We start from the raw sequence: 115,343 nt of genomic DNA on the forward strand, positions 1-115,343 counted from the left end.
CAACGTAATCACGTGGGACAGATGTACCTGCCTGAGAGCGATATTCAACATCTGATAGCATGCCATGAAGGGCGTGACCAAACTCATGGAATAGCGTGCTTGCTTCATCGAATGTCAGTAATGAAGGTTCACCAGCTGCTGGGCGAGGGTAGTTAAGTACGTTGACTATGATTGGCGTTGATTTAACCCCGTTCATGTTGTACTGCTGACGGTAAGAGTTCATCCATGCACCGCCGCGCTTGCTGTCGCGTACGTAGTAATCGCCCATGAAGATAGCCATGAGTGAACCGTCTTTGTCATAGACTTCCCAAGTACGGACTTCATCGTTGTACTTTGGTAGGTCAGTTCGTTCTTTCACTGTGATACCGAATAAACGGTTCGCCGTATAGAATACACCTTTAAGGGTATTTTCTAGTGAAAAGTAAGGACGGGTCTGTTGCTCATTGAAGCTGTACTTAGCCACACGGATCTTGTCTGAGTAGTACCACCAATCCCAGCCAGCAAGCTTAAAGTTTCCGCCTTCAGAATCGATAAGTTCTTGCATGGTTGCTACTTCAGCTTCGGCTTGTCCTAGGGCGGCAGGCCATACTTTGTTAAGTAGCTCATAAACATTTTCTGGAGTCTTAGCCGTACGCTCTTCTAACACGAAGTGGGCGTGGGTTTTGTAACCCATAAGCTGAGCTCGCTCTGCACGAAGGGCAGCCATTTTAGCTAAAATCTTCTTGTTATCATTAGCGTTGTCGTTGTTACCACGCATGATATAACCGTTATAGATCTTTTCACGAAGTTCACGGCTATCGGCATAAGTTAGAAACGGCGTGATTGATGGACGAGAAGTGGTGAACACCCACTTACCTTCATGACCACGTTTTGACGCCGTTGCTGCAGCTGTGTTGATCACATCTTGCGGTAAACCTGCAAGAGCGTCTTTGTTATCAATAACAAGTTCAAATGCATTTGTTTCAGCAAGCAGATTGTCACCAAATTCTAGGCTAAGCTTACCCAGCTGATCGTTAAGGCTACGAAGCTGAGTTTTATCTGCTTCACTTAAGTTGGCGCCGCCACGAGTGAATGATTTATACGTATCTTCGAGAAGCTTAGATTGAGCGGTATTAAGTTTAAGTGAATCACGAGAGTCATAAACTGATTTTACTTTTTGAAACAGCTTGTTATTTAGCAATACGTCATCGCTGGCTGACGATAGCATAGGAGAGACTTCTTTCGAGAGTTTCTGCAGCTGATCGTTGGTGTCTGCTCCCGTAAGGTTATAGAACACGCTAGCCACTTTTGATGTTAGCTCACCTGAAAATTCCATCGCTTCGATAGTATTAGCAAAGCTTGGCACTTCTGGGTTATCGATGATCGATTGAATTTCACCTTTATGTTGAGCAATACCCGCTTTAAAAGCAGGAAGGTAATGTTCTGGCTTGATCTTATCGAAATCAGGAATACCCAGATAAGTATCATAAGGCTTAAAAAAAGGGTTATTAGCGTTATTTTCGATGATCTGCTGTGCAACAACATTTGGTGCGACGTTTGTCTCGTTCGTCCCTGATGTTGATGAGCTACATGCACCTAATGCCAAAGTGAGTGCCATAGCCGCTACGAGTGGTTTGAGGGTTAATCCCTTCATATTTATATCCCCGGATTCATTTGTTGTAATGCTTGCGATCTAATTTCAGTCGCGATAGCCAAGCTAGCACTATCACAAGCGATTAAAAGTAGCTGAAGAGCTCACTACTCAAAAAGTCATAAATAGACATTTAAAGGCATTTAAATATCATGGTTATAGGTGTTAAAGCTATGAAAAAAATGTTTTGATTGTAACAAATGTTTTGAGTGCTTTGTTTTTATACGTTTAAAGCTTATTACAAGTTAATACCATTTCCATTAAATAAGTGACTATTCAGCGGGAGTTAAAAACGCTGTAGGCAAGATAAGGGGATTGAAGCTAATAGTTATTCTATATCGAAAGCCACTTTCGCAGCTTAAAGTGTTTTTAAACCCGCACTTCGTGAGCTTCTCAGGGCTTCTACTTCTGCGTTGCATTGCCTCGAAAGGGAATAACCATTTCGTCAACAATGCGCCTTGAATTTAAAGCCCTGAGAAAGCTCTGAATTGATCATATGTTTAATGGAATTGGTATAGCACTTACATTCATCAAGCCAGCAGTAAAAATATCTGAATGAAAATGATGCGATGTACGGTATGGTCTAAATGTTCGTTTAACAAATCAGGTGAAAAGTTGACGGTTGTCAATATTATCTTCTTGATCATTTGTGAGAATGTCGGCGTATTAATAACTATAAGAACTATATATATGACTGAGCATCGAGCTGTAACGCAAAAAGAGAGACTGCTTAGCGAAGACTGTATTTTATTGTCGACGACAGATCTGAATGGCAAAATAAAATATGCCAATGAAGACTTTTTACGTTTGAGTGACTACAGTCACGAAGAGTTACACCGACAACCGCATAACACTTTACGCCACCCTGATATGCCCAAAGCTGCATTTAAATCGATGTGGCAAAGGATTGAACAGGGAAAACCTTGGGTAGGCATTGTTAAAAACCGCTCAAAAAATGGTGATCATTATTGGGTTAATGCCTATGTTGCCCCGGTATTTGAAAATGGTAAAATCCATGAGTATCAGTCTGTCAGGCGTAAAGCCACGCCGGATCAAATTGAATCTGCAACTCACATATATCAAGATTTAAACGCAAATAAACAGCCTAAAGCGCTAAAACCTGCACGTTTGGGCTTTAGTGGCAGGCTATTCGCCTGGTTTTTCCTTACTGTAATATTGGGTGTGTATTTAGCCGGTATATCTCCATACCTCGCAATTATTGCTGCCACTATTTTTGGAGGGATCGGCTTAACAGTGATCCTTGCTCCCTTTAAAGCGCTTGTGACTATGGCGACCAATATCGTCGATGATCCGCTTGCAACCGGTGTTTTTAGCGGCCGGCAAGATGAGCTAGGAAAATTAAGCTTTGCGATACAGTTTTTAGTGACTGAAACCGGTGGGGTTGTCGGCCGGATGGCCGATTCTGCGGGCTCGATTCAGCATCAGAGCAAAAGCTTAAATGAAACCATCTCAAGTACTCGTGAACGAGCCGATAGTCAAAGCGTGCAAACAAATCAGGCAGCGACAGCCATTGAGGAGATGAGCAGTAGCTTCTCTGAAGTGAATCAAACCATTCATTTAGCTGCACAGGAGATGGTTAAGAGCTTTGAGTCTGCACAGAGCGGGCACGAGCGAATGGTGGCCGTTATCGATGCGATAAATAAGTTGAGTGACGAAGTGAGCAATTTCTCGTCGGTTGTCTTATCCATTGAACAAGATAGCCGCGATATCAATGAGGTGCTCGAGGTGATTCGTGGCATTGCAGATCAAACAAATTTATTGGCATTAAACGCTGCGATTGAGGCTGCCAGAGCTGGGGAGTCCGGTAGGGGATTTGCTGTTGTCGCTGATGAAGTTAGACAGCTTTCAAGCCGAACCAGTGACTCGACATCCCAGATAGAATCCATAGTGAGTAAGTTTAGACAAAGTACCCAAAGAGCCACTCAAACGATGGAATCAGGTTTAGAGAAAGCAGCTCATTCGGTGGCGCTAGCAAAGCAAGCTGATACCGCTTTTAATCAACTCAGAATCTCAATCGGAAAAATCAATGAAATGAGTGATGAAAATGCGGCTGCTATGTCACAACAAACTTCAGTTGCGAGTGAGATCAGCCAGTCTATCCAATTGATCAATGAATTGGCCATTGAAAGTTTGAGTCAGACTACAGATGCAAGCGAAAGAGGAGAGCAGGTCGCACGATTATCGGCTAAAACCCATAATCTATCTCAACAGTTTTGGCGCCAAAGTGTTCAGCGCAATGACGCTGTATAGGAAGGTACCCATTAGAAGCCAGTAATGAAGCCAGATGAATGGCTTCATTACTGAGAGTGTTAATAACCTAGAGTGAGTGATCCTGCTCGACGAGGATCAGATGAACCAAATATGCCTTGCTCTGTAACCATGATTGACTGGGTTGAGCCAATGGCATTCCCTACGCTGACTTTATGACCTCTGGCTTCGAGCAGTTCGATAGTATCTCGATTTAAACTGTGCTCAACGCGAAGCACATCGGGTAGCCATTGATGATGAATACGCGGTGCAGCCGTTGCTTCGGCAATATTTAAGTCATGATCGATGACGTTCATGATGACCTGCATCGTGGTGGTAATAATACGCGAACCGCCTGGGCTACCAGTCACGATAAATGGTTTGCCATCTTTCATGACTATGGTTGGACTCATGGAACTGAGTGGCCGTTTATTACCTTCGACTGAGTTAGCTTCACCACCCACTAAGCCATAACCATTGGGCGTACCAGGCTTTGCCGAGAAGTCATCCATTTCGTTATTGAGCAAGATCCCTGTGCCTTTAGCGACGAGTCCAGAACCATAGCTAAAGTTGAGGGTATAGGTGTTTGATACCGCATTGCCCCATTTGTCGACGACAGAGTAGTGCGTGGTTTGATTACTCTCATAGGGGGCAAGTTTGCCGGGCTTTATTTCACTACTGGGCGTGGCCTTATTGATTGCAATTTTACTTGCCAGATTTTTGGCATAATCTTTATTGATTAAAGCCGCAACAGGGACATTATAGAAATCTGGATCGCCGAGGTATTCACTGCGATCGGCATAGGCACGCCTCATCGATTCCGTCATCAGGTGCAGCGTCGCCGCGGTATTGTGACCTAACTTATCGATAGGGAAGGTCTCTAACATATTGAGCATTTCGATAATGTGTATGCCACCTGAAGAAGGCGGTGGCATTGAAACCACCTGATAGCCGCGATAGTCGCCAGTTACTGGCTTACGTTCGACAACCTTATAGTTTTTAAGATCATTTAGGGTCATGATCCCGCCAGCATTTTGAACGGCTGTGACAAGTTTTTCAGCAGTTTCACCTTGATAAAATCCTTTACTGCCTTGCTTAGCGATCAGCGATAAAGAATGAGCAAGTTCAGGCTGTTTAAGCATTTCTCCAACCTGATAATTGCTGCCGTCTGCTTTATAGAATATTTCGGCAGAACTTGGCCATTGTGCGATACGTCTTTTGAGTCCAATTAACGAGGTCGAAAGGTCAGGTGTGACACTAATGCCTTCAGCCGCCATTTTAATCGCTGCAGCGGTGACTTGTTTCATGGTCATGGTGCCATATTTTTGTAATGCTAGCTCCATCCCCATCACAGTGCCTGGTACGCCGACAGCCAAACCGTGTTCGCGGCTTAATTTCGCATCTGCATCACCATGCTCGTTAAGGAAAATATCTCGATGAGCCTTGGATGGCGCCATTTCACGATAATCTATGGCTATGGTTTTATTCGGCTCGCTTAAGTGAACCAACATAAAGCCCCCGCCACCTATATTGCCTGCTCGGGGGAGTGTCACAGCAAGGGAAAAGCCGACGGCGACGGCAGCATCGACGGCATTTCCACCTTGCTTTAATATCGCTACGCCCACTTGAGTCGCTAATGTTTCTTGACTCGATACCATCCCTTGTTGAGCCCAAACGGGTTGCACGGTAGCCATGTGGCTGTATATTGAAGTTTCTGCAGCTTGCAGTGGCACGACAGTGAATGCCGATGATAAACCGAGTAATGGTACAGCGACAGACATGGCGACGAATAAACGTTTGAATGAGCGCATGATGATCCCTTGTCTTATATTTATAATTGAGCAATGTGACGTTTATCATATTAAATTGCAAGCCAAAAAATTGGAGACTCCATTGTTTACCTCAGAATTAAAAGTTGAGTTTTCAGCGTCTATCTCACTCATTTCAGCCTATGAATGGAATGCCTTGATGTTCGAGGAAGGTCACGCAGTCAATCCCTTTATTTGCCATGCCTATCTTTTAGCGTTAGAAAAAAGTGGCTGTGTCTGTGCTGAGTCGGGCTGGATCCCGATGCATTTATCTGTGGAGTATCAAGGCCGGAAAATTGCTGTCATGCCCTTGTACAATAAGAGTCATTCCTACGGAGAATATATCTTCGACTGGGCTTGGGCAGATGCCTATGAACGAAATCACATCGCTTATTATCCAAAGTTATTGAGTGCTGTGCCTTTCACGCCAGTATCAGGAAAAAGATTTGGTATTGAGGCTAATTTAACGGAGCAAGAATCGAGCATTGCCACTGAGTTTATTGTTAAAAGCTTGAATAAAAAAATGTCTCGTGGCGAGTATTCAAGTTGGCATTGCCTGTTTTTACCTTTAAACCAACAAAAGCAACTCGATGGATCGTCGAGCATGACGAGAACAAATAACCAATTCCATTGGCGTAATCGAAATTACCAGCATTTTGATGATTTCTTAGCTGCAATGAGCTCTCGTAAACGCAAAAATATTATTAAGGAGCGGCAGAAGGCACTAAGCCATGACTACCGTATCCGATTTATTTCAGGGCTTGAAGTGACAGATAAGCAGTGGCAAGCATTCCATTATTGCTATCAGCTCACCTATGCAAAGCGCTCGGGTCATTACGGTTACTTGAATTTAGCGTTTTTCAAGCAACTGGGGCAAACCATGCCCGCACAAATACAGCTGCTGGTAGTAGAGAAGCCCATGATGCCAATAAGTGATAGCGAGCTGGGAAGCTTGGTTGAACATAGCGAATGGACTCTAGTCGCAGCGGCTTTGTATTTTACCAGCGAAACCCATCTTTATGGACGTTATTGGGGCTGTTTAGAGGAGGCAGACGCTTTACATTTTGAAGCCTGTTATTACCAAGGCATTGAATATTGCATCAAACACGGATTACAAACCTTTGATGCCGGGGCGCAAGGTGAGCATAAAATTGCCAGAGGGTTTGAGCCTGTGATGACCTACTCAAATCACCACATTGCTCATCCGGCCTTCAGAGAAGCTATCGAAGATTTTCTTCTACAAGAGACAAAACAGAATCGGCGTTACATGACAGAGGCAGCAAAATTGCTGCCGTTTAAGAAGAAAGAATAATTGAGGTCCTAGGATCTAGAACCTATTTGGCTTTTAACCTAATGCCAACCATAAACCGACACCAACCATTAACGAACCTGCGATACGGTTCATCCACTTGATATTATCCCCTTTGGTTAGAAATACTTTTAGGGTTTTTCCACCAGTGGCATAGGCGGTCATGCTGACAAACTCGGTCAACATGATGATCCCAAGTAGGGCAATAAACTGCGGGGCGAGATCTCGGTCAACATTGATAAAAGGAGGCAGCAGTGAGATCATAAAGGCCCAGCCTTTAGGGTTGGCTATGGCTGTTATAAAGCCCTGAGATATTAATGCTTTATTGCTAATGTTATTTGACTGCTCATCTAAGCTTGCCATTTTGCCTTTTGCACGCCACATCTGTACGCCGATATATCCTAAGTAGATCCCGCCGACCCATTTTAAAATTTCAAAAATATGTGGGTAGTTAAGCATAACGCTAGCCACCCCCATTACAGCGGCTACAGCGACGAGAGCGACGCCAGCCAGCTCACCAATCATCATCCAAAAGGTGCGGCGCACACCGATACTCATGCCCAAGGTCATCGCGAGCGTCATACACATACCCGGTGTGATAGATACGAAGAAAAAGGTGGGCAGGAAAACAGCAAGTAGGGCGATATCAGGCATGTTAAGTTAGCTTATTTGATTTGTGATTAGGTCATGCAGTCTAATGAATATTGTCTACACTGAAAACAAAAAACCAGCCATATGGGCTGGTTTTACATCTAGCTAACCTAGATTAACACTCCGCTTAACCTAACAGGCAGAAATTCGGGTTGTTACAGTACGCCGCGTCGCTGCTGATCACGCTCGATTGACTCAAATAGGGCGGTAAAGTTACCTTCGCCGAAACCCTGATTGTTTTTACGCTGAATGATCTCGATGAAGATAGGTCCGAACAAATTCTTAGTGAAGATCTGTAGCAGGTAGCCATCGTCATCGCCGTCGATCAATATTTGATGATGCTTTATACGTGCTCTGTCTTCGGTGACCTGAGGCAGCTTATCGAAGATGGTATCGTAATATTCAGGAATAATATCTAATGTCTGAATTGATGAGCCTTCCATCGCATCGAGAGAGGCGACGATATCACGGCTTCTGAATGCAAGATGTTGTACACCTGGGCCATCATACTCTTTCAAATATTCATCGATCTGATTCTTCTCACTGCCTTTACCTTCGTTGATAGGAATACAGAAGCTGCCATCCGGTGAGCGTAGGGCGTATGAGATCAAGGCGGTTTTAGCTCCTTTAATATCGAAATAGCGCACTTCGGTGAAACCGAAGATATCTTTATAGAAGTCAGACCAGAATGCCATTGTGCCTTGATAGACATTGTTGGTGAGGTGATCGACTTCGATAAAGCCTTTTTCCTGAGTGATGACTTGCTCTTCAAGATCGATGAAATCATCTTGGTAGATATTCTTCTCTTCGCCAAAAATGTCGATAAAGTAGATTAGGCTATCCCCAATTCCGTAGATCGCTGGATATGGGTGGTCTTTGTTAGCATCATCGGCAGGCTTAGCACCGCGTGCTACCGCGCCTTCGAAGGCAAATTGTGCATCTTCTACGCGCCAGCCCATAGAGCAGATAGCAGGGCCGTGACTCTTGGCAAACTCGGCCGAGAAACCACTTCGTTCATTGTTGAGCAGGAAGTTGATGTCATTCTGCTTATAGTAGCTAATATCTTTGGTTTTGCTCTTTTTCAGTTTTGAGAAACCGAAATCGATAAAAACTTTATGCATGAATTCAAGATCTGGGGTGGAAAATTCTGTGAATTCTATGCCCAATAAACCCAGTGGATTTTTTTCGCTTGCCATTGTTCTATCCTCGTTCAATTTTTCATGCACCTTGATATGTGCTTTTTATATGTTTGGCGAACTGATGTCTTTGTTTGATTTAGGCGCCAATTTCATTTTATTTGTGATCTTAGTATCAATTTAGTTGCTCAGATGAACAAAAAAAAGAATAATAATTGGCTTGAGTTAATCTATAAATTAGATGGTATATCAATCTTTACACTAATGAGGCGAGTATGCGTATAGATGTTGATGCATTTAAAGTGCTTGAAGTTGTGGTTGAAGAGGGCAGTTTTGCTAAGGCTGCAGAGCGTTTGCATAAGGCTCAATCAGCGGTTAGTTATCAAGTTAAAAAACTAGAGCAACATTTAGGTGTAAATCTTTTTTGTCGGGATCTGTACCGAGCAGAATTAACCCCTGAAGGTAAAGTTATTCTTGCTGAGGGGCAAAGGCTATTGCAATACCTTGCAAATATTGAGCATTTAGCCAGCAGGTTTAGTGAAGGTTGGGAGCCAAAGCTTGAACTCGTGATCGATGGTGCCTTACCGATGGAGCCGATTATGAAGGCTTTGAAGCGCATGGCAACCCACAATATACCGACAAAAATCCAGCTAAACATGGAATTTTTAAGCGGAGTACAAGACAGGTTTGAGCGGGATAATGCCGATTTAATGTTAGTGAAAGACTATCGAACTGGGCCAAATTATCGACCACAATCATTACCAAATATTACCAGTATTCTTGTTGTCGCAGCTAATCATCCTTTAGCGGTAGAAGAAAATATCTCTTTATTTGAATTGCAAAGACATGTGGAGCTTACTATCGAAGATTCATCTCCTGAGGTTAATGACCAAGATGAGCTTCAGTTTGGAGGTGATAAGGTGTTTTATCTGTCGGGCTTTATCATGAAGAAGAATGCCTTGGAGATGGGGCTAGGATTTGGTTGGATGCCTGATTTTCTTATTCATGAACAGCTAAGATCGGGTTCACTGGTTGAAGTTGATTTTAGTGGTGGTAGTCGTCACAGCTTCACCCCTAAACTTGTATCCACCATGGAGCGCCCCTTGGGTAAAGCGGGTCGTCTGTTTACTGAGCTCATTTTGGAAGAGTTTGCTCGTGCAGAGCTCTAGTCTTGTGGGAGTTCACTTTTCTCCCCATCAATTTAGTCTGTGATGATATCGAAATTATTACTCGTTTGTACAAGGCCTTCATAAATACTCCTAGCGCTCCCCATCAAGCTATATCGCCTGATCTGGAAGTCTTGTATCTATTTTAGTAGCAAAGTTGTCAAATGTTGCATATTTGCGTTGCAAAATAGGAATCGAAGCAGTTTTAAAATCTAGTTCATATCTTTTTGGCTATTTATGGCATCGAATTGTGCAGGAGCATTCAGTGCTTTTGGTAAAGAAAATGTGTGGAACTGCCGATAAATAGAACATGGCGTACCGTTAAGCTTAGGTTCAGTTGATTCGATTTAAGATTTGTCTATCGAATGAGTGGTACGACATATGCAGATATTTATTGGATACAAGGTTATCGATCAATAAAGTCTGAAAAGACATCTTCAACGAGAATATGTAAAAGTGACTATACAGCTTTATCTGTTATTCACTTCATTCTGTTCCGTTGATTGGAGGTATCAGATGAAACAGTTATTTACGCATCAGACATCAAATCTTTACGCTAAGTATGTGAATATCTTAGCGTGTGGCGAAAAGCCCATTTCAGTGTGTAAAATCCAAGAGTTTACCGACGACTTAGCTAAGAGTCACTTGCTATTGTCTGATTTCAAGTGGGACGAGTGGTATCAAAATAGCCATTTAGTTGACAGACCCGATTATATTGCTGATGCAACATTGCATGAGTGCCAGTTGTTACTCACTGCTATGACTCGGCTAGAATGTTTTAGTCCAGGGGTGATGGATAATATGAGGCGCCAAGGGGTTTTGATTGCCATTCTTGAACGATACAATAATTTTTCAATGAAACTTGCTTGCTAGCACACAGTTAGGCTAAAAGAGTAAGCCTAACTGTGTAGGGGATAAGCTGAGATTTATCCATCCATGGCCTCTTTTCAGCAAAGGATACATACTCTCTATTTAAGAGAAGCCAGACATAAAGCAAGCTTCAAGCCTTCCATGGCAAGCTTGCATAAATGTTCCAGACATAAAGTCAATTTTTTACCATCCATGGCCTATTTATAGTAAAGAGTACATAAATGTTCCAGACATAAAAATGCCAGCAACTTGCTGGCATTTTTGTTTTGAATAATGGGTTTACTTACCAAATGGCACGGGTCTTGGGGTGTTAGCATTCGAAGGCGGCAGGATAGGCAATACTATCTGAGGTTGCTCGCCGGTGAGTGACTTAAGGAAAGCCACCATCTCTTTGACTTCAGTCTCTGACAGTTGCTGGCCGAGCTGAATATCTGCCATGGTATTCACAGCTTCTTCCAGTGTCCAGGTTGCTCCGTCGTGGAAGTAGGGGTAGGTTAACTCGATATTTCTGAGTGTCGGCACCTTAAATACAAACTTATCTGCTGCATTACCTGTTACAGCAATACGTCCTTCAGCTGGATTGCTTGTATGGAATGGTTTAACTAGACCCATTTTCATATACATGGTGCCACCAACGGCAGGTCCATTATGGCAGCTGGTACAACCTTTATCTTTAAACAATTGATAGCCTGACTTCGCCTCAGCGGTAATGGCTGACTTGTCGCCATTAAGGTATAAATCGAACGGGCTGTTTGGTGTGACTAAGGTTTTTTCAAATTCGGCAATAGCGTCAGTGATATTATCAATATTGACTGAATTTTTGCCATAGATGGCTTCAAATTTTGCTTGGTAAGCTGGCATTGAGTCTACAGTGGTAACGGCAAGTTCATGGGTGTAGCCCATTTCTCCTGGGTTGGCGATAGGTCCGCCAGCTTGCTCTTTAAGATCTTTAGCACGGCCATCCCAGAATTGGGCTAAGCCATATTCCGCATTGAGTACCGTTGGAGAGTTGATCGGACCTTCTTGCCAGTTATGACCGATTGACGTGGGCAGGGCATCAACACCACCTAGTGAAAGGTTATGGCACGAATTACATGAAATGAAGCCTGATATAGATAACCTTGGTTCAAAGAACAACATCTTACCAAGTTCGACCTTTTCTGGCGCCGTGATCTTTGCGGGTTCAATAATCTGTATTGGTTCATTCGCTATAGCTGGTGCTGCACTTACCGCTGCAATGATGGCGATTGATAAAGAAGAAAGTCGTTTCATATATGACCTCATATTAATACTTGTATTTTGTGTGGGTATTTAATAGGGCAATCATATTCGTTAGGTGGTAAACACGGTAACGCTTTGTTTCGATAGGGACTATCGGAAATTTGGATTAAGTAATCGTGAACAAGATCTCAGACAAGGGTGATGCTTTCAGGCAGGATGGTACATTAAGATCACGTTTTATAAAAAGATGTGATCTCACTTTTTTCCTCAGTAAGTATTTAGAACTAGTTTTTCATTTTTCGTAATAGAATTTTTCTATCTAACCAGGCCGCTGATGAATAAAATTGGCGCTGGCTTTTACGTAACCAGACCTTAGCCCAAGGAAATTCCAAACTCAACACCGCAAGTCCTATAGGTAATAGCAGCCAAGCTGGGCCGGGAAGTGCTAATAGCGCTATGCCTAAGAGTGTTAACCCTCCTCCTATGATAGAGACTAATGCTTTTTTTAACATAGCAACTCCGACTAATTGATGTTCTAAAAGCATAATATCTCACCATTAAGCATATCTTTACCAGTTGATAATTGTAACAAAGGTTAATTTCTAGTATGTATAAAGGGTCTATACTTATGTGAATTAATTATTAGCAGGCATTTCTCTTATTAATATACTTTCAGTGGTTCAATTCATATCGCGCTATATTCTTACTGGCATGTTTAAGTTCAGTGGAGTACTTGTGCTCTCGATATTCTGGATAGTTCCACTTCATGCAGATACCCTCAAGTTAACCTCATTACATTGGCCACCTTATTCAGGTAGTCAACTGACTGAGCAAGGCGCGTCAATCGCTATTGCAAGAGCAGCGCTTAATGCTGTAGGTCATGAGCTGGTTATTGAATTCTATCCTTGGAGCAGGGCTGTAAGGCTGGTGGGGCGCGTTGACTCTACGTACAACGGCTATGTCCCAGCATACTCATATCCTACAGAGCGATTTATTTTTTCTGACTCATTAGGCACAAGCCCCTTAGGTTTAGTTGAACAACAGATGAATCCAATAAATTGGCCAAAACTCGCCGATCTCAACCAATATACCTTGGGAGTCGTCAGAGATTATGTGAATACCGCAGGTCTTGATAGCATGATCAAACAAGGTATACAGCAGGTTGAGGTGGTTAATTCAGATGAGCACAATATAAAGAAAGTTGCATCGGGTCGGATTAAGGCCGCTGTGGTGGATGTGCATGTACTTAAATATATCCTTTCCAGAAGTGACTTGAAGCCTTTATCTGATAAGTTACAGATCAATAAAAAGCTGTTAGAAGAAAAACACTTATATATCGCATTTAAAAATAGCCTAGAGGGTCAGAAATGGCGTGAAACCTTTAATCGTGGATTAGCTCAAATAGATGCTAAATCGATTCTGGATCGTTACATGGCTACAATTACGGTAGGTGATTAATCGTTTATGCACATAGCATCTATAGCAACGGCTTAGTAAGCAAGCTAAGCCGTTGTGTCGACGATTACGGAAGTTAAGCTTTAGCGACGATAGTCTGACCAATAGGCGTTAAACTTAGCATTGCCAGTTTTAGATGTTGGATCCCGAATGGGATACCGATAATAGTAACAAAACAGGCTAACGCGTGCGTTATATGGCCAATGGCCAGCCAAATGCCAAACAGTAAAAACCAGACTACATTACCTAATGTTCCGAAAGCGCCAGTTCCTAAATCGTCTTGCCCTGTAAGGCTTCTTCTATTCATCTGCTCTTGGCCAAATGGCCAGAATGTCATTTCACCAATCACAAAGCAGGCACGGCCAAACGGAATCCCTATTATGCTTATGAAACAAAGCAGCCCAGCTATCCACCAAGCCAGTCCCATCACAAACCCACCTAGAACAAACCATGCGATATTAAAGATTAAACGTAATACTGCCATTAAGGCCTCCCAATCATTATGACTTACTTTACTTACAGTAATTAAGCGAAAATCATGCCAAATATATTTGTCAGTAATAACAATTGCTTGTGAACTGTGGTTGGGGGTTGATTGGTTAGAACTCACAGCTTTTAGTGCTTTTAGTCGATAGAGTCTCTAACCCAATGGTAATATCGGTTTATATTTAGTTGCGAAAATTCATTACCATGAAATTAAGTCATACCCAGGTTGATACCATTGAAATGTTCGAAAGGCAGTTTTATCTCAAACGAGATGATCTGCTTCACCCTGATTTTTCAGGAAATAAAGCCAGAAAATTTGCTTACTTTCTTGAGAACGAATTTCCTGGAGTGAATAAATTGATAGGCTATGGGTCCCCCCAAGCTAACTCTCTTTACTCAATGTCTGCACTGGCCAAACTTAAAGGTTGGCAGCTTGATTTTTATGTCGATCACATTGCTTCTCATATTAACGAAAATCCAGTAGGCAACTATGGTGCAGCGTTAGCTAACGGCGCAAATGTGATCTCACTCGACAGTGTTCCCGATAGGAATGATCGAGATGTTTTGACTTATATTCAAGAGACAATTCTCCCCAATGAAGAGAATACAGTCTTTGTTCCAGAGGGGGGACGATGTGCCTATGCTGAATTTGGCGTGTTTAAACTCGGAGCAGAGATCGTTCAATGGGCGCAGACCAATAAACAACCAGAACTCATGGTCTTTCTACCTTCAGGTACAGGGACAACGGCACTATTTTTAAATAAATACTTTGTCATGCAAGGCGTGAACATTCGTGTGTTCACCTGTGCGGCTGTTGGCGGTGATGATTATCTGGTTAAGCAGTTTTATGAACTCGATGAAAATGAAGCGTTTCATCCAAAGGTGGTGTCTTTACCTAAAAAATATCATTTTGGAAAGCTGTACCGTGAATTCTATGAAATGTGGTTCACGCTTAGTCAGACGGGTATTGAGTTTGAATTGCTTTATGACCCTTTAGGCTGGATCGCACTGAAACAATATTCTCAAGAGTTTGATAGTGGCATACCGATATTATATCTGCATCAAGGTGGTTTACTCGGTAATGAAACCATGTTGCCTAGATATGAACGAAAATACGGTAAAATAAGTAGGAGTTAATAAAAGGGTTTTACCGTTTGGTCAGGCTGAGTATCTGTGAAAGTGATACAGCCTGAACCAAAGGTAGGAATTGCTGATTGCTAATAGCCGACTTATGATGTCAGTCCTATCTGTTTCCTATTAATTAGCATGGAAACACTCGATACCAGTGAGAGGAGTGTATCGAATAGCAGTTGGTGTGACCGATTTAAATCTAATTTCAAGTTAATTTTTGAAATGGGCAAACGAGATTTATTTGTTACCTGACAATAGCCAGTTCATAAATTTCAGTGCTTCAGTTCGTTTAGAAAAAGTTTGTCTGTTTTTCCCTTGGCTATCAGTGAAAGCGATAGAAGATTTATTAACAGAAATTGAATCTACTGGAAAATTAACTGTGATCTGATGACCGTTTACGTTGTACGACATATGTCATACTCCTTATGTTACTGCTGTAAATAGCAGTTTGAATTTAATAATAAAAATCCTTAGCAATTTGCAAAAGATGAGCATTAAGTGTGGATTGAGATTACCCATCTTCAACAGTTTAATCAAGTTAGCCAGATCACAATAAATGTGAGCAATTGTAATCATTGTGATATCTAGAACTCATTAATGAGAGTTAAACATAAATATATGACAGCTAAATGACGAAATTTGATGAGGTAAACCGGTGTAATAATATTTTTGCGAGGTAAAAGACGAATGGAATCGGACTTACGAAGTAAAAATTAATTAAGGGTGTCTCTAAATCAATGGTTATTATATCGACGAGTTTAACCTTGTCAACTTATTTTATGCAGGTAATTTAAACATGGAGTACAAAAACAAGTTGTAAAACTGTTGTTTATGAGAATAAGTGATAGAATTTGTGAGTGTATTGTTATCAGGTGATCTTTGGTATGCGTTTGAGTAAATGGATTTTATCATTTTTGTTTGTTTCCCAATGTTGTATTTCAATGGCACAAGCTGCAGGTACACCCAGTATGATGGGGGTACTCAAAGGGGCATCCTCAGAGGAGCCCGTCGTCAATGAATTGTCAGTGCATCAGAAATATGAATATAAAGATAAACTGAAACGAGATACACCCAGAGGAACCCTTGAAGGTTTTACTCAAGCGGCTTATGAGCAAGATTTTGAACTCGCAGCCAAGTACCTAGATCTTAGATATTTACCCGAAGGCATGACCAAAGCAAAGGGCGCCGAATACGCATCAAAATTACAGGCCATTATAGATAGAAATATCTGGGTTGATCTGGATCAAATTAATGACTCTCCACGAGGGCACGATAACGATATGTTGCCTGCTTATCGAGATGCTTTTGGCCGGATAAAATTAGAAAGTAGTGAAGTTTCATTATTATTACAGCGAGTTCCTGGTGAACAGGGATCGATATGGAAGGTATCAAATGCCACTGTGGCAAAAATCCCCTCACTTTATGATCAATTAGGCTATGGGCCTGTGGTTGAGTGGTTTGTTGAGCATATTCCAGAGGGGCGCTTATTTAAAGTGAACCTTTGGGAGCTAACCTTACTATTAGTCTATTTGGTTGTAGCTTTTCTCATCGTTATTCCAATCACTTGGATAGTCAAATTCATTATTTTAAAGAGCCACTACGCGTTAAAACAAGAGCTTGGTTATATTGTTGCTGGACCTTTACGTTTATTTATTGCTGTCGTGTTAGATAGGGCTTGGATGGCGCACAGTAGCGTTTCGGCCATGGCGTTGGAGATGGTTAATACAGGTTTTTTAATGTTTATTGCCATCGTTTGGTTAGTCTGGTCTTCACTCGGCATTTTTCAGGCTGGTCTTAAGCGACGTTGGTTAGCGAAAGATAATCAGCAAGGAGCGTCACTCCTTGGTCCGCTAACGAATTTCTTACGGGTTATTTTTGTCGTATTAGCGGCTTTAGTGTGGCTTGAACACCTTGGCTTTAGCGCCAGTGCAATTTTAGCTGGAATGGGAATTGGTGGTGTGGCTATTGCGTTAGCATCCAAGCAGTCTATTGAAAACTTTATAGGTACTATTACCTTATATTCAGCCGCGCCCATAAGGGTTGGTCATCTTTGTCGCTTCGGTGCCATTAGTGGCACGGTGGAAGAGATAGGGCTGAGATGCACTCAGATTAGAACGTTAGACAGGACGCTAATCCATGTACCTAATGCCAAATTAGCTGAAATGGAAATTGAGAATATTTCGGAGCGGGAAAAAATCCGCTTCAAAGCCGACATTCGTCTCGATTATGAGACTTCCTCAGAACAGCTTAAATCGATAACAGTCGATATTACCTCTATGCTGGAAAGGCATAATGAAGTGGATGAGAGCCCATTAAGGGTGACTTTTCAAGGTTTTGGATTGCACGGTTTACAAGTGAATGTTTTTGCCTATGTTGGTACCACTAGTTACCCTACGTATCAGTTAGTCGCAGAAGAGTTACACCTTGGGATCATGGATATAGTGGTTAAACATGGTTCTAGAATTATTCCTGTGGCACCGATCGCTGCAAAAATCTAACACTGTGTATCTTATTTTTGTGACATATGAAGATATGTTTTTATTATTAGGGCGTGTAGGTAAGACTAAACCTGATGCTTGATTGGATAATTGTGAACTTGAGCCTTTTATCGGCGGCTCAAATCGATGAGAATGACTATAATTAACAAGAGTATTGTTGGGACTGTTATTCATTATCTTGTCCCTTAATTTATGACCTTTTATTTTGAGAACAGCATAATGGCAAAAGTACTGGATTCTGTAGACCAACGCACAAAACTTGTTGGTGAAAACCGGCTCGAATTGTTATTGTTTCGAATTAATGCAACCCAGTTGTTTGCTATAAATGTGTTCAAAGTTAAAGAGGTGGTAAAATTGCCGTCTTTAAATTCGATGCCGGGCAGCCATTCAAATATCAGTGGGGTGGCCAATATTCGTGGTACTTCTATTCCAGTCATTGACCTTCGTAGTGCTATCGGTTTTCGTCCAATTACGGGTGAACACGAAGCCAATATGATCATAACCGAATACAACCGCAGCGTTCAGGCTTTCAAGGTTGGAAAAGTTGAACATATCGTCAATATGACCTGGAGTGACATCTTACCTCCGCCTAAATCTGCCGGTAACCATAATTATTTAACTGCCATCACTCACATTGAAGTCGATGGTAATAAACAATTGGTTTCTATCATAGATGTAGAGAAAGTATTAGCTGAAATTATCCGTTACGACATCACTCTGTCAGAAGGCGTTTTGGATGAGAAACTCGTTCATGAAATGATGGGACGTAAGATTCTAATCGCCGATGATTCATCAACGGCTCGAAAACAGATCAAAGAGACGTTGGAGCCCTTGGGCATTGAAATATTGGAGGTTTCTGATGGGTTACAAGCATTGAGAACACTACAGAAGTGGTGTGATGAAGGAAAGTCAGTACAAGATGAAATATTAATGCTGATAACGGATGCTGAAATGCCAGAAATGGATGGTTATAAGTTAACCCATGAGATCCGTAATGATAAACGTATGAGTGACCTTTACATAACCTTAAACACGTCATTGAGCGGCAACTTTAATCATGCGATGGTGGAAAAGGTGGGCTGCGATCGATTTATATCCAAGTTCCAACCAGATGTGCTGGTGGATGTTGTACAGCAAAGGTTAAGAGAGTTAATCGTTTAAGTGGTCATGTATATTGAGTCGATTTTAGGTGGTTTAGAACCAGGTACCATCGGTTAACGGACTGCCTTGCTCGAACGCGATATCTTTTACCACTTCCTGCTTTACCCGTTTTGGTGAGGCGATGTTGATACGGGATATTCTCACCGCATAGCCAAAACGCTGTCGGCCGACCTGAGATAAAATAGCTTCGAAAAAATGCCTATCTAGGCCTAATGTTTGGCTATAGTGAGTGACAGCTTTAGCGAGAGAGGAATATTTTACGCCATCGAATTCAAAACCTACGACGAAACTGTCTTGATCGATCTCTACACCGTCTAGACTGAGTGGCCAGCCCGTGGCATTGACTCTATCTCTGGCAATCAGGTACATCATCCAAGCGCTTTTTTTAAATCCTTCAAATACTTTGCAGGAAAACTCTGAATCGATTAACTCTTGTTCGGTCCAATTTACCCCAATTGCAAGATGCTTGGCATAAATACGCATAAGCTCATCTTTCACAGCCATTTGGCAATCCCAAATTGAAGTGAGTGGACTCTTTTTTGCCAGCTTTAAGCACTCTTTACAAGCAGGGATCCCAAGGCTTGAATGTGGAGTATGCGCGGTTGCATGATATTCAAACACGTAATTGCTGGGCTCATTACAGAACCAGCAAGTATGACGGTATTTGAAAGGAACATCGATAATGGCAACTGACTGCGTCATTTAATGACCATATTAAAATGACGCCAATGCAGGTGGCTGGAACTTACCATTAGGTCACAGTGTCTCAGCAGATAGACAGAACAAACGATTATTCTTCTTCGACATTGACCAAAGATGTGGCCAATTCGATTGGATCGATTTCGAAACATTCCTGATCGGCCAACCAATCTGTGCCGACAAGCACGCCGTCATCATTGAGATCAGATACCCAAAAATCAAGAAACTCAACCAAAGTAATCGACACAGGCTGATAATTTTCCCATTCTTCACTGCAATGAATTTTAGCACTTTCTTCAGAAGACCAAAGAGGCATAACGTCGGTATTTTCGTATTCTGATGAATCACAGACTACCCAACCTTCACCAGTCTCATCTTGTAGTCCCCAGACGGCTTGATGTTGTTTTACATTTTCGATAAAGCTAGCTAGTTCAGGGGTTATTTCGCTCATGATAGGTCTCTTAAGTATGTAATTTTAACCGAGTCATTATACGGCAAGTGACGACTTCGCCAAGGAAATCTTCGAAGAAGACAGATTTAAAGGCCAACATTAAGTAAAAATAACCTTAATCGGTAAAAAAATGAGGATTAATACTTAATATATATTGCTGGTCTAGTTATTATGGCTCAGTTCTATGTCGTTTTATCGACTCTGAGCACTTTTCTTTTTGTCATTGTGGTCAAAATTCTTTTATCGCATTCTTGGAGTCGTCGTTTTGATTAAAATTGTCCCAATAGCGTCCGCATTATTACTTTCTTCTTTGTGGGCAGTGCCTGCCATTGCCAATGATTTTCCTAGCTGTGTTGTTAAATTAAAAATAACAGCACAGCAAGAAGGCTTATCAAAAGAGACAATCGATAACACCTTAGCTAATGTTAAATATGTTTCAAGAGTCATTGAGCTTGATAAAAAACAGCCAGAGTTTAGTCAAACGTTTGATAATTACTTCAGTAAACGGGTGACAGATTGGCGCGTACAGCAGGGACGAAAGTTACTCAAAGAGAATAAGCAATTACTGGAAGAAATCCAGGAGACCTATGGTATTCCACCTCAGTATTTGATGGCGTTTTGGGGGCTAGAAACAAACTTTGGTTCATATAAAGGCAAGATGCCAGTATTAGACTCTCTGGCGACGCTAGCTTGTGATCCCCGCCGAAGTAAATATTTTACTGGCGAGTTGATGAAAGCACTCAAACTTAAAGAGAAGTATGATTTTGATGCTTCTCAAATGGTGGGCTCGTGGGCTGGCGCTATGGGCCACACCCAGTTTATGCCAAGTGCTTATACTCATTACGCTGTCGATGGTGATGGTGATGGTAAAGCTGATCTGTGGAACAGTACTGCTGATGCGCTGACCTCAGCGGCAAATTTTCTCAATCAACTTGGATGGCAGCGCAATGAACGATGGGGCAGGGAAGTTAAACTTCCTGAAGACTTTAATTATGATCACTTAGGCAAGGCACAATCTCAATCATTGATACAATGGCAAAAACTGGGCGTGATGCAAAGTAATGGTAACGCACTATCGACACCAGATATGAACGCGGCTTTATACTTACCAGCAGGACACATGGGCCCCGCATTTTTCGGTTATAAAAACTTTGATGTGATTATGCGTTGGAACCGCTCAACCTTTTATGCCATAGCAGTCGGTCACTTAGCTGACAGGATCAATGGTGGAGTCAGTTTAAAGGTGGCGCCGCCAAAACAAGATAATTTGAGTCGTGCGCGGGTAAAAACACTGCAAGTTAAGCTCAATGAGAAAGGTTTCGATGTGGGTAAGCCCGATGGTGTCATGGGCACCAATTCAAAAACGGGTTTACGTGCCTATCAGCGCAGTGTTGGACTTGTTGCAGATGGCTTTCCGAGTGAAGCAACTTTTACAGCCATTGGCATCAATTAAAGGTCAGCTCTAATCTCTAGTGCGACTTAATCTATTAATGAGCGATGTTATAGTATAGAAAAGGTGTAATCATTATGATTGCACCTTTTTACTTTATCCATTACATTAATCCTACCTAGGCACTGACATTACAGGTAATTTCAGCTGCAGACCTAAATAACCAGAGACAAAAGACGATGAACCTTATGGATAACCTCTCTCATGCGCAGAAGCAGCGCCTAGCGTTTATTGATTTTAGTTTGCAATATTTTGGTCAGGTGTCCAGGCAAGATCTCATTAAAAAATTTGCGACCGGTTTAGCGGCTGCGACCCGAGATTTTGCTAGTTATCGTGCTCTGGCACCCGATAATATGTCGTTAGTGCATCAGACTAAAAGTTACCACCGTAAGCCTGAATTTACAGCTTTATTTAGACATGAGCCTGAAGGCATTCTTCATGGTTTAGCAAAAGGCTTTGGCGATGGTTTATCGCATCCTATCTCTCCCAGTGAAATTTGTCTTGATGCAGTGCAGCTTATCCATCCTGATACAGAAATTATAGCGGCGTTAATGCGTGCAATCCAAAATAAACAAGCGTTGAAGATTAAATACGTGTCGGTGTCATCCGGTGAAAAGGACCGTGAGATCGTACCCCATGCCTTAGTGAATAATGGTCAGCGCTGGCATGTGCGAGCCTTTGATCGTGATCACCAAGTGTTTACCGATTTTGTTGTTACTCGAATCAAGCTGATTTCAGGTGCTGAAAGTGTACCAAGCTTTAATGAAACACAAGCTAAAGACATTCAGTGGGATAAAGTTTTGACATTGAAGCTAATCCCGCATCCAAGCCTTAAACATCCCGAAGCCATAGCGCTTGACTATCAAATGATTGATAACAAGACGGAAGTACAGAGCCGTGCAGCACTGGCAGGTTACCTGCTAAGGCAATGGAGCGTTGACTGCTCTGCTAAGCATCAAATCTCTACCGGTGTTTGCCAGTTGGCCTTATCAAACCTTGATGTGCTTAAAGAGATAGATCAGTTGGCGATTGTTCCCGGTGGTCGGAGCCGATAAACCGAGTTCAATGGGTAAAAATACTAGAGTGCGTTAGAGACTTTTGTTAAGCTTCTTTACCAAAATAAAGTCAGGTATAGAGTTAAGGACATTTGATGAGCATTAAAAATGATATGGTTGTTCAGTTTAAATACACACTTCGCGATGAGCAGGGTGAAGTATTAGAGACAAATAAAGATCTGGACCCTATCGCGTATCTGCACGGTCATAACAACATGATGCCTGGTGTTGAAGATTCAATTGAAGGTAAAGAGGTCGGCGCAAGCTTCTCTGTCACTCTAGCACCAGAAACGACCTACGGTGTTAGAAATGAAGACTCGACTCAGCGTGTCTCCGTTAAGCATCTGCAAGGTGCTAAAAAATGGAAAGCGGGCATGCGTGCATTGATTGATACCGATCAAGGCAAACGTCAGGTGACTATCATCAAGATGGGTAAATTTATGGCAACGGTTGATGTTAATCACCCTCTTGCTGGTCGTGAGCTCACGTTCGATATCGAGATAATCGAAGCCCGTGATGCGACCGATGAAGAGGTTGCCCATGGTCATGCCCACGGTAAAGGCGGACATCACCATTAATACCAATCGGTATAATTAGAGTCTAAGTCATTAAGCCATCAAAACCAGCATCTGTGCTGGTTTTTGTTTTTATCGCTATAGTTTAACATTCAATAAAGGACGCTTATGGTTATCGACTTTTCCCAGGGGAAAATAATCCTTACGCCGTTTGAAGTACAAGTCCGTTTTACACTCTTTGGTATGAGTATGTATGCCATGGTTGAAGACATTAAGTTTATCGATGATGCTCTTATCATGCATGCTGACGCTGGGGCGGTAAGGTGGAGTTTAAAGTTAGATTCTCCAGAACAAATAGCTGCGATTCGTGAAGAGTTAGGCGTCTAATATAAAAGACGCCTTGGCTGGGTTACTCTAATTGAGATTATATGTCTTCTCGGTTATGGGGGGCTAGATAATCCAGCACCGGACCATTTGGTACGATTCTGCTTGGATTGATATTGGCATGACTGAAATAATAATGCTGTTTGATATGTTCAAAGTTAACTGTGTCAGCTATCCCCTCAATCTGATATAGCTCTCTTAGATAACCGGATATTGCCGGGTAGTCATCAATGCGCTTTTTGTTCGTTTTAAAATGACCGACATAGACGGCATCGAAACGAATTAAGGTGGTAAACAATCTCCAATCGGCTTCAGTAATCTTGCCTCCGATGAGATATCGCTGCTCTGTGAGTATCGACTCCAATTTGTCTAATGCGGTAAAAATCTCATCAAATGATTCATTATATGCTGTTTGTGATGTGGCAAAACCTGCGCGATAGACACCATTATTAATACTCGAGTAGATCCATTCATTGATTGAGTCTATTTCAGACCTCAAGGCTTGCGGGTAAAAATCTAACTGATTATCGGTTATATGGTTAAACGAAGAGTTAAACATACGAATAATTTCCGCAGATTCATTGCTGACTATGGTTTTAGTGAGCTTATCCCAGAGCACTGGCACAGTAACCCGCCCTGTATAGTCAGGTGCTGCAAGTTGATAGATTTGATAAAGATAATCTTTAGCGTAGAGAGGATCACTCTCTGATCCTAGGATATGGGTCGCCTCGGCACTTTGATTTTTTCCCTCAAATTCCCAGCCATTATGTAGCATATGTGGCTCTACTATCGATACATCTATGATCTCTTGCAGAGACTTTAATTCTCTGAAAATTAATGTCCTATGTGCCCAGGGACAGGCAAGAGATACATATAAATGATATCTGTTAGCCTCTGCTTTAAAGCCAGAAGCATCAATATCTTGCGAGGAGGGCATCCCATCGGCAGTGATCCAATGTCTGAAGCGTGCATCTTCACGTACGAATTTGCCGCCATTTTCTTTGGTCGGATACCATTGATCGACCCATTGTCCATTTTGAAGTAAGCCCATACTATTTCCCACTCGATGCTGATTATTTGATAATAATTTAACTTCTATTTAGCCGAATAAAAAGAGCATAAACTGGCAGTTTATAAACGAATTAATCGAATGTTTTTGCTGAGCAGTTAACACTGATATGATATCGGCAAAAATGAGTGGAAGATTAAAGGGAAAATATGTCAGTAGTCGCATTAGAGAGGATCACGATTGAACCTAACACACCAGCTACTGCCTGTGTGATCTGGTTACACGGCTTAGGAGATTCGGGAGCAGGATTTGCACCCGTCGTACCCGCTTTAGGCTTGCCCGAGGAGCACGGCATACGTTTTGTGTTTCCCCATGCACCTGAACAGGCGGTAACGATTAATCAGGGTTATGTGATGCGAGCCTGGTATGACATCAAAAGTATGGATCTACATAATCGCGCCGATATGCCTGGTGTATTGGAGTCGGAGCAATCTGTCCTCGCTTTGATCCAAGAGCAGATTGATTCAGGGATCCCCGCCAACAAAATCGTAGTTGCAGGTTTTAGCCAAGGCGGCGTCATGAGCCTATTCACCGGCTTGAGGTATCCGCAGACATTAGCCGGGATCATGGCGTTATCTTGCTACTTGCCTACCGGTGATACGTTACCTGAGTTACTCAGTGAATCTAATAAATACACCGCAATATTACAGCATCATGGCGAGCAAGATGATGTGGTGCCGCTGTTCGCTGGTAAGATGGCTAATGATCTACTTAACCAAGCAGGGTACCAAACAGAGTGGGAAACCTATGCCATGGGACACAGTGTACTGCCGCAACAACTGCAGGATATTGCAAAGTGGTTGGTTTTACGCTTGCTTTAAGTAAGCGTTTTGTTGTCGTTTGGTTTTTGATACAAGTTGTTTCTTATCTGCACTGTTTTACTTTCGGTATAGTAATAATGAACAGCTTGTTTCTCTATGGTCTTGATAGCCTTGCTCTTTAAGCTGTTAGTACTTAGTACTGCATGCCGTATCCCCTAATCTTTGTTAGCTCCTTATATAAGCTTGTTTCTATCACGAGACACAACTTGTTAATAACAGCTTGTTTCTGTTTACATTTCTATCTTTCGTGATGAGAATAAATATAAAAATTGTCATACCTCTTTGGTATCATTTCATCAGCGGGATCACAGAATCCTCACTTTCAAAGTAAAGTAATAATCTAAAGGTTGATGTAATGACAAATAAGCTTATAAAAGGCCTCGTTGCGACAGCGGTATTAGCGGCACTGGCTGGTTGTAATAGTAGTGATGATGATGCACCCAAAACAGGTTGTGAATCAGGCAGTGAAACATGTACCGGCTTTACGGTTATTCATACTAACGATAACCATGGCCGCTTCTGGCAAAATAGCGATGGCGAGTATGGTATGGCGGCACGTAAAACCGTCATCGACCAGATCCGCTCTGACGTAGAACGCAGTGGTGGCGAGACCATTCTTTTGTCTGGCGGTGATATCAATACCGGCGTGCCAGAGTCTGATATGCAGGACGCTGTCCCTGACTTTATCGGCATGAGCATACTTGGTTATGACGCTATGGCTGTAGGTAACCATGAATTTGATAATCCGCTTACGACATTAGATATGCAGGCTAATATTGCTCAGTTCCCAATGCTTGCTGCAAATATCTATAAAAAAGATATCGATGGCATCATCACTGATGAGCGCTATTTTGAACCATATCGCGTATTTGAAGTTAATGGTCTGAAAGTTGCCATTATTGGTTTTACAACTGTGGATACTCCTAAAGTTGTGAGCCCTGATAATGTTGCCAGTTTGCACTTTACCGATCCGCAAGATGAAATTCAGACTGTGCTTGCTGAGATTGAAGCCAATGAAACTGTAGATATGGTCTTTGCTTTGACTCATATGGGCCACTATGCCGATGGAAATCACGGTACAGAAGCTGCGGGCGATGTGATGTTAGCGCGCTCTTTAGAGCAAGGACAACTTCAGGCTATTATCGGTGGTCATTCACAAAATCCAGTGTGTATGGAAGGGGATGATTATGATGAAAATTTCCAACCTGGTGATGAGTGTAAGCCCGATATTCAAAATGGCACCTTTATTATGCAAGCCCATGAATGGGGCAAGTACGTAGGCCGTGCAGATTTTGAGTATGTAGATGGTGAGTTGACGCTGGTAAGTTATAACCTGATCCCTATTAACCTCAAGGTAGAAGATGAAAACGGCGATAAAGTTTTTGCCACCGAAGAGGTAGAGCAAGACCAAATTGTCATTGATGCACTACAGCATTATCAAGATATGGGTCAGGAGCTATTGGATGTGGTCATATCAAGCACTGACGGTAAGCTAGAAGGTGATCGTGATGTGGTACGTGTTGAACAAACTAACTTAGGTCAGCTGCTTACTCGTGCCTATGGTGACTGGGTGACTGCTAACTTCGAACCTACAGTCGATTTTGGTGTGATGAACTCAGGTGGTATTCGTGCTTCGATTGCTCCTGGTGATGTTTCTTATCGTGATGTGTTAACTGTACAGCCATTTGGTAATGATGTTGCTTTTGTGACTATGTCAGGCGTAGAAGTACAGGCATATCTTGCTAATGTGGCGCAGAAGACTGGCGGCGGTATGCCTCAGCTTTACCCTATGGATATGACTGTTACCTGTGATGCTATCGACATCAATCCTGATGCAACGCCTGCTGATATTGTTGATATTCAATCCCTTGGTGGTCGAGAGTTTAATCTAGAAAGCGATTACACTTTTTCACTGATAAACTTCAGTGCTTCTGGCGGTGATGACTACCCGGCGATTACTGATCACGCCAACTATATCGATACACAACGCAGTGATGCATCTGTGCTTCGTGAATACTTTGAAAGTAATTCAAGTATCAAGGTGACTGAATACGCGCCTGAAAATGGTGGCCATCCGGTCTTTTATCGAGGTGGTTCAGAAGTTAAGAGTTGTGCTAAGTAAGCAGCTTTAAACACACTGGATAAAAAGCAGCCGAATGGCTGCTTTTTTTATCTCTGATTATTCAAATTCTCCCGCATTCTGAGTGAATGTGGCGTGTCATTATCGAATGTTAAGTTAGTCAGCGCTAATTTAACATTGACAATTAATTGTGTTCTGTAAGCATATTGTTGTCATTCAAAATTCAAATAATCTCAATATTTGTCATTTATTAGCTAACATTTTTGCGAAACTCCTCATTATTCTTTATGACAAGGTCATGGCAAGGTCTTAGTTGCGGTTAACCACTGTTCTTATTTTGATTCTAAGTTAGCTACTTGTTAAAGCTGATTAATCATTTGAAAACTAAAGTAACACTGATTGTTTGTGGTCGATATTGACTCGAGATGCTTTAACTTATACTTGTTGGCTTTTTAGTCTGTTCTTATATATGAACAATTGTTGAAATAAATCACTGTAAAGCAACACATTAACGTCACAAAAATTCATAAAAATGACACATTAGCCAAATATTCTTTGCTATGATGTTGCCAGCGAGATCGAAGAGTCCGTTTTTGTAAACAATGATGGTTACCAAAAAGATATTTTATAAAAAATCTAGGGGTTGATAGTAATGACAAATAAGCTAATTAAAGGTTTAGTTGCGACTGCAGTTTTAGCGGCATTATCAGGTTGTGGTAGTGATAACGATGACAACAAAGAAGTTGTTCTGCCTACTACATGTGCTGAAGCGGGTGAAGCTTGTACAATTTTCACCGTACTTCACACTAACGATAACCATGGCCGCTTCTTTGAAAACAAATATGGCGAGTATGGAATGGCGGCGCGTAAGACGCTGATCGACCAGATCCGTGCCGAAGTTGAGTCAAATGGTGGCGAAACCATCTTACTTTCTGGTGGTGATATCAACACAGGTGTACCTGAGTCAGACTTGCAAGATGCACGTCCGGATTTCGTTGGTATGAACCTAATTGGTTATGATGCGATGGCAGTGGGTAACCACGAGTTTGATAACCCATTATCAGTTGTTGATATGCAGCGTGAACTGGCTAACTTCCCGATGTTAGCGGCTAACATCTATGACAAAGTCTCAGGTGCTCGTTATTTCGAACCATACAAGGTATTCGATGTTAACGGTCTTCGCATCGCGGTTGTCGGTCTGACAACTGAAGATACAGCCAAAATTGGTAACCCTGAATTCATCAGCGGTCTCGAATTTACCGACCCACAAGAAGAACTTAAGAAAGTTATTCAAGATATTAAAGATGCCGATGTGGCTGACTTGATTTTCGCGACGACTCACATGGGCCACTTTGCCGATGCGGTTAGCGGCAGCAACGCACCTGGTGATGTTGCTCTGGCTCGTGCTATGACTCCTGGTGACTTAGCAGCAGTGATCGGTGGACACTCCCAGAACCCAGTTTGTATGGAAGGTGATGCATACGATCCTGAGTTCACACCTGGTGGCGAATGTAAGCCAGATGTGCAGAACGGCACGTTCATCATGCAGGCTCACGAGTGGGGTAAGTATGTTGGCCAAGCTAATTTTGAATACTTCAATGATGAGCTACATTTAGCCAGCTACAAGTTGATCCCTGTTAACTTGAAGAAGAAGAACGAAGAGGGCGAGCGTGTCCTTATCGGTGAAGCAATCACGCCTGATGCTACCGTGCTTGAAATTATGCAGCAGTACCAAAATGTCGGTCAGGAAGAGCTTCTTGAAGTTATCGGTACTACCGATGGCAAACTTGAAGGAGACCGTGGCGTTGTTCGTACACAACAGACTAATATGGGTCGTCTGATTGCTGAAGCTCAGCGTACTAAAGTAGATGCTGACTTTGCAGTCATGAACTCAGGTGGTGTACGTGATTCTATCGAAGCCGGTGAAATCACGTACAAAGATGTGCTGACTGTACAGCCATTTGGCAACTCAATTACCTTGAGCACAATGACTGGCGCAGAAATCACTGAGTACCTAAATGTCGTCGCTACAGTCGATATCGGTGTAGAAGGTTCTGGCGCATACCCTCAGCTTGTAGGGATTAAGATGGATGTTGATTGTGAAGCTAAAACCGTCGCGATTAACGACATAAATGGTAAAGGTTTTGCTGCAGATGCAATGTACAGCTTTACCGTTCCTAGCTTCAATGCAGCAGGCGGTGATGGCTACCCAGTACTTGCACCTGTTATGACTGGTTATGTAGATGCTGAAGTTATGTACACCTACATTAAAGACATCGGTGATATTATGGTTGCTGATTTTGCTCCAGTTGCCAGTGATATTCAGTTCTTGAACAGTAATAGTACTCTGGCTTGTCAGCGTTAATTTAGCGTTAGTTTAGCGTTGGTTTAGTGTTAAAAGTTTTTTAAAAAGCAGCTTTCGAGCTGCTTTTTTTATTTATACTCCGCATACTTTCCTACCAACAAATAATTTTAAAATAATTGTTTGCCCCCTTGAAAATAAAAAATACGACTACATATATAGTTTATGGAACGCTCGATGAGGTTCCTAAGTTAACTCAGTTCGTGATGCCTTCGGGGTCATAAGAGTTAACGAGTAATCAATCGGTGCGACAAAAAATTGCTTCTGCAGTCGAGTCGGCCAACTTAAATTAAATATATTGCTTAAGACAAGGATATAACTATGCGTAATTATGATCTTACTCCCCTATACCGCAGTGCCATTGGCTTCGATCGTCTAGCCCAGCTTGCAGAGCATGCGGCGTCCAACAAAGGCAACTCTGGGTATCCCCCTTATAACATCGAACTTCTCAACGAAAGCCGTTATCGCATTACTATGGCGGTTGCCGGTTTCAGCATGGATGAACTCGATATCACCAGCGAAGGTGAAAAGTTATTAGTGAAGGGAACCAAAGTGGCAGAAGATAAGTCGCGTAAGTACCTTTATCAAGGTATTGCTGAACGCGGTTTTGAACGTACTTTTCAGCTTGCAGACTATGTGACTGTGATTGGGGCTAATCTTGAAAATGGCTTGCTCAATATCGATCTGCAACGCGAGATCCCCGAGGCTTTAAAGCCAAGAAAAATTGAGATTGGTACATCACGTGTTCTGGAATCAGAATAGCTGACTCAAGCTTGTTTTATTTAAGGTGAGTTGTAGAGTTAAGCGAGTTTAATGCTCATATTATTGAGCAATGCCTGGACTCAGTACTCGTTTATTGCTGATAAAAACCGCCATAAAAGAAGGGAGCTAATGCTCCCTTTTTAGTGTCTAACTTTTAAATAAAGCTTATAAAAATAGTTTACTATTCTTAGGCTCGCATTGCCTTCTCACCGCGCGATAATCCAACAACACCGGAGCGAGACACTTCAACCACCTTAGTGACTTCACTTACTGCGCCGATAAAGGCATCCAGCTTGCCGGATGTACCGGTTAGCTGAATGGTATAAAGCTCGGCAGTCACATCGACAATCTGTCCTCTAAAAATGTCAGCTGTACGCTTAACTTCATCACGGGTATTACCTTTGGCTTTCACTTTCACTAACGCGATCTCTCGTTCGATGTGATCAGCTTCGGTGATATTGGAAACTTTAAGAATGTCGATTAACTTATGTAACTGTTTTTCTATCTGTTCGAGCACTGCTTCATCGGCCACCACACAGATGTTAAGACGAGACAGAGTAATATCATCGGTGGGCGCTACAGTTAAGCTCTCGATGTTATAGCCGCGTTGAGAGAATAGGCCGACGACGCGAGATAGGGCGCCGGGTTGGTTTTCCAGTAATACAGATATAATACGACGCATCAGCTTTTCTCCGTTTTGCTCAGCCACATCTCGTTCATCGCGCCGCCGCGGATCAACATGGGGTACACATGCTCAGTCTGATCGATATGTATATCGACAAATACCAGCTTATCTGTCATCGACAGGGCCTTCTTCAGACCCGATTCGAGCTCAGCTGGATCGCTGATGCTGATACCAACATGGCCATAAGCTTCCGCAATCTTGGCAAAATTGGGTACCGAATCCATATAGGAATGTGAGTGACGACCGGAATAGATCATATCCTGCCACTGTTTGACCATGCCAAGGAAACGGTTATTCAGGTTGATGATCTTGACCGGGATACCATATTGCAGAGCCGTTGAAAGCTCTTGAATATTCATCTGAATGGAACCGTCACCTGTGACGCACAGCACGGTAGCATCGGGATGGGCAAATTTCACGCCCATAGCGGCGGGGAGTCCAAAGCCCATGGTGCCCAGTCCGCCGGAGTTTATCCAGCGACGTGGTTTGTCGAATGGGTAATAGAGCGCGGCAAACATCTGGTGTTGACCCACGTCCGATGCTACATAGGCATCTCCATCGGTGAGCTTATGCAGTGTTTCGATCACTTGCTGGGGTTTAATCTTATCTGGACTAGTGTCATAGGCCAGGCTCTTGCGCGAACGCCATTGACTTATCTCGCTCCACCAATAGTCGATGGCGGCTTCATCGGCATTCGTGTCACCGCTGGTCGAGAGTTGCGCTAACATCTCATCGAGTATGCAATCGGCCGAACCTACTATGGGGATATCGACTCTGATCGTCTTAGAGATAGAAGATGGATCGATATCTATATGTAAGATGGTGGCGTTAGGGCAGTATTTTTCGACATTATTGGTGGTCCGGTCATCGAATCTCACGCCGATACCGAAGATAAGGTCGGTATTATGCATCGCCATATTGGCTTCATAACAGCCATGCATGCCAAGCATGCCCAAGCTGTTATCATGGCTGGCCGGGAAGGCACCAAGTCCCATCAGGGTACTGACTACCGGTATATTGAGCGTTTCTGATAGTGCTAGAATTTGCTTGTCACACTCAGAGATGATGGCACCGCCACCGACGTAGAGTACAGGCTTTTTAGCTGCCAATAGCGCCTGAAGACCACGGCGTATCTGGCCTTTATGACCTGATGTGGTCGGGTTGTATGAACGCATGCTGATATCTTTAGGGTATTGATACTCATACAAGATTTCAGGGTTCATGCAATCTTTGGGTACATCGACAACAACGGGTCCTGGGCGACCACTGGCCGCGATAAAGAAGGCTTTCTTGATGATTGTCGGAATGTCTTTGGCATCGGTCACTAGGAAGCTGTGCTTAACCACGGGGCGTGAGATCCCAATCATGTCGCACTCCTGGAATGCATCATTGCCGATCAAGTTACTGGGAACCTGACCGGATATAATCACCAGTGGGATAGAATCTGTATAAGCGGTGGCAATACCTGTGATGGTGTTGGTAGCCCCAGGGCCTGATGTCACTAGTACTACGCCGACTTCGCCGGTTGAACGAGCGTAACCATCGGCCATATGCACGGCAGCTTGTTCGTGACGGACAAGAATATGTTCGATTTTTGACTTTTCGTGAAGGGCATCATAGATATCTAATACAGATCCGCCTGGATAGCCGAATATATGTTTTACGCCCTCGTCGATAAGAGAACGGACGACCATGCTGGCGCCTGATAACTTCTCCATTTGTAAACCCTCATAAGTTACCGCTACGGTATGCAGTATCTTGCTACAGCGACGGTAATCGCTTGAATTAAATGAGCGTGGACGGTAATCCTTGCTCTCGAAATGCCGAGTAACTTTTGGTTTAAAAGTTAATTTTACCTTGTAAGGCGCGACACCTGTTTCAAATGAACAGAATTTCATCATATAAAAAAAGCAGATCTATTCAAGTATTATTTTTTAAATAACGCCGTTTATGAGAAAAAATACAGTTAAAGATGCAGATAATGCTAGATAAGTGAGTTTTTAGTGAGTAAATCAAGAATATTTTGATGAGTCTTTATCGAATTGAATGAAAATGTTGATTCTGGTCGATATGGGATCCACTGTATTTTCAGATGTTTGCATCTACACCGTTGGGTAAATTATGTCCTTATATGCTGAGTTTGAGCATAAAGGACATATTTTACCGTACAAGCAGGGTCAACTCGCTGGAGATAAATCACTCTGGCAGCGCCTGTGAGCGAAGAACTGACAAAAAGCGACCAAGATAACAGCACTTAACATAAGGGCGGAGAAAGGGACTGCAGTGCCTGTGTAAAATAGGGCCAATAGAGGACCGGCTACCGCGCCGAAGCCAAACCTCAAGGTACCAACAACTGCCGTAGCCGTACCCGTCTCTTTTTGGAACTGCATCAAGACAATAGCATCTGCATTGACAGACATCACGCCGAGGCACGCCATAAATGGCAGCAAAGTGATCACGGTAAAGTGATAGCTCATCCCCATCCAATTTACCGCAAAAAGGGCAGAGCCGGCGATGATAGCTAGCAAGGTGGCCACCTTGAGCATCCTGCGTGAACCATAACGAACGACAATGCGGCTATTAACGATATTGGCCAGCATCAGAGCGCTGACATTGGTGCTGAACAAGATGGCAAACAAGGATTTATCTAAGCCGAAGACCTCCATATAGACAAATGGCGACGCCGTCAGGTAACAGAAGAATGCAAAGGAGGTCAGCACGCCACTGGCAATATGAAGCTTTACCCCTGGCTTAGTAAAGACCACCGCGTAGGCACCAAAAAAGGACTTTTGACTACGCTTGCTTAAATCCTTATCGCTGGGCATTTTCAACTTCCAAAACACCAAAACCAGTAAGATGATAGCGTAGAAGCCTAAGATGAAAAAGATAAGGTGCCATTCACCAAATTCAAGAATCAAACTGCCGATACTAGGCGCTACTAATGGAGCCAACATCATGATAAGGCTGACATAAGACATTCCCTTAGCCGTGTTTTTCCCATAAACCTCTTTGATATAACCTGGGACGACCACAGTCGCTGCTGCGCCGATGAAGGCTTGACCGAATCTAAGTGCTAAAAATGACTCGATACTGGTGACAAAGGCGAGTAGAAAGCTCATTAAGGCAAAACCGGTAAGGCCTGCGATAACCAAAGGACGGCGGCCAATTCGATCGGCTAGAGGACCAAAACAGAGCATGCCTAACGCGTACCCAGCTAAATAGATACTGAGTGACTGTTGCACCATAGTGATATCGGTATGGAAACTACCGGCAAGTGTCGCCATGGCGGGCAGATAAAGATCGATAGCTAATGGTGTAATTGCGATAATTGCAGACAACATAGGGATCAAGATGACAAGATTTAAATTGGCTGCTGGACCTGTTGTGGGGCTCGCTTGATTGGATGCCGTTTTCACTAATACCTCTTATAAGTGAGAATGAACCCTAATATTGGGCACATATGATTACTATCAAGTCATGACTAGATTTAGACGATAAAAATCGTGTTGACACAATTCATAGTTTGTTTGTCGGAACATTAATTGCGCAGATTTAGCTGGACATCTCTGGTATCAATAACATGTTTATAACCGTTATCTGAGATAAATTATTGTACGAGTGATCAGGACAATTAGCCATGGGTAAGTTGAATTTAAGTTTATTTTAAGCATGGCTAATTGTAACGAAATACAGCCATTGATATGCATCAATGATGACTTTACCTCATACCTCATACCTCATACCTCATACCGCTTACTTATAGCCTGATCATGTTTGGTTATGTATTAACCAGCTATGGGGCTTCATTCTTGAAGCCACTTTTATCTCTTCGTTTTCATAGATAGCTCACATGACTGAGTAGGCATTTTGAGTCAAGGTTAAGATACAAGATTCAATTGCGAGTATGGAGGCTTCAAACTCGGCATTGCTGTTTGCTCCCCCGATACTTAATCGAATGAAATTGTCGTGGTTATCGAAATCATCACCATTTCGAATTAAGATCCCTGTACTTGCCAGTGATGTCACCACGTGGTGGGCTTTGACCGGAGACTTGAGCTGTAACCAGCCAGTGAGTCCTCGCCATCTGTGCTTAAGTCCAAGCCTTTCACTCATCTCAATACACAATTGTTGCCTCTGAGCGATGAGGTTGTCTCTGTCACCCATCAGAGACTTGGTAGAGATAAGTTGAGTCGCCAGCTCAATATTGAGTGGTGAAATCATCCAACATTGGCTATGAAGCGCAAGCTTAATCTGTGGTTTGAGGTGCTCTGGGATCAGCAGGAAACCTTGTCTCAATCCACCAGAGAATAATTTAGACAAACTGGAGAGGTAGATAACCCTGTGAGGGCTATTGCTGCTTTTTCTGCTTAGACTAAGATTCCAGAGCGGGGCCTTCCACTCCCCAGGTAAACAGTAATTCACGTCATCTTCGATAATATAAAAATCATGTTGCTGAGCAAGGTCGAGTAGGGTTTCTCTCTGGGCATCGCTATATTGAATGCAGGTCGGGTTTTGATTGTTCAGCGTCAGGTAGATGATCTTAGGCTGGTGCTCAATGACTAATTTGACCAGAGTATCCAGATCGAGCCCATCATGAGTTAAGGGCACGCCTATGCTGTTAAGTCCTAATTGCTGAGCGGCAAGTCTGATCCCGGGATAGCAGTTCTCCTCATGAAGCAGTGTATCACCGGGCTTAAGTAAACCATTAAGAGTGACATATATGCCTTGCTGCGCGCCGTGGGTAAAGAGCAGATCCTCACTGGATTGGATGATCCCGCGTTTAGATAACCATTGGTGGAAGACAAACTGCTGCTCAGGTAATGGATTCGGATGATATCCAAGTAACACACTGAGCTTGTGAGGGTCTTTGGCAAGCTGAGTCAAGGCTTCACTGAGCGCCCCGATTTGATTGGTCAAAGGTTGCTGACAGGTGGCGAAGTTCACCTGTTGCTCTGAACGACTCGGTTTAAATTGCGGCTTAACATAAGTACCCGCTCCGACTCGTGCTTCAACTAAGCCTTTTTGCTCGGCTTGGGCATATCCACGGGTAACCGTACCTATGGTTACTCCAAGTCTATCCGCCAGCTGCCTTTGAGGCGGAAGCTTTTCACCATCGGCTAATGCACCACACTGGATAGCATCTTCAATAGCCTCAAATATTCGTAAATATTTAGGCCCATGAAAGGCATTGAGCTTTGGCGTCCAGATTGTACCCACGACAATAAAACCATTGATCCATTTTTAGTTGTGTTTATTATGCACGTAAAGCTAATTGTGTCAATAATTGTATGCATACATTATTTCGTGTTCAAGATGTAGCAAATTGACGTGATTAAATGGCGAAAGCAGTAGAGATCATAAAAAGGAGAAACGAATGGATCAATCTTTATGGGCGTTGATGATCTCAGCAGGGATATTTGGCGCCACCATGACCATGACACCAGGACCTAATAATATTTTGCTGGCTCAATCAGGGGCCAATTATGGCGTTAAAAGCACATTACCTCATATTCTGGGGATTAGAGTGGGTCAAACGACATTGCATGTGTCCATTTTACTGGGATTAGGTGCGCTATTTGAGAGTTGGCCTGTATTTCATCAAGTGCTTAAGTATTTGTCGATTGCTTACTTGTTGTTTCTAGCCTATCGGGTGGCAACATCATCTGTGGGCGATAAGGTAGAAGACAGCAATGCCAGACCCATGACGCTAAAAGAAGCAGCATTGTTTCAATGGGTGAATCCTAAATCATGGATGGCGACGATCACTTTATGTAGCGCATTTACTCTAGCGGGCGAGGCATTCTGGCTCAGTGCAATTCTTGGTGTGATAGTGTTTAATTTGGTCGGTTTGCCAGCTTCATTTACTTGGGTTTTTCTTGGTGCAGCTATCCGTAAACTGTTAAATTCAGCCAAGAGGCGCATGCACTTTAATTGGCTAATGGCTGCGTTATTAGTCGCCTCAATTCCTATGGTCGTTAACTAATGCTAGTTAGATAATGGTAATAAATAATAGGGAGCCCAAGCTAATAATCAGTCGACTCGATGATTAACACTGGAAAAGTGAGATAAACTTCACAGGGTAACATCAGTTAATTGAGCGATAATAAACAGATCTTTCTCACTGCTACCTTGTTGAGCTGGGCTTGTTTTATGTATTAGCTTGAGGATCTCAAACCCACTTTCCTTTAAGAGTTTGCTCAAGTGCTCAGCCTGATGATAATGGGTATACACTTTATCTCCCTCACTATTCTCTGAGTATTTAGATTTTTCATAATCATCTTCCATAGTGCTGAGGTAGATAACACCATTTGGGAGTAGTAATGCTGCGCAAGCCTCTATCAGTTCTTTAGCATCATCTTTTGATAAGTAGGGTAAACAGAAGCCACTCATGATGGCATTAAATTTATCATCGATTTGAGCTATTTTACGACAATCCATCACCTCAATGACTGCTGTAGGATTGTTTATCTGTGCCAGTTTGACCATGTTAGGTGACAGATCGGTGGCAAATATCGACAGCTCTGGTAAGTGTTTGTGGAGTAAGCGAGTAATATTGCCAGGCCCGCATGCCATTTCAAATAAGCTGGTAGCTTTAATGAGCCGCAATTGCTCAATAAAGGTGTCAAAAGTATCGCCGTACAGGGACAAATCCATGTACTTGTCTTGATAGCGCTCGGCTAACTTGTCAAACGTACTGACTGTATGCTGATATTTGTTCATATCACTCCATTGAAACCAAGATATTATGCTGGGGCCAAACTGTATGTATAGAAGGCATTATCCATTACAAAGCCCCTCATTTTTCGTATAAGTTTTGTGCGCTCAGGTTATATTTGAGCCAAATAGAAAGGATTCGTCGCTCTCCAGCCAAGTCGGATACTTTTTCATTATATAAACAAATGCCGGGCTCTCAAGGTGAGCCGTTAACCAGCGCTGTACATTCGGGTATGGAGCTTGTTTAAACCAAGCACTATCTACTCCCGAAAATTGGCGGATAAATGGAAAGATAGCAATATCAACAATGCTAATTGAATCACCTAATAACTGCTGATGTTTCTCTAATAGGTGTTCAAGTTGAGCGATAAACTTCTCGCCTTCAGAGCGGTAAAACGCTTCAGTCTGTTCGGGGTGCCTGTCGGCATACTTATATTTGTCGAGCCAAGGTTTAAAGTCATTATCATTAGTTTCTATCAAGGCTTTGGCTATCTCTTGCTGTCTAGGGTTATCATTCAGTAACAGGTTATTGGGATCGTAATGGCTTAATGCCCAACACATGATATCTAAGCTTTCATCGATAACGGATCCATCTGGCAATATTAATACAGGTACCGTGCCTTTGGGTGAAGCATTAAGCATAGGCTGAGGTTTATGCTTAAGGATTATCTCTCGTAAAGATACAGAGGTCTTAGACAGGTAAATACTTAAACGGGCACGCATGGCGTAAGGGCAACGTCTAAAAGAGTAGAGAATGGGTAATGGCATGGGATAGCTTCATTTTTATTAAGTATTTCAGCAGTCATTCTTAACTGCTAAAGAAAAAATGACAATCAATAAATGGCAGCAGAGTTGAAAACGATTAAGCGAAATTTTTATAAAGAATAATAACCTTACATTTTGTATCTGTTTGTCAAAGCGTGACTCGTGTAGAATTCTGCTGCTTTTTGTTGCCTGTATCACGTTGCGGGCTGTCATTATTTTATGCACAGGAGATTAAGCTCCTGCCAGCATTGAGGTTAATATGTCCCAAGTTGTTGTTTGTGCTTTATATAAATTTGTTTCTCTACCGCATTTTGAATCCATTCAAAAACCGCTGCTCAATGTCATGACAGGATCTGCGATTAAAGGCACTCTATTATTGGCCAGTGAAGGTATCAATGGCACTGTCGCTGGCTCTCAAGAAGCGATCGATAAGCTACTGAATTGGTTAGCGAGTCAGCCTGATTTAGATAATATTGTGCATAAATTTTCATTTGATGATGAAATGCCATTTTATCGTACAAAAGTAAAACTAAAGAAAGAAATTGTGACCATGGGTGTCGAAGGAATCGATCCGCTGAAAGTGGTGGGCACGTATGTTAAGCCAAAAGACTGGAACGCATTAATTTCAGATCCAGATGTGATCTTAGTGGATACTCGCAATGAGTATGAGGTTCAGATAGGGACCTTTAAGCATGCCGTTGATCCAAAGACGAACACATTTAGAGAATTTCCTGATTATGTCAAACAGAATTTAGATCCGGCCAAACACAAGAAAGTGGCCATGTTCTGTACCGGTGGAATTCGCTGTGAAAAATCAACTGCTTACCTTAAAGAGCAAGGTTTTAATGAAGTTTATCATCTCGAAGGTGGCGTGCTCAAATACCTAGAAGAAGTTAAGCAAGAAGAAAGCTTGTGGGAAGGTGAGTGCTTTGTATTTGATAATCGTGTAGCGGTTAACCATGATTTAGAAAAAGGTCAATACGATCAGTGTAATGCCTGCCGTATGCCAATCACTGAAGCTGAGAAGGCGAGTGTTGCTTATGTCCAAGGTGTAAGCTGTCCCCACTGTATTGATACAATATCTGATAAACAACGTCAGCGCTTCGAAGAGCGTGAGCGCCAAATGCAGCTCGCCCAAAAGCGTGGTGAAGCGCATATCGGCAGCGATGTAAAATCGGTTATCCAGTCTCGGCGCAGTGAGAAGGAAATCTTGAAACAAGCCCAGCTTGAATTGAATAAGAAATAAATTACTTAGCTCTGGCATAGTGCAAATTACTTGCTATAGTTACTTGGCATAATGAGTTGATTAACGCTGTATCGGGCGATTCATACTTCATACATGCAGCAAAAAAGCCGTCTATGACGGCTTTTTTATTGGCTGGATTTGAGTGAGCTTCAGTTACTTATTCTGATTTTTACCCGATTCACTGACATTTTTTTTCATCACTCCTTCGAGAAGATCCATTGGTAATGGGAAGAGAATAGTAGAGTTTTTTTCACCTGCTATTTCAGTCAGAGTTTGCAGGTACCTAAGCAAAATGGCATTGGGTTCTTCGGCGAGTTTATTGGCGGCCTCTACAAGCTTAGCCGAGGCCTCCATTTCACCTGATGCATGAATGACCTTTGCACGCCGAGTTCGTTCGGCCTCCGCTTGCCTTGCAATCGCTCTGACCATAGTTTCGTTGAGATCTACATGTTTAATCTCGACATTTGATACCTTAATCCCCCAGCCATCGGTACGGGTATCGAGAATACTTTGAATGTCGGTATTGAGCATTTCCCGGTTTGCCAGCATCTCATCGAGCTCGTGCTGACCGAGGACTGAACGCAGTGTGGTTTGTGCCAACTGAGAGGTCGCCTGTAGATAATCTTCTACATTGATGATGGCTTTTTGAGAGTCCAAAACGCGAAAGTAGATCACCGCATTGACCCTTACGGAGACATTATCTCGGCTGATCACATCTTGAGTCGGCACGTCCATGACGATGGTCCTTAAGTCAACCCGTACCATCTGCTGAATAATTGGGATGACGATGATGAGCCCTGGTCCTTTTACTCGATAGAAACGACCGAGCATGAAGATCACTCCTCGTTCATATTCTCTTAAAACCTTAAATGCACTAAATAAGAGTGCAAAGAAGAGTAGCAATACGGCCAGACTAAACATGGCACCACTAGGTAGAATGGGATCCATTCTTCGTCTCCTTGTTTTTATCGTCATGTGTTGGAATTAACTCAGACTCATTGTCGGTTTTCTGTCCGAGTATTAAGGTGAGATTATCGACATTGTCTACTCGCGCCCACTGATCTTTATGCATTGGAAAATTACTTTTTGCTGCCCAGCGTTCCCCGCCAAACAACACGAAGCCATGGTCAGTAAAATCTTCCAATACTTTAGCCTGGGCGCCTATGATTGCTTCCTGGCCACTGACTACCTTGTTATGACGTGCGCGCCACAGATAACCTAAGCAAATGATCACAAAGGTGGCGCTGACAAAGGTAACGGCAGCAATAACGGGTAGGGAGATCTGAAAGTCTGTGTTTTTGGTATCGATTAGAAATATGGAACCCAATGCAAAAGCGATGACACCGCCAACACCAAACACCCCAAAACTGGGTGCCATAGATTCAGCAACCATCAAACCTATGCCTAACAGCAGTAGCATAAGGCCCGCATAATTGACCGGCAGCATCTGAAAGGCGTACATGGCAATGACCAGAGCAATTGCACCTGTGACACCCGCTACGCCTATCCCGGGACTATAAAATTCCAAGATCAGACCGTAAACGCCTATCAACATCAAGATATAGGCAATATTGGGATTGGTAATGGTCGCAATAAATTCATTGCGCCAATCTGGATTTATCTCTTTTAAGTGTGCCGATGAGAGTGAAAGTACGCTCTCTTTTTGGTTTATGTTTATCGGCCAGCCATCAATTTGTTCAATTAAGTCATTTACCGAGGTTGAAATAAGGTCAATGACATTTTTATCTAACGCTTCTTGTGCGGTTAAGGTCGCAGCTTCTGTAACGGCCAACTCTGCCCACTCTTCATTCCGGCCTCTTAGCTGAGCTAATGAACGAATATAGGCAATGGAGTCATTAAGGATTTTCTTCTCCATGGCAGATGGAGAGCTGGTTTTGTCATCTTTTTCTTGAGGACTCTTGGGTGAACCGCCAATGCTAACCGGGGTGGCAGCGCCTAGTGTCGTGGCCTGTGTCATGGCTGCGATGTGACATGCGTAGAGGATGTATGTCCCTGCACTGGCCGCTCTGGCTCCTGCAGGATGAACTAAGCATGCTATTGGCACCTGTGAGTTGAGTATCGCCTTGTTAATATCACGCAGGCTTGATACTAAGCCACCAGGTGTATCTATGATGATGGCAATGAGTGGTGCATTTAACTGATTGGCTAGAGCGATTTCACTGGTTAAGTAATCACTTATGGCTGGGCCTATAGCGCCTTTGATACTCAGTACCGGAATCACATCTGATATTTTCACCTTAGATTCATCCGATTGAGCAGCTTGTGGTGTCGAAGTCTCATTGGCAGCGAATGCAGGAGAGGTGGTAAACATCATCAGAGATAATGCCATAATTAGAGAGATCTTCATTGAACAAGCTAGGGATAGTGCTGGTCTCATGGTAAAGCAACTTTGCAGCCATTATTGTAAAGTCTAGCTAAAAAATATCGGCTCTGCTTAATGCGTATAAATTCTTTGCTTAACTATAATTAGATTAAGGCTCCCTTAAATGGTTTGACTTGGATATTTGCTTAGTCACAACGGGTAAAATCGATTCAGGTCAAAGGAGGTATACATGGGTATCGCTATCACTTTGGCATCTTTTCTAAACAGCCATCACGTTACGTATAGTGTGGTGAAACATAGAAAAACCCTTTCTTCACTAGATTCATCGGCATCGGCACATATTCCAAGTGCACAAGTCATTAAAGCCGTATTACTGGTAAATGGAGAAGGTGACTATATGTTGGCTGGTATTGGTTCGGGTAGGCGCTTGTCAGTATTAAAAGTCAGTGAGTTAATGGGGGAGGTGTACAGCTTAGCTGATGAGCAAGACTTATTGTCCTTGTTTCATGATTGCGACAAAGGTGCGATTCCAGGGTTGGCAGAGGCTTATGGGGTCAAGATGATGCTTGATAAGCGTCTGATCGATGAAGATAAGGTTTATATCGAAGCTGGGGACCATTGTCATTTAATCAAGATTAACCATTTACAATACACGCCACTATTATCGGGTACTTTATTGGCTGATATCAGCGGCGAGTCAGTAGGTACGCCTAAATTTGGCGATTATGACAATGCATATGATAGTAATGCTCTCAGTGGCAGCTTAAGCGCTATATGACTGAGGATGTTGAGTGACTGTATGATTATCCTCAGTGATGATTTATTTCTGAAAGATGGCAAATCTATTTTGACAGATGATTTGTCTTTTTACTCGTAGCAATCTGTGTTATTTTTCTCGGCTTTTTATCACTTTCGTTTATTTTATTTTTAGCGAAATGTTTAATTTTCTGGGGCGAGTGAATGTTTGTTGGTTTTGATTATGGCAGCGCGAATTGCGCCATAGGTATCATGGATGATAGTGAAGTTCGATTACTCCCCTTATCGGCGGGATCTAATTATCTGACTTCAACGCTTTATGCCCTCGACAGAGAATTGATCGCCGAAGCCGTTTATCAGCGAATGCCGCAGCATTTAAAAGCGGGTTACGCAAAACAGCGTGGTGCTCAGTTAAGCCGTGCCAAGCATGCAAGGCGAGATCTCGATCTCGAAAGCGATGAGCAGGCCGTCTTTGTTGGTGAGCAGGCTGTTAAGGCATACTTAGACATGCCTGAGGAAGGATTTTATGTCCGCTCTCCTAAATCATTTCTTGGTGCCAGCGGCTTAAGGCCTGATCAAGTGGCCCTGTTTGAAGATATCGTCACCATGATGATGTTACATGTGAAGCATATCGCCGAATCTGAAAAAGGGCTTAATAACCCAGGTATTATCAGCCACGCGGTCATAGGTAGACCGGTTAACTTTCAAGGTGTCGGTGGTGAAGAGAGTAATCTTCAAGCTGAGTCAATATTACGTCTTGCAGCAAAGCGCGCCGGTTTCATTGATGTCGACTTTTTATTTGAGCCACTAGCAGCAGGTATGGATTTTGAAGCCAGTTTAACAGAAGATAAAGTCGTGCTGGTGGTCGATGTCGGCGGCGGTACCACAGATTGCTCAGTGGTAAAAATGGGGCCATCTCATGTCCACAGTGCCGAGCGAAGCCAAGATTTTCTCGGCCATAGTGGACAGAGGGTGGGGGGCAATGATTTAGATATTGCCTTATCGATGAAAGCTTTCATGAGTCACTTAGGCCTAGGTTGCCATTTGTCTAATGGTTTGCCTGTACCGAGTAAACCTTTCTGGAATGCTGTCGCGGTCAATGATATCAGTGCCCAGCGTGATTTTGTCTCTTTGAGCTCGCGTAAGATGATCCAAGAGCTGGTTAAAGATGCGAAGAAGCCTGAGTTACTCAGTAGATTGCTAAAAGTACAACATGATCAATTGGGCTATAGAATAGTACGCAGCGCCGAACAAGCTAAAATTGCATTATCAGATAGTGAATCAGTGATGATTAAGCTAGATTATATCTGTCCCAATTTGGATGCTGAAGTTAACCGTCAACTCTTTAGTGATGCGATAAAGATACCGGGTGAGAAAATCGAAGCATTGATGGAGCAGGCTTTACGTGCCGCTGGTGTATGTCCTGATGTGATTTACGTGACGGGTGGGACGGCAAGAAGCCCTGCCATCTATGACAAGATAGCAGGTTTGCATCCTGAACTGCCGATTGTCGTCGGTGATCATTTCGGCAGCGTTACCGCAGGGTTGACTCGTTGGGCACAAAAAGTATTTAAAGAGGATTAACAGATGAGAAAAGTATCCCTTTTAGGGAAGTGGGTTACTGCAGGTGTGATGGTATTTGGCCTCAGTGCATGTGGCGGTGACGATGTCGCTAAAGTGAGTCTTGGTCTATTCACCACAAAAGATGTGATTATCGATGCTCGTCATGATCCTAAAATAGCAGGTGTCACTTGTCATATCAGTCGCATTGAAGCGAATTTAAGTTTGGCTGATCCTTCGGATATGAGTATCGCTTGCCGCCAAACAGGTCCTATTTCGGCGCAAGAGATTGCCGGAATTGATAAGAGTAAAAATGGTGAAATCGTATTCAAGCAATCTTTGAGTATTTTGTTTAAGTCTCTCAAAGTGCGCCGTATCTATGACGCGAAAAATCAAACTTTACTCTATCTTTCTTACTCGACTAAAGAGACGAAGGGGAGTCATAAGCATGCCTTATCGACAGTACCCCTCTATAACACTGGAGCATGGCAGCCTTCTGGGGTTCCGGTTCAGTAGCAAGTGAAAGCAGTAAGTACTAAAATCGCTGCGTTTATCTCATGCTTATATGCCATGACTGGATTAGGTGTCATGGCTTTTGCTGAACCAAGTCATGATATCTTATCTAAGTTTGTCATTTACGGGGTGATATTCTTATTATCACCTCTTCTTTGCGCTTACGGGCTCTGGTTTAGAAAGTCTTGGGGCAGAATATTTACCTTAGTTTTTTTCTTGTTTCAGTGTGTAAAACCCTTCACCTTTCTACATTGGTTACCTTTCTACCCACCGATATCCCTGGGGATCCCCTTTGGTGATTTCACCACGGGCTCAGCTTATCTGCTTGATATTTTCTCTATTGTTATGACGGCTTACTTGCTGATTATCTGGAAAGAGCAGTCTTTGAGGGGAGATTGATACCTGATTATTGGCTTATTGTTTCTTTTAGGTCTTTTATATTAGAGTGAATGGCTTAATATCAAAGGAAGGAGATCGCTATGCCTCAGTATATGCTCACTTATCTCGGTGGAGAACAACCTGCAACGCCCGAAGAGGGGAAGTTGCATTTTGCTAAATACAAAATCTGGCTAGCCACTTTAGGGAGCGCTATGGTGAGTCCTGCAAACCTGCTAAAAAGTACCCAAACGGTTAACTCCGATGGGTCCGTGAGTGTTGGCGGTACGACAGGTATGTCTGGATTTACACTCATAGATGTTGAATCAATGGAGCAGGCATTAGTCCATGCTAAAGCTTGTCCCTTTCTTGAAATTGGCGGCTCTTTAGAAGTATCGGAGCTGGTTCAGGTGAAGATGTAGTATGAATTGTTTAAACACCACACGTCTCAGTTACAGCATGATAGTTGAATCAGTGACTAAAACAGATTATGGCGAGCTGCTAACGGTCTGGGAGGCTTCGGTTCGACAAAGCCATGACTTCTTGAGTGAGCCTGATATTGAAAGGTTACGGCCGTTAGTCTTACAGTATTATTTTGATGCTGTTGATTTGCGGTGCACTAAAGATCGCGCTGGAAGTATCCAAGGATTTTGTGGCGTCGCTGGGGGTAATATTGAGATGCTATTTATAGCGCCAGAAAGCATGGGCTGCGGCATAGGAACAGCATTAGTGGCATATGCTATTAAGCATCAGGGTGCGACTAAGGTTGATGTAAACGAGCAAAACCCTAAGGCGTTGGCGTTTTATAAGCATGTTGGATTTTGTGTAATAGGACGCTCAGAATTAGATAGTCAAGGTCAGCCATTCCCCTTGCTGCATATGGCTTTGGACCAAGTCGATACATTTATTTAAAGGCCTCAGGAGGTACCAGTAAGGTATCTGTTTTGTGATGAGATAAGAGAAGAGAAGAGAAGAGAAGAGAAGAGAAGAGTTGAATGAACAAACCGATAAAATCTCCCCTAGTCACTACTGAGTGGCTCGAGCAAAATCTGAGTCATGATAAACTTATTTTACTCGATGCCAGTATGGAAAAAGTCGTAGGTAAGTCCCCGATACTTTATGACACATTGGCCTGTATTCCTGGCGCTCAGAAATTGGATCTAGAAAATGTCCTTTGTGATCTCAGCGCGTCAATGACTCACGCTTTTCCTACAGCAGAGCAGTTTTGGGATGTCATTTCTACTCTAGGAATAACCTCAAATAGTCACATCGTTATTTATGACAATCAAGGTATTTACTCTTCACCCAGAGCCTGGTGGATCTTTAGGGTAATGGGGTTTGATAATGTCTATGTACTCAATGGTGGTTTGCCTCAATGGTTAGATGAAGGCAGGGTGACGGCTAATCATTATTCAGCTTCTATTCTAGCGAATCCAGTTTTAGACCGTGACAGTGAACTCATGATTCATATGCAGGATGCTGTATGCGATTCTGCTTACTTGCTTGATAATCTTTCAAACAAAGAGATGAGTATTTTCGATGCTCGTGGGGCTTCACGTTTTTCTGGTCAGGCTCCGGAGCCTAGAGCTGGCGTGCGTAGCGGACATATTCCAAATTCTATAAATCTACCATTTTCTAAGGTTTTGGATGGACATTGCTTAAAAATACCTGAGCAGCTAAGTGAGTTATTCACTGAGATAACGGTGAAAGAAAAGGATAACCCTTTAGCGGGAAGCGAGCGTATTTTTAGTTGTGGTTCTGGAATAACAGCCTGTATTTTAATCTTAGCCTCTGTGGCAACTGGACATCATAACAATGTACTCTACGATGGTTCATGGGCTGATTGGGGAAGCGATCATAAATTGCCTGTTGAGTTGTAATGTAAATTTAACTTCAAAATTAATGATTATTATAAGTAGTATATAGAAGTTCCCGATACCTGTTTAGCTTGGTACATCGCCTCATCGGCGAGCTGTATCAAGGTGTGCACATCAGTGTTATTACCAAAATAAACAGCAACCCCTAAGCTAGCCTCGACATGAAGGGTAATGTGCTCAATATGAAATGGGGAGTCAAATTTTGCCAATAGCTTTCCAGCCATCAACTTAATCTGCTCCTCATTTTTAAATCCGTTTACAACAACGAGAAACTCATCTCCCCCCAGTCTAGTGATAATATCAGATTCTCTAATACAGGCTTTGAGTCTATTTGCTGTTCCTTTCAATATGCCGTCACCCGTTGTATGCCCATAGGTGTCATTGATAGCTTTGAATTTATCAAGATCAATATAGATAAAGGCAATAAATTGATTGCGTTGTTCCACTTTTGAAAACATCTGTGAAAGCTTTTGCTCCATGATCCGTCTGTTAGGTAGGTTGGTTAATGGATCTAAATTGGCTTTTTCAAGCACTTCTTTCTCTTTTTGCTTTCGTCTAGAGATATCTCTGACAATCGCAATTAGATAGTCTGCGCCGTTATATTCTATAAAACTGATGTTTGCTTCAATCGGTATCGCAGTCCCATCTTTACGGTTATGTGTCGACTCGATGACTTGGCTACCATTATCTTTGATATCATCGACATGCTGCTGCCATTTTCCAGCTTGCTGTAGCGCTGGGTGTATATGAGGAACAGACAGTGTCAGCAGTTCCGTCTTGCTGTAGCCAAGTCTGCTGTAGCCTAGATGGTTTGAGTTAAGAAAGTCACCGCATTTTGGATCGACAACATATATTGCATCATTAGATTGGTTAACTAGATGATTGAGGAGTACCTCTGCGGCTTCTGACTTTCTGATCGTGGTTAGGTCAACCAGCTGAGAGATATATCTGACCACATTTCCCTCTGTATCAGGTTGAGCCACAATATTAAGTTGTGCATAGATAGCGTGACCCATCTTATGAAGGTAACGTTTTTCGATAGTGACTGGGGAGTAGGGGTTGTCTATGAGTTGACGTCTTACCTCCTGATTGACGGAGATATCATCATGGTGGGTGATAACAATACCTTCTGCGTATATCTGCTCCTTCTCGTAGCCAAGCATCTTGTTGAATGCAGGGTTTACATATTCAAGCTTTCCACTTGGGTAGGATAAGACAACTGGGATCGGAGTTATCTCAAATAGACGGTAAATCGATTGCTCAATCTGGGAGTTATCCTTCATCATAGTCATTCACTTATGGTCCGTTATTGAATGATTTGCAGATAATTGATGTTGAACAGTGATCCTTACCGTTGTATGTGATTAATCCGTTAGCTATATCATCTATACGTGCAAGCTATTTTAGAGTTTTACTCTGTATTATCTAAGGTAATGCAAAATCGGAGTAATAGAAAGGGCTAGAGCGTAGAAATTGAGATAGAAAAAAGGCCGCTTAATAGCGGCCTAGTTTTATTGAGCTAGCGTTATTTAACCCGCATACCAGGCTGTGCACCTTCATGGGGCTCTACAATCCAAAGATCTTTCTTACCAGGACCTGCAGCAATGACCATGCCTTCAGATATTCCGAAGCGCATCTTACGTGGTGCAAGGTTAGCAACCATGACAGTGAGCTTGCCTTCAAGATCTTCTGGAGCATAAGCAGACTTGATCCCCGCAAATACCTGTTTAGTCTCGCCGCCTAAATCGAGCTGAAGTTTAAGTAGCTTGTTAGCTTCAGGAACATGTTCGGCTTTTGCGATACGCGCAATACGCAGATCAATTTTGGCAAAATCTTCGAAGCTTATCTCTTCTGAAATTGGATCAAGTGCTAACTGATCTACATCGGTCATATCTGTGACAGTCTCAGTTTCGACTTGCTCTGATTTTGTTATTTGTGGTTGTAATGGCACTAAATTTTCTTTTGATGCATCGATAATCGCCTCGATACTTTTCATATCAATACGCTGCATCAAGGCTTTGAATTTTGCGATTTCATGACCGGTAAGATCGGCATGCAAGTTATCCCACGTGAGTGGGAATTGCAGAAATGCTTCAACATCATCAGCCAATTTAGGTAGCACAGGCTTTAGATAAGTAACCAGAATACGGAACAGGTTAAGTGCATTAGAGCAAACCTGGTGGGCTTCTTCCTGCTTATCTTCTTGTTTGATCAACTGCCAAGGCGCAGCATCTGCAACATAAGCGTTGGCCATATCGGCTAATGCCATGATTTCACGCATTGCTTTACCAAACTCACGTGACTCATATAGGACTTCAATGGTTTCTTGCTTAGCTAGAAATACTTGTTCAAGCGTAGTGTCACTCACTTTCGCTAACTTGCCATCGAAACGCTTGCTGATAAAGCCTGCTGTACGAGATGCAAGGTTTACCAATTTACCGACTAAATCCGAGTTAACGCGCTGGGCAAAGTCTTCAAGGTTCAGATCGAGGTCGTCGATACGGTTACTGAGCTTAGCGGCGTAGTAATAACGTAAGTATTCAGGGTCTAAATTATCAAGGTAAGTACGTGCCTTGATAAAGGTACCTTTTGACTTAGACATCTTAGCGCCATTAACTGTCACATAACCGTGGGCATAGACATTAGTAGGCTTACGGTAACCCGCACCTTCTAACATTGCTGGCCAGAATAGGCTGTGGAAGTTAACGATATCTTTACCGATGAAGTGATAAACCTCTGCGGTAGAGTCTTTGGCCCAGAAATCATCAAAGTTGAGATCTTCGCGCTTATCACAAAGGTTCTTGAATGAACCCATGTAGCCGATCGGTGCATCTAGCCATACATAGAAGTACTTGCCAGGCGCATCTGGGATCTCAAAGCCAAAATAAGGTGAATCACGGCTGATATCCCATTGTTTCAGTCCTTGATCGAACCATTCAGCCAGTTTATTGGCAATCTCATCTTGCAGGGCACCAGAGCGAGTCCATTCTCTTAACATGCCTTCAAATGCGGGTAGGTCGAAGAAGAAGTGCTCAGAATCTTTCATCACTGGTGTGGCACCAGAAACTGCAGATTTTGGGTCGATCAAATCAGTAGGATTATATGTGGCACCACAGTTGTCACAATTATCACCGTATTGGTCTTCGCTCTTACACTTAGGGCAGGTGCCTTTAACGAAACGATCGGGTAAGAACATCGACTTTTCAGGGTCAAATAGCTGTGAAATTGTGCGTGTCTTTATGTAGCCTGAATCGCGTAGTTTTAGATAAATTTCGCTCGATAGTTCACGATTCTCTACACTGTGAGTACTGTGGAAATTATCGAATTGAATATTAAAGTCAGCAAAATCCTGTTGATGCTCTTTATTGACTTGAGCAATCATCTCTTCAGGCTCAATACCTAATTGCTGGGCCTTGAGCATGATTGGCGTACCATGGGCATCATCTGCACAAATATAGTGACATTCATGACCACGAAGTTTTTGATATCGTGACCAGATGTCAGTCTGGATATATTCGAGCATATGGCCCAAATGTATCGGTCCGTTAGCGTATGGTAGTGCACTCGTGACGAGGATTTTTCGTTGTGAATTTGCCATCTTGTCTCTGAATCAGTTTAGGGCCCATAAATAATGGCATAGATACTAACCGATCCTTGCAAGAGTTTCATTAAAAGGTGATTTAAGTGGGTTAAATCTACACGAATATTTGTGCTGTTTTCTGGTACACTTGGTCAAATTTTTTATAGGGGGTGGCACTTTTGTCTTCAGCTTCTCAACATTACCGTCTTAGCGACGATCTTCTCGGGCCAGTTTTGGCTATTTTAGATGCTCATCAAGATCCATATTTGGCACAAGGTTTGGTCAGTGCGGGTTGTGTTAATAAACTCGATATTGAGGGGAAACGTTTGCTACTTGGACTGGTTTACCCCTATCCCTGTATGACTCAATACCGAGACACTGTGATGACGGTGACGAAAGCTTTAGCTGTGCTGGATGCTATCGATGAAGTCGAGTGTGAAATTGATTTCCAACCTGCAACCATTTCAGCGCTAAGTGCTGTTGACCCTCTCCCCAATGTGAAACAAATCATTGCAGTTGCGTCTGGTAAAGGTGGTGTAGGTAAATCAACTACAGCAGTCAACCTGGCGTTAGCTTTGGCTGCCGAAGGCGCGAAAGTTGGCATACTCGATGCCGATATATACGGACCTTCGATTCCACTCATGTTGGGTGTGACCGATTTTAAGCCTGTTTCACCAGACGGTAAAATGATGACGGCTGCAGAAGCTCATGGCATCACAGCTCAATCAATCGGCTTTATGTTAGGCCAAGATGAAGCGGCTGTTTGGCGTGGACCTATGGCGGCAGGAGCATTGGCACAACTCCTTAGTGAAACTCAATGGCCTGAACTTGATTATATGGTTATCGATATGCCACCAGGAACTGGTGATATTCAGCTGACCTTGTCTCAAAAAGTACCGGTTACAGGTGCTGTTGTGGTGACAACTCCACAGGATATTGCGCTAGCGGACGCTAAAAAAGGCGTTAGCATGTTCCAAAAGGTGAATATTCCTGTGTTAGGCATCGTTGAGAATATGAGTTTTCACGTCTGTACCGAATGTGGTCATAAAGAGCATCCATTTGGCAGTGACGGTGGCCGTAAAATGGCAGAACGCTACCAGGTGCCACTATTAGGTGAGTTACCGCTTAAGCTTAATATACGTGAAGATGTGGATAATGGTGTGCCTACAGTTGTTGCCGACCCCGATGGTGAAGTGGCTGCTATTTATCGTGATATCGCCCGCAGAGTCGGCGCTCAATTAGCGCTTACGCAAGTCACTCCAAGTGTATCTATTAATATTTCAGAAGACGAATAAGGTTTTAGCATGAATTCTCAGTGTGTCATTATCGGTATCGCAGGGGCGTCAGCTTCAGGAAAAAGTTTAATTGCGAAAACCATTTACGAAGAATTATGCCGAGATTTAGGTACAGATCAAATAGGAGTCATTGCTGAAGATGCCTACTATAAAGATCAGAGCCATATGTCTATGGATGAGCGTGTTCTCACTAATTACGATCATCCTAAAGCGTTAGATCACGAGCATTTGTGTTGTCATCTTAGAGCGCTTAAATCTGGTGAAGCCGTAGAGATCCCTCAGTACAGCTATAACGAACATACACGTATGGCTGAAACGATCACTATGACGCCTAAAAAGGTGATCATCCTTGAAGGTATTTTGCTGCTTACTGATCCTAATTTACGTGAGCTCATGGATGCTAGCGTATTTATGGATACGCCATTGGATATCTGTTTTATGCGCAGATTATCCCGTGATGTAGCCGAGAGAGGACGTACCATGGAGTCTGTGATGTCACAGTATACTGAAACTGTGCGTCCCATGTTCCTGCAGTTTATTGATCCTTCGAAGCAATACGCTGATATTATCGTCCCTCGCGGTGGTAAAAACCGTATCGCAACAGATATTTTAAAGGCTAGAATTCAACATCTTTTAGCTAAATAACCCGCTCAAAAGAGCTGCCCTACAAACGGCTTAACTCACGTAAATTTAAATATATAGATAAGTGAGATAACGCATAGTCAAGATAACTAAGGGCTCTTAGTGGTTATCCAAAACATAATATGGATAATAATCTAATGCCAAAAGTTTGGGTAAATGGTGAACGACACCATCGACTTGATCCCCTAGACCGCGGTTTAGCCTACGGTGATGGGCTATTCGCGACGATGCGGATAGTTAATGGGAGCATCGCCTTTTTATCTGAACACCTAGTACGTCTTAGTCAAGGTGCTAAACGTCTTGGCATGCCTTGGTCTGCATCGAATCAATTAGTATTACAGCTCGAAGAATTAGCGGGTGTCGAAACTCGTGGCTGTATTAAATTATTGCTGTCGCGAGGGTGCGGCGGGCGAGGTTATGCTGCCCCTGAATTCTGTGATGTTACGGAAGTGGTATCAGTTCATGGTTTTCCTCGTCATTATAAGCATTGGCAGCAAGCTGGAATAGCCATTACGACTTCACCAATTAGGCTTTCAACACAGCCAAGATTAGCGGGTATCAAGCACCTCAATCGGCTAGAGCAGGTGTTGATTAAATCTGAACCTATCGTTGAGGGTTATGATGATTGGCTGGTTTTAGATGCTAGAAATGACGTCGTTGAATCTTCCATGGCCAATCTATTTTTTGTTAATGGAACCCAGGTAGTGACTCCCTCTATGTCATTATCTGGTGTGGCAGGGATCATGAGAGAGCAGATGATTTATGCTCTTATCGATTTAGGCTTTGAGCTAGAAGCTAGGCCTATTGCTCATTCTGGTTTGTCACAATTTCAACATGCTTTTATGACGAACAGTCTGATAGGACTCATTGATATAAATAAAATCGATGATCTTGACTATGCTCAAGCACCATTCACTCAAACGCTAAGGCGAAATTTGCACCTAATATTATGAAAAAAATAATGATTGCGCTTATAGCGACTTGTTTTACCTTACTGACCTTAGCTGGTGGCGTGGGGATATGGGGCTATAAAGTAGTTTCTGATTTTGCAACTTCAACATTGAATACGTCGGAGTCGCAGGAGTTAGTGCTTAAAAGAGGCACTTCGTTTTCTTATCTTGTGTCTACCTTAGAGCAAAGGGATCTGATCACTGACGGCTGGAAGCTAAAAGCCTTAGTCAAATTGAAACCAGAACTTGCTAAGATCCGCTCAGGTTTCTATGAAATACATCCTGGCGAGTCTGTTACTCAGCTTTTAACCAAACTCATTAAGGGGGAGGAAAAGGTGTTTAGTGTTACCTTAATCGAAGGGCAAAGCATTAAAGAGTGGAAGCAAGTGCTAAAAGCATTAGCACATAGCCAGTTCGATGAAAATGTGTTTGATCTGGTCTTGCAAGAAAATGGTGATGAGTCGGGTTTACCCGAAGGTAAATTCTATCCTGATACCTATCACTATGTTGCTGGTGACAATATAAAATCTATTGTGCAGCAGAGTTATAAGAAAATGCTACAAGAGCTCGATGCTGCCTGGGCACTACGTGCTGAAGACTTGCCATTAACGTCTCCTTATGAGTTACTGATCATGGCATCTATTATTGAGAAAGAGACCGGTAAGGCCAGTGAGCGCCCTTGGATTTCTGCAGTTTTTGCCAATAGACTGAATAAAGGCATGCGACTACAAACTGATCCGACAGTTATCTACGGCATGGGGGACAGCTATAAAGGTAACATAACCCGCAAAGCCCTGCGTGAACATACCCCATTCAATACCTACCGTATCAACGGATTAACACCGACACCCATTGCAGCGCCTAGTGGGGCTTCTTTAATTGCCGCAGCCCAGCCCGCTGACGTGCATTACCTGTATTTTGTGTCGAAAAATGACGGTAGTCATGTGTTTTCCAAAACGTTAACTGAGCACAATCGTGCCGTCAATAAATACCAGAGAAATCGATGAACAGAGATAACAAGAGTAAATTTATTGTAATAGAAGGACTAGAAGGTGCAGGGAAATCAAGCGCTATCTCTCTGGTTGGTGATTTTATAGAAAAACACATAGGCCAAGCTCCGGTCTGTACGCGAGAGCCTGGTGGTACACCGCTGGCAGAGCGTATCCGAGATCTGGTCAAGATTGCCGACGACAGTGATCCATTATGCGATGAAGCTGAATGTTTGCTGCTTTATGCAGCCAGAGCCCAGCTTGTTGCTAATGTGATTAAACCAGCCCTTGAACGTGGCGATTGGGTACTCGGCGACAGACACAATTTATCCTCTTTGGCCTATCAAGGTGGCGGCAGAGGATTGATGACATTGGTTAATGTTGTTAGCCAAGCGACCTTAGGTGATTTCAAACCAGATTTAACGATCTATTTAGATATTGACCCTGAACTTGGTCTCCAAAGAGCCGCAAATCGTGGCGAGCTAGATAGGATTGAAAAACAAGCACTAGATTTTTTTGAGCGTGCCCGCGCAACGTTCTTATCTTTAGCGGCTGACGATGACAGCATTGCTGTTATCGATGCAAGTCAGACAATGGCAGAGGTTCATAAAGATATTCTTGCCCTGTTACAATCTCAGGAGTGGTAATGACGACGGTTCCTTGGCTCGTTAAGCCTATTAGTGAGTTCAGTCAACAGGCGAGAGCGGGCTTATTAGGTCACGCTTACCTTGTTGGTGTGCATTCGGGCTATGGTGGTGAGTTACTTGCTTTGGGTATGGCTAAATCTGCTATTTGCCAAACATCGACTGAGCAAGGAGCATGTGGTTTTTGTAAGGCTTGTCAGCTAATGGAAGCGAATACGCATCCAGATTTTTATCACATTATTGCTGACGGTAATCAAATCAAAGTCGATCAAGTAAGGCAACTTTGCCAAAAGTTGACTTCAACCTCCCAGCAAGGCGGGCGGCGCATTGCTGTGATCAGTCAATGTGAAAAGCTAAATCAAGCATCGGCAAACGCACTGCTAAAGACCTTAGAGGAACCAGGTAAAGATACCTTGTTAATCTTACAGTCAGATACGCCTGCCAGATTGATGGCTACAATTAAGAGTCGTTGTCAGTTAGTGCACTTTCAAATGCCATCTATGACAGAGATCAGATCATTGTTAGCCACAGATGTTAATTCTGGCGCCGATGTGACTTGGTGTTTACCAGTTATGGGAGGGCCTATAGAGCTGGCTTCAGCACTAGAAAGCGGACGTTACGAGCAACTGCTACAATTTAGGAAAGACTGGGCTCAAAGTTTGTCCTCTGGTCACCTCTGTGCTAGTTTAATTAATGTGAATGAAAAGCAAGTTTCTGATGCACTTAAAGTTTTATACTTAATTTTAAGACAGAAATTAATCAAACAAACAGATTTAGATGCATTATTAAGAGTGAGAGTGACAGAGTTTGGGATGAAGGTTATGGATACTTATCATAAATTGAGTGTTATGCCGAACGTAAACTATTTAGCTCTTTTTAATAGTTTTGTCTTAGAATATAACAGGTTAACGAGATAGTCTTTTTATGATAGACCTAGTTGTTAATTTTGATACCTTACATCAGCTATATCGTGCCTATATGCCGTTTATTAAGCCCGTGGGGCTGTTTATTGCGACGAGTGAGAGCCATTACCTAGGGCAAGATTTGATGATTGCTTATCAACTTCCAGGCTCAACCAATAAACATGAGTTCAAAGGCGTGGTCGTGTGGATCAACCCGCTGGGCGCATCTGGAGGCCGTCCCGTAGGGATTGGTATCAAGATATTATCTGATGCTGAAACTCACAAACATCATATAGAAACGCTATTATCTGCTGAACTCGCCTCAGGCGATTTAACCTGCACCATGTAATTTTCGTTATCCTGCATATTCATTTCCTTTCTGCGTGGATTTGACCCGGCTCGTGTAGGTCTGTATTCTTTGTCTCCTTTTTTAGTGTTATTACCCTGCTGGAAACTCACGTGCTCATTGACTCTCATTGCCATCTCGACCGTTTAAAAGCCGCGCCCGATCATCAGTCGCTCAAACAGATCATCAGCGATGCAAAAGCTCGGGATGTTGAATATTTCTTATGTGTGAATGTTCGTCAACAAGGCTTTCTCTCAATGAGGGATAAAATGGCCGAATTCGATCAAGTTTTTCTTTCGGCTGGCGTACACCCATTAGATGTCCAAGAAGGACTGAACACTGAAGAGCTCAATGAGTTTGTCAAAGAGCCTAAAGTGGTTGCGATTGGTGAAACCGGTTTAGATTACTTCTATGCCAATGAAACGAAGGCGTTGCAGCAGCAGTGTTTTGAGCAGCAAATTGAACTCGCGGTGCAAGTGAACAAGCCCCTTATCATTCACACTCGGGATGCCAGAGAAGATACACTGAACTTTTTAAAAAATGGCCATGCTGATAACGTTGGTGGTGTGCTGCATTGTTTTACAGAGAGCTGGGAGATGGCTAAAGCAGCGCTTGACCTTGGTTTTTATATCTCAGTGTCAGGAATTGCTACATTTAAAAATGCGGGTGATTTAAGAACTGTAATGAGAAAGGTACCCAGAGACAGACTCTTGGTCGAAACAGACTCACCATATTTAGCTCCTGTACCACACAGAGGTAAAGAGAATCAACCTGCTTATGTCCGTGATGTGGCAGAGTTTATCGCTGAGTTAAGAGGGGATTCTTATGAAGAGTTGGCTCAATATACCACTGATAATTTCTTTAATTTATTTTCTGATGCTGCGAAACTCGTGGGCCGCTAATCTCAAAATTTAGGCAAAAAAAGACCCAAAACTATTCCGATTGTTTTGGGTCAGGGGAATGGCTCTACCTAAAGAGCCGTGCGCTACTGTTGAGATCCTCATTAGGAATTAACTCTCTGGCTAATAGTGTAGTCGACAGAACTCACTTGTAGCGTTTATGTGCGATATTTATAATGCACCTTTGTAACTAAATGTGTTTTTATGACGAGCTGGCGTCGGAATTAACAATCTTATCTCGCACTAAGTCTCTGGGTAAGTTGTTTTTCAAACGTTTACCTAAGTGCTTTGCTAGTCCCAATGGACTGCCGTGAATACTGACAATGACTTCACCTTGTGGTTTCAAACTCCCATCTAACGGTATATCCCTTCCCATCAGGTACTCAATGGCTTGTGCTTGGCTTAACTCATGATGGCTTAACTGCTTACTTAGGGCTTGAATAGCTTGATGCTGTGCCTTGTAGCCATGTTTTAACTCATCGGCTAGCTTAATGCCTATTCGCTGAAAGCGCATCAAACCTATAAGTTGCTCCATCTGCTTTGGAAATAGCCAAAACTCCTTATCCCTCATCATAATCAAGCTTGTTGTAGGTAGGCTTATATCGAATGTACTTTTAAAGTAGTGCCTGAGTTCAGCATCAATTTTGTGTGGGGCTTTACTGAAAGGGAAATTCTTTTGTTTTTTAGGCTCAAGCTTTAGTCTTTCAATCGAGGCCGTTTTCTTTATCTTAGCGATAAAGAAACCTTCACTGTCGTAAATTTGTGGCCAAACATGCAGAAATCCCTCTTCAGTGCAGGCCTTATCAGCATGTTCAAATAGGGAAGCAAGAGACTCGAACTCGACGGCCAGGGGATATTTTTCTTTTAAGTACTCACAGACTTGCTGATTCTCAAGGCGACTTAATGCACAGGTGGAATAGACCAATGTCCCACCGGGTTTCAGCGCTAGAAAAGCGGATTCAAGTAATGCTTTTTGGGTCTCTGCAATCTTGGTTATCTCATCGATATTCCAGCCGTTTAAAGCGCTAGGATCTTTTCTTATTGTGCCTTCACCGCTACAGGGGGCATCGAGTAAAATGGCATCAAAACGCTCAAATAGATATTCACCAAATACACGAGCGTCGAAATGGGTGAGGGCGCAATTACTCACTCCCATGCGTTGAATATTGGCATGTAAGACTTTTACACGGCTTGAGGAGTATTCATTGGCAATTAATAAGCCTGAATTATCCATTAAGGCGGCCATTTGAGTCGTTTTAGAACCCGGAGCCGAGGCCATATCAAGTATAGTTAGATTATCTATTTCATTTAGCTGGGAAAATAGTGCTGTTGGTGGCAACATTGAGCTGGCTTCTTGGATATAAAAAAGACCTTGTAAATGCTCAACAGTGTTACCCAGTTGCACCTTATTTTCGAGATCGATCCAAAAGCCATCTTGGCACCAAGGGATAGGTGTTAGTTTCCACCCTTTTGGCTCCATCAGCTCAATAAAGTGGACCGAAGAGATTTTTAGCGTATTGATTCGAATCGAAGCTCTCAGTGGGCGGGCACTGTATTGAATAAAGTCGTCCATAGAAAGGTGCGAAGGCATGTCTTTGGCAATGCTGTCGAGAAAGTCTTGATTTAATTGAGCCATTTTTTAACCGTAGGTTATGCAAACGCTGACAGGCAGCGAATAATATTCGCAGGATTATATCACAGAGCCTAGCTGGGTGAGGCCTTGCTCATCACCGACAGTTTTATTATCGAATTGCATTGTCAATTTTAACGACACGATTGATTAATATTTGTGGATTGATCATTTTAAGGAAGGTATGTGTTAAATCGAATTTGGTTGTTTTTCTTTGTCGTTGCCATGTTTGCTATAGTCGGGCAGCTGTTGAATGGGCAGACGGAGGTGCTATCGGCATCGGTTACAGCCCTGTTTAGTAGCGCAAAACTCGCGGCTGAAATCGCTCTTGGTTTGATTGGTGTGCTGTCTTTATGGATGGGGTTGATGAGGGTTGGTGAAAAAGCCGGCGTGGTAGGCGTGTTCGCCAAGGCATTTGAACCGCTTTTATCTCGGCTGATGCCTGAAGTGCCTAAAGGTCATCCCGCCTATGGCAGTGTGACCATGAATCTAACTGCCAATGTGCTCGGGTTAGATAATGCTGCTACGCCTCTGGGGTTAAAAGCGATGCATGATCTGCAAACCTTAAATCCGGTGAAAACAGTGGCAACTAATGCACAGATATTATTTTTAGTGCTAAATACCTCTTCGGTGACACTCATCCCAGTGACTGTATTCCTCTATCGAGCACAACAAGGTGCGGCTGAGCCCGCCGATATCTTTTTACCTATCTTGTTGGCAACTTCAGCATCGACCATAGTCGGGGTGCTTGTTGTCGCTGCATTTCAGCGATTATCTCTGATGAATACGGTTGTAATGGGCTATGGTGCATTAATTTTTGGTTCAATTATGGCCTTGATGTTTTACCTAGGAACATTAACGACTACGGCAATCGGCACCTTATCGAGTGTGATGGGCAATGGCATTTTGTTGTTGCTGGTGTTTAGTTTTATTTTGGTGGCTGGGGTGAGAAAGGTTGCTGTTTATGATGAGTTTATAGAGGGAGCAAAAGAAGGCTTTGCGCAATCAATTAAGCTTATCCCCTATCTACTCGCCATGCTACTGGCTATTGCTTTACTGAGAGCTTCTGGCGCACTCGATTACTTACTACACATAATTGCTGTGATTGTTTCTGTGATAGGCGGAGATACTCGCTTTGTTGATGCTTTGCCGACTGCAATTATGAAACCTTTTAGTGGCTCAGGGGCTAGAGCCATGATGTTGGAAACCATGAACCATCATGGTGCCGATTCATTTGCTGGACGATTGGCAGCCATTTTTCAAGGCAGTACAGAAACCACCTTTTATGTGCTGGCGGTGTATTTCGGTGCAGTGGGGATCCGCAATGGTAGGCATGCATTGGTTTGTGGCTTAACTGCAGACTTAGCTGGGATCGTTGCGGCTATTATTGTCTGTTATCAATTTTATGGCTGATCGAGTTAGCTTATTCTGATTGGTATCATGTTGAGTTTGGTGGTTCATAGGGCAAATGAGCCACCAAATAACCTGCTATGCCTAGTTACGAATGTTCAATATATAAATAGTAAATTATTTGAGAACGGTAACATGACCCCGGTGATCTTTCTTCGTCATAGAGCGAGAATTTGTCACTCGGCATTCGGGACTACAGGTAATGACCAATTCGGCAAAGCGTACACCATCTTGTCCTGATGAACCTATGTTCATTAAACGGTATTTCACCATTGCGTTATGGCGTGTTTCTCTCACGGCGCCATCATCAGTAGGTAAGCTACCTGATGATGAAAGATCCATGGATAAAATTTCAGTCTGAATTGTCCGGGTTTCACCACCTCTATGTCTCATCTCTACAACTGCGGTGAGATCAAGTGGTGATTGTGATGGGCTACTATCTCTTAATTCTATATCGAAAAAAACATCAAAGAATGAATCTGGTTGTGCACTCGCTGGTATTGCTAAAAGCAATGAACTCGTTGCAATAATGAGTGCATACATTAGCTTTGTTAATCTATTCATCATACTTTCCTCAATTACATCTCCTTTTTAATGTAGCTAGAAGAAGGTGAAGTTTCCAAGGTGTGAGTTTTATTTTTGTCTTGATTTGGCGTTTTTTTAAGAACGTAAAATGTTGGTTATTTTTCTATCAATAATTCAGGCGATTAGCCAGATGGCTTTAATAGACTTTTTTGAGTTTATAAGCAGGTTTAATAACGCTGGAAAGAATAAATACAAAGGGCAGAGTGACCGGGAGCCGATGAGTCACCCGGTAGGTTTGAACTAGAATCGATAGCTTATCGATAGCATGGGGCCTATAAAGCTGTAGTAGAGGTTATAATCGGCTACATGAACGTCGCCATTATTGGTCTTTTGAGCATAATCAACATCGACTTCATAGTAGTTAAATGCGGCTGTCATGTGCCAATTTTCTGTGATCGATGCTTCAACCCCTGCACGAATATCAATCAAACTACCTTTTAGATCATCAAGTTTGATATAGAAGAATTGTGCATGTGCGGTAAATCTAAAACCTGGACTGAATTCATAATCCCCATAAATACCCACGTCTGGTAGGGGAGCGGTAACGCTCTCATCAACAGCCTTGTCAAGTGGCTGTTGATCACAAGTGAGGTTCTGCTGTTCTTGGATACAGGCGCCAATATCACCTTCAAAACCGGTCTTAATGAACATGGTGTGTAGCCCAACGGATAGGCCTAGATTGTAGTTGTTGCCTTGATAAAAGTTATAGCCGTATCCTAATCTAGCGATGTCCATATTCAAGGTTGTCTTTAGCTTAGCCCCGGCTTGAATATCATAAATTTTGTCTTCAAAATTAACCTGGAATGGTGTCGTGATTGCCTGAACTTCAGCATTTCGGTGTAGCTGTTTCCAGTCGATATAGAGACTATGGCGTTCATTAAAGTGATAAAACATTTCGAAAAAGGGGAGGAATTGTGACTCCTCGAGCTTAAGATCTTTCTCGAAGTCGATCTTGAAGTCTTTTCCTAATAGTGGATTAGTGACATCCATGCTTGAATTAGAATTAGAATAAAATCCACCGACACGGATCACAACTTGATCGTCGCTGCTAGAGATTACTGACCCACTCGAAGATGGGTTAACATCATTTGCAAGTATCGGACTACTCGCTAAAAGACATAAAAATGAGATGCCTAATCTATCGATCATTAAGGCGGCTCCATAAAAGATTATTATTGTTATAAGTAATTGATTTTGTTGATTTCAACTATTTTTCAAGATCTATATTAGCAGATCGTGTCTATTTGTGAATGATTTGTATCAAAAAATGTTCTAATTATGTTTTTAACGTGTCTTGTCGGAGACTCAATAATATGCTTATAAGCATGAGACTTGGTTTACTTGGGGTTGGAAGGTATGGTCTGAATAAAAATGATAACTTCAGTTAAGAGCTTGCCCCTAACTGAAGTGAGATATTGGCTATTTTTATCATGAGTGTTTAATGGGTGTTTATAAGTATCGACCCGCTAGAATGATGAACCAAGAGAGGCCACATAATACCAAGCTCATAAAGACGGCTGCTGAGGCAATATCTTTGGCTTGTCCACTCAATACATGTATTTCATCACCCACTCTGTCAACCACGGCTTCAATGGCTGAGTTTAATAACTCAACAATGATAACGATGAAGAGGGTTAAAATAAGAAACAGCTTTTCAATACTGGTGACATCGACTATCAAGGCAATGGGCAACATAATAATGGCTAATATAAGTTCTTGTCTAAACGCTGCCTCATGAGTCCATGCCGCTTTGAGCCCTTTCATTGAAAAGCCAGTCGCCCTAATGATCCGTTTTATACCGTGATTGTTTGCAGGTTTCATAATCTTCCATCTGTGGAGTATTTTTGATAATTATCGTGAAAAATCGAATAAATTAATAACTATTTGTTATCGAATTGATAAATTTGTCGTAATTATATCATTTGAAATGTTTGAGACCAATTTCAAAGAGTTTGGTTCCTGAACTACACTTATATTGAGCAGATTTTTGGTCATTTAAATCAGGTTAATGGAGTTAACCTGTCCCACTAATACGAAGGAACGTTTATGAATATCTTTTCAGTTCATCAGCTTATTGTTCATGTACTTGTACTTGTACTTGTACTTGCGCTTGTTTGTTTACCACTTTCCGTTGGCGCAGAGGAACAGTTAGACATTAATTCGAAACGCGTAATAACGACTCAGTCAAAAATAGCATTTACGCATATTCAACTGGCGACAGATGCAAAGATCCAAGGCTCAATTGCAGACTATTTAGTCAGTGAGAAACTCGATGGCGTGAGAGGGTTTTGGGATGGTAAGAGAATGTTGTCACGCTCAGGTAGGGTGATCCCTGTACCTAGATGGTTTGTTAAACGCTTTCCTAGTTACCCTTTAGATGGTGAGCTGTGGATGGGAAGAGGGACATTTGAACAGATGTCTGCACTGGCAAGGCGAAAAGTAGCAGTAGATGAAGATTGGAGAAGCGTTAAGTTTATGGTTTTTGATTTACCAGCCAGTTCCGAAAAATTTGAGTCCAGATACAAACAAGCAAAACTTAGCTTGAGTGATCTCTCTGTTTTCATGGAAGTGATAGAACATAAGCGTATTGTTAAACAAGCGACATTAGAGACTTGGCTCGAAGAGGTTATTGAGGATGGCGGTGAAGGATTAATGTTGCATAGGGAAAATGCTACATACAAATCAGGGAGAAACAGTGATCTGATAAAATTAAAGCCTTATTATGATGCAGAAGCCAGCGTACTTGCTTATCAAGCAGGAAAAGGCAAGTTTGAGGGAATGATGGGTTCGATTCTTGTTGTAAACTCTGAAGGTGTGACGTTTAAAATAGGCACTGGATTTACCATTAAAGAGCGAATGAATCCACCATCAATAGGTTCAATCGTCACCTATCAATACTCTGGTTTGACCCAGAAAGGAACACCTAGGTTTGCTCGCTATCTTAGGGTAAGGTTTGAACAGTGATACTTGAAGGTTGTTTGAAATGAAACCAGTCAACTCCGTCCTTTTTGTATGTATGGGCAACATCTGTCGCTCACCAACGGGAGAAGCTATATTTCGCCATAAAGCGGCTCAAGCTGAGTTTTATTGAGTCAGATCTCGAGTAAATGGTACCCGATCCATATTATGGTGCTGGCAATGGTTTTGAGCTTGTACTCGATTTGATTGAACAAAGTTGTGATAACTTAATAGAGAAAATAAACAAAGATAAATGAATCGAAATAAAGTGGAGTGAATTTAGGACCTAGAGTCTAGGTCCTAGTAGCTTACTTATATCTTTTACCCGCACGCTTTAAAGCTTCTTTCTCTTTTCTGGCTTCCTTCTTCGCTTCTTTTTCAGCGACAAGTTTTGCGACTTCGACTTTTTCTATTTCAATCATTTCAGGCGTTTCTAGAGAGAGTAATCCCATCTTTCCCGAACGATATTCATGCAACACTAACTCAGAAGCCTTGTGCAGATCGATTCGGCCACCAGGACGCAGTGCGCCACGTTTACGGCCAATGGCCTCTAATAGCTCGATATCGGTATCGGGTAGTGAATCAAGCTTATAGCGTTCGGCAATGGCTTCTGGGTAGGCCTTTAAAAAGTACTCTGCAGCAAACATGGCGACATCTTCATATTCCATCGCCGTATCTTTAATCGCTCCAGTGACCGCTAAACGATAACTACTTTTTTCATTATCCACTTTAGGCCATAAAATCCCAGGTGTATCAGAAAGCACAATGCCATTACGTAAATTGATACGCTGTTGTACTTTTGTTACCGCCGGTTCATTACCTGTCTTAGCAATCATTCGTCCTGCAAGTGTGTTGATGATGGTGGATTTCCCCACATTAGGGATCCCCATGATCATGGTACGAATATCTTTTTCAATTTTGTCGCGACTAGGCACAAATTTACGAAACAAGTCAGGAAGTTTTTTCACTTGAGATGGTTGCAGGGTAGTAATAGCCATTGCTTTTACGCCTTGCTCTCGTTCAAGGTATTCAATCCAAGCTTGCGTGACATCTGGATCGGCCAAATCAGATTTGTTGAGCAACTTTATACAGGGTTTATCCCCTCTAAGGCTTGATACCATAGGGTTTTCGCTGCTGTAGGGAATACGGGCATCGAGCACTTCAATCACAAGATCAACTTGAGGCATCACCTCTGCGATCTCTTTTTGTGCCTTGTGCATGTGTCCGGGGTACCACTGAATAGCCATCTTGTTACTCTTCTATGTACTTCAATAGGGGGATTTTACCCTGTTAGGGAAAAATTTCCTACTGAAGTCATTAAAAGTATAAGCGCCATTAGGCGCTTATTTGTTGTTACGGTAAAAGGTTAGGATAAAACGCCGTGGTATAACAACCGTGTTTTATATCACACCCAGTTCTCTCAATCGTTCCATAAGATAGCTGTCTGCCGTGTAACGGCTAGAGAGCACAACCTCAGGCTTTGGGTGCAAGAATAGCGGCAAGGAGATCCTAGGCTTAGACATATCTGTTCCCTCGGGGTTGATGACTCTATGTGTGGTAGATGGGAAGTAGCCAGCGGATGCTTCTTGGAGCATGTCACCAATGTTAATGATCAGGTTACCGAAGTCACAAGGCACATCAATCCATTTGCCGTCTTGTCCTTTAACTTGAAGCCCTGGTTCATTAGCCGCAGGTAATAGGGTGATTAGGTTGATATCTTCATGAGCCGCTGCGCGGATGGCACCAACTTCCTCATCTCCTGTCATTCCTGGGTAATGGAGTATACGCAGCAGAGTCTTATGGCTGCCTTCGATCATTTTAGGTAAGGCAATGGAGTAATTTACTGCAACATCTTCGGGTGAATGCTCTTCTATCCATTGAAGCAGTTCCTCGGCAAGCTCATTTGCACATTTATAGTAAGTTAAAATGTTGTCTTTCAAGGATTCGGGAATACGTCCCCAGGGATAAACATGAAAATATTCTTTAATGTCTTTAACCGTGTGACCCTTAGCCGTTTCAGAGACTTCAGCAGGAAAGAAGCCATCTTGGGTTTCAGGTTTAAATAGAAAGTCATGCTTGTCTTCACTGTTGAAGAAGGCTTGCCACTCGGTGTAAATTTTTTCTACTAAGGCCTTATCGATGGGATGATTAGCCAGTACGCCAAAGCCGGTATCTCTTAATGATTGAACGAATTTTGCTGCGCTATCAGATGCTTGATAATCGATTGTTTCTAATTTCATCTCTTTCTTCTTAACTTTTATAATAGATAAACCCGAGGTTAGTTTATCTAGGCTAAGGCTAGGGGGCAATAAAGTGTGATGAATATCACTCTGGTATTGTTTTCTTAAAAGGTAAGCATTGAATGTTGTTGAGAATAATAACGCTAAAATAGTGACATATGCGAGAACAGTGAGTGGAAAAGTATTTTGCGAAAATTCACACCACAGACAATAAATAACAGTTTGTCTTGCGTCGTTTATATTTGAAAGAGATGATAAAGAACTCTGGTCTAATCTACACGACGAATTAAGAGTAACAAGAATGCGTGAACTCACCGATTTTGAACGACATGTGATTGAAGAAAAGGGTACTGAACGGCCTTTTAGCGGGGAGTACCACCTGCATGATGCTCAGGGGAGTTATGTGTGCAAACGTTGTGAGAACCCTCTGTATCTATCTGAGCATAAGTTTAATGCTCATTGTGGCTGGCCAGCGTTCGATGATGAGATCCAAGGAGCCGTTAAACGAGTTGCCGATGCTGACGGTCACAGAGTCGAAATCGTCTGTGCTCAGTGTGATGCGCATCTGGGTCATGTGTTTGAAGGAGAGTATTTAACCGAAAATAATATTCGCCACTGCGTTAACTCGGTCTCTATGGTGTTCAAGGCAAAGTCTGAAGATGATGAACTAAACAAGCATCAGTTTGCTACTTTAGGTGGGGGGTGTTTCTGGTGTTTCGAAGCTATATTTACTCAACTTAGCGGAGTTATCTCGGTTCAGTCAGGATATTGTGGTGGTGATGAGGCGAGCGCAAATTATCAAGCCGTTTGTTCGGGGGTAACGGCCCATGCAGAAGTTGTTCATATTGAATTTGACCCGGAAGTCATTAGCTTTAAGGATTTATTGGAAGTGTTCTGGCAGAGTCATGATCCGACCACCTTGAACCAGCAAGGTCATGATGTCGGTCCACAATATCGCTCTGTAGTCTTCGCCCATGATGAAGCGCAGAGCAAGCTTGCTAATCAGATGATAGAGGATCTAACCCAGACTAAAGTCTGGTCTAAACCCATAGTCACCGAAATCTCCGGTTTTAACACCTTCTATAGGGCAGAGAATCACCATCATGATTATTTCGAGCATAATGGTGAGCAGCCCTATTGCCAAATTGTAATTAGGCCAAAAGTAGAGAAGTTGAGAGCCGCTTTTGGCGATAAGCTCAAACCTCGGTAAAATATAATAAAAAAGGCGAGCTAGTTAGCTCGCCTTTTTTTATCTGACATTCGACAGATTAATCGAGTTTATCATCGCCAATCTTGTAATGAGGGTCTTCAATAAGGTTAACTTCGACTAAATCACCAGCCTTGTGTAGAAGTTGCTTACAGTCATTACTCAGGTGGCGAAGATGTAATCTCTTACCTGATGAGCCATATCGTTCAGCGAGTGTGTCGATGGCATCCAGTGCAGAATGATCACAAACTCTTGAGTGTTGGAAATCAACAATCACATCTTCCGGATCTGTATTGGATTGGAATAACTCTAAGAAATCAGCCACTGATCCGAAGAAAAGCGGACCATTCAGTTTATACACTTTCCAGCCATTTGCATCTTCACTAACCTCAACATTAATATGCTTAGCATGCTCCCAAGCAAACACGAGTGCAGAAACAATCACACCCACGAAGACAGCAAATGCAAGATCGGTGAATACTGTCACGACAGTAACAAGAATGATAACGAAGGCATCATGTTTAGGTACTTTACGCATCACCTTAAAGCTGGCCCATTCAAAGGTGCCTAAGACAACCATAAACATCACCCCGACAAGGGCTGCAAGTGGGATCATCTCAATAAGTGCAGAGCCGAAAAGAATAAAGCCAAGAAGTGTCAAGGCCGCGGTAACACCTGACAGACGACCACGTCCGCCAGAGTTAATGTTGATCATTGACTGACCAATCATGGCACAACCGCCCATGGCACCGAAGAAACCACTGGTGATGTTACCCACGCCTTGTCCAATACATTCTTTATTACCTTTACCACGGCTATTCGTCATTTCATCGATAACGGTCAGTGTGAGTAAAGATTCGATTAAACCGACTGCAGCAAGAATGAGCGAGAAGGGCAAAATGATATAAAGCGTTGCAAGGCTGAACTCTACCGCAGGGATAGAGAAGGTTGGTAGGCTACCAGCGATAGTGGCATTTTCATCACCACTCATGGATTTTAAGAAATCCAATACTGTTCTTGTGTCCAAGTCTAGGAAAACCACCAACAAGGTCACAGTGACAATCGCTGCTAGTGAAGAGGGGATCGCCGTTGTCAGTTTTGGTAAGTATTGAATAATCGCCATAGTTAGCGCAACTAACCCAAGCATTAGCAGTAATTGACTTTGAGGCAACCAAGTCAATACGCCATTAATATCGGGTACTTTAAATTGGCCAAGTTGAGCGAGGAAAATAACAATGGCTAGTCCATTGACGAAACCTATCATTACAGGATAGGGCACGATTCGAATAAATTTACCGAGTTTAAGTAAACCAAATGTGACTTGGATTAAGCCTGCTAGGACAACGGCGGCAAAGAGGTACTGGACACCGTGCTCAGCGACAAGTGCGACCATAACGACAGCCATGGCTCCCGTTGCACCAGAGATCATACCTGGGCGGCCACCAATAAGTGCCGTAATAAGACCCATTATAAAGGCGGCATAGAGGCCAACCATGGGATCGACACCGGCGACAAAAGCAAAAGCGACAGCTTCTGGTACAAGCGCGAGGGCAACAGTTAGGCCTGATAGTAAATCAGCCTTGCTGCTGGCTGTTTTGTGACGAATTAGATCGAACATTTGGCCTCTGTTATAAAATTGTTGTTTTGGAATAAGTTGCGGTCGCGAATACTAACAAATTATCCGCAGTAATAAAATAAAAAAGCCATGCACTAAGGCATGGCTTTTTTGTCTATCAGCTTAAGTCTAGCTTATGGACGGGCCATTTCAGAGTTTGCTGAGTTGGCAACTTTAGATTGCTCTGTCTTCTCGTCTGAAGTCGATACTTCATATTGACGCCCTGCTGGGGTCTCTACGTTATCTCTAACTTCGACGACTGGCTTAGTCATATCAGATGTCACCATAGTACCAAAGCGGCTACCTGATGTAGCTTTAGGTGCTGGTTTCACCGCAACTTCAGCTTTAGGCGACACGACTGGTTCAGTTGGAGCTTCAGTTTTTATCGGCGTTGTAGGCTTAGCTGGAGCTGCAGAAGCTGTTTGTGCTTCGGCTTTTTCAACAACGGGCTTGCTCGCTACAGGAGCTGCAGGCTTAGCTGGCGCCGCAGAAGCAGTTTGAGCTTCGGCCTTTTCAACAACGGTCTTACTCGCTACAGGAGCTGCAGGCTTAGCTGGCGCCGCTGAAGCAGTTTGAGCTTCGGCTTTTTCAACAACGGGCTTGCTCGCTACAGGAGCTGCAGGCTTAGCTGGCGCCGCTGAAGCTGTCTGAGCTTCGGCTTTTTCAGCAACAGGCTTACTCGCTACAGGAGCTGCAGGCTTAGCTGGAACCGTTGAAGCTGTTTGTGCTTCGGCTTTTTCAACAACAGGCTTACTCGCTACTGGAGTTGCAGGCTTAGCTGGCGCCGCTGAAGCTGTTTGTGCTTCGGCTTTTTCAACAACAGGCTTGCTCGCTACAGGAGCTGCAGGCTTAGCTGGTGCCGCTGAAGCTGTTTGTGCTTCGGCTTTTTCAACAACAGGCTTGCTCGCTACAGGAGCAGCCGGCTTAGCTGGTGCTGCAGAAGCAGTCTGAGCTTCTACTTTTGCAGGTGTTGCTGCAGCTACACTAGCATGGCTCACTTCAGCTTGCTTTTGTGCTACTTCAGATCTCACTTCTTCAGCCGCTTGAGCTTGAAACTCCATTTCAGTTTCATTAGGAATGAAAGCTGGTGCGGCATCTGAAGCGACTTCACCATCATCTTCTTCACGACGACGACGTTGGCCAGCGGCGCGAAGGTGCCTAGGGCTGCGACGACTGCGACGTTGACCTTCACGAGGCTCGCGCTTTTCATCACCAGACTCTGTTTCAGCACTGATTGTTTCAACACTTGATTCAGCTATAGATGCCTGGTCTTGAGTAACAGGTTCCGCGTTAACATCCCCTAGTATCTCTTGCTCTACCTTTACAGCTTCAACTATTGGCTGAGCCTCAAGAGTTTCAGTCACTTTTACCGCTTGGGTATCATCAGACTTAGACTCGGCTTTTACTCTCGGCTTGCGAGGTTGACGCTTCGGACGAGTGTTTTTGTCTTCTTTAGTCTGCACTGCAGTGGTTTCAACAACCACGTCAGCTTTTACTGTCTCATTAGTTTGTTCGTCAAGATTTTTTGACTGCTCGCTGTCAATACGCACTTTTTTACGCATATTTCTACGTTGACGACGCTCTCTAGCCACTTCTTGCTTAGGCTGTTCATCTGCATCTTGAGATGCTGGACGAGAACGCGTCGGCTTACTGTCTTGGCGAGATTGACGTTTACCTTGTTCGTTTTTATCAGTAGTTGAACGTTCGTCATTCGAATCAGCACGTTTATTGCGGCTGTTACGTGGATTTTTTTCGCTACTCTGACTCTGACTTTGGTCTTTTTCATCGCGGTTACGGCGAGTGTCATTACGACGAGAATCATTTTTGCGAGCAGGGCGACGATTATTTCGGTTCTGATTATTACGCGAACTCGTTTGCGGTTTTGGCGCTTCGTCTTTCTTTTCTTCCGTTTTGAATAGGCCGGTAATCGCAGCGAAGAACTTGGCGATTAAACCTGGCTCCTCTTTTTCATTTACTTTAGCTTCAACGACTACTTTCTTTTCTGTTTTTACTTCAGCGGTCTTAATTGGCGTTGAAAAACCTTTTAATGCAGGCTCCGGAGTTGCTGCACGTTCAAGTTTTCTTGGCTCGTATAACTTAGCTTCGGGTTGTTCCAGTAGTTTGTAGCTTGATTCACTGATTTGATCATCTTTACGATGACGTAGTACGCGATAGTCCGGAGTTGTCATATTCGGATCTGGGATCACATAGACTTCAACTTCATGGCGTTGCTCAGTGATACGGATAGCTTTGCGTTTTTCATTGAGAAGGAAGGCTGCCACATCAACAGGAACAATCGCTTCAATTTGCGAAGTGTTCTCTTTAATCGCTTCCTCTTCCATTAGGCGAAGAATAGATAGAGCGAGAGATTCCGTTCCTCGAATAGTACCCTGACCGTGACAACGTGGACATAAGTGCGCGGCAGACTCTTCCAGTGAAGGTCTGAGACGTTGTCGTGACATTTCCATCAAGCCAAAACGAGAGATCCGACCTAGTTGAACGCGAGCTCTATCTAGGTGAACGGCATCGCGCATTCTGTTTTCAACTTCACGTTGATTACGAACCGGTGTCATATCGATAAAATCTATGACAACAAGACCACCCAAATCACGAAGACGTAATTGACGGGCAACCTCATCTGCTGCTTCAAGGTTAGTATTTAGCGCAGTTTCTTCAATATCACTGCCTTTTGTTGCTCGGGCAGAGTTGATATCAATTGATGTTAATGCTTCTGTTGGATCGATAACTATCGAGCCACCTGAAGGCAAACGCACTTCACGTTGGAAGGCTGATTCAATTTGAGTTTCAATTTGATAATGAGTAAACAAGGGTACTTCAGCGTCGTAGTGCTTGATTCTGTCAACAAAATCAGGACGAACTAAAGAGACATGCAGTTTAGCTTCTTCAAAAATACGTGGGTGATCGATAAGTACTTCGCCTACATCACGGCGTAAATAGTCACGAATAGCACGTACAATGACATTACTTTCTTGGTGAATAAGGAAAGGAGCTGGACGACTTTCAGCCGCTTCTTTAATTGCAGCCCAGTGGTGCTCAAGAACTTTAAGATCCCAAGATAGTTCTGTAGAGTCTTTTCCGACACCTGCGGTACGAACAATTAAGCCCATGCCGTTAGGGACTTCAAGTTCTGATAGAGCTGACTTGAGTTCTGTGCGCTCGTCACCTTCGATACGGCGAGAAATACCACCGGCGCGAGGATTATTAGGCATTAAGACTAAGTAAGAACCAGCTAAACTGATAAAAGTGGTTAATGCAGCGCCTTTATTGCCACGTTCCTCTTTATCAATTTGAATGACAACTTCCTGGCCTTCTTTAATCACCTCTTTAATGTTTGGGCGACCTTGGAAAGAGTAACCTTTCGGGAAGTATTCTCTAGCTATCTCCTTTAGAGGTAAAAATCCATGGCGATCTGCACCATAATCAACAAAAGCTGCTTCAAGTGAAGGCTCTACACGAGTAATTTTACCCTTGTAAATATTGGCTTTCTTCTGTTCATGACCTGGACTTTCTATATCAAGATCGTAAAGCTGTTGCCCATCAACTAGGGCTACGCGCAACTCTTCAGATTGAGTTGCATTAATTAACATCCGTTTCATGATGACGTTTTTCTTCTAAAATAAGGTCATCAAACGACATATTTCGTTGCATTACGGGCCTAGCATTCGTAACAAAGCCTCACGGCTAGTGTCTAGGCAAGGTGCGCATTTCTGTAAGACGCAATCTCTGCGTGTCGCATCCATTTATGGCTTATTTTTTAGTCTTTACAAAAACAAGGAATTCGTTGTTAAACGACAACTAACCCCATAAATTATTAAATACTTTCCGGTAATGCCAAAATCGAATTGAGTTCGTTTGATGATAAGTTAAAATTAATCTTCGAATTTGGGACGCATTTCTTAGAGAAACCACCTTGTATTGTGGCCTTTCGCTTTGTTTAGCCGTTAACATATATTTTCGGTCATATACTCATAAAACAGCTTGTAAATTAGTTATTTACGACAAATGGAAATATTTTACTCTCTGCTTCTTGCGTTAGGGTTGGAGGTTTTATGAACATTTTATTCACTAACCATCCCCAACCACCGATGAAATATAGCAATAATCAATAAATTCAGCAAATGGAAAGGCATAAAATTCTTGTTACTTGATGTACAATGCGCTTCCTGATGTAGACAAGGTTCACCATGAATAGCGAAGCACCTAAGCCAAAAGTTCAATTAGTCACTATAGATGAAGATCATCTTGGGCAGAGAATTGATAATTATCTGTTGACTAAATTAAAGGGCGTACCCAAAAGTATGATCTATCGGATCGTACGCAAAGGTGAAGTCAGGGTTAATAAGAAACGCATCAAGCCGGAATACAAACTACAAGACGGTGATATTGTTCGTATACCTCCTGTGCGCGTATCTGATAAATCTGACCGTCCAGGTCCCTCTGCAAAGTTGACTAAAGTGTCGCAACTTGAAGAGCGAATTGTATTTGAAGACAAATCAATCATAGTTCTTAACAAACCTGCTGGAATTGCTGTTCATGGTGGCAGTGGTGTCGATTTTGGGGTGATTGAAGCTATGCGTTCATTAAGACCAACTCAGAAATTTTTAGAGCTGGTGCATCGATTGGATAAAGACACATCAGGTGTGTTACTTATTGCTAAAAAGCGCAGTGCCCTTAGACATCTTCATGATCAACTTAGATTCAAAAAAATGCAAAAGGATTACCAGGCTTTAGTCAAAGGCACCTGGCAAGCACGTGATAAGGCGATTAAAGCGCCATTACTCAAATTAACCCTAAAATCAGGTGAGCGAATTGTTCGGGTTAATCAAGAGGGAAAAGAGTGTGAGACTCGGTTTAAAATAATGCAACGCTATCAAGGTGCGACACTCGTTCAAGCGAGTCCGGTAACGGGCAGAACACACCAAATTCGAGTGCATTGCCAATACGCGGGACATCCCATTGCCTGTGATGACAAATACAGTGAGCAGAAATTTGATGATGCCATGCGAGTGCTTGGCTTAAATCGTTTATTTCTGCATGCAGCCCAGCTTAGGTTTACTCACCCAGGGACAGAAGAAGTCATGGTTGTCACTGCGCCTCTCGATCCAGTACTCATTCAAACTTTAGATAAATTGGTGAAAGTATGAAGCAGTATGAACTGGTGATTTTTGACTGGGATGGGACCCTGATGGATTCAGTGGGGAAAATTGTGGCTTGTATGCAGCAAACTGCTCTGACCTTGGATATGGCTATACCAACGGAGCAAGCGGTACGCGATATTATTGGCTTATCTATGGGTGAAGCACTCAGTACGCTTTATCCCGATGGCTGCGCCGAGTTACAAGCCGAAATGAAAGAGGTTTATAGTCAACAATATTTAGCGCTAAATCAGACACCGAGTCCCTTATTTGATGGTGTCGAAGACTTGCTCACGACTCTTAATGGACTTGGGTATAAATTGGCCGTGGCGACAGGTAAGGCAAGGGTTGGACTCGATCGAGTGCTAACCGCAACAGAACTTGGTGGATATTTTGTGGCAAGCCGCTGTGCAGATGAAGCGGCAAGTAAGCCGAGTCCTGAGATGCTCTTACAATTATTAATTGAACTCGATGTTTCACCGGATAAAGCTGTGATGATTGGGGATTCAATTCATGATCTTAACATGGCAAATAATGCTGGTATTGATGCCATTGGCGTAGATTATGGTGCCCATGATAGAGATACATTGAGTCAAGCTAAGCCTAAAGCTGTGATCCGTTCACCCATTGAGTTACTCAAGCACTTGAACACTTAAGCATTTAAACGTAAGCACTAAACAATTTGACATCGAAGAGTTAATCCCTGAACCGTTAAGCATTGTTTAGGCTCAGGGAAGCTTTATAGCAGTCTGCTGGGATTTGTTGTGAAGCAAACGGTGTCATTGGACCTTCTTATTGTCGTACATATCTTTATCGGCCTGAGAAATGATAGAAGACAGGTCCATATTGCACTCTTCAACCACATAATGGCCTATATTCGCAGATATGGGTAAGCACCTGCCCTCGATATCTATTGTCATTCTCAAATCAGTCAGAAACTGTTTGCAACGTGACGTTAATTTGTCTTTATAATCAGCCTTACTCGCGCCGTAGTCTAAGCTGGCTAAGACGATAAATTCATCACCTCCAATTCTCGCGACCAACTCCTGTGTGCTTGCCGCTTGTTTAATACGTTTAGCGACGTCATTAAGAATGCTGTCTCCCTGATGGTGACCATAGGTATCGTTTATCTGCCTGAAGCCTTCCAAATCGAGATAGATCACCGCCAACTGTAGTTGACCTTTCCTTTGTGCTTGTAATTTTTGTTCCATCTGCTCAAACAAGGCTCTGCGATTCAATAAACCTGTTAAGGGATCATGATTGGCGTAATGCGCGATCTTTTCATTGGCATGGTGAAGCTCAGTGATGTTGTGTGCCGAGACGATAACACCGACGACCTCATCTTTCTCATTATAATAGGGGTTATGGTGGATATTGAGGTAAATGGGTTCTGATAGGTGAGGGGGGTGGATCCAGCTTTGTGCCGTTATAGTTTCTCCTTTCAGTGTCCTATCCAATAAGGGCTTTAAATGGTCGTTAAATATGGTTTCTCCGTGGACCTCAGAGACTGACTTTCCTATGAGAGACTTGGCTGTTCGGTTAAATACTTTTTCATAGCCTTTTGAAATCACTTGGTATTGATAGTTTCGGTCAACGAATGACATCAACTGTTCTGTGTGGGCAATCATCTGCTTGTGCAAATCCAGTTCGCGAGCAATGAGCAATCTTTTATATTCGATGCCGATCCTCTGGGCGAGTAACCTGAAAAACTCTCTGGATTTCATTGTCTCTGTTTGTGGCAGTGTATCCATGACGAGAATATGGCCAATCGGCGTACCATCGTCATTGAGGATTAATTCGGCTTGATAACTGCTAACCCCGAGTTTCTTTATTAAAGCAAAGGTCGGGAAGGTCTTTTGCAAATCACAGGAGTAAAGAACATGGGAATTGGGGTATTTGAGCTGGTAGATGGACTCACATGGAGAGCCCTTGAGATCAAACTCGAAACCAGGAATATTATGTTTTAAGTCACAAAAAGCCACTATCTCCATGATACCGTCTTTATGTGAGGGTCGTCCAAATGCAGCCCAGCGACATTGAGTGACGAGACCGAGTGCTTTAAGGGCGCGTTGGAAAAACCGTTCATCGGTGCACGGCGCGGCCAATAGCGCGAGAGCTTCTTCAATATCTGTCATTAGCGATCCCCACAAAAAATAATTGTCAGACCTCCTTGTCGACTCAAGGTGAAATGCTCGAGTAGGCCAAGCTACTCGATGCTGATCCCTATTATTATGAAGTTATAAGTGTAGTGGTTGTCTGGTTGGGCGTGAGTAAACCGGTAGAATTTAATACTTCCTTGGTAATATAGGTCCAGAGCTCACTACTTTCATATCAATTTATGGCCCGTTATCAAGCTTTTTTTAGCCATTGAGAAGACGACTAATACTAAATAACTAATTTTTCTTGAACCGTTCATTACTTAGTATTGATTTGGGGATTATTTATTGGCTAAAACATCGTAGCCTTGTCTTGTTAGCATCTCGGTGAGTGTGATCAAGGGCAGACCGATTAAGGTGTTGGGATCTTTTCCTTCTAAGCGTTCAAATAGGGTGATGCCTAGCCCTTCACACTTGAAACTGCCTGCACAGTAGTATGGCTGCTCTCTCGACAGGTAATTCTCGATTTGCTGTGCAGATAAATGCCTGAAGTGCACCTTAAAGGTTTCACAAAGGCTTTCGTTATGACCAGAGTCGATATTATGCAGTGATACTCCAGTGTAAAAGGTGATGACTTTACCGGACGAAGCCGTCAGCTGTTTTACCGCGGTCTCGTGGTTTAAAGGCTTGCCTATTATCTTATTATCGATCACAGCGACTTGATCTGAGCCAATAACCAGTCCTTGAGAATATTGCAGTGCACCAGCCCTAGACTTAGCTTCAGCTAACCTTACTACCAGCTCTGCAGGTGACTCATCGGCTAAGTGGGTTTCATCGACTCGTGGGTCACAACAGGAGAAGGCAAAGTCGAGTTTGGCTAAGATCTGTTTTCTGTATTGAGAGGTTGACGCTAAGATGATGGGGGTCGACATGATATTGATGTCCTTGAGGGGCTGAAGATGACTTCACTGCAACGCTATTTATAACTGCGCTAATAAGTTTGATAAATCCGTTTCAGTGGTTAAGCTCCGAAGTTTAGCCTTGTTATTGTCTAGGTAACACGCACTTTGGTACTTTCTTCGCTAAAATGTGTGTGAACGTTGCTATTTTAGGCATGAAGCACTTGAGTAAACTCGGCTGCTTGGGTAAAATTTATAATCCATCAATTTTTGTTTTTAGAGTTAAAGTGAGTAAATGATTTTTCCTTCTTTATTAAGATGGAAAATTTTCTTTGACTCTGAGGATTTCAAACTATATTATGCGCGCCTTATGCAAACAGTAAAGATACCGGTTTCAATCGATCCAATACGTGCGGCCTCGAGTCAGCTTTCTTATGAAGGCCTGATCCCGGGTAAGCAATTAAAACGGTTGAATGAGTTAAGTGCCGGCGACTGTTCCGATGTGACAGTGTCGTTAGAATGTGGTGAAGATATACAGGGGATAGTCTACCTCAACGGGAAGGCTGTGACGGAGCTCACTCTGAATTGTCAACGCTGCATGACGCTATTTACCACTGAGGTTACGGTCGACTTCAGTTTCAGTCCTTGTGGCAACGAAGCTGAAATCGATGAGCTCCCGGATGCGTATGACCCTATTGAGTGTAATGAAATAGGCGAGGTTCGTCTGCATCAATTGATTGAAGATGAATTGATAGTCGCTATGCCTTTAATTCCTATGCATGCTAACGAAAGTTGCGGTAAAGGAGATCAAGATATAGTAGTAGGCGAGATTGAACCTTCTCAAGAGGAGCGTCCAAATCCGTTTGCAGTGTTAGAAAAACTGAAGAGCAAGTAACCTAGGAGACAGGTCAAATGGCTGTACAAAAGAATAAAAAATCTCGTTCAAAGCGCGGAATGCGCCGTTCACATGATTCATTGAGCACTCCTCAATTATCAATAGACGCAACGAGTGGTGAATTACATCTACGTCATAACGTGACTGCAGATGGTTTTTACCGTGGTCAGAAGGTTATCAACAAGTAATTGTTGTTAACTAAATGACTAATCTGACGCTCGCGTTAGATGCGATGGGGGGCGACCATGGTCCCCACATCACAGTGCCTGCAACCCTGCAGGCACTGCGTTTATCCCCTTTTCTTGACGTTATCCTTGTTGGTAATGAAGCTGAAATATTGCCTCACCTTTCTCAAGTCGCACCCAGTGTAAGAAACAGAATCGAAATTTTGCATACGATGGAAGTCGTCAGCATGTCCGATCGACCTGTTTATGCCCTAAGAAATCGTAAACAAAGTTCCATGAGATTAGCCATTGAGCTGGTTAGAGATGGAAAAGCGCAGGCTTGCTTAAGTGCAGGTAATACTGGCGCATTAATGGCAATGTCAAAAGTCTTGTTAAAGACTCTACCTGGTATCGATCGCCCAGCGCTAGTAAGCTGCCTACCTGCTATTAATAATACGCCTGTGTATTTACTCGATCTTGGCGCTAATGTTTCTTGTTGTTCTGAGACTTTATTTCAATTTGCCGTTATGGGCTCGGTGCTTTGTGAAGCGGTAGATAAGAACCCGTCACCTAAGGTGGCACTTCTTAATGTCGGTATTGAAGAGATAAAAGGTAATGATCAGGTACAGCAAGCTGGCCGGTTACTACACCAAAGTCCTCAACTCAATTATGTTGGCTTTATAGAAGGTAATGATCTATTTTCGGGCGAGGTTGATGTTATCGTTTGTGACGGTTTTGTCGGAAATATCACCTTAAAAACCTCTGAAGGTATTGCTCGATTATTAGTGCACCAGTTAGAGAAAGGACTGAAGAAAGGATTTTTTGTTCGATTAATGGCCAAATTAATCGCCCCTCGCATACATTCTGTACTAAATCAGATGAACCCCGACCACTACAATGGGGCAAGTTTGATAGGATTACGCGGAATTGTTGTGAAAAGTCATGGAAGTGCTGATGAGTCCGCATATTTACAAGCGATTAATCTAGCAGTGACAGAGGCACAACGTCGGCTCCCTAAGATGATTGAAGAACGTCTTGAGTCGATTCTTTTAGACATTAATAACTGATATTTCCTTTATGCATACAAAAATTCTTGGAACTGGTAGCTATCTACCAGAACAGGTGCGTAGCAATTCCGATCTGGAACAGATGGTTGAAACCACTGATCAGTGGATTGTTGAACGTACAGGTATTTCAGAACGCCGAATAGCTGCGTCTGATGAAACAGTGTCGACCATGGGCTATCTAGCTGCACTCAAAGCCCTTGAGATGGCTGGAATAGAGGCAACAGATCTCGACATGATAGTCTGTGGTACGACGAGCGCGAGTAACGCTTTTCCTGCTGCGGCATGCGAAATACAAGCCATGCTGGGAGTACATACTATTCCGGCATTTGATATAGCGGCTGCATGCTCAGGATTCGTTTACGCACTTTCAATTGCTGATCAATATGTAAAAACGGGTGCAGCCAAAAAAGTCTTAGTCATTGGTGCAGACGTGCTATCACGTCTGTGTCAGCCTGATGATCGCAGTACCATCATCTTATTTGGTGATGGGGCAGGTGCGGCAGTGATTGGTGCTTCGAATGAACCAGGTATCATCTCTACCCATATCTATGCCGATGGCCGTCAAGGCGATCTACTTAAATGCTCTTTCCCGCCTCGTGCGGGTGAATCTTCTGAAGCCATGGGTTACATGACCATGAAAGGCAATGATGTATTCAAGGTCGCCGTGACTAAGCTTGCCCATGTGGTGACAGAAACCTTAAGGATTAATCAGATTGATAAGTCTGAAATCGACTGGTTGGTTCCCCATCAAGCAAACTTCAGGATCATCAAGGCCACAGCAAAGAAGCTCAATATGAGTTTAGATAAAGTGGTATTGACCTTAGCCAAGCATGGTAATACTTCAGCAGCCTCGGTGCCTATTGCTATGGATGAAGCCGTTCGTGATGGCCGCATTCAGCGTGGACAGCTTATTTTGCTCGAAGCCTTTGGCGCTGGCTTTGCCTGGGGCAGTGCACTGGTCCGCTTTTAATTTGGTTTAAAACAGGCGAGTAAAGCCTGTTTTAAACATCAAGATTATTTTATGAATTGTCATAGGTAAATATTATGGAAAACTCAGCTTTCATTTTTCCTGGCCAAGGCTCTCAAGCCATTGGCATGTTGGCCGAACTTGCTGCCGAGCACGATATCATAGCGCAAACCTTTTCTCAGGCAAGTGATGTATTAGGTTATGATCTGTGGGAACTTGTGCAACAAGGCCCTGTTGAAACGCTCAATGAAACTGATAAGACACAGCCTGCACTATTAACTGCAAGTGTGGCTATTTGGCGTGCTTTCAAAGCCAGTGGTAAGACTCTGCCTAAAATTATGGCGGGTCACAGCTTAGGTGAATATTCAGCTTTGGTTTGTGCGGGCGTGATGGAGTTTACCGATGCGGTCAAACTCGTCGAGCTGCGTGGTCAATTAATGCAGCAAGCGGTGCCTGCTGGTACCGGTGCCATGTTTGCAATTATCGGCTTGGATAATGATGCTATCGCTAAGGCGTGTGAAGATGCAGCCCAAGGCGAAGTCGTTAGTCCGGTCAATTATAATAGTCCGGGCCAGGTGGTTATCGCTGGTAGCAAAGCTGCGGTTGAACGCGCCGCTGTATTATGTAAGGAGGCGGGGGCTAAGATGGCGGTCGCACTGCCTGTTAGTGTACCGTCCCATTGTGAGTTGATGCGTCCGGCTGCAGAAAAACTAGCACTCGCTCTTGAAAGTGTTGAGTTTAAAACACCGCAAATAACCGTCATCAATAATGTGGATGTAGCAAGCCCTGAGTCTGCTGCTGATATTAAGGATGCCTTGGTACGTCAACTCTATTGTCCCGTGCTCTGGTCTGAGACGGTCAAGGCCATCTCGGAGCAAGGGATCACCAGTTTGTTTGAGATGGGCCCCGGCAAAGTATTAACCGGTCTAGCGAAACGTATCGACCGTTCGCTAACTGCGAAAGTGGTCAACGATGTGGCATCTCTTGCCGCATTGACCGAATAGGAGATTGTAATGAGCGTAACAATAGATTTAACCGGAAAAGTGGCACTGGTTACCGGTGCGAGTCGTGGTATTGGACGTGCAGTCGCTGAAACACTTGTTTCAGCTGGTGCGACGGTTGTTGGTACTGCGACCAGCGAACGAGGTGCTGCGGCTATCCAGGAATATTTAGGGGATAATGGTTTCGGGTTAGTCCTTAATGTTACAGACGCAGACTCTGTTGCTGAATTATTCTCAACCATTAAAGAAAAAGTGGGTGATGTCAGTATTCTGGTCAATAATGCCGGTATTACTCGAGATAACTTATTAATGCGCATGAAGGAAGATGAATGGAGCGATATCATAGATACTAACCTAACGTCGATCTTCAGAACGTCAAAAGCGGTTATGCGCCCTATGATGAAAAAACGTCATGGACGCATCATTAATATAGGTTCAGTTGTAGGTTCTATGGGCAATCCCGGTCAGACAAACTATTGCGCGGCTAAAGCGGGTTTACTTGGATTTACAAAATCTCTTGCAAAGGAGGTTGCATCTCGTCAAATAACAGTGAATGCTATTGCTCCTGGATTTATCCAGACTGATATGACCGATGGACTTACTGAAGAACAGCAACAAGCTATCATGTCGCAGGTGCCAATGGAGCGATTGGGTCAGGCTCAAGAGATAGCGAATACTGTACTATTTTTGGCATCTGATTCAGCGGCCTATATCACAGGTGAGACTATCCACGTGAATGGTGGCATGTACATGGCGTAGGTGTTATAGCCTTATTCGAACATGTGACATTGTTACATCACTGAATAGGGATCACCGAAACTCTATTGGCCAAAGCTGATTTGGCTTAGGGTGATTATAATTTTTTTGAGGTAAGTGGTGTTTTTAGCAGCTATCTATTGATGATCGGCATCAAGATATGCATACTTTCGTGGTTAGACCACAAAAGTTAAGCTTGCATTGTTAGCCAAATTGAATAAACTACTCGCAATCTTGCGCAAGTGCGTAATTTGAATAGGAAAGAAAACTAATGAGCAACATCGAAGAACGTGTAAAGAAAATCATTATTGAGCAACTAGGTGTTAAAGAAGAGGACGTTAAGTCTGCTGCATCTTTCGTTGACGACTTGGGTGCAGATTCTCTGGACACGGTTGAGTTGGTTATGGCTCTAGAAGAAGAGTTTGACACCGAGATCCCTGATGAAGAAGCTGAAAAGATCACTACTGTTCAAGCAGCAGTTGATTACGTTTCAAAGAATCAGTAATCCTGAATTCTAGAAAACAGGCAGCATTTATGCTGCCTGTTTTTGTTTCTGGCTATTGGAAATCGCGTGTTCCCATCACTACTACTTTCATTTTCTAACAGTTCAGAACTAAAATAAGATGCATGTATCCATGCTTCACTCCTATTTAACTCAGTAAAAAGGTGACAACGTGTCTAAACGTCGTGTAGTCGTAACCGGTCTTGGTTTAGTCAGTCCTGTAGGCAATACCGTAGATTCAACCTGGAAAGCGTTAGTTTCTGGTCAAAGCGGAATAGCCCCAATCACTAAATTTGATGCGAGTGAGTTTACCACTCGTTTCAGTGGTTCAGTCAAAGATTTTGATGTGGAGCTTTATCTGACAAGAAAAGATGCGCGTAAGATGGATCTGTTTATCCAGTACGGTATGGCGGCGGGGATTCAAGCCGTAGAAGATGCGGGCATCGATATGAATAAACTCGATCCGGCACGCATCGGCACAGCCATTGGCGCCGGCATGGGTGGGCTGAGACTCATCGAACAGGGCCACGCTGCTTTAACTAAAGGCGGTCCGCGTAAAATTTCTCCTTTCTTTGTTCCTAGTACCATCATCAACATGATTTCGGGTCACTTATCGATTAAGTATGGCTTGAAAGGGCCAAACTTTGCCGTGACCACAGCTTGTACTACCGGTGTGCATAACATAGGTTTTGCGGCTCGTACCATCGCCTATGGTGATGCTGATATCATGGTCGCTGGCGGCGCCGAAGATGTGACTTGTCCTTTAGGGGTGGGTGGCTTTGCTTCTGCTAAGGCGTTGTCGACACGCAACGATGATCCTCAGGCGGCGAGTCGTCCTTGGGATAAAGATAGAGATGGCTTCGTTATTGGTGATGGAGCTGGTGTCATGGTCATGGAAGAGTATGAGCATGCTAAGGCTCGTGGTGCCACCATTTATGGTGAGCTAGTAGGCTTTGGTATGAGTGGAGATGCATTTCATATGACATCACCGCCAGCAGACGGTGCTGGCGCTGCGGCTGCCATGGTTAACGCCATTAATGATGCAAAGATAGCAAAAGAGCTTGTTGGCTATATTAATGCACATGGTACTTCGACACCTACAGGGGATATAGCTGAAGCTGCAGCAGTTAAGGCTGCTTTTGGTGCTCATGCTTACGATCTCACTGTCAGCTCGACTAAGTCAATGACCGGTCATTTGCTTGGCGCTGCGGGTTCAGTTGAAGCTATCATCACTCTTTTGGCCCTTAGAGACCAAGTTGTGCCGCCGACATTGAACTTAGATAATCCAGACGAAGGGTGCGATCTCGATTTTGTGCCTCACACGGCGCGGGATCAGAAGTTTGAGTATGCATTATGTAATTCATTTGGCTTCGGCGGAACCAACGGTTCTCTGCTGTTCAAGAAAAGCTAACTCTGTCACATAAATTGATCTTTATAAGATGGATAACATTATTCAAAAGCGCCTATTGGCGCTTTTTTATTTTGTCCAAATATCGATAAGAAGAGTCGAGATGAAGCTTAAATTTCCGCAGGATTAAGCTTAGTTCATTCAAGCAAACATCACTTGGAAGCTAAGCCCATTGAGCAGATAATTGTTTCCTGTAAATTGTTTGTAGGAAATACCATGTTAAATCTTGCCGTCGTCCCTCTAATGCCACTTGTTGGCGCACTAACCGCTAATCTTAGTGAACTTATTCGTGGCGAAAATAAGTCATTCTTACCGGATCTGGATATTGGCGTGAAAACATTTACCTTAGCTGCCGCTGGCTTTACTGTCGTTTGGTTTGCCTTATTAGTGACGGCTATTTTTACCGGTGGGGATACCGATACGCTTGCGGGTGTCGAGGTGTTGGGGCTGTTCCTCGCAGGTTTTGCTTTACACTCATGGCTCAAAGGTTCGCGATTGCTTAGCCCTGGTGTTCAGCTTTGGACCTATCGACTAGCCATTCCGTTTATTCTCGGAGCTTGTCTATTAGTGACTAAACTGGGGTAAATGCTTTATTTTGTTTGATTTAAACTCAAATCATCGATTTTACAGGTACTTTGATCAGGATTTTTGACGTACACTTATTTTAAAGAAAATTGATTTGAGAAAGCTATGGCTGGTAAAGAGAGAGAGATAACCTTAAGGTTTCTTGCAGAGCCTGCAGATGTAAACTTTGGTGGTAAAGTCCATGGCGGGGCCGTAATGAAATGGATCGATCTGGCAGCTTACGCTTGTGCTGCAGGTTGGAGTGGTAAATATTGTATCACGGCCTACGCGGGCGGTATTCGCTTCGTGAAACCGATCCAGGTGGGCAATATTGTAGAAACCAGCGCAAAAGTGATCTACACAGGTCGCTCATCCATGCACTTAGGCATAGACGTTAAAGCGGGAGATCCTAAGAATCCCGAGCGACACTTGACCACACACTGTATCGTGATCATGGTGGCCGTGGATGATACGGGGAATCCGACTGAAGTCCCTGAATGGGTGCCTGAGAGCGAGTATGATATCAAGCTACGAGACTCTGCAATTCGTTTGATGGAGATGCGCAAGAAAATCGGCGCTGAGATGGAAGCGCATGTGACGACATAGAATATATGATTAAAACAGGCACCTTTTTGGGTGCCTTTTTTATACCTGTCTTTAAAATAATCATTAGGAAGTGAGATGGCGAAACTAGCATTTATCGGATTAGGGGTGATGGGCTATCCCATGGCGGGACATTTGGTTAAGTCTGGTCATGAGGTTACCGTTTACAATCGTACTGAACAGAAAGCTCGAAATTGGGTCGCTGAATTTGGTGGTAAGTGTCTGCTTACCCCTAAACTTGCCGCTCAGGGACAAGATATGGTGTTTATCTGTGTTGGCAATGATGACGATCTCAGACAAGTCACCTTAGGTGAAGATGGGGCTCTACAGGGCATGAACGCTGGCACAATCTTGGTCGATCATACAACTGCATCCGCCGATATTGCCAGAGAGATAGGCGCCATTGCAGCCAAAGCAGGCATAGGCTTTCTCGATGCGCCAGTTTCTGGTGGACAGGCTGGTGCAGAAAATGGCGTGTTGACTGTGATGGCGGGTGGGGGTGAAGCTGATTTCTCCCGGGCTGTGCCTATCATTAACGCATATTCTCGTTGTGTAGAGCGATTAGGTGAAATCGGGGCCGGTCAGTTGACTAAAATGGTTAATCAAATATGTATCGCAGGTGTGGTACAAGGCCTAGCTGAAGGACTGCACTTTGCTCGCAGTGCCGGACTCGACGGTGAAAAAGTCATTGAGGTGATCAGCAAGGGGGCTGCACAATCTTGGCAGATGGAAAACCGTTATCAAACCATGTGGCAAGGAGAATACAATCTTGGCTTTGCTGTCGATTGGATGAGAAAAGATCTCAATATTGCCCTGAATGAAGCGAGAAAAAATGGCTCTCATTTACCTTTGACAGCACTGGTGGATCAGTTTTATTCAGAAGTTCAGGCAATTGGTGGCAGTAGATGGGATACCTCGAGCCTGCTGGCTAAGCTGGAAAGAAATCGTAAATAATTCACTCTCGTATCGGTTTAAAAAGGTACCGACATAAAAAAGGACTGAAATATCAGTCCTTTTTTATTGGAGTATTGATAGGTTTATTCTGGGTCTAATACGATATGTTCGAGTTCTACTGCTGCGACGGCGTGTAGCGCATCCATCGTTGCACCGACTAGGGATATCTTGCCTTGGGCGGACTCTATCAAAACAGCCCGAGTTATTTCACTAAAGAGTCTGTTGTGGCGAGCCATGGTCGATAGTGCCATCTGCATGGGTAACATAGAGGGATTAAATGCCGCATTTTCGGCATAACGTCCACAATACGTGGCGCTGTCAGCAGTTTCTAGCACCACTGCTGCGAAACTACTGGTGTAGGGGGCATAGCTTAGGCTTGCATGGTCTAAGGCTTCGATGATCATGGGATCTGAACTATCTAAACTTAGCTCATGGGTTTGCTTGGATAGCAGTGGGGCAGTGACATTAAGGTCGCTAGGGCCAAAAGCATAGGGTAAGTAATGCGTTAACGGCTGAGTCTTTTGCTCTGGAAGATGAATATTAACCTTTGAACCTTCGACTAATTCGTTCATAAATTGACGGCAATGGCCGCAGGGAGAAAAATTTACTACGATATCGACGATCTGAGTCTCTCCACTGAGCCAGGCGTGGCTAATTGCACTCTGCTCAGCATGAACAGAGTGAAACAGGGCTTCACCCTGAAGCTCCATATTTCCTCCCATATAGATATCGCCACTTTTTCCCTTAGCGATGGCACCCACATAAAAATCACTGATAGGCGGCCTAGCAAGCGTTGCTGCTATGGGGAGTAAGGATAATAATAATTTATCCTCAGCTAAGCCACTCTCTTGTACTAGCATTGCTAATTGTTGTGCATCAATATGACCCGCAAAATCAGCGTGTAATAGTGGAATTAGCGCGTCTGAGAGTTTTGCTGGCAGCTGAGAAATACTGTTTATAAATCTATCTTGCATGTGCCATATCCTGATTTTTGTTAAATTATTGAAAATCATTTTAGTAAGTGTGTTTCATTTATAATGAGATCGAGGTCACACTTACTCTTAGTGGTAGCTACAAATTGCTAAGATAATGACATAAGGCTGTAAGTAACTTCTGCTTCTCTTCATCCGCCTCAGTATCATTAACGAGGTTTTCTAACCGCAGCATGTATTCTGGGTCATTGAGTCTGGACTGACAAAAGTCTCTCCACTTGTTTGACTCTGATTCATCTAAGGTCTCAGGGTAGTTTCGACCACGGTACCTAAATAGCATCTCTTTTAATCTTGCATCATCAAAATCGAGTTCTAATGCGGCTAAATTCCGGGGCAAAGTATGGCGTATTATCTCCATCTTTTCTTTGTCTGCCGAGCTGAAGAAGCCGCCGCTGTATAGCTGGAAATCTGGATCTTGGCTTTCGCTATCATATTCTACATCGAAGACGGCAACCAATTTCTCCCTAAGCTCCGGGTGCTGTTTCAGTAATTTGTATTGTTCTCTGGCGAAGGCTTTATCAATATTAAGCCGCAGGGCAAGTTCGTCAGTGAGAATTTTGGGTGACGTTACGAAGGGACATTTATTGATATGTATCTGTTTCACGCTGATAGGCAGTTCATCGGCAGCAAGATCGTCCCTGCGGGTATACATGCGCTGTCTTATCTGTTCTGCATCCAATTCGATGAGAGGAGAGATGTCCATGGCAAGATTGACACAAATAATGGCATTTTTATTGCTGGAGTGATGAGCCACGGGAGCGATAAGGGTAGTACAGCCATGTTCAGCACTGATTTTAGAGCTTACATGAACCAAGGGCAGCATGTTAAGGACATCGAGCTGTTTACTCACTTCCTGCTTTCGCCTTAGCTGAAAATAATAGTCGAATAGTTTTGGCTGTTTCTGTTTGATGAGCTTTGCCATATCAATGGTGGCATAAACATCAGACATCGCATCATGGGCCTTTTCATGGCTCAAGCCATTCGCTTTGGTGAGATGCTCTAACTTAAAACTAGGCGTACCATCTTCTTTTAATGGCCATTCAATGCCTTCAGGTCTAAAGGCGTAACATGCTCTAACCAGATCGATAATGTCCCAGCGTGAATTTCCCTGTTGCCATTCACGTGCATAGGGATCGAAGAAGTTACGATAAAAGCCATAGCGGGTAACTTCATCGTCAAAACGAATAGAATTGTATCCAGCAACACAGGTGTTTGCCTGGCTAAATTGTTCATGTACCTTAGCCATAAATTCGGCTTCTGGTATTCCTTTTAGATTAGCAAGTTGTGGCGTGATCCCTGTGATTAAAATGGCTTCAGGAGAGGGGAGGTAATCACTGGCTACTTTGCAATAAAAGGTCACAGGCTCAGAAATAATATTGAGCTCCATATCGGTTCTGATCCCGGCAAATTGTGAGGCTCTATCTTTAGCTGGGTTGGCGCCAAAGGTTTCATAATCGTGCCAGAAGATGGTGGTATTTGAACTGTGGGACATAGGAGATCAATTTCTGAAAATAGTTGTCAATAATCATAGCATTCTATTATATCCCTTGTCGTTAGCTCCTCTGCGCTATAGAGCTTATCAGTTTGTTATTAAGTGAGAATAATGGCTTAAAATAGGTGTCTAGCAACATATTTAGCTGCTTACTGTGTTTTGTGTGATTAGCGGGTGTCTATATTCTTATTTAAGTATGTGTATATTCTTTATTTTTAGTTGCTTAGCCGTATGGTGATGAATATAGATGCGAGGTACAATCACTTTATACTAAGAGGTAGTTAAGATGTTTGAACCCCTGCTAACACAGCCAGAAATCATTACAGTAAATGGTCCGTCGAGATTTCAATTTAGATTAAAAGATACGATTAGTGATATTGGCTTGCTACAAGCTCTCAGTGCTCATATTGGTGAGTTTATTACGGTAGAGGTTAATAGCAAATTATCCGTGCTATACCGTTTACATCCATTTTTGTCATTGGAAGTACTCCCTCTGGAGCAAAAGCTCAGCACTAACGTCAGGTCTCTTAAGAGAGGATGTGGACAAGGTTGGCGTTTATTTTCGGGCCTAGGCATCTCACCAAGTTTATGTAGCCAACAATTAAGGGCTGGTCTGAACATTGATATAGAGTTTGATGAATATGCGCAATTTTCAATGGGCCAAGTGTCTAACTGGCATCTGATCCCGCTTGAAGAAGATGTAAGGCTGTTTCATGAACCAAAGGAGCTGATGCATGCGCGGGCAATCATGTCACGTGAAGCATTAAAAGAGCCTGATACAGAGCAAATATTACTTGAACTGTCTGAGGTAGAGAGTATAAGGAGTGATCTTTCTCGTTTTGCATGCAGTGAGCTAGTGATGCGAAACCCAGAGTTCAGTATTGAAGTACTTAAGCTTGACGCACAACTATTACAAAAGAAACAATGGTTATCTCGAACTTTCAATCAATCAGTTGAACGACACAATTGGCAAAATGCCTCTAATCACGCTGAGTCTAATGATGTTCAGATGCGAAAATTAGAGTATTATCGTCTGCTTTCGACTCCCGCCGTGAATGATATGATAGAGCAACTTATCTGCGATGAAGAGTAACCTTTACTATTTTATTTTTTGGATAAAACATGAATTACACCTGCCCTTTATGTAAAAAGCCTTTGAGCCTGGATGACACAACATGGAGCTGTTCAGATAATCATAGGTTTGATTGTGCAAAAGAGGGTTATGTCAATCTACTCCCAGTGCAAAAGAAGCGTTCTAAAGACCCTGGTGACAATAAAGAGATGATGTTTGCCAGAAGAGAGTTTCTGAATAAAGGCCATTATCAACTGCTGAGTGATCGGGTTATTGAACTTGCGCAGCTACATTGCCCAGATGCAAAACAAGGCCTAGATATAGGCTGTGGGGAAGGTTATTACTCTCATCGGCTGTTCGATGCTATGCCAGAGATGTCTTTGCAAGGGCTCGATATCTCCAAGTCTGCGTTAAAATATGCCTCGAAACGATATAAACAGATGAGTTTTTGTGTCGCGAGTGCCTTTGAAATGCCATTCACTGATGAGCAGTTCGATTTTTTGCTTCGCATATACGCACCGTCTTTGGATGAGGAGTTAAGGCGTGTTATTAAACATGACGGTATCTTAATTACTGCTTCAGCAGGTAAAAACCACCATTTTGCATTAAAAGAACTTATTTACGAACAACCAAAACACCACATTGTCGAAAGCAGCCATATTGAGGGTTTCAAGTTAATACATAGAGAGAACCTAGAGTCTAACTTGGTGTTAAGCAATGAAGTTGATATCAGCCATTTTCTTAATATGACACCTTATAGTTGGAAGCTAACGGCGGAACAGAAAGCCCTGTTAATCAGTAATGGTTTGAAATGTGAGCTCGATTTTAAAATAGAAGTTTTTAAAGCGATTTGATTTTCATTAATAAATGTCGGTTAAAAAACAATCAAATGGTTGTTTTTAGTGTTTTTACACCATTTTTATTTTATTGAAGTTAAAACAAGCAACAGAAAATAAAGCGAATTTAGGCTGAGATATTGTTTTTGTTTGTTGACATAGTCTGAGAATGATTTATAGTGGATGCAGCTTGAAGGTTGGGCTTATTTCTATGTATCAATTCGATTCGTTCGTCCTGTTAACATAAGTAATACCGGCATATTCCAGCTCTACTGCCGTTTTGGCTTTAATTTATTTTAGTTACAGGATTTATATCATGTCTCAAGTTACTGGCGTTGTTAAGTGGTTCAACTCTGACAAAGGTTTTGGATTTATCGAGCAAGAGTCTGGTCCAGACGTCTTCGTTCACTTCCGTGCGATTCAATCAGACGGTTTCAAAACTCTTGACGAAGGTCAGAAAGTTCAATTCACTGTGACTCAAGGTCAGAAAGGTCCACAAGCTGAAAACGTAACTATCGTTTAGGTTTAGACTTTCGATTAGCATTACGCTAATCCAAAAGAATTAGTAAGAGCTGCGATTTATCGCGGCTCTTTTTTTGTTTAAAAATCATTATTTTTAGATGATGATATCATTTATCCTGCTTCCTGCTTCCTGCTTCCTGCTTCCTGCTTCCTAAGGCTGTTGGCTCAACGAGTTTATCTAGTTGTCTGTGTGCTGCGTGAAACGCTATGAGTCCACTTTCTCACTAATATACGGACGAAGAAAAGACGCCTCGAAGGCGCCTTTGTCATCTAATACCAATTGTCATCTAATACCAATTGGTATAAGTAAGTGGTACTAGGAAAATAGCTTATCTTCCAGGGTTCTGCCTTTTAACAGGGCTTTATATTTCCAGCCATGTTGAGCAAATAGGGTGAAAAGCTGGATTTCAATATCCTGAATCTCATTGATTGCGTAGTGAATTAGAAATTCATTATCCTGTTTAGGTATGACAGAGTTTACACCTATGATCTTTTCGACCTCTTTAATGAGCGTGTCACTATCACTAGACTGCATTGAAATCGTGATGTATTCATCAAGCAAATTTTCCTGCATAGAAACAGATTGACCCAATTCACCTTGATCTAAATAGAGTACCTGATCACAGAGCTTTTCGAGTTCATCTAAGTTATGAGAGCTGATCACGAAGGTAATATCTGCTGATAACGATTTGACCAATTCTCTGACCACCTTAGCATTTGCTGGATCTAAACCTGCAGTGGGTTCGTCGAGCAATACCAGAGAAGGTGAGCCAATCAAGGCTTGCGCAATTGAAGCTCGCTTGCTCATACCATGGCTTAATGCTGTGGGCTTTTGTTCTGTGACATCACTTAGACCAACCAAAGACAGTACACGCTCACCTTCTGATTTCGCCTGTGCTTTTGAAAGTCCCTGCAAAGTGCCAAATAAGATAAATTGTGTCATTAAGCTTAGATTAGGATCCAGTGTGGCATCTTGTGGTAGTGATGACACCTTACCCAGTAACTTCCTGCTACCAGGTGTCTCGCCCATGATAGTGACACTACCATTACTTGGCAGTAAATAACCACATAACAAGCTAAACAAGGTTGTCTTACCTGCGCCATTGGGGCCGACTAAGGCGATAGGAGCCCCAGCTTTTAGTGTCAGAGATACATTGTTTAACGCTAGCTTGCTGCCATAAGATTTACTGAGATTTGTGCACTGAATAAGGCTCATAGTGAACTCCTTGTCATATAACTTCTGCCAAGGAAAAGTAATACCGCAGCCTGAATGAGTGGAATAGGGGCGTACATTAGACTTGAGAGACCTTGAGTATTTATCATTGTACTGAGTTGCGCACCTGGCAATACCCACTGTAATAGCTCGCCGATAGCCGGAAACTGGCTATTTATAATGGCTAAGAATATGGCGCTTACCGCCCAGAGCAATATGGCGTAGATAGTCGCTTGCCTTGCTGAACTGGCATATAAAGAGAGTAGGGCCATGAGCGCAGTATAGGGGAGTAAGATAATCAATAGATTAATAAAGACCATTAATCCGGAACCTAATGCAGGCATGAGTAAGCCTGTATCGCGGGACAGGGCTAAGACAATACTGGCTATAATGGTCAGTGATAGCAACAAAGATTGGATCATCATATGACCGATTAATCGGCCAAAGAATAAACTGTCCCTACCGGTTCTTAAGGTCAAAAATCGGAAGGTTCCTCTTTGTTTGTCTGAAGCAAACTGATCGGCAGAGACAAAGATGCTAAACATAGGGAAAATATACAGCGCCGCAACCCAAAATATTGCCATCTCCGCGACCTGCCATTGGAAGAGCTTATCAACAGATGACTCACCAAAAACACTCGTAATAAGTTGCCTGAACTCTTGGCTTAATAGGATATCTGATGCACCTCTAATGGGGTAAAGTAAGATCAGTAACCACACCAGTGCAAAAGCGGTAAGCGCGATAAGTCCTTTCGGATTAAATAACAGTTTTTTTAATTCAAATTTGGCAATAATGAGCGTGTTACGCACAAAGCCATTGTTTAAGTTCGCTTCCAAAATCATCCCTTAATGGTTAACAAAAATATGTGTTGTCAGGTTTCCAAAATCATACATGAATGGATAACAAAAATATGTGTTGTCAGGTTTCCAAAATCATACATGAATGGATAACAAAAATATGTGTTGCCAGGTTTCCAAAATCATACATGAATGGTTAGCAAAAAATATGTGTTGTCAGGTTTCCAAAATCATACATGAACGGCAGAACAAGTATTGTTAATACTGACATATCAATTAATTGAGTAAATCGTGTAGTGCCTCTTTTAATTGGGCAACTTCTTGCTCAAGCTTGGTCACTCGAGCGGTTAAATCTTGATTTTCTTGTTGAGTTACATTGCTAGCAACAAGAGGTATCGACACTGGTGCAGAGCTTGTTTCATGGGCCTGATCTGAAAATAATCCGATAAAACGAGAATCCCTTCTTCCTGGCTCCCTGGCAAGCTGTTTTACAAGAGGGGGCTCAGCTTGAGCTAAAGAAGCTAATGTCTTGTCGACCTCACTTACATCAGCGAACGGATATAAGCGGCCACTTCTGCTCTTTAGTTCGCCAGGTGTCTGTGGGCCTCGAAGCAGCAATAAACATATTACAGCGAATTGGGCTTTACTAAACTGAAGATCGCTAAATTCAGTATTACAAAATCTATGTTTATATTTAATGACTCTGGAACCAAAGCCTGATTGGTCTGTGACAAACCTGAGTTTCATTAAAGAATCTATGGCTATTTGAGTGTCAGACTCAGACATAGCGAGTACTGGCTCTCGGCTCGATTTCTGATTACAAGCCAAGGTGAGTGAGTTAAGCGACAATGGATATTGTTCCGGTGTGGTGACTTCTTTTTCAAGAAGACAACCAATAATTCTTGCTTCGTGGAGTGATAGGTTCATGGTATTTTACTCATAAAAAAAAGCATGACTTTGTTATAACAGAGTCATGCTTTTAATCAAAGAGTCAAACTATAGGTTATCTACTTAATGCATGATAACTAGTCAACAATCTATAATCTTGAGGAAAAATACTAATCCTCTACGATTCTAATTCCATCAGTATCTATGGTGATCTGTTTACTCTTGTAGAGTCCACCTATGCTCTTTTTAAAGGCTTTCTTGCTCATAGACAGCTTGGCATAAATGGTATCAGCGTCAGTTTTATCATTTAAAGGTAAGAAGCCATTAGCTTGCTTTAGCTTAAACATGATAGTCGTAGAATGTTTATCAAACTCTTGCTGGATGCCTTGTTGTAAGATCAGATCAATCTTATCATCACTGCGAACCTGCTTAATAAACCCTTTGACCTTCTGACCGAAACTTAAGGTACGAAATACTTCGTTTTTGTAGATAACACCCCAGTGACTGTGATTGATTATGGCTTTATAGCCTAAATCAGTCGTACCGCCGATGATAAGGTTGACCGCTTCATCCTTATCGTAAGGTGGTGGTATTCTGTCGAGGAACTTATCCACTTTTGATGAAGCTACGATCCGCTCATCGACATTGCTGGTATAGATGTAAACGAGGTATGAACGACCCTCTTCAATTTCTCTGTGTTGCTCACCGAAGGGTAACAGTAGATCTTTGTCTAGTCCCCAATCTAAAAAGGCACCATAAGGCCCTGTCGCAACAGCCTGGAGATAGGCAAATTGCCCCACTTGAGCCAATGGCTTCTTAGTGGTCGCAATCACGACATCTTCAGAGTCGAGATAGAGAAACACGTCGACCTGATCGCCGATATTGCACTCTTTAGGTGCCACTTTTCTCGGTAGTAATACTTGACCAAGCTCTTGTGCATTGAGATAAACACCGAAGTCGACTAACTTTACGACTTCAAGGGTGCAGGTTTTGCCTATTTGTATCATGTGACTCTCTGTTTCTAACTGTTGCAGAATATCTTCTTCGATTGAGGATTATAGTGGAAAAAGCGTTAACAATCTTTAAGTGATTTTAATCTCTTAGGACATTTTATTGAAAAAATTAGCAACGGGTCTATAAATTACCAATAGCATGTTAATCTTGTCTGGATTTTAGGGCCGTATTAATTATATCTTAATGTGACAATTAACTTGCAAAAGTCACTATTGGGGTGTTTAATTGCGCCCCATTTTTTATGACCTTGTAGTGGCATTTATGTCCGATACAAAGATGATGACACTTAGGTTAGAGTGGCTTTGTGGTGACTTCCATGTTGCCCAACGGTTATAGATAACAAAGGCGAATATGTGCCTTTGTTTTTAGATTTCTTTTATAGGTAGCGAAGTTATGAGTGATTGGTCTATTAATGATGCCCGCACAGGGTATAACGTTAATTACTGGAGTCAGGGACTCTATGGGATAAGTGATGCTGGAGAAGTGACAGTTTCTCCGGATCAATCTAACCCACAATTTAGTATAGGTTTAAATGAATTAGCGAAAGGCATGGTCAAATCAGGAGTTGCTTTACCTGTGCTGATCAGATTTCCGCAGATTTTACACCATAGAGTCAATAGTCTCTGTCATGCGTTTAATCAGGCGATTCAAAAATACCAATATGAATCTGACTATCTGCTGGTATATCCAATCAAAGTGAATCAGCAGCAAACCGTAGTCGAAGAGATCCTCGCAAGCCAGAAATCTAAAGAGGTTCCTCAATTAGGACTCGAAGCAGGCAGTAAACCTGAGTTAATGGCTGTATTAGCTATGGCTCAAAAAGCCAGTTCTGTCATTATCTGTAACGGTTATAAGGATGTTGAATATATCCGGTTGGCACTGATAGGAGAGAAATTAGGTCACAAGGTTTATATCGTACTCGAGAAACTGTCTGAGCTTAAAACCATACTCCAAGAAGCTAAAAATCTAGGCGTAACCCCTAGACTAGGTTTACGTGTACGTCTGGCATTTCAAGGGAAAGGTAAGTGGCAGGCCAGTGGTGGTGAGAAATCTAAATTTGGTCTATCAGCAGCTCAAGTGCTGACGGTTATAGATTCACTTAAAAATGATGATATGTTGGATTCGTTGCAGTTATTGCATTTCCATCTAGGTTCGCAAATTGCCAATATCAGGGATATTCGTCAAGGAGTCAGCGAAGCTGGCCGTTTCTATTGTGAACTGCAAAAACTTGGTACCAATGTAAAATGTTTTGACGTTGGCGGCGGATTAGCAGTCGATTATGATGGTACCCGCAGTCAAAGCAGTAATTCAATGAATTATGGTTTAACTGAGTATGCCAACAATATTGTGAGTGTATTAACTGATATTTGTAATGAATATGAGCAGCCTATGCCGCGGATCATATCTGAATCTGGACGATATTTAACGGCTCATCATGCCGTGCTAATCTCTGATGTGATAGGTACGGAAACCTATAAGGCCGAAGTTATTCAAGCTCCCGATGAAGCTGCACCGCAACTGTTACATAATATGTGGCAATCTTGGGTAGAGGTGAGTGGTCGTGCAGATCAACGCGCTTTGATTGAAATTTATCATGACTGTCAAAGCGACCTCACTGAGGTGCATTCTCTGTTTGCTTTAGGTCAGTTATCTCTTTCAGAGCGTGCATGGGCTGAGCAAGTAAACCTTCGAGTCTGTCATGAACTACAAGGTGTAATGAGCAGTAAATATCGTTTTCATCGTCCTATTATCGATGAACTCAACGAAAAGTTAGCCGATAAGTTTTTTGTTAACTTCTCTCTGTTCCAATCTTTGCCTGATGCTTGGGGAATCGATCAGGTGTTTCCTGTGATGCCACTATCAGGACTCGACAAGGCCCCTGAACGTCGCGCCGTAATATTGGATATCACTTGTGATTCAGATGGCACTATCGATCAGTATGTTGACGGACAGGGCATTGAAACGACGTTGCCTGTACCAACCTGGAGTGCTGAAAGCCCTTATTTGATCGGTTTCTTCCTTGTGGGTGCTTATCAGGAAATATTAGGCGACATGCATAATCTATTTGGTGACACTAACTCGGCAGTGGTTAGAGTTGATGAGAATGGACTGACAAATATAGAGTCCGTGCTGGCTGGCGACACTGTGGCGGATGTGCTTAGGTATGTGAATTTAGATGCCGTTTCATTTATGCGAACCTATGAAGAGCTAGTTAACATGCACATTGAAGAATCTGAGCGGGCAAATATTTTAGAAGAATTGCAGCTTGGATTAAAAGGGTATACCTATTTAGAAGACTTTACTTAATCAGTTGATTATCTATATTTTTTTAAGGTTTTATCTCTGTAATTGATGAGCCGAAAAGGCTTAGTCACAACATGCTGTTAGTAAATAGGGTAGTAGTATATGGTGTTTGAAGGTTCTGAGAAGATTATCGAATTGGGTATGAAATCAGGCTCTTCTTCACTCAGGCTTTTGCCCTATGACTTTTGGCAGAGCTTAGTTGCCAGTGCGGGTGCAGAAATTATATCCCATATCGGTAATGATGATTGCGATGCTTATTTATTAAGTGAGTCCAGCTTATTTGTCTGGAAAGACCGGATTAGAATGCTAACCTGTGGCTCGACTCAGCTACCAAACGCATTAGTACTGTTTATTGATAAGTTGGGTATAGAGGCTATAGAATATTCGACTTACCAGAGAAAAAATGAGTATCAATTGCAGATTGAAACTCGGAGCTTTCAGCAAGATTTGGATCAGATAAAGCAATCGATCGCAGGTAAAGGTTATCGTATAGGGCATCTTGATAGCCATCATCATTATCTATTTATTTCTGAAACTAATGAATCGTTTAGGCCGCTGGCGACCACTGAATTTCTTATGTATCACTTAACAGGTGCATTGGCGGGGTATTTTCGCTCAGCAAAGCAAACCAAAGATGAGATAAGAGCTGCGTTGGCACTCAGTCAATTGTTTAACGGTTTTGAATTCGATGATCATCTTTTTAGTCCATTTGGGTATTCACTTAATGGCCTAAAAGGGGATAAGTATTTAACTATTCATATTACCCCTCAAGAGCAAAGCTCTTATTGTAGTATTGAAACTAATTTAGATCATAATGTGTTAACTGCTGATTTGTTACATCAATTTGTTAAAAAGCTAAAACCTGAGCGATGTGACTTAATTACTTTTGGTAGCCCACTATTAGAGACAGAGTGGGCTAATGACATGAGTATACATTCTTGCTCAATTACTACAGAACATGGCTACGATGTGCACTTTAAGCATATTCATCAGCAGCATGATCTTCCTTTTACGGAAATTTTATAATCGTTAGAGATGTCGGAGAGCATATGACCACCATGACAGATAAGCCAGATTATTCTTTGTATTCCAATGCATTTGGCTATTTGAGACAGCCTTTAGATTTCAACCCTATTGCATCAGATGCTGATGTAGTCGTGTTAGGCTTACCTTTTGATATGGCGACTACTGGCCGCTCTGGTGGCCGAATGGGACCGGGAGCGATAAGACAAGCATCGATTAACTTGGCTTGGGAAGAGACTCGTTGGCCATGGGATTTCAAATTGTGTGACACATTAAAAATTGTCGATGCTGGCGATCTCGTTTACGACTGTGGCGATTCTGCTGATTTCACTCAAAGAGTCGAAGACTTTGCTACAGCTATTCTTGATGCGGGCAAAGCTATGCTCAGTTTTGGTGGGGATCACTTTGTGACTCTCCCCCTGTTAAGAGCGCACTATAAAAAGCACGGCAAGATGGCCTTGCTTCACTTTGATGCTCATACAGACACTTACAGTCAGGGCAGCAAGTACGATCATGGCACTATGTTTTTTCATGCCCCCAAAGAAGGTATTATTTCGACCGAACACTCGATTCAGGTAGGGATTAGAACTGAGTATGATCGCGAAACACATGAGTTTCAGGTGATCGATGCCGCGACTGCCAATGATATGAAGGCTGAAGATATTGTTGCACAAATTAAAGCCCGAGTTGGCGATATGCCCTTGTACGTGACATTCGATATCGATTGTTTAGACCCAGCCTTCGCTCCTGGCACAGGAACGCCAGTTTGTGGCGGTTTAACCAGTGATAAAGCAATGAAAATATTGCGCGGCCTTCGTGGAATGAATATCGTCGGCATGGATGTGGTTGAAGTTGCACCAGCCTATGATTCTGCTGAGATCACAGCGCTCGCAGGTGCGACATTAGGCCTCGAAATGCTGCATTTATGGGCCGATAAAAACAAATTAACGAATAACTAACTAGAATAGAAGTTGAGCGAGTAGGAACGTATAAATGTCAAAACTGAGTGATATCAGGCGCGAGTATACCTTAGGCGGACTTCATAGAGATGAGCTTCCTGAAGACCCTATGGTGTTATTTTCTAAGTGGATGGAACAAGCCCGTGACAGTGAGCAGTTAAGTGATCCAACGGCCATGTCTGTTGCTACTGTTGATGCCGACGGACAGCCATTTCAAAGAATCGTACTCTTGAAGCGATTTGATACCAATGGCTTTGTATTTTTTACTAATTTAGAAAGCAGGAAATCACAGCACATCGCTGTAAACTCCAAAGTGAGTCTGTTGTTTCCTTGGCACTCTTTAGAGCGGCAAGTCGCCATTACTGGTGAAGCTCAAAGTTTGTCGACAGCAGAAGTCATGAAATATTTTATCACTCGACCAAAAGAGAGCCAGATAGCGGCTTGGGTTTCTAAGCAGTCGAGTAAGATATCCGCAAGACAAGCATTAGAGAGCAAGTATGCTGAGATGAAGGCTAAATTCAGTAAAGGAGAGGTGCCATTACCTAAGTTTTGGGGCGGCTATGTGGTAAAGCCTACAAGTATAGAGTTCTGGCAAGGTGGCGAACGTCGCTTACACGATCGATTTATTTACTCAAAAGAGCAAGGTAATTGGGATATTGATCGCTTAGCACCTTAAAATATGAGTCCTGTATGGGTGAAATCTGACTTGCAGATTTCGCCTTTTTTAATGAACTATCGCCTACCTGTTACTGTCATTTTTAATTATCAGCTTCACTCCTATTAAGCACCCATAAACTATTTTTGAATATAGTTTCAGTCAAAAACCATTTATTTATCAGCATTTACTTATGTACATTCATATATATACTGTTATTAGCTAATTTTTTTCTGAATGTGTAAATACCATCAAAAAGGAGTGTGTATGAATAAGCTAATAATAGGGATGTTACTGTGTGCTATTGGGGCGACAGCATCAGCCACTCCCTGGATTGTAGACAGTAAAAATTCGAATGTGAATTTTATCTCTACTAAAAAAGTGAATGTTGCAGAAGTACATAGTTTCAACAGCTTTTCTGGAAAGATGGATGATAGCGGCAAATTTATACTGACCATTGAGCTGGCTAGCGTGTGGACGAATATAGAGATCCGAGATACTCGAATGAAGGAGCTGTTGTTCGAAGTGGGCATGTATCCTACGCTGTCTTTAAGTTCAAGTATCGATCTTGCTAAGGTCGCGGCTATCCCTATTGGCGGTACAAGTGTCATGGATGTATCCGCAGAGTTAGAAATGCATGGTACAAAACAAACTATGCCAATCACAGTGACTGTGGCGAAACTTTCCGAGAAGCAACTTTTGGTTGTCAGTACACAAGCTATTATTGTTAATGCTGCAAATTTTGGCTTGTCGGCAGGTATTGAAAAATTAAGAGAAATTGCTGGATTGACTTCTATCAGTCAGTCAGTACCTGTCACTTTCGTACTAAACTTGAGCCAGTAAACACTTTTGTACTTTTGATTTAGCCTTGATGATAAATTAGTTTAATAATCCTATAATTTCTATAGACTGGACAGAGAGCATGGTATCTACCATGCTCTAATTGATTAGGTGATTAGGGTTAAAAATGGTTACAGATAAAGACGGTTATATGCATCTCATTCAGTATCTCACTGAACATTTGGGTCTGTTTGAGTCGAAAGATGCTGTTTCGATTGTAGATGATACTGTGATGGAGCTATTTGAAGAGCAGTTATCGGCGCAGATTATCATGGTATGTGGTCAAAACCCTTCACTGAGCTTCGCCCAGAGAAATACAGTGATCCGTGAAATCGATGCCATCGTCTATGATCTGGAAGAGATTCTAGCTAATGTAGCCAATCGAAACGCAACGCCAGCACAAACTCTGTTTATTACCGAATTTTCAAGTTTAATAAAAAATCTATTCGATCAAGAAATCGCTAAAATGATCGATGCTTAGTCTTTTTGTAAGCAAGAATAAGTATTGATCACTTACATGTTAATCATTAGATATCGCAATTAATGATTTTTATATTTAGTTACAGTCTTTTACATCTCTAATCTTGTGGTCAAATCATTCCACGCCTAATGTTTAAAAGAGTCAAACATTAGGATATTAATTTGAACACATTAACTCGCTCATTGCATCATCAGCACATTGCAGCCTATTTGGGCCTGTTCATGTTCTGGTGGGCAATCCATATCTTCAGCATCAACGCTTTAGACTTAGGCTGGGGTTTTTTTCCATTAGTTGTGTCACTTCCATTTGTACCGTTTATACTTGTTTGGCTAGGGGTACAATTTACTCGGCATTATAAATGCTTTAGAGCCGGTACTCATTTGGGAAAAAATTTAATTCATTGTTTGTGTATTTTTTGCTTATTCAGCCTGTTTGTTTTTCATTTTATTTATTGATTTTTCTTGGTCGATGCAAGGAGCGCATTATGCTAGAAATATTGGATGGCTTTAATCACGATACTGTAGCAATAAAGGCCTCGGGGGTGGTAACAGGCGATGACTATGATAATCGTCTACTGCCTGCCATTGAAGGGAGATTAAAAGATCATGCTTCAATCAAGCTTTGGTATGAATTTGATGATGGTTTCAAAGGTATCTCAGTTGAGACACTCTGGGATGATGCTATGTTAGGCTTTTTTCATTTGACTGATTTTTCCAGAGTTGTCATCATTACTGACAGTGAGTGGATAACGACTATGGCTAAAGCTATGTCGTATATGATCCCTTGCCCAGTAAAAATTTTTGATAAAGCTGATAGTCACTTAGCTGAAGAGTGGATTGCGGCTAATAGCGGCTAATCACTGCGTAGAGTGTATGAAAGTTCAGTGACTAATGGTTAGAAAACAGTAGGTCGGCTCTTGAGTCGGCCTTTTTTCAGCGTTAATAAATTATTCGGAGTTAGTAAACATAATGCTCAAGAAATTAAGTCTATGTATCTTGTTACTCTCAACATCAGTGGTTGCACAAGACAAAGCGATGATAGGGCCTACAGCAGTAATGTCTGTGGCAGATACCCAATTATCTTATGAAGCAAGAATGGATACTGGCGCTGTTAATACTTCATTACATGCATTCGATCTCGAAGTTGAGGGCGGAAGTGCCTCAAATATGAAAGATAATATAGGTAAGACACTCCATTTCACCACTGAGAATGGTTCAGGCGAACGTCAAAGGCTTTCAGCTCCAATTGTTAAGACATCGACAGTAAGTAACTCTCAAGGTCGAGAAACTCGTTACATGGTTAATCTGGATATTGGCTTTCATGGTGCTGAACGTAGCGTCATGGTCAACTTGCGTGATCGAAGCCATATGGATTACAAGTTACTGATTGGACGAAACTGGTTGAAGGGAAAGTATATCGTTGATGTATCTGAAAAAAAATTGATCGGGCCGGTAGCAACAATCAGTATTCTGGAGACCGGACTGATGTTTAAAACCCGCATTGATACAGGGGCTGTAGAGAACTCACTTCATGCCGTTGATTTAAAGGTTGAAGCTGGTGTCGATGATATGGAGAAAAATGTCGGCAAGATGCTGACCTTTATGACTGAAAATGAAAAAGGCGTTGCTCATAAAGTAAAGGCTAGAATAGTAGAAACCTCTTTGATCCGTAATGCTCAAGGGAGTGAGATTCGCTATATGGTTGAACTGAACATTGGTGAGCCAGGTTCAGAGTATAAGGTTAAAGTTAACCTTAGAGATCGTAGTAGAATGAGCTACAAACTGCTGATCGGTCGTAACTGGTTACAGGGTCACTACCTGGTTGATGTTGACCGCTAATTTGTGTTCACTCTCTTAGAGGGCGATCTCCTCTAAGAGTGCTGTGATCTACGAGCCAGATTATCAAATACTATTTCAAAGGCATCGCATCAATCTAACTGGGTGCATTAGTATCTTCAGACAGATGCATTACACATTTTACCTCGGTATATTGCCCGGCTTCAGAGGTAACAGTTAACTCACCGTTAAACTCCATTCTCAGCCATAAAGCGAGTTCAGCTAATGAACCCTCATTGTTACTTTGGATATTTTGATTCAGTTCATCTAGTTGTAGCGGACTGAGGCCCACGCCATTATCTTTAATAACAATCTGTAGTGATTGCTCATATTTAACTACTGTTATTTCTAACTTATTCGCACTCTGTTTGTCATTAGCCATGGCCGCTTGACCAAAAGCATGCTCGATAGTATTAAGCAATAACTTGTAGAGGAGTATCAAAAGTGTCCAAGGTGAGATTTGAAGTGTCATCTGATCTGGACAGTTGAGCTGACACTGTATCTGATGTTCATCTAACTGGGGCTCTACAACTGCTAATAGGTGCTCTATAAATTGTTTGATATGCACAGATCTAATCTGTTCGCTTTGTGGAACGACTAGATACAATAAGTGGCGTAGTTTATCTGTTTGCTGGGTGATAAGTTGTGTTAACTCTTGCTCAAGTTTTGCTTGATTCAGTGCGCCTTTACTGCGTAGTTTAGTGAAGATGAGCTCATGTTCTACGAGTTGTTGCCTTAACAGCTCGGCGATTAATTGAGGCATTAGTCTTTGGTTATGAATACCAATATCTTGCAGTCGACGTGACTGCTCTTTGTGCTTGTCGATACTGATGCTCGATTGTTCTACTTTATCTAATGTCATCTGCAGGTGTTGTATCTGCATCTCTCTATGGATCAGTTGATTACTGAGCTCTTCCCCGCGTAGAGTCAATTTTTCATTAATATCTTTGATACTGCTGACATCAAAAGCCATCGCGCCTAAAGCGATAATTTGGCCTTCCTGATCTTGAATGGGATACTTAGTGATAAGGTAAGTGATCTCTCCTTGATTAGTTGGGATCGGTTGCTCAAAACTCTGGGGGGATTCATTATTGATAACGATCCTATCATGGCTAGCGATAATCTCGGCAATGTGTGAAGGGAATAAATCTCTGTCTTTAGCGCCTATGATTTTATCTCTTTCTATACCCAGAACTTCACAAAACTTATCATTAACTAAACTGTAGAAACCCTCAGTGTTTTTGATACAGATAAGATTTTGTGATGCATTTAATAAATCATTGAGTTGATCTTTATGGGCTTTTAACTGTTCTTGAGCATGCTTTTGCATTTCGAGCTGTTGCTCAAGGGCCAAGTTACTGGCATCTAGGCTGGCGTAAGCTATTTCAAGCTGTTGATTTCTAGAGGTAAATGCTTTGGCTAATTGACCTATTTCATCTTGTCGTTGATTGGCCGATAGCTCAAGCTTTGCGATATTTCCTTGCTGGAGTGATTGCACCATACTTGAGATAGGCTTAATGAAAAGTCGATGTTGAAATATGAAGAGAATAACGAGTGCAATCAATTGACTTAAGAGCAGGAAGATACCTATCTTAGCTGCAATGGCATGTTCTTGGTTACCGACCTCACCGAGTGGAGTCACTAAGATTATTTTCCAGTATGTTCTGGGCATGTGAAACACAGACACTAAAACAGGCTGTTTAAGTAGGGGATCATTGTTTAATACAAAGCTGGAGGTGCGTTCTGAGTTAGGTGACATACCTTGGGCATTCGCGTTGATTAATGCTGACAGCCTAGCGCGTTTAGATGGGTCTACCGTTTGTAATAGTGCTTCTAATTGTGTTTTGTCATAATTTTTGCCTTGATCTGTTTTGGCAATAAACAGCGCATCAATTTTCTCAATCTCTTTTTGCAGTGAGATGTAGGCTGGCTGCTCTTGGGTAAAATGGCTAAAAGGATGACTTAAATAAGGTGATGGCTTACCTGTGTCCAGTTCGTCAAATTCAGCAGGGTGAGCTAAAAGATTATTATTGCCATCAAGTGCAAATAAATAGCCTTGATGTAGCGCTAATTTCTCAAAAAATGCTTTAAGTGAGGAGAGGGCTAAATCAATCGTAGACACGCCAATAAACTCATGCTTTAACCACATAGGGACAGAGGCCGTTATCAAGGTTTCATCGGTATATGGGTCAATATATGCGTCAGACCAATAAGTGGTACCTTTAGGGTAAAAACGGGTAGGTTTATACCAGAGTTCAGAGTGGTAACCTGAACCATTGGTATTGTTATAGCCATTGATGAGTTCAAATTTATTGTGTTTATCTCGAGCCCAGAAGTAACTGTTTCTATGCTTTGTCGCGTCAAAGGCGCCGGGTTCAGGCCATATACCGCCACCCTCTATCAGAAATTGTTGTCCATCAGTATTGAGAAGAGCCGGCACTATTTTTTTTAGCTGATCAGACGATCCTGCATATGTTGAACCCATCGATCCCAAGGACGCAGCTAACGCTTCTATTTTTGATGTCGTTTGTTGAAGCTGAGCAACAATCGTTAAGCCTAAGTTTTGGCTTAAAGAAAGTTGAGTTTCCTGATGGTGTTTTTTTTCAATGGATAAAATCAGCCAGATACTTGATGTAATGATCAGCCCAGCAATACAAAACTGTACGATAGAAAATTTAAATGGCAGGCTGCTTAACCAGTGGGTGTGAAAAGAGGGTAGGCCATCGGATCCATTTTTTACCATTTGGGCACACTTCCTTTTGCTCACATACCAATAGGTATCAGGTCAGAGATAACCTCTACCATAGATGAAAATGACAAAGGTTTAAACTCAGTCGATGTTGAGGCTTAACTTATGGTGGATAATTTTGTAGAACAAAGCCCACTTTTTACGATGGGCTGGTTGGCGGAACCGTTAGAGTGAAACGGGATTATCCCCTCTAAATTTTAAGACCGATAAGCAGTTGATCTAGCTGTTCTGCTGTCGCATGGAGCTCGTCACAACCTGACACTGACTCATTGGCAGATTGCTCAACATTATGAGATTGATTACGGATCTCCATCAGGTTAGTCGCTATCTCATTAGCCACAGCAGATTGTTCATCTGCAGAGGTTGCAATCAGCACACTCATGTCATAAACACGTCCACTGTGTTCGGCGATGGCTTTAAGATCTTCACCCGTATCGAGTACATGTTTCTTACCTTCATCAGCCTTTGCTACGGTGCGCTTCATCACTTGAGTGAGATCTTGTGCACCGGTTTGCAGTGCTTCAATCATCGTCTTTATTTCTACCGTTGCTTCCTGAGTTCGACCCGCTAGCGTTCTTACTTCGTCAGCAACGACCGCAAAACCTCGACCTTGCTCACCAGCTCTTGCAGCTTCAATCGCAGCATTAAGTGCTAAAAGGTTTGTTTGCTGAGAAATCGCATTAATGGTGGTAACAACTTCGTCAATCTTTGCCGCATTTTCATTTAACGTATCGACAGCCGTTGACGCATTACCAATTTCATTAGATAGCATCTCGATAGCGTTTACTGTGGTGGCGATATCTTTAGAGCCTGCATCGACCTGTGTGTTGGCCTCTTGGGTTTCATTGGATGATTGTTCTGCATTGCGAGCCACTTCTTTTACTGCAGCCGTCATCTCTTCCATCGCAGTGGCCAATGAGTCTAAGTGCTGTCTTTGGTTTGAAGCCAAAGATTGGCCCTCTTGTGCATTTTGACGGAAAGATTGTACCACCTGCCTGATTTGATGGCTGGCGTGACTGAGTTGAGTCACTAAATTATGTTGACGTTCAACCAAAGTATCTATGCTAATGGCCAGAATACTAAACTCATCTTTCACTTCAAAAAAGTTAAGTCGTCCTGTGAGATCTCCATCAGCAGCTTGTTTCAGCGCCACGACATTTGTATATAGGGCACCACCAACAAAGGAAGAGATGTAATAGTTAAAGATAAGGATGATTAATATTAAAATAATTAAGCAAGTGATCACATACATCTGCGAACCCGCCATGACGCTGCTTAAATCATCCATCACAATCAAGGTAGCCAGACCGCTCGGGTTTAAGGCACTCACGGCTTGAGTCTGATACCTATCGTTAACAATGCCACCACCTTGGTTAGCTGCGTTCAATTGTTCTCGAGACATGTTCTGTTGGCTTTTTACACTGTCTAATTGAGTCAGCTGGCGTAAGTAGTTACTTTGTTGCTCTTGAGGAATAAACTTTTGGCTCAGTGTCACGATTTGGCTCATGGCCTTTGTTTGCTGTAAAGCCGCATCTTGATGGCTCTGTGTTAACTGCGAAGTAAATAGGCTGTATAGGATAAAAGTTAATCCCATTAAACTGAGGATTGGGATTATTGCGAGAATGGAAAATTTTGTTTTTAGTGTCATTTTTATAAGGAATTGGTCTACCCAACGAAATTTTACTTCTTTCATAGCACTTCTCTGTTGCTGAATGTCATCACAGGTTTATATCGGGTATTTCTCCAAATTCTTAACCTGTTTTTGCAATTCAGTGGCTTACTTGCTTAAGGATTACTCATATTGATGAATAAATGTTAAATGTTATGGTGTGTATTTTACAATCTTATGGCGTTAACTTCGAGCGATATTCGGTTATAGCAGATGAATGAGGGTGTTCACTTGGAATAAAAGATTAGATATTAGCAATATATCGCGATTTTCCGGGTGAAAAGTATAAATTAGCGCTAGTCAAAATCGATAGGCTCACGTAAAATTTGTCTCTTTTTCTATTTTCGTAAGATAAATAGACAGTAACACAAAGTCACGGCTTTAATTAGAAGGCCGAACGCACTGGAAGAGATGATGTCACAGTTAACAGAAATCGTAGAACAGGCCTTGCTGGCCGTCGACGGGGCTAGCGATCTTAAAGCCCTCGATGAGCTTCGTGTCGAATACCTGGGTAAAAAAGGTAAAATTACCGACATGATGAAGATGATGGGTAAACTTAGCCCAGCAGAGAAGCCCGCTTTCGGTCAAGCTGTGAACCAAGCCAAGCAGGCTGTTCAACAGAAACTGTCAGAGAGTATCGAAGCCTTAAAAGCTGCCGAACTGGCCACTCAGCTTGAAGCTGAAAGTATCGATGTTACCTTGCCTGGCCGTCGTATAGATAATGGTGGTCTTCACCCGGTTACTCGTACTATCGAACGTATCGAAACCTTCTTTGGTGAGCTTGGGTTTAGCGTTAAGCAAGGACCTGAGATTGAAGATGATTTCCATAATTTCGACGCACTGAATATCTCAGAACATCATCCTGCTCGTGCCGATCACGATACGTTTTACTTTAATCCTAAAGTGATGTTGCGTACGCAAACTTCAGGTGTGCAGATCCGCACAATGGAAGTTGAGAAGCCGCCTCTACGTATTATTTCTCCAGGTCGTGTTTATCGTAATGATTATGACCAAACCCATACGCCTATGTTCCATCAGGTTGAAGGTTTACTCGTTGCTGAAAATGTTAACTTTGCCGAGTTGAAGGGCATCTTGCATGATTTCCTACGCAACTTCTTTGAAGAAGACTTAGAAGTGCGTTTCCGTCCTTCATATTTCCCATTTACAGAGCCTTCAGCTGAAGTCGATGTGATGGGTAAAAACGGCAAGTGGCTAGAAGTACTAGGCTGTGGCATGGTTCACCCAAATGTACTTCGTAGTGTGGGAATCGATCCAGAGAAGTACTCTGGTTTTGCTTTTGGTATGGGGGTTGAACGTCTGTCTATGTTGCGTTACGGCGTTAACGATCTACGTTCATTTTTTGAAAATGACCTACGTTTCCTCAAGCAATTCAAATAACGGAGCAGTAAAACATGAAATTTAGTGAATCTTGGCTCCGTGAATGGGTTAATCCAAGCATAAGTCGTGACGAATTGTCACATCAAATTACCATGGCGGGTCTAGAAGTCGATGGTATCGAAGCTGTTGCCGGTGAGTTCTCTGGCGTTATCGTCGGTGAAGTTGTTGAGTGTGGCCAGCACCCAGATGCAGATAAACTGCGAGTCACCAAAATTAATGTCGGACAAGACGAGCTTATCGACATTGTTTGTGGTGCCCCAAATTGTCGTTTAGGCCTTAAAGTGGCTGTTGCTATGGTGGGTGCAGTACTGCCTGGTAACTTTAAAATTAAAAAAGCTAAGCTACGTGGCGAGCCATCATTTGGCATGCTTTGTTCATACGGTGAGCTAGGCATTGATATCGAAAGTGATGGTATCCTTGAGTTATCTGTTGATGCGCCTGTGGGAACCGATTTACGCGAGCTCTTACAGCTAGATGACGCCATCATCGATGTCGATTTAACGGCAAACCGTGCCGATTGCCTCGGTATGTCAGGTCTGGCGCGTGAAGTTGGTGTACTAAACCGTCAAGCGGTTATAGAGCCAACATGGGAAGCGGTTGTTCCTGCTATCGATGATCAAGTACAAGTCAATCTTCAGACGCCAGAGTCATGTGGACGTTACCTTAGCCGTGTAGTTAAAAATGTTGATATGCAGGCTCCATCCCCTTTATGGATGCAAGAGAAGCTACGTCGTAGCGGTATTCGCTCTATTGACCCTATCGTTGATATTACTAACTATGTATTAATCGAGTTTGGTCAGCCAATGCACGCGTTCGATCTTGCTAAACTTGATGGTGATATTCAAGTTCGCTTGGCAAGCGGTGAAGAGAAGTTAACCTTGCTTGATGGCAATGAAATCACCGTACCAAGTGACATGCTAGTGATTGCTGATCAACACAAGCCCCTAGCACTTGCTGGTGTTTTTGGTGGCGAACACTCAGGGGTTAGCAGTGACACTCAAGACATCATGCTTGAATGTGCCTTCTTTGCTCCACTTGCTATTTTAGGTAAGGCTCGTCGCCTTGGTTTACATACTGATTCTTCACATCGCTTTGAGCGTGGTGTCGACCCAGAGCTGCAACATAAGGCGATGGATCGTGCCACGCGTTTAGTACTCGATATCTGCGGTGGTGAAGCTGGACCAGTTGTCGAAGCTAAATCAGATGAGCACCTGCCAAAGCCTGTGTCGATCACTTTACGTCGTAGTAAATTAGATCGCATCTTAGGTCACCATATTTCTGATGCTGAAGTGACAGAAATTCTTGAGCGCCTCGGTTTTGCTGTTGAGTTTATTGCTGATCAATGGAATGTCGTCACGGCAACGTATCGCTTCGATATGGCTATCGAAGAAGATTTGATTGAAGAAGTCGCTCGTATTTACGGTTACAACAACATTCCTAATACCGCTCCTGTAGCCGCGTTAAGTATGCCTGACCATAATGAGTCAGATATCAGCTTAAAGCGCGTAAGAAGCATGCTGGTGGCTCGTGGATTCCAGGAAGCAGTGACTTATAGTTTTGTTGATCCTAAATTACAGGATAAGATCCATCCTGGCTGTGAAGCGATGGTTTTACCTAATCCTATCTCGGTTGAGATGTCTGCAATGCGTCTATCGCTATTTACAGGCTTACTTGGCGTTGTAGGTTATAACCAGAGTCGTCAGCAAAACCGTGTTCGTCTGTTCGAAACCGGCTTACGATTTGTGCCTGACAGCTCAGCGGATTCAAATGTTCGCCAACAACCTATGCTTGCTGCCGTCATTTCGGGTAACCAAAATGATGAACATTGGTCAATGGAATCTAAAACTGCTGACTTTTTTGACCTTAAAGGTGATTTAGAAGCCATTATCGGCTTGACAGTTTCTGATGAAGAATTTACTTTTAGATCAGCGACTCATCCAGCACTTCATCCAGGGCAATGTGCTGAAATCCTGAGAAATGATCAGGTGATCGGTATCATAGGAGCGGTGCATCCAAGCTTAGAGAAGCCATTTGGATTAAATGGTAAAACAATTGTTTTCGAGCTTGAATTGGATGCTTTACTGCATGCCAATTTGCCGCAAGCTCAGGCTGTATCTAAGTTCCCGGCAAACCGTCGTGACATAGCTATGGTGGTTGATGACAATGTTTCTGCTGGTGATGTTGTAAAAATGATAAGAAAAGTTGGCCAAAATCAGTTGGTTGGCATAAACTTATTCGATGTATACCAAGGTAAAGGCGTTGAGCCAGGCAAAAAAAGCCTAGCAATCGCACTTACATTACAAGATAACACTCGTACACTTGAAGAAAAAGAGATTGCTGAGATGGTTGATTCAGTTGTTTCTGCACTCAAGTCAGAGTTCAACGCATTGTTGAGGGATTAAAAGTATGGCACTTACCAAAGCCGAAATGGCAGAGCATCTTTTTGAAACGCTTGGAATTAATAAGCGGGTAGCTAAGGAGATGGTAGAGACATTTTTCGAAGAAATTCGTCTAGCTCTCGAAAGTGGTGAGCAGGTCAAGTTATCTGGCTTCGGCAACTTTGACCTTAGAGATAAGAATCAAAGACCGGGAAGAAACCCAAAGACAGGTGAAGATATCCCTATCTCAGCTCGTCGTGTCGTTACCTTCCGTCCAGGACAGAAGCTAAAGAGCCGAGTCGAAGAAGCTAACGCGAAGAAGTAATTCGTTTAAGCGTATGTTAAGGCCACTCAATGAGTGGCTTTTTCTGTTTCTTTTTTATAGTAAATATTTTCAAATGAGAGTGAATAACTTTGATACAGTAAACATTATCTTTGTTTATTCAATCTTTTACAGAGCATTTTACTGATATCACTTCGTAAGTTAATTTCAACTGAGGCCAGTTTTTTGTCGAGAAAGCCAAAGTATTTCGATCGCCGCTTTAAACTCGAATTATTGCATCCTAAATATTGGCTAACTTGGGTTGGCATTGCTGTTTTAGTTACTTTTGGCCTTATGCCTGCCTGGTTACGTGATCCTATAGCAAGGCAATTGGCGAAAGTTGTCACTAAGATAGCTAAGAAGCCGCTCAATGTTGCCAGAATCAATTTGAAGGCATGCTTTCCTGACAAGTCTCCAGCAGAGGTTGAGTGCCTGATTAATGAGAATATTGAAAATTTCGTGATGATCTTACTCGCGCAGTCTGAATTGATGGTGCGTTCAAAGGCTCATCTACGACGCAGAGTGAACCTCTCTGGTTTCGAGCATGTAGAGCAAGCAAGAGCAGCAGGTCAACCAGTCATCTTCATCATGCCTCATGTTTGGGGTATTGAGTATGCGGGCTTAAGACTAAATATCGATCTACCTATGGTCAGTATGGCTAAAGCCCATAGGAATGGTTTGTTTAACTGGTTTAGTAACCGCTTGCGTAGTTCAGCAGGTGGTAATATTTATATGCGTGAAGCAGGAATTAGAGCGCTACTGTCTGAGCTTAAAAATGATAAAAGCTTCTTCTATCTCCCCGATGAAGATCTAGGTCCAGAAAAAAGCGTATTCGCCCCTTTCTTAGGTACAGTAAAAGCCACGCTACCTGTCGTTGGACGTTTGGCTCAAGCGGGTAATGCGCAAGTTTTACCCGTTAAGATTGGTTATGATCAAAAAGCTAGGCGTTATGAATTAACTGTGATGCCCGCCATAGCACCTGAGGAGATGAAAGGCAAAGAAAACGAAGCTCTCGCGCTGAATAAAGCCGTTGAGCAGGTTATCTTGGCTTACCCTGAGCAGTATATGTGGTTCCTTAAGGTATTGAAGACACGGCCCGAGGGTGAAGCGCCATTCTATTGATTTAATCGCCGGTGCAGTCGATGTAGTGGCTGCTTTCATTGTATTAGTGAAAGCGAAAAGGTGAGGTTTAAGCATAGCTTAAACTCACCTTTTTTATTACTGGCCAAGGGCTGGTATTATTGTTTTTTCATCTGCATAAAGCTTAGCACCGACAACAGGGTAAAGAATGCCGGGTCGCTCCAGCCAAAACCAACGAAGATACCTGTCACTCCTGCATACACAGTAATAATCACCCCCAAGCCATTCGAGATGGTTAAGGCCAGAAACAGATTTTTAGCCAGCGAACCGACTTCAATCTCACGCAGTAATAGGCTTATAGCGGCTATCCCACCAAGAAATATAGATGTGTGCTGAGATAAAAAATATGCATAGCGATCGTTAATCTCTACGCCATACATAGGCCACATAAGCGTTGGCAGGAAAAATAGTGCCAAGGCGAATATCGTATATACACTGCCGTGGGCGGTTAAAAAAGTCTTGTTGTTCATCATGCGTTCCTTACTTCTGCGCAAGTGGCGCGTGGTTCAGCTTAGATAACGTCTGGTTTATATCGAGAATTAGCCCTCTGACATCCGTTATTCCCATCTCATTTAAGCGAGCCGTATGCATCTCCAGGTAAGCCTGTGCACTCGTCTCATCTTCAAACAGATATACACCGCCACCGAGTTGCTTCGACTCACTTTCGGTCCAGATTTTCCAAATCATGCCGGGTTCATTGTTGATTGACTTGGCTAAGTCGGTAAGCATGGTCGCCATCTCATCTCCAAACGGACCATTAAAACCAAAATCGACCTGTAGTAACTTTTGCATCTCTCTTCTCCAATATAAACTCAGCAAGATTGCTTAACGTAAGAGCGGGTATTCAGAAATATTGTTCTGCATCTCTCTGGCATAGGTGTAATAATACCTATATAAATTGAACATAAAAGTTCATAAAACTGCGGTTATGTGTGGAGAAATTAGACCGATGAGATTGAAAACCACCCTGGATCAGTGGCTAACCCTGTCTGAAATTGATCGCGCTGGCAGCATCCAAGCAGCGTCGGTCCGATTAAACAAGAGCCATACCACGCTCATCTATGCGGTTAAAAAGCTCGAAGAGCAGTTGGGAGTATCTTTGGTGCAGATTAAAGGCCGTAGAGCCGTGCTGAGTGATGACGGTAAAGTGTTGCTTCGTCGGGCAGACTCCATGTTGGAGCAGGCGAGGGAACTCGAAGAGATAAGTACGCAACTCGCCAGAGGAATAGAGTCTGAGATAACCATTGCCGTCGATCACCTTTGTGATCGCAGCTGGTTATATCAACCTATGGCGGACTTCTTGAGAGAAAATAGTTGCACCTCCATTCAAGTGATCGAAACCTCACTGTCTAAAACATCGCAGATGGTGACTGATGAACAAGCCGATATCTCTATCGTCACGCTTCCTGTGACTAACTACCCCAGTGAGGCCTTTGGAATTATAACTATGTTGCCCGTGGTTGCTAAAACTCATCCACTGGCCGGCAAGAATCCCCTCTGTTCGGCGGATTTTACTACCATAAGCCAGATTGTCATCAGAGACTTAGGCGGCAGTGGAAAACAGAATGCTAAGCAAGATGTCGGTTGGCTTAAGTCCCGTCAGCGTATTACAGTGGATAATTTCGATCATGCTTGGCAAGCCGTTGAGCTGGGCGTTGGCTTTTGTCGCCTGCCGGAGCATCTTTTAAACAGTCGAAGTATGGATAATATTGTCATTTTGAAAGTAGAGAATGCCGAATCTTATCAGGTGCCTCTGCACTTAACCCTACCGAAAGGGGCTAAAACCGGCCCCGCGGCAAAATGTTTGTATCAGCTATTGCTTGAGAGTAAAAAGTTCAGGTCGATTGATACCGATATTCAATGTAAACAATCGTGATAATTTGCTTATATAACAGCTAAAACCAATGAGATTTTTTCGCTTGAATATAGGGCCTGTGTACATTTTCATTAGCTGAGTTTACCCAGCTGTTGGCTGCTATGCTCCTGACATTTAAGCGGCTGCTTTGATGCGTGGGGCTCCAGTGCCCAAATACTGTTGCGTTCACCATAATAGGCGCGATGTTGAGCTTTTTTGGCTGCGAGATAAAACAGCAGGGAAAATAGCAGAGCCATTGACTCAATTAACCCAGCATTAAAGTCCGCAGGTGTCCATGGCATGAGCCCTGGCATTATCAGAGTCAGTAGTGAACTGACAGGGATCAGTAAGCAGCCAAGGGATAACAACTTCAGCAGGTGAATGGCAGCTAATGCGGCGCCGCGTGCAAAACTGTAAGCGATAGCGACAAAAAACAGCACGTAATAGCCGCTGAGATAATAGCTGTTGATTTGTTCGCTAATAAGGTACAGCCATTTAGTGGCTAACATGGCACCGACAACACCTAATATCGAGCCTAAACACACACCAATGGTGAGTGATGACATAACCCGGCTGGAGCGTGTCTGTAGGGCTTGCTTTTGACGGCGCTTCTCAAGCCATAACAGATTACCGCTGTAGAATAGGAAGGCGCCAAGCAGCCCAAGACTGAAATAGATCCAGCGACCCAAGCCTCCTGCATAATTACCAAAGT

Annotated in this window: 107 protein-coding genes and 1 pseudogene (2 of these 108 only partly in view); 66 read left to right on the plus strand and 42 right to left on the minus strand. The window is 42.7% G+C overall.

The window, feature by feature from the left end; translation table 11 throughout:
• Positions 1-1,633: the 5' portion of a M3 family metallopeptidase gene (locus FM038_RS09720; protein WP_195873237.1), read on the minus strand. Its footprint begins 548 nt before the window's first position; 1,633 of the gene's 2,181 nt are visible here — the first part of the coding sequence; the start codon lies at positions 1,631-1,633; its stop codon lies beyond the left edge, outside the window.
• Positions 1,634-2,320: 687 nt separating this feature from the next.
• Between FM038_RS09720 and FM038_RS09725 the strand changes: the two genes are divergently transcribed.
• Positions 2,321-3,901, plus strand: a complete 1,581-nt coding sequence (locus tag FM038_RS09725) for a methyl-accepting chemotaxis protein (RefSeq protein ID WP_142870859.1) — start codon at positions 2,321-2,323, stop codon at positions 3,899-3,901.
• A gap of 59 nt (positions 3,902-3,960) precedes the next feature.
• On the opposite strand, the gene ggt is transcribed toward FM038_RS09725, so the two are convergent.
• Entirely contained in the window at positions 3,961-5,709 is a 1,749-nt protein-coding gene (gene ggt, locus FM038_RS09730) for a gamma-glutamyltransferase (protein WP_142870858.1), read from the minus strand.
• An 82-nt stretch (positions 5,710-5,791) separates the two neighbouring features.
• Here ggt and FM038_RS09735 point away from each other — a divergent pair, with 82 nt between their 5' ends.
• The gene (locus FM038_RS09735) at positions 5,792-7,018 is read left to right on the plus strand and encodes a GNAT family N-acetyltransferase (protein WP_223293043.1); all 1,227 of its coding nucleotides are present in this window, start codon (positions 5,792-5,794) and stop codon (positions 7,016-7,018) included.
• 33 nt (positions 7,019-7,051) lie between these two features.
• On the opposite strand, the gene FM038_RS09740 is transcribed toward FM038_RS09735, so the two are convergent.
• Together FM038_RS09740 and hppD are read right to left on the minus strand one after the other, a co-directional pair.
• Positions 7,052-7,669 (minus strand): LysE family translocator, encoded by a 618-nt coding sequence (locus FM038_RS09740; RefSeq protein ID WP_142870857.1) that lies wholly within the window; start codon positions 7,667-7,669, stop codon positions 7,052-7,054.
• Between the two features lie 152 nt (positions 7,670-7,821).
• On the minus strand, positions 7,822-8,862 hold the full coding sequence (gene hppD / locus FM038_RS09745; RefSeq protein WP_142870856.1) for a 4-hydroxyphenylpyruvate dioxygenase: 1,041 nt from the start codon (positions 8,860-8,862) through the stop codon (positions 7,822-7,824).
• A gap of 215 nt (positions 8,863-9,077) precedes the next feature.
• Here hppD and FM038_RS09750 point away from each other — a divergent pair, with 215 nt between their 5' ends.
• Complete coding sequence (locus FM038_RS09750; RefSeq protein ID WP_142870855.1) at positions 9,078-9,971, plus strand: LysR family transcriptional regulator; 894 nt, start codon at positions 9,078-9,080, stop codon at positions 9,969-9,971.
• Between the two features lie 513 nt (positions 9,972-10,484).
• Positions 10,485-10,841 (plus strand): DUF6508 domain-containing protein, encoded by a 357-nt coding sequence (locus FM038_RS09755; RefSeq protein ID WP_142870854.1) that lies wholly within the window; start codon positions 10,485-10,487, stop codon positions 10,839-10,841.
• Positions 10,842-11,117: 276 nt separating this feature from the next.
• Here the strand turns inward: FM038_RS09755 and FM038_RS09760 are convergent, their stop codons facing one another.
• Positions 11,118-12,110: a cytochrome-c peroxidase gene (locus FM038_RS09760; RefSeq protein WP_142870853.1), complete on the minus strand. Its 993-nt coding sequence runs from the start codon at positions 12,108-12,110 to the stop codon at positions 11,118-11,120.
• Positions 12,111-12,343: 233 nt separating this feature from the next.
• Complete coding sequence (locus FM038_RS09765; RefSeq protein ID WP_142870852.1) at positions 12,344-12,571, minus strand: PGPGW domain-containing protein; 228 nt, start codon at positions 12,569-12,571, stop codon at positions 12,344-12,346.
• Positions 12,572-12,770: 199 nt separating this feature from the next.
• On the opposite strand from FM038_RS09765, the gene FM038_RS09770 reads away from it, so the two are divergent.
• Positions 12,771-13,517 (plus strand): substrate-binding periplasmic protein, encoded by a 747-nt coding sequence (locus FM038_RS09770; RefSeq protein ID WP_142870851.1) that lies wholly within the window; start codon positions 12,771-12,773, stop codon positions 13,515-13,517.
• A gap of 73 nt (positions 13,518-13,590) precedes the next feature.
• On the opposite strand, the gene FM038_RS09775 is transcribed toward FM038_RS09770, so the two are convergent.
• Positions 13,591-13,998: a YccF domain-containing protein gene (locus FM038_RS09775; RefSeq protein ID WP_142870850.1), complete on the minus strand. Its 408-nt coding sequence runs from the start codon at positions 13,996-13,998 to the stop codon at positions 13,591-13,593.
• Positions 13,999-14,204: 206 nt separating this feature from the next.
• Here FM038_RS09775 and FM038_RS09780 point away from each other — a divergent pair, with 206 nt between their 5' ends.
• Positions 14,205-15,137 carry a pyridoxal-phosphate dependent enzyme gene (locus FM038_RS09780; protein WP_195873238.1) on the plus strand — a complete coding sequence of 311 codons (933 nt, stop codon included), beginning with the start codon at positions 14,205-14,207 and terminating at the stop codon, positions 15,135-15,137.
• Between the two features lie 231 nt (positions 15,138-15,368).
• On the opposite strand, the gene FM038_RS09785 is transcribed toward FM038_RS09780, so the two are convergent.
• Positions 15,369-15,542 (minus strand): hypothetical protein, encoded by a 174-nt coding sequence (locus tag FM038_RS09785; protein ID WP_142870849.1) that lies wholly within the window; start codon positions 15,540-15,542, stop codon positions 15,369-15,371.
• A gap of 473 nt (positions 15,543-16,015) precedes the next feature.
• Here FM038_RS09785 and FM038_RS09790 point away from each other — a divergent pair, with 473 nt between their 5' ends.
• Positions 16,016-17,629 carry a mechanosensitive ion channel family protein gene (locus FM038_RS09790; protein WP_223293044.1) on the plus strand — a complete coding sequence of 538 codons (1,614 nt, stop codon included), beginning with the start codon at positions 16,016-16,018 and terminating at the stop codon, positions 17,627-17,629.
• Between the two features lie 219 nt (positions 17,630-17,848).
• The gene (locus FM038_RS09795) at positions 17,849-18,790 is read left to right on the plus strand and encodes a chemotaxis protein CheV (protein WP_142870848.1); all 942 of its coding nucleotides are present in this window, start codon (positions 17,849-17,851) and stop codon (positions 18,788-18,790) included.
• A 33-nt stretch (positions 18,791-18,823) separates the two neighbouring features.
• Here FM038_RS09795 and FM038_RS09800 read toward each other — a convergent pair whose 3' ends face one another.
• Complete coding sequence (locus FM038_RS09800) at positions 18,824-19,492, minus strand: hypothetical protein (RefSeq protein ID WP_142870847.1); 669 nt, start codon at positions 19,490-19,492, stop codon at positions 18,824-18,826.
• A gap of 88 nt (positions 19,493-19,580) precedes the next feature.
• A complete protein-coding gene (locus FM038_RS09805) occupies positions 19,581-19,940 on the minus strand; it encodes a DUF2750 domain-containing protein (protein WP_142870846.1) in 360 nt (119 codons plus the stop codon).
• A 265-nt stretch (positions 19,941-20,205) separates the two neighbouring features.
• On the opposite strand from FM038_RS09805, the gene FM038_RS09810 reads away from it, so the two are divergent.
• The 4 genes from FM038_RS09810 to FM038_RS09825 all read left to right on the plus strand — a co-directional run bounded on the left by FM038_RS09810 (position 20,206) and on the right by FM038_RS09825 (position 23,347).
• Positions 20,206-21,393 carry a lytic murein transglycosylase gene (locus tag FM038_RS09810; RefSeq protein WP_195873239.1) on the plus strand — a complete coding sequence of 396 codons (1,188 nt, stop codon included), beginning with the start codon at positions 20,206-20,208 and terminating at the stop codon, positions 21,391-21,393.
• A gap of 176 nt (positions 21,394-21,569) precedes the next feature.
• The gene (locus FM038_RS09815) at positions 21,570-22,445 is read left to right on the plus strand and encodes a WYL domain-containing protein (protein ID WP_142870845.1); all 876 of its coding nucleotides are present in this window, start codon (positions 21,570-21,572) and stop codon (positions 22,443-22,445) included.
• A 95-nt stretch (positions 22,446-22,540) separates the two neighbouring features.
• Complete coding sequence (locus tag FM038_RS09820; RefSeq protein ID WP_142870844.1) at positions 22,541-23,023, plus strand: FKBP-type peptidyl-prolyl cis-trans isomerase; 483 nt, start codon at positions 22,541-22,543, stop codon at positions 23,021-23,023.
• Between the two features lie 105 nt (positions 23,024-23,128).
• Entirely contained in the window at positions 23,129-23,347 is a 219-nt protein-coding gene (locus FM038_RS09825) for a DUF3389 domain-containing protein (RefSeq protein WP_142870843.1), read from the plus strand.
• A 37-nt stretch (positions 23,348-23,384) separates the two neighbouring features.
• On the opposite strand, the gene FM038_RS09830 is transcribed toward FM038_RS09825, so the two are convergent.
• On the minus strand, positions 23,385-24,395 hold the full coding sequence (locus FM038_RS09830; RefSeq protein WP_142870842.1) for a glutathione S-transferase family protein: 1,011 nt from the start codon (positions 24,393-24,395) through the stop codon (positions 23,385-23,387).
• Positions 24,396-24,562: 167 nt separating this feature from the next.
• Here FM038_RS09830 and FM038_RS09835 point away from each other — a divergent pair, with 167 nt between their 5' ends.
• The 4 genes from FM038_RS09835 to FM038_RS09850 all read left to right on the plus strand — a co-directional run bounded on the left by FM038_RS09835 (position 24,563) and on the right by FM038_RS09850 (position 30,438).
• Positions 24,563-25,234 carry an alpha/beta hydrolase gene (locus tag FM038_RS09835; RefSeq protein ID WP_142870841.1) on the plus strand — a complete coding sequence of 224 codons (672 nt, stop codon included), beginning with the start codon at positions 24,563-24,565 and terminating at the stop codon, positions 25,232-25,234.
• Between the two features lie 355 nt (positions 25,235-25,589).
• Complete coding sequence (gene ushA, locus FM038_RS09840) at positions 25,590-27,356, plus strand: bifunctional UDP-sugar hydrolase/5'-nucleotidase UshA (RefSeq protein ID WP_142870840.1); 1,767 nt, start codon at positions 25,590-25,592, stop codon at positions 27,354-27,356.
• Between the two features lie 610 nt (positions 27,357-27,966).
• Positions 27,967-29,679, plus strand: coding sequence for a bifunctional UDP-sugar hydrolase/5'-nucleotidase UshA (ushA, locus tag FM038_RS09845; RefSeq protein ID WP_142870839.1), 1,713 nt, complete (start codon positions 27,967-27,969; stop codon positions 29,677-29,679).
• Positions 29,680-29,997: 318 nt separating this feature from the next.
• Positions 29,998-30,438 carry an Hsp20 family protein gene (locus tag FM038_RS09850; RefSeq protein ID WP_142870838.1) on the plus strand — a complete coding sequence of 147 codons (441 nt, stop codon included), beginning with the start codon at positions 29,998-30,000 and terminating at the stop codon, positions 30,436-30,438.
• A gap of 187 nt (positions 30,439-30,625) precedes the next feature.
• On the opposite strand, the gene ilvN is transcribed toward FM038_RS09850, so the two are convergent.
• The 4 genes from ilvN to FM038_RS09870 form a co-directional block, all read right to left on the minus strand.
• Entirely contained in the window at positions 30,626-31,120 is a 495-nt protein-coding gene (gene ilvN / locus FM038_RS09855; RefSeq protein WP_142870837.1) for an acetolactate synthase small subunit, read from the minus strand.
• The gene (locus FM038_RS09860) at positions 31,120-32,841 is read right to left on the minus strand and encodes an acetolactate synthase 3 large subunit (RefSeq protein WP_142870836.1); all 1,722 of its coding nucleotides are present in this window, start codon (positions 32,839-32,841) and stop codon (positions 31,120-31,122) included. The genes ilvN and FM038_RS09860 overlap by 1 nt, the downstream gene beginning before the upstream one ends.
• A 459-nt stretch (positions 32,842-33,300) precedes the next feature.
• Entirely contained in the window at positions 33,301-34,539 is a 1,239-nt protein-coding gene (locus tag FM038_RS09865) for a multidrug effflux MFS transporter (RefSeq protein ID WP_142870835.1), read from the minus strand.
• A 430-nt stretch (positions 34,540-34,969) separates the two neighbouring features.
• On the minus strand, positions 34,970-36,340 hold the full coding sequence (locus FM038_RS09870) for an aminotransferase-like domain-containing protein (protein ID WP_142870834.1): 1,371 nt from the start codon (positions 36,338-36,340) through the stop codon (positions 34,970-34,972).
• A 157-nt stretch (positions 36,341-36,497) separates the two neighbouring features.
• Here FM038_RS09870 and FM038_RS09875 point away from each other — a divergent pair, with 157 nt between their 5' ends.
• Entirely contained in the window at positions 36,498-37,106 is a 609-nt protein-coding gene (locus FM038_RS09875) for a LysE family translocator (RefSeq protein ID WP_142870833.1), read from the plus strand.
• Positions 37,107-37,195: 89 nt separating this feature from the next.
• On the opposite strand, the gene FM038_RS09880 is transcribed toward FM038_RS09875, so the two are convergent.
• The gene (locus FM038_RS09880) at positions 37,196-37,843 is read right to left on the minus strand and encodes a class I SAM-dependent methyltransferase (protein ID WP_142870832.1); all 648 of its coding nucleotides are present in this window, start codon (positions 37,841-37,843) and stop codon (positions 37,196-37,198) included.
• A gap of 102 nt (positions 37,844-37,945) precedes the next feature.
• A complete protein-coding gene (locus tag FM038_RS09885) occupies positions 37,946-38,605 on the minus strand; it encodes a glutathione S-transferase (protein ID WP_142870831.1) in 660 nt (219 codons plus the stop codon).
• 256 nt (positions 38,606-38,861) lie between these two features.
• Here FM038_RS09885 and trhO point away from each other — a divergent pair, with 256 nt between their 5' ends.
• A complete protein-coding gene (gene trhO, locus FM038_RS09890; RefSeq protein ID WP_142870830.1) occupies positions 38,862-39,848 on the plus strand; it encodes an oxygen-dependent tRNA uridine(34) hydroxylase TrhO in 987 nt (328 codons plus the stop codon).
• Between the two features lie 153 nt (positions 39,849-40,001).
• On the opposite strand, the gene FM038_RS09895 is transcribed toward trhO, so the two are convergent.
• Entirely contained in the window at positions 40,002-40,796 is a 795-nt protein-coding gene (locus FM038_RS09895) for a slipin family protein (RefSeq protein ID WP_142870829.1), read from the minus strand.
• On the minus strand, positions 40,777-42,216 hold the full coding sequence (locus FM038_RS09900; protein ID WP_142870828.1) for an NfeD family protein: 1,440 nt from the start codon (positions 42,214-42,216) through the stop codon (positions 40,777-40,779). Before FM038_RS09900 ends, FM038_RS09895 begins: the two co-directional genes overlap by 20 nt.
• Before the next feature lie 205 nt (positions 42,217-42,421).
• Here FM038_RS09900 and FM038_RS09905 point away from each other — a divergent pair, with 205 nt between their 5' ends.
• The 7 genes from FM038_RS09905 to FM038_RS09935 all read left to right on the plus strand — a co-directional run bounded on the left by FM038_RS09905 (position 42,422) and on the right by FM038_RS09935 (position 47,276).
• A complete protein-coding gene (locus tag FM038_RS09905; protein WP_142870827.1) occupies positions 42,422-42,970 on the plus strand; it encodes an aminoacyl-tRNA deacylase in 549 nt (182 codons plus the stop codon).
• 182 nt (positions 42,971-43,152) lie between these two features.
• The gene (gene yegD, locus FM038_RS09910) at positions 43,153-44,532 is read left to right on the plus strand and encodes a molecular chaperone (RefSeq protein WP_142870826.1); all 1,380 of its coding nucleotides are present in this window, start codon (positions 43,153-43,155) and stop codon (positions 44,530-44,532) included.
• Positions 44,533-44,535: 3 nt separating this feature from the next.
• A complete protein-coding gene (locus FM038_RS09915; RefSeq protein WP_142870825.1) occupies positions 44,536-45,024 on the plus strand; it encodes a CreA family protein in 489 nt (162 codons plus the stop codon).
• 3 nt (positions 45,025-45,027) lie between these two features.
• Complete coding sequence (locus FM038_RS09920) at positions 45,028-45,420, plus strand: hypothetical protein (RefSeq protein WP_142870824.1); 393 nt, start codon at positions 45,028-45,030, stop codon at positions 45,418-45,420.
• Positions 45,421-45,500: 80 nt separating this feature from the next.
• Positions 45,501-45,818, plus strand: a complete 318-nt coding sequence (locus FM038_RS09925; RefSeq protein WP_142870823.1) for a YciI family protein — start codon at positions 45,501-45,503, stop codon at positions 45,816-45,818.
• 37 nt (positions 45,819-45,855) lie between these two features.
• The gene (locus FM038_RS09930; RefSeq protein ID WP_142870879.1) at positions 45,856-46,308 is read left to right on the plus strand and encodes a GNAT family N-acetyltransferase; all 453 of its coding nucleotides are present in this window, start codon (positions 45,856-45,858) and stop codon (positions 46,306-46,308) included.
• A 95-nt stretch (positions 46,309-46,403) separates the two neighbouring features.
• Positions 46,404-47,276: a sulfurtransferase gene (locus tag FM038_RS09935; protein ID WP_142870878.1), complete on the plus strand. Its 873-nt coding sequence runs from the start codon at positions 46,404-46,406 to the stop codon at positions 47,274-47,276.
• A 29-nt stretch (positions 47,277-47,305) separates the two neighbouring features.
• Here FM038_RS09935 and FM038_RS09940 read toward each other — a convergent pair whose 3' ends face one another.
• Together FM038_RS09940 and metG are read right to left on the minus strand one after the other, a co-directional pair.
• The gene (locus FM038_RS09940; protein ID WP_195873240.1) at positions 47,306-48,559 is read right to left on the minus strand and encodes a sensor domain-containing diguanylate cyclase; all 1,254 of its coding nucleotides are present in this window, start codon (positions 48,557-48,559) and stop codon (positions 47,306-47,308) included.
• Between the two features lie 239 nt (positions 48,560-48,798).
• Positions 48,799-50,871 carry a methionine--tRNA ligase gene (gene metG / locus FM038_RS09945; RefSeq protein WP_142870820.1) on the minus strand — a complete coding sequence of 691 codons (2,073 nt, stop codon included), beginning with the start codon at positions 50,869-50,871 and terminating at the stop codon, positions 48,799-48,801.
• 161 nt (positions 50,872-51,032) lie between these two features.
• Here metG and apbC point away from each other — a divergent pair, with 161 nt between their 5' ends.
• The 8 genes from apbC (at position 51,033) to FM038_RS09985 (ending at position 57,523) form a co-directional block, all read left to right on the plus strand.
• A complete protein-coding gene (gene apbC, locus FM038_RS09950; protein ID WP_142870819.1) occupies positions 51,033-52,148 on the plus strand; it encodes an iron-sulfur cluster carrier protein ApbC in 1,116 nt (371 codons plus the stop codon).
• 9 nt (positions 52,149-52,157) lie between these two features.
• Positions 52,158-52,793 (plus strand): uridine kinase, encoded by a 636-nt coding sequence (udk, locus tag FM038_RS09955; RefSeq protein ID WP_142870818.1) that lies wholly within the window; start codon positions 52,158-52,160, stop codon positions 52,791-52,793.
• A gap of 134 nt (positions 52,794-52,927) precedes the next feature.
• Complete coding sequence (gene pabC / locus FM038_RS09960) at positions 52,928-53,743, plus strand: aminodeoxychorismate lyase (RefSeq protein WP_142870817.1); 816 nt, start codon at positions 52,928-52,930, stop codon at positions 53,741-53,743.
• On the plus strand, positions 53,740-54,747 hold the full coding sequence (gene mltG, locus FM038_RS09965) for an endolytic transglycosylase MltG (protein WP_142870816.1): 1,008 nt from the start codon (positions 53,740-53,742) through the stop codon (positions 54,745-54,747). Before pabC ends, mltG begins: the two co-directional genes overlap by 4 nt.
• The gene (gene tmk / locus FM038_RS09970) at positions 54,744-55,376 is read left to right on the plus strand and encodes a dTMP kinase (RefSeq protein ID WP_142870815.1); all 633 of its coding nucleotides are present in this window, start codon (positions 54,744-54,746) and stop codon (positions 55,374-55,376) included. The genes mltG and tmk overlap by 4 nt, the downstream gene beginning before the upstream one ends.
• Positions 55,376-56,290 carry a DNA polymerase III subunit delta' gene (gene holB, locus FM038_RS09975; RefSeq protein WP_142870814.1) on the plus strand — a complete coding sequence of 305 codons (915 nt, stop codon included), beginning with the start codon at positions 55,376-55,378 and terminating at the stop codon, positions 56,288-56,290. The genes tmk and holB overlap by 1 nt, the downstream gene beginning before the upstream one ends.
• A gap of 7 nt (positions 56,291-56,297) precedes the next feature.
• Positions 56,298-56,624: a PilZ domain-containing protein gene (locus tag FM038_RS09980; RefSeq protein ID WP_142870813.1), complete on the plus strand. Its 327-nt coding sequence runs from the start codon at positions 56,298-56,300 to the stop codon at positions 56,622-56,624.
• Positions 56,625-56,734: 110 nt separating this feature from the next.
• Positions 56,735-57,523: a TatD family hydrolase gene (locus FM038_RS09985; protein ID WP_142870812.1), complete on the plus strand. Its 789-nt coding sequence runs from the start codon at positions 56,735-56,737 to the stop codon at positions 57,521-57,523.
• A gap of 199 nt (positions 57,524-57,722) precedes the next feature.
• Here the strand turns inward: FM038_RS09985 and rsmF are convergent, their stop codons facing one another.
• Complete coding sequence (gene rsmF / locus FM038_RS09990; protein ID WP_142870811.1) at positions 57,723-59,156, minus strand: 16S rRNA (cytosine(1407)-C(5))-methyltransferase RsmF; 1,434 nt, start codon at positions 59,154-59,156, stop codon at positions 57,723-57,725.
• A gap of 180 nt (positions 59,157-59,336) precedes the next feature.
• On the opposite strand from rsmF, the gene FM038_RS09995 reads away from it, so the two are divergent.
• Positions 59,337-60,563: a nucleoside recognition domain-containing protein gene (locus tag FM038_RS09995; RefSeq protein ID WP_142870810.1), complete on the plus strand. Its 1,227-nt coding sequence runs from the start codon at positions 59,337-59,339 to the stop codon at positions 60,561-60,563.
• Between the two features lie 114 nt (positions 60,564-60,677).
• Here FM038_RS09995 and FM038_RS10000 read toward each other — a convergent pair whose 3' ends face one another.
• From FM038_RS10000 to FM038_RS10010, 3 genes are all read right to left on the minus strand, one after another.
• Positions 60,678-61,124 carry a hypothetical protein gene (locus tag FM038_RS10000; RefSeq protein ID WP_142870809.1) on the minus strand — a complete coding sequence of 149 codons (447 nt, stop codon included), beginning with the start codon at positions 61,122-61,124 and terminating at the stop codon, positions 60,678-60,680.
• Between the two features lie 261 nt (positions 61,125-61,385).
• Positions 61,386-62,294, minus strand: coding sequence for a DUF481 domain-containing protein (locus FM038_RS10005; protein ID WP_185965678.1), 909 nt, complete (start codon positions 62,292-62,294; stop codon positions 61,386-61,388).
• Between the two features lie 300 nt (positions 62,295-62,594).
• The gene (locus FM038_RS10010) at positions 62,595-62,966 is read right to left on the minus strand and encodes a diacylglycerol kinase (protein ID WP_142870808.1); all 372 of its coding nucleotides are present in this window, start codon (positions 62,964-62,966) and stop codon (positions 62,595-62,597) included.
• Between the two features lie 225 nt (positions 62,967-63,191).
• On the opposite strand from FM038_RS10010, the gene FM038_RS10015 reads away from it, so the two are divergent.
• Both FM038_RS10015 and FM038_RS25430 read left to right on the plus strand, forming a co-directional pair.
• The gene (locus FM038_RS10015; RefSeq protein ID WP_142870807.1) at positions 63,192-64,109 is read left to right on the plus strand and encodes a DNA ligase; all 918 of its coding nucleotides are present in this window, start codon (positions 63,192-63,194) and stop codon (positions 64,107-64,109) included.
• A gap of 19 nt (positions 64,110-64,128) precedes the next feature.
• Positions 64,129-64,224: pseudogene (locus FM038_RS25430) on the plus strand (arsenate reductase/protein-tyrosine-phosphatase family protein); the annotation flags it as partial.
• A gap of 187 nt (positions 64,225-64,411) precedes the next feature.
• On the opposite strand, the gene ylqF reads toward FM038_RS25430, so the two are convergent.
• Both ylqF and FM038_RS10030 read right to left on the minus strand, forming a co-directional pair.
• Positions 64,412-65,350: a ribosome biogenesis GTPase YlqF gene (ylqF, locus tag FM038_RS10025; protein ID WP_142870806.1), complete on the minus strand. Its 939-nt coding sequence runs from the start codon at positions 65,348-65,350 to the stop codon at positions 64,412-64,414.
• Positions 65,351-65,503: 153 nt separating this feature from the next.
• Positions 65,504-66,343 carry an isopenicillin N synthase family dioxygenase gene (locus FM038_RS10030; RefSeq protein ID WP_142870805.1) on the minus strand — a complete coding sequence of 280 codons (840 nt, stop codon included), beginning with the start codon at positions 66,341-66,343 and terminating at the stop codon, positions 65,504-65,506.
• Between the two features lie 301 nt (positions 66,344-66,644).
• Here FM038_RS10030 and FM038_RS10035 point away from each other — a divergent pair, with 301 nt between their 5' ends.
• Positions 66,645-67,553 (plus strand): bifunctional methionine sulfoxide reductase B/A protein, encoded by a 909-nt coding sequence (locus FM038_RS10035; protein WP_195873242.1) that lies wholly within the window; start codon positions 66,645-66,647, stop codon positions 67,551-67,553.
• Between the two features lie 58 nt (positions 67,554-67,611).
• Here the strand turns inward: FM038_RS10035 and FM038_RS10040 are convergent, their stop codons facing one another.
• Positions 67,612-69,168, minus strand: coding sequence for a SulP family inorganic anion transporter (locus FM038_RS10040; protein WP_142870804.1), 1,557 nt, complete (start codon positions 69,166-69,168; stop codon positions 67,612-67,614).
• Between the two features lie 131 nt (positions 69,169-69,299).
• A complete protein-coding gene (gene rne / locus FM038_RS10045; RefSeq protein WP_142870803.1) occupies positions 69,300-72,782 on the minus strand; it encodes a ribonuclease E in 3,483 nt (1,160 codons plus the stop codon).
• A 588-nt stretch (positions 72,783-73,370) separates the two neighbouring features.
• Between rne and rluC the strand changes: the two genes are divergently transcribed.
• On the plus strand, positions 73,371-74,330 hold the full coding sequence (gene rluC / locus FM038_RS10050) for a 23S rRNA pseudouridine(955/2504/2580) synthase RluC (RefSeq protein ID WP_142870802.1): 960 nt from the start codon (positions 73,371-73,373) through the stop codon (positions 74,328-74,330).
• Positions 74,327-74,977 carry an HAD-IA family hydrolase gene (locus FM038_RS10055; protein WP_142870801.1) on the plus strand — a complete coding sequence of 217 codons (651 nt, stop codon included), beginning with the start codon at positions 74,327-74,329 and terminating at the stop codon, positions 74,975-74,977. Before rluC ends, FM038_RS10055 begins: the two co-directional genes overlap by 4 nt.
• A 123-nt stretch (positions 74,978-75,100) precedes the next feature.
• Here the strand turns inward: FM038_RS10055 and FM038_RS10060 are convergent, their stop codons facing one another.
• Positions 75,101-76,456, minus strand: a complete 1,356-nt coding sequence (locus FM038_RS10060) for a sensor domain-containing diguanylate cyclase (protein ID WP_142870800.1) — start codon at positions 76,454-76,456, stop codon at positions 75,101-75,103.
• Between the two features lie 302 nt (positions 76,457-76,758).
• Positions 76,759-77,349: a Maf family protein gene (locus tag FM038_RS10065; RefSeq protein WP_142870799.1), complete on the minus strand. Its 591-nt coding sequence runs from the start codon at positions 77,347-77,349 to the stop codon at positions 76,759-76,761.
• A 337-nt stretch (positions 77,350-77,686) separates the two neighbouring features.
• Here FM038_RS10065 and yceD point away from each other — a divergent pair, with 337 nt between their 5' ends.
• The 11 genes from yceD (at position 77,687) to FM038_RS10120 (ending at position 86,197) form a co-directional block, all read left to right on the plus strand.
• The gene (yceD, locus tag FM038_RS10070; protein WP_142870798.1) at positions 77,687-78,211 is read left to right on the plus strand and encodes a 23S rRNA accumulation protein YceD; all 525 of its coding nucleotides are present in this window, start codon (positions 77,687-77,689) and stop codon (positions 78,209-78,211) included.
• 17 nt (positions 78,212-78,228) lie between these two features.
• Entirely contained in the window at positions 78,229-78,399 is a 171-nt protein-coding gene (rpmF, locus tag FM038_RS10075) for a 50S ribosomal protein L32 (protein WP_142870797.1), read from the plus strand.
• Between the two features lie 14 nt (positions 78,400-78,413).
• Positions 78,414-79,442: a phosphate acyltransferase PlsX gene (gene plsX / locus FM038_RS10080; protein ID WP_142870796.1), complete on the plus strand. Its 1,029-nt coding sequence runs from the start codon at positions 78,414-78,416 to the stop codon at positions 79,440-79,442.
• Between the two features lie 10 nt (positions 79,443-79,452).
• Positions 79,453-80,412 (plus strand): beta-ketoacyl-ACP synthase III, encoded by a 960-nt coding sequence (locus FM038_RS10085; protein ID WP_142870795.1) that lies wholly within the window; start codon positions 79,453-79,455, stop codon positions 80,410-80,412.
• Positions 80,413-80,486: 74 nt separating this feature from the next.
• Positions 80,487-81,413 carry an ACP S-malonyltransferase gene (gene fabD / locus FM038_RS10090; protein ID WP_142870794.1) on the plus strand — a complete coding sequence of 309 codons (927 nt, stop codon included), beginning with the start codon at positions 80,487-80,489 and terminating at the stop codon, positions 81,411-81,413.
• A gap of 9 nt (positions 81,414-81,422) precedes the next feature.
• Complete coding sequence (fabG, locus tag FM038_RS10095) at positions 81,423-82,169, plus strand: 3-oxoacyl-ACP reductase FabG (RefSeq protein ID WP_142870793.1); 747 nt, start codon at positions 81,423-81,425, stop codon at positions 82,167-82,169.
• 268 nt (positions 82,170-82,437) lie between these two features.
• A complete protein-coding gene (acpP, locus tag FM038_RS10100) occupies positions 82,438-82,671 on the plus strand; it encodes an acyl carrier protein (protein ID WP_012324673.1) in 234 nt (77 codons plus the stop codon).
• Between the two features lie 169 nt (positions 82,672-82,840).
• A complete protein-coding gene (gene fabF, locus FM038_RS10105) occupies positions 82,841-84,079 on the plus strand; it encodes a beta-ketoacyl-ACP synthase II (RefSeq protein WP_142870792.1) in 1,239 nt (412 codons plus the stop codon).
• Positions 84,080-84,292: 213 nt separating this feature from the next.
• Entirely contained in the window at positions 84,293-84,661 is a 369-nt protein-coding gene (locus tag FM038_RS10110) for a hypothetical protein (RefSeq protein ID WP_142870791.1), read from the plus strand.
• Between the two features lie 105 nt (positions 84,662-84,766).
• Entirely contained in the window at positions 84,767-85,246 is a 480-nt protein-coding gene (locus tag FM038_RS10115) for an acyl-CoA thioesterase (protein ID WP_142870790.1), read from the plus strand.
• Positions 85,247-85,321: 75 nt separating this feature from the next.
• The gene (locus tag FM038_RS10120) at positions 85,322-86,197 is read left to right on the plus strand and encodes an NAD(P)-dependent oxidoreductase (protein ID WP_195873243.1); all 876 of its coding nucleotides are present in this window, start codon (positions 85,322-85,324) and stop codon (positions 86,195-86,197) included.
• A gap of 83 nt (positions 86,198-86,280) precedes the next feature.
• On the opposite strand, the gene cdd is transcribed toward FM038_RS10120, so the two are convergent.
• Positions 86,281-87,171, minus strand: coding sequence for a cytidine deaminase (gene cdd / locus FM038_RS10125; RefSeq protein WP_142870789.1), 891 nt, complete (start codon positions 87,169-87,171; stop codon positions 86,281-86,283).
• A 97-nt stretch (positions 87,172-87,268) separates the two neighbouring features.
• Complete coding sequence (gene sbcB, locus FM038_RS10130; protein WP_142870788.1) at positions 87,269-88,681, minus strand: exodeoxyribonuclease I; 1,413 nt, start codon at positions 88,679-88,681, stop codon at positions 87,269-87,271.
• 286 nt (positions 88,682-88,967) lie between these two features.
• Here sbcB and FM038_RS10135 point away from each other — a divergent pair, with 286 nt between their 5' ends.
• From FM038_RS10135 to FM038_RS10145, 3 genes are all read left to right on the plus strand, one after another.
• Positions 88,968-89,774, plus strand: a complete 807-nt coding sequence (locus FM038_RS10135) for a hypothetical protein (RefSeq protein ID WP_142870787.1) — start codon at positions 88,968-88,970, stop codon at positions 89,772-89,774.
• 29 nt (positions 89,775-89,803) lie between these two features.
• Positions 89,804-90,607: a 23S rRNA (guanine(745)-N(1))-methyltransferase gene (gene rlmA, locus FM038_RS10140; RefSeq protein WP_142870786.1), complete on the plus strand. Its 804-nt coding sequence runs from the start codon at positions 89,804-89,806 to the stop codon at positions 90,605-90,607.
• Positions 90,608-90,905: 298 nt separating this feature from the next.
• Positions 90,906-91,112, plus strand: coding sequence for a cold-shock protein (locus FM038_RS10145; protein WP_005501438.1), 207 nt, complete (start codon positions 90,906-90,908; stop codon positions 91,110-91,112).
• Positions 91,113-91,427: 315 nt separating this feature from the next.
• Here FM038_RS10145 and FM038_RS10150 read toward each other — a convergent pair whose 3' ends face one another.
• From FM038_RS10150 to FM038_RS10165, 4 genes are all read right to left on the minus strand, one after another.
• Positions 91,428-92,327 carry an ABC transporter ATP-binding protein gene (locus tag FM038_RS10150; protein ID WP_142870785.1) on the minus strand — a complete coding sequence of 300 codons (900 nt, stop codon included), beginning with the start codon at positions 92,325-92,327 and terminating at the stop codon, positions 91,428-91,430.
• Positions 92,324-93,166, minus strand: coding sequence for an ABC transporter permease (locus FM038_RS10155; protein ID WP_195873244.1), 843 nt, complete (start codon positions 93,164-93,166; stop codon positions 92,324-92,326). The genes FM038_RS10150 and FM038_RS10155 overlap by 4 nt, the downstream gene beginning before the upstream one ends.
• A gap of 231 nt (positions 93,167-93,397) precedes the next feature.
• Positions 93,398-94,048: a YceH family protein gene (locus tag FM038_RS10160; protein ID WP_142870784.1), complete on the minus strand. Its 651-nt coding sequence runs from the start codon at positions 94,046-94,048 to the stop codon at positions 93,398-93,400.
• Between the two features lie 131 nt (positions 94,049-94,179).
• On the minus strand, positions 94,180-95,016 hold the full coding sequence (locus FM038_RS10165; RefSeq protein WP_142870783.1) for a CvfB family protein: 837 nt from the start codon (positions 95,014-95,016) through the stop codon (positions 94,180-94,182).
• A 400-nt stretch (positions 95,017-95,416) separates the two neighbouring features.
• On the opposite strand from FM038_RS10165, the gene speA reads away from it, so the two are divergent.
• The 8 genes from speA to FM038_RS10205 all read left to right on the plus strand — a co-directional run bounded on the left by speA (position 95,417) and on the right by FM038_RS10205 (position 103,123).
• Positions 95,417-97,330, plus strand: coding sequence for a biosynthetic arginine decarboxylase (gene speA / locus FM038_RS10170; RefSeq protein ID WP_142870782.1), 1,914 nt, complete (start codon positions 95,417-95,419; stop codon positions 97,328-97,330).
• Between the two features lie 99 nt (positions 97,331-97,429).
• A complete protein-coding gene (locus tag FM038_RS10175) occupies positions 97,430-98,353 on the plus strand; it encodes an adenosylmethionine decarboxylase (protein ID WP_142870781.1) in 924 nt (307 codons plus the stop codon).
• Positions 98,354-98,376: 23 nt separating this feature from the next.
• Entirely contained in the window at positions 98,377-99,309 is a 933-nt protein-coding gene (speB, locus tag FM038_RS10180; protein ID WP_195873245.1) for an agmatinase, read from the plus strand.
• 34 nt (positions 99,310-99,343) lie between these two features.
• Entirely contained in the window at positions 99,344-99,985 is a 642-nt protein-coding gene (pdxH, locus tag FM038_RS10185; protein ID WP_142870780.1) for a pyridoxamine 5'-phosphate oxidase, read from the plus strand.
• Between the two features lie 246 nt (positions 99,986-100,231).
• Entirely contained in the window at positions 100,232-100,807 is a 576-nt protein-coding gene (locus tag FM038_RS10190; protein WP_142870779.1) for a YceI family protein, read from the plus strand.
• 124 nt (positions 100,808-100,931) lie between these two features.
• Positions 100,932-101,285 carry a DUF3802 family protein gene (locus FM038_RS10195; protein WP_142870778.1) on the plus strand — a complete coding sequence of 118 codons (354 nt, stop codon included), beginning with the start codon at positions 100,932-100,934 and terminating at the stop codon, positions 101,283-101,285.
• Positions 101,286-101,769: 484 nt separating this feature from the next.
• Positions 101,770-102,141 carry a SpoIIAA family protein gene (locus FM038_RS10200; protein WP_142870777.1) on the plus strand — a complete coding sequence of 124 codons (372 nt, stop codon included), beginning with the start codon at positions 101,770-101,772 and terminating at the stop codon, positions 102,139-102,141.
• A gap of 112 nt (positions 102,142-102,253) precedes the next feature.
• Entirely contained in the window at positions 102,254-103,123 is an 870-nt protein-coding gene (locus tag FM038_RS10205) for a putative ATP-dependent zinc protease (protein WP_142870776.1), read from the plus strand.
• Between the two features lie 94 nt (positions 103,124-103,217).
• On the opposite strand, the gene FM038_RS10210 is transcribed toward FM038_RS10205, so the two are convergent.
• Both FM038_RS10210 and FM038_RS10215 read right to left on the minus strand, forming a co-directional pair.
• The gene (locus tag FM038_RS10210) at positions 103,218-105,863 is read right to left on the minus strand and encodes a PAS domain-containing protein (protein WP_195873246.1); all 2,646 of its coding nucleotides are present in this window, start codon (positions 105,861-105,863) and stop codon (positions 103,218-103,220) included.
• Positions 105,864-106,059: 196 nt separating this feature from the next.
• A complete protein-coding gene (locus FM038_RS10215) occupies positions 106,060-107,562 on the minus strand; it encodes a methyl-accepting chemotaxis protein (RefSeq protein WP_142870775.1) in 1,503 nt (500 codons plus the stop codon).
• 390 nt (positions 107,563-107,952) lie between these two features.
• Here FM038_RS10215 and pheS point away from each other — a divergent pair, with 390 nt between their 5' ends.
• The 4 genes from pheS (at position 107,953) to lpxM (ending at position 112,758) form a co-directional block, all read left to right on the plus strand.
• Positions 107,953-108,936 carry a phenylalanine--tRNA ligase subunit alpha gene (gene pheS, locus FM038_RS10220; RefSeq protein WP_142870774.1) on the plus strand — a complete coding sequence of 328 codons (984 nt, stop codon included), beginning with the start codon at positions 107,953-107,955 and terminating at the stop codon, positions 108,934-108,936.
• A 14-nt stretch (positions 108,937-108,950) separates the two neighbouring features.
• Entirely contained in the window at positions 108,951-111,338 is a 2,388-nt protein-coding gene (gene pheT, locus FM038_RS10225) for a phenylalanine--tRNA ligase subunit beta (RefSeq protein WP_142870773.1), read from the plus strand.
• Between the two features lie 4 nt (positions 111,339-111,342).
• Positions 111,343-111,639, plus strand: coding sequence for an integration host factor subunit alpha (gene ihfA / locus FM038_RS10230; protein WP_142870772.1), 297 nt, complete (start codon positions 111,343-111,345; stop codon positions 111,637-111,639).
• Between the two features lie 183 nt (positions 111,640-111,822).
• A complete protein-coding gene (gene lpxM / locus FM038_RS10235; RefSeq protein ID WP_142870771.1) occupies positions 111,823-112,758 on the plus strand; it encodes a lauroyl-Kdo(2)-lipid IV(A) myristoyltransferase in 936 nt (311 codons plus the stop codon).
• Positions 112,759-112,874: 116 nt separating this feature from the next.
• Here the strand turns inward: lpxM and FM038_RS10240 are convergent, their stop codons facing one another.
• Both FM038_RS10240 and FM038_RS10245 read right to left on the minus strand, forming a co-directional pair.
• The gene (locus FM038_RS10240) at positions 112,875-113,246 is read right to left on the minus strand and encodes a hypothetical protein (protein ID WP_142870770.1); all 372 of its coding nucleotides are present in this window, start codon (positions 113,244-113,246) and stop codon (positions 112,875-112,877) included.
• Between the two features lie 10 nt (positions 113,247-113,256).
• Complete coding sequence (locus FM038_RS10245; RefSeq protein ID WP_142870769.1) at positions 113,257-113,568, minus strand: monooxygenase; 312 nt, start codon at positions 113,566-113,568, stop codon at positions 113,257-113,259.
• Positions 113,569-113,725: 157 nt separating this feature from the next.
• Here FM038_RS10245 and FM038_RS10250 point away from each other — a divergent pair, with 157 nt between their 5' ends.
• Entirely contained in the window at positions 113,726-114,652 is a 927-nt protein-coding gene (locus FM038_RS10250) for a LysR family transcriptional regulator (protein WP_142870768.1), read from the plus strand.
• 71 nt (positions 114,653-114,723) lie between these two features.
• On the opposite strand, the gene FM038_RS10255 is transcribed toward FM038_RS10250, so the two are convergent.
• Positions 114,724-115,343: the final stretch of a PepSY-associated TM helix domain-containing protein gene (locus tag FM038_RS10255; RefSeq protein WP_142870767.1), read on the minus strand. The gene runs 1,018 nt beyond the window's last position; only the last 620 of its 1,638 coding nucleotides appear in the window; its start codon lies off the right edge, out of view; the stop codon is at positions 114,724-114,726.

The sequence above is a fragment of the Shewanella eurypsychrophilus genome (assembly GCF_007004545.3).
Classification (GTDB): Bacteria; Pseudomonadota; Gammaproteobacteria; order Enterobacterales; family Shewanellaceae; genus Shewanella; species Shewanella eurypsychrophilus.

Coding starts and splice junctions, on each gene's coding strand:
- FM038_RS09725 (WP_142870859.1), top strand. CDS start 2,321: ATGACTGAGCATCGAGCTGTAACGCAAAAAGAGAGACTGCTTAGCGAA.
- ggt (WP_142870858.1), bottom strand. CDS start 5,709: ATGCGCTCATTCAAACGTTTATTCGTCGCCATGTCTGTCGCTGTACCA.
- FM038_RS09740 (WP_142870857.1), bottom strand. CDS start 7,669: ATGCCTGATATCGCCCTACTTGCTGTTTTCCTGCCCACCTTTTTCTTC.
- hppD (WP_142870856.1), bottom strand. CDS start 8,862: ATGGCAAGCGAAAAAAATCCACTGGGTTTATTGGGCATAGAATTCACA.
- FM038_RS09750 (WP_142870855.1), top strand. CDS start 9,078: ATGCGTATAGATGTTGATGCATTTAAAGTGCTTGAAGTTGTGGTTGAA.
- FM038_RS09755 (WP_142870854.1), top strand. CDS start 10,485: ATGAAACAGTTATTTACGCATCAGACATCAAATCTTTACGCTAAGTAT.
- FM038_RS09760 (WP_142870853.1), bottom strand. CDS start 12,110: ATGAAACGACTTTCTTCTTTATCAATCGCCATCATTGCAGCGGTAAGT.
- FM038_RS09765 (WP_142870852.1), bottom strand. CDS start 12,571: ATGTTAAAAAAAGCATTAGTCTCTATCATAGGAGGAGGGTTAACACTC.
- FM038_RS09770 (WP_142870851.1), top strand. CDS start 12,771: ATGTTTAAGTTCAGTGGAGTACTTGTGCTCTCGATATTCTGGATAGTT.
- FM038_RS09775 (WP_142870850.1), bottom strand. CDS start 13,998: ATGGCAGTATTACGTTTAATCTTTAATATCGCATGGTTTGTTCTAGGT.
- FM038_RS09780 (WP_195873238.1), top strand. CDS start 14,205: ATGAAATTAAGTCATACCCAGGTTGATACCATTGAAATGTTCGAAAGG.
- FM038_RS09785 (WP_142870849.1), bottom strand. CDS start 15,542: ATGTCGTACAACGTAAACGGTCATCAGATCACAGTTAATTTTCCAGTA.
- FM038_RS09790 (WP_223293044.1), top strand. CDS start 16,016: ATGCGTTTGAGTAAATGGATTTTATCATTTTTGTTTGTTTCCCAATGT.
- FM038_RS09795 (WP_142870848.1), top strand. CDS start 17,849: ATGGCAAAAGTACTGGATTCTGTAGACCAACGCACAAAACTTGTTGGT.
- FM038_RS09800 (WP_142870847.1), bottom strand. CDS start 19,492: ATGACGCAGTCAGTTGCCATTATCGATGTTCCTTTCAAATACCGTCAT.
- FM038_RS09805 (WP_142870846.1), bottom strand. CDS start 19,940: ATGAGCGAAATAACCCCTGAACTAGCTAGCTTTATCGAAAATGTAAAA.
- FM038_RS09815 (WP_142870845.1), top strand. CDS start 21,570: ATGAACCTTATGGATAACCTCTCTCATGCGCAGAAGCAGCGCCTAGCG.
- FM038_RS09820 (WP_142870844.1), top strand. CDS start 22,541: ATGAGCATTAAAAATGATATGGTTGTTCAGTTTAAATACACACTTCGC.
- FM038_RS09825 (WP_142870843.1), top strand. CDS start 23,129: ATGGTTATCGACTTTTCCCAGGGGAAAATAATCCTTACGCCGTTTGAA.
- FM038_RS09830 (WP_142870842.1), bottom strand. CDS start 24,395: ATGGGCTTACTTCAAAATGGACAATGGGTCGATCAATGGTATCCGACC.
- FM038_RS09835 (WP_142870841.1), top strand. CDS start 24,563: ATGTCAGTAGTCGCATTAGAGAGGATCACGATTGAACCTAACACACCA.
- ushA (WP_142870840.1), top strand. CDS start 25,590: ATGACAAATAAGCTTATAAAAGGCCTCGTTGCGACAGCGGTATTAGCG.
- ushA (WP_142870839.1), top strand. CDS start 27,967: ATGACAAATAAGCTAATTAAAGGTTTAGTTGCGACTGCAGTTTTAGCG.
- FM038_RS09850 (WP_142870838.1), top strand. CDS start 29,998: ATGCGTAATTATGATCTTACTCCCCTATACCGCAGTGCCATTGGCTTC.
- ilvN (WP_142870837.1), bottom strand. CDS start 31,120: ATGCGTCGTATTATATCTGTATTACTGGAAAACCAACCCGGCGCCCTA.
- FM038_RS09860 (WP_142870836.1), bottom strand. CDS start 32,841: ATGGAGAAGTTATCAGGCGCCAGCATGGTCGTCCGTTCTCTTATCGAC.
- FM038_RS09875 (WP_142870833.1), top strand. CDS start 36,498: ATGGATCAATCTTTATGGGCGTTGATGATCTCAGCAGGGATATTTGGC.
- FM038_RS09880 (WP_142870832.1), bottom strand. CDS start 37,843: ATGAACAAATATCAGCATACAGTCAGTACGTTTGACAAGTTAGCCGAG.
- FM038_RS09885 (WP_142870831.1), bottom strand. CDS start 38,605: ATGCCATTACCCATTCTCTACTCTTTTAGACGTTGCCCTTACGCCATG.
- trhO (WP_142870830.1), top strand. CDS start 38,862: ATGTCCCAAGTTGTTGTTTGTGCTTTATATAAATTTGTTTCTCTACCG.
- FM038_RS09895 (WP_142870829.1), bottom strand. CDS start 40,796: ATGGATCCCATTCTACCTAGTGGTGCCATGTTTAGTCTGGCCGTATTG.
- FM038_RS09900 (WP_142870828.1), bottom strand. CDS start 42,216: ATGAAGATCTCTCTAATTATGGCATTATCTCTGATGATGTTTACCACC.
- FM038_RS09905 (WP_142870827.1), top strand. CDS start 42,422: ATGGGTATCGCTATCACTTTGGCATCTTTTCTAAACAGCCATCACGTT.
- yegD (WP_142870826.1), top strand. CDS start 43,153: ATGTTTGTTGGTTTTGATTATGGCAGCGCGAATTGCGCCATAGGTATC.
- FM038_RS09915 (WP_142870825.1), top strand. CDS start 44,536: ATGAGAAAAGTATCCCTTTTAGGGAAGTGGGTTACTGCAGGTGTGATG.
- FM038_RS09925 (WP_142870823.1), top strand. CDS start 45,501: ATGCCTCAGTATATGCTCACTTATCTCGGTGGAGAACAACCTGCAACG.
- FM038_RS09930 (WP_142870879.1), top strand. CDS start 45,856: ATGATAGTTGAATCAGTGACTAAAACAGATTATGGCGAGCTGCTAACG.
- FM038_RS09940 (WP_195873240.1), bottom strand. CDS start 48,559: ATGATGAAGGATAACTCCCAGATTGAGCAATCGATTTACCGTCTATTT.
- metG (WP_142870820.1), bottom strand. CDS start 50,871: ATGGCAAATTCACAACGAAAAATCCTCGTCACGAGTGCACTACCATAC.
- udk (WP_142870818.1), top strand. CDS start 52,158: ATGAATTCTCAGTGTGTCATTATCGGTATCGCAGGGGCGTCAGCTTCA.
- pabC (WP_142870817.1), top strand. CDS start 52,928: ATGCCAAAAGTTTGGGTAAATGGTGAACGACACCATCGACTTGATCCC.
- mltG (WP_142870816.1), top strand. CDS start 53,740: ATGAAAAAAATAATGATTGCGCTTATAGCGACTTGTTTTACCTTACTG.
- tmk (WP_142870815.1), top strand. CDS start 54,744: ATGAACAGAGATAACAAGAGTAAATTTATTGTAATAGAAGGACTAGAA.
- holB (WP_142870814.1), top strand. CDS start 55,376: ATGACGACGGTTCCTTGGCTCGTTAAGCCTATTAGTGAGTTCAGTCAA.
- FM038_RS09980 (WP_142870813.1), top strand. CDS start 56,298: ATGATAGACCTAGTTGTTAATTTTGATACCTTACATCAGCTATATCGT.
- rsmF (WP_142870811.1), bottom strand. CDS start 59,156: ATGGCTCAATTAAATCAAGACTTTCTCGACAGCATTGCCAAAGACATG.
- FM038_RS10000 (WP_142870809.1), bottom strand. CDS start 61,124: ATGAATAGATTAACAAAGCTAATGTATGCACTCATTATTGCAACGAGT.
- FM038_RS10005 (WP_185965678.1), bottom strand. CDS start 62,294: ATGATCGATAGATTAGGCATCTCATTTTTATGTCTTTTAGCGAGTAGT.
- FM038_RS10010 (WP_142870808.1), bottom strand. CDS start 62,966: ATGAAACCTGCAAACAATCACGGTATAAAACGGATCATTAGGGCGACT.
- FM038_RS10015 (WP_142870807.1), top strand. CDS start 63,192: ATGAATATCTTTTCAGTTCATCAGCTTATTGTTCATGTACTTGTACTT.
- ylqF (WP_142870806.1), bottom strand. CDS start 65,350: ATGGCTATTCAGTGGTACCCCGGACACATGCACAAGGCACAAAAAGAG.
- FM038_RS10030 (WP_142870805.1), bottom strand. CDS start 66,343: ATGAAATTAGAAACAATCGATTATCAAGCATCTGATAGCGCAGCAAAA.
- FM038_RS10035 (WP_195873242.1), top strand. CDS start 66,645: ATGCGTGAACTCACCGATTTTGAACGACATGTGATTGAAGAAAAGGGT.
- FM038_RS10040 (WP_142870804.1), bottom strand. CDS start 69,168: ATGTTCGATCTAATTCGTCACAAAACAGCCAGCAGCAAGGCTGATTTA.
- rne (WP_142870803.1), bottom strand. CDS start 72,782: ATGAAACGGATGTTAATTAATGCAACTCAATCTGAAGAGTTGCGCGTA.
- rluC (WP_142870802.1), top strand. CDS start 73,371: ATGAATAGCGAAGCACCTAAGCCAAAAGTTCAATTAGTCACTATAGAT.
- FM038_RS10055 (WP_142870801.1), top strand. CDS start 74,327: ATGAAGCAGTATGAACTGGTGATTTTTGACTGGGATGGGACCCTGATG.
- FM038_RS10060 (WP_142870800.1), bottom strand. CDS start 76,456: ATGACAGATATTGAAGAAGCTCTCGCGCTATTGGCCGCGCCGTGCACC.
- FM038_RS10065 (WP_142870799.1), bottom strand. CDS start 77,349: ATGTCGACCCCCATCATCTTAGCGTCAACCTCTCAATACAGAAAACAG.
- yceD (WP_142870798.1), top strand. CDS start 77,687: ATGCAAACAGTAAAGATACCGGTTTCAATCGATCCAATACGTGCGGCC.
- rpmF (WP_142870797.1), top strand. CDS start 78,229: ATGGCTGTACAAAAGAATAAAAAATCTCGTTCAAAGCGCGGAATGCGC.
- plsX (WP_142870796.1), top strand. CDS start 78,414: ATGACTAATCTGACGCTCGCGTTAGATGCGATGGGGGGCGACCATGGT.
- FM038_RS10085 (WP_142870795.1), top strand. CDS start 79,453: ATGCATACAAAAATTCTTGGAACTGGTAGCTATCTACCAGAACAGGTG.
- fabD (WP_142870794.1), top strand. CDS start 80,487: ATGGAAAACTCAGCTTTCATTTTTCCTGGCCAAGGCTCTCAAGCCATT.
- fabG (WP_142870793.1), top strand. CDS start 81,423: ATGAGCGTAACAATAGATTTAACCGGAAAAGTGGCACTGGTTACCGGT.
- acpP (WP_012324673.1), top strand. CDS start 82,438: ATGAGCAACATCGAAGAACGTGTAAAGAAAATCATTATTGAGCAACTA.
- FM038_RS10110 (WP_142870791.1), top strand. CDS start 84,293: ATGTTAAATCTTGCCGTCGTCCCTCTAATGCCACTTGTTGGCGCACTA.
- FM038_RS10115 (WP_142870790.1), top strand. CDS start 84,767: ATGGCTGGTAAAGAGAGAGAGATAACCTTAAGGTTTCTTGCAGAGCCT.
- FM038_RS10120 (WP_195873243.1), top strand. CDS start 85,322: ATGGCGAAACTAGCATTTATCGGATTAGGGGTGATGGGCTATCCCATG.
- cdd (WP_142870789.1), bottom strand. CDS start 87,171: ATGCAAGATAGATTTATAAACAGTATTTCTCAGCTGCCAGCAAAACTC.
- sbcB (WP_142870788.1), bottom strand. CDS start 88,681: ATGTCCCACAGTTCAAATACCACCATCTTCTGGCACGATTATGAAACC.
- FM038_RS10135 (WP_142870787.1), top strand. CDS start 88,968: ATGTTTGAACCCCTGCTAACACAGCCAGAAATCATTACAGTAAATGGT.
- rlmA (WP_142870786.1), top strand. CDS start 89,804: ATGAATTACACCTGCCCTTTATGTAAAAAGCCTTTGAGCCTGGATGAC.
- FM038_RS10145 (WP_005501438.1), top strand. CDS start 90,906: ATGTCTCAAGTTACTGGCGTTGTTAAGTGGTTCAACTCTGACAAAGGT.
- FM038_RS10150 (WP_142870785.1), bottom strand. CDS start 92,327: ATGAGCCTTATTCAGTGCACAAATCTCAGTAAATCTTATGGCAGCAAG.
- FM038_RS10155 (WP_195873244.1), bottom strand. CDS start 93,166: ATGATTTTGGAAGCGAACTTAAACAATGGCTTTGTGCGTAACACGCTC.
- FM038_RS10160 (WP_142870784.1), bottom strand. CDS start 94,048: ATGAACCTATCACTCCACGAAGCAAGAATTATTGGTTGTCTTCTTGAA.
- FM038_RS10165 (WP_142870783.1), bottom strand. CDS start 95,016: ATGATACAAATAGGCAAAACCTGCACCCTTGAAGTCGTAAAGTTAGTC.
- speA (WP_142870782.1), top strand. CDS start 95,417: ATGAGTGATTGGTCTATTAATGATGCCCGCACAGGGTATAACGTTAAT.
- FM038_RS10175 (WP_142870781.1), top strand. CDS start 97,430: ATGGTGTTTGAAGGTTCTGAGAAGATTATCGAATTGGGTATGAAATCA.
- speB (WP_195873245.1), top strand. CDS start 98,377: ATGACCACCATGACAGATAAGCCAGATTATTCTTTGTATTCCAATGCA.
- pdxH (WP_142870780.1), top strand. CDS start 99,344: ATGTCAAAACTGAGTGATATCAGGCGCGAGTATACCTTAGGCGGACTT.
- FM038_RS10190 (WP_142870779.1), top strand. CDS start 100,232: ATGAATAAGCTAATAATAGGGATGTTACTGTGTGCTATTGGGGCGACA.
- FM038_RS10195 (WP_142870778.1), top strand. CDS start 100,932: ATGGTTACAGATAAAGACGGTTATATGCATCTCATTCAGTATCTCACT.
- FM038_RS10200 (WP_142870777.1), top strand. CDS start 101,770: ATGCTAGAAATATTGGATGGCTTTAATCACGATACTGTAGCAATAAAG.
- FM038_RS10205 (WP_142870776.1), top strand. CDS start 102,254: ATGCTCAAGAAATTAAGTCTATGTATCTTGTTACTCTCAACATCAGTG.
- FM038_RS10210 (WP_195873246.1), bottom strand. CDS start 105,863: ATGGTAAAAAATGGATCCGATGGCCTACCCTCTTTTCACACCCACTGG.
- FM038_RS10215 (WP_142870775.1), bottom strand. CDS start 107,562: ATGAAAGAAGTAAAATTTCGTTGGGTAGACCAATTCCTTATAAAAATG.
- pheS (WP_142870774.1), top strand. CDS start 107,953: ATGTCACAGTTAACAGAAATCGTAGAACAGGCCTTGCTGGCCGTCGAC.
- pheT (WP_142870773.1), top strand. CDS start 108,951: ATGAAATTTAGTGAATCTTGGCTCCGTGAATGGGTTAATCCAAGCATA.
- ihfA (WP_142870772.1), top strand. CDS start 111,343: ATGGCACTTACCAAAGCCGAAATGGCAGAGCATCTTTTTGAAACGCTT.
- FM038_RS10240 (WP_142870770.1), bottom strand. CDS start 113,246: ATGAACAACAAGACTTTTTTAACCGCCCACGGCAGTGTATATACGATA.
- FM038_RS10245 (WP_142870769.1), bottom strand. CDS start 113,568: ATGCAAAAGTTACTACAGGTCGATTTTGGTTTTAATGGTCCGTTTGGA.
- FM038_RS10250 (WP_142870768.1), top strand. CDS start 113,726: ATGAGATTGAAAACCACCCTGGATCAGTGGCTAACCCTGTCTGAAATT.